Below are 84,807 nucleotides of genomic sequence, written 5' to 3'. Positions count from 1 at the left end.
CCGCACACCGCACACCGCACACCGCACACCGCACACCGCACACCGCACACCGCACACCGCACACGGCACACGGCACACGGCACACGGCACACGGACAGGGTCGCACCCACGCCGTTCGCATGACCACCGAGAACGCCGACATTCTCGCCGTGGACGCGACGGACCCGCCCCTCCTTCAGGAGCCTTACGACTCTGCAAACCTTGGGAACTCGGCCGAGACTGTCCGGCCGGTCGAGCACCGTCCACCAATTATCGGTGGCAACGCATAATCCGGCGGAGATGCCGTCGGCGAAGGCGACATGGTCGAAGCTGAACCTGCGACACCGCCGCACCACCTCGAGCAGATCGGCGCGCAACTCACCCAGCAGCAGCATCCGTTCGCGCCGCCGCGACGGGCTGCCGCGTTCAAACCTCCCCGGTCGCCGCCCGGGCAGCCAACACGCGTTACATCACCACCGCCCAGTTCCCGGACGACCTCGGCTTCACCTGGTGCCAGGTGAATCGCCGAGCGGGTCATTGCCAGCGAAGTTCCGCACGGCTGCCACCCGGATGCGAACGACCTCTTGCGACGGCGGTACCAAATATCTTAACGTTGATAAGTTAGTTGCGGTGGAAACGGCCACCGCTCGATCGAGAGCGTCGCGCTAGGAGTGGTCATGAGTGACAGCGAAGTCCCGAGTCTCACGTCACGAACCACCGCGTTGCTGGCCGAGGCGGCCGATACCCTGGCCGAACGCGTCCGGGCGACGATGACACACAGCCCGCGGCCGGTATTCCTCTACTACATCGCACAGACGTTCGACATCCTGCGCGACAACCTGTCGCCCGGACACGATCCACGTCCGCGCACACCCGCACAGCAGCTGTGCCTGCATCTGATGATCGAGCACGCCGAGCGGGCGGGCGGCTCGCTGGACGCCGACCTGATCCGTGCGCATCGGACGCTACTTCCCGACCGCGACCACGAGCCTCTTCTCGCACTCGGCCGGGCATCCCGCAAGCCCGAGTTGCCCTACGACTTCGTCGCACTGAGCGACGCGCTGACTCCCCACGGCACGAACGAGATCTTCGATCCCTTCGAGCCGGACGACATGGTCGCCTGAGCGTCAGGTGAAATCGGAACCACCGTCGACATTGACGTTCGCGCCCGTCATATACGAGTTCCGGCGCGAGGCCAGAAAGGCCACTACCGGCCCGATCTCCTCGGGCCGGCCCGCCCGGGGCACCTGGGCGGGGTGGCCGAAATGCTCGCCGATCGCGGCCATCAGCTCGTAGGGATCCTCGCCCCGCACACCGGCCGACCGGGCCCACGACACCAGCGACGGAGTCACGAACGTGCCGGGCGAGACGACATTGACCAGGATCTCCTCCGGGGCCAGCAGCAGCGACAGGTTCTTCGACGCACTGGTCATCATCGCCTTCGCGGCGGTGTAGGCGACCAGCGAAATACTCTGGCGCTGTGTGGAATGCGCCGAGAAGTTGACGATGCGCGCCCACTCTGCCGCGCGTAGCAGCGGCAGGGCCGCGCGTACGCACCGCACCATGGACAGCACGCCCTCATCGACGGCCTCGTGCCACTGGTCATCGGTGAGGATGTCGAAGCCACCCTGCACATTCGGGCCGACGGCGTTGATCAGGACGTTGATCTGCCCGTCCCAGCGCTCCCCCAGTTCGGCGAACGCCCCCTCGACCTGCCCGCTGGCGCGGACGTCCGCGACCAGCCCGACGGCGTCCGGACTACCCCGGCGGGCCAGATCCTCGACCGCGCGATCCAGGTCCTCTCGCGACCGTCCGATCACCGCGACCCGAGCCCCGTCGTCAGCCAGGCAGCGAGCGGTGGCCAGACCCATCCCCCGGCTACCGCCCACGACCACCGCGGCCGCATCCCCGAGTCCCAAATCCATTGCACTACCGCCCGTATTGTTACGATTTCGAGGTGCACACGCCCGCCTCGGGGCCGCGGCAACCACCGACAGCCATACTGTAGCCATGTCAGTATAGCCCCGGAAATGCTCACGCCAGGCAATACCGGCAGCCGTAACCACCCGACACTCTCCCGAGGGCCTCGCGGTAGTATTTACGGTTACAGGTACAATCAGTGTTACAGTCCGTTCCGGCCGCAGTGGAATCGACTGCACGGTAACGACGTCACGGAGGTGGTGGCAGGATGGCAGGGCGGGCAACCGCGGAGAAACGGCCGCGGCGCGAGCGTGGTTCGCTCAACCCCACCGATATTCTCGACGCCGCGTTCGAACTCGCGCAGCAGGTGTCGCTGGACAACCTGAGCATGCCCATGCTGGGCAAACATCTCGACGTCGGCGTGACGAGCATCTACTGGTACTTCCGCAAGAAGGACGACCTGCTGGGCGCCATGACCGACCGGGCGCTGAGCCAGTACGCCTCGTTCGTCACCCCTTTCGTCGACCCCGGCGATTGGCGCGAATCGCTGCGCAACCACGCCCGCAACATGCGCAGAACATTCCTGGGCAATCCCATCCTCTGCGACCTGATACTGATCAGATCGGCGCTGAGCCCGCAGGCCGCGCACCTCGGCGCGCGACAGACCGAACAGGTCATCGCCAACCTCGTGCAGGCCGGACTCCCACTGTCCGACGCCATCGACACCTACTCGGCGATCCAGCTCCATGTCCGTGGATGCGTTGTCCTGCAACGCCTTTACGACAAGAACAAGGAATCCGAGTCCGGGGCCACCGCGTACTACGAGAATCTCACGATCTCCTCGGAAACCACTCCGCTGCTCGCGAAGGCGAATTCGATGGGCCTGCACAGCGGAGCGCCCGACGACAGGAACTTCGAGTTCGGCCTCGACTGCATCCTCGAGCACGCCGACCGGATGATCGAATCCGCCGCCGCGACAGCGCCCAAGAAGGCGTCGGCGAAGAGGGCACCCGCGCCCGCGAAGAAGGCGAGCGCGAAGGCCGCTCCGGCGAAGAAGGCTCCAGCCACGAAGGCATCCACGTCGACCACGGGTCGCCGCACCAAGGCCGCCGGTACGAAATAGCCGTCTAGTTGGTCCGCCGCCGAGCATGCTGGGAACCGGCCAGCGCGTTCGGCGGTGACCCGACCGCGCTCACGACACAGGAACACAGCACCGTCTCATCGAGCGTCAGCCGCGCGGTCGATTCGATGACGCGATCACCGACCACCCGTTCGATGTCGAATCGCAGCTCGGTGAGCAACGGCGTCGGCCGCCGATAGGTCAGCTCCAGCGAGCGCGTCTTTCCCGCCAAGCCCACCGCACAACTCTGGTGCTGGACAACGCAATCGAAGAACAGTGCCAGAAAACCCCCGTGTACCAGCCCCGGCGGGCCCTCGTACGACAAGGGAAAATTGATGCGGCCGTCCGCCCGCTCCGCGTCGAGCCGGTCGAATCGGTATTCCGGGACACACGGATTGTACGAACCGATGTCGAAAGCGTGGTCCAGGTAGATCCGCTGAGCATTCGAGACGTCGGCGCCGATCCGCGGTGAACTGTCGGACGGGCCGGCGGCGGTCAGTTCGCGCTCCCATTCGACGAACCGGGCCAGCATGTCGTCCACCGCCGCGTGGGGGTGTTCCAGCGCCAGCAGCAGTCCGGTGAGCCGTCGCATCGCGGCCGCGGCGGCCCTGGTCTGTTCGAGGGGTCGGGCGCCGAATCCGGAATCACCTTCCGGCCCGGCCGGATTCGGAGAGTCGCCTGCCGGACGTCCAGCATCCGGCGCGAGAGGGCTCGGCATGCGTCCTCTTTTCTTCGGCGACAGTTGCCTGCTAATCTTGTTCAGCACACAACGGTATAGCATACCGTATACAAAACAGTAAGCTCACACGGGCGGATAGGGCAGACAGTGAGCCCAGACTCGGAACCCGCCGCCGACGGGTCGGTGGCGGTCCACCGCGAGGGTGCGGTCCTGCACCTGGTCATCGATCGCAAGGCGCGCAGGAATTCACTCAGCGCGCCGATGGTCGAGACACTCGTCGCGGCACTCACGGACGCGTCGACGGACGATTCACTGCGCGCGATCCACCTGTGCGGTGCGGGCGAGCACTTCTGTTCCGGCGTGGACTGGGTGGCGAGCAACGACGCACCCCGCCCACGCACCGGAGATCTGGTCCGCCGCCTCCCGCACACCGCCAACCGCGTGGTGGAACTGCTCTGCGGCATCCATCTCCCGGTGGTGTGCAGCGTGCGCGGCTGGGCGGTGGGAATGGGCTGTAATCTCGCGCTGGCCGCCGACTTCACCGTCGCCGCGGACGACGCGGTCTTCTGGGAGCCGTTCCTGGACCGGGGGTTCACCCCGGACTCCGGCTCGACCTGGTTTCTCCCCAGGCTGATCGGGCTGGCGCGGGCGCGCCGGATGCTGCTGCTCGGCGAGAAGGTGAGCGCGACCCAGGCCGCCGACTGGGGGCTGATCGACCGCTGCGTGCCCGCACCCGACCTGGCCGCCGCTGCCGACGATCTGCTCACCCGCCTGGCCTCCGGGCCGACCGTCGCACTCGGTCTGGCCAAACGGGCACTGTCCTACGGCCAGCACGCCACGCTCGCCCAAGCCCTCGAGCATGAACTCTTCGATGTCGAATTATCGTGCAGAACAAGTGATTTCAAGGAGGGCCTGACCGCATTCCGGGAACGCCGAGCGCCGGATTTCCGCGGTCGCTGACGGCCCGCCCAGCACCCATCGTGTCGCGAGATTCAGGCAGGACCCATTGAGCTACGAGACATTCGCATTCGAGACCATCCTGTTCGAGGTGGACAGCACCGACCACGTGGCCACCATCACGCTGAACCGACCCGAGCGCCTCAATGCCTTCGATCGGACCATGTGCGACGAACTCACCCGGGCGTGGCGCCTGATCAAACTGGACGACTCGGTCAACGCCGTCGTGCTGCGGGCGGCGGGCGAGCGGGCCTTCAGTGCCGGACTCGATATCACGAAGCCCTACGGTCAGCCGGACAGCGTCTGGCACCACGAGGATCCGGGCGAGGCGCTGAGCCCGAAATGGCAGAAGATGTGGAAGCCGGTGGTCTGCGCGGTTCAGGGGATGTGTACCGCGGGCGGGTTCTACTTCGTCAACGAGGCCGATGTGGTGATCTGCTCGTCGGACGCGACATTCTTCGACTCGCACGTGTCCACGGGCCTGGTCTCGGCGCTGGAGCCGATCGGCCTGCGCCGGCGCGTCGGCCTGGGCGAGACGTTGCGAATCGCGTTGATGGGCAACGACGAACGGGTCTGCGCGGAGACCGCGCTGCGCATCGGGCTGGTATCCGAGGTCGTCTCCCCCGGCCTGCTGTGGGCCCGCGCGCACGCCATCGCCGCCACCATCGCCGCCAAACCTCCGAGCGCCACCCAGGGGACCGTGAAGGCGATCTGGGAGTCGCTGGACAAGCCCTACCGGGCGGCGCTGGACCAGGGACTGATCTATACACGGCTCGGAAATTCGCTGGGCAAGGCCGAATTGGCGGCCGCGTCCGGCGATGGCGACCGACATGCCAAGCCCGAACCGAGAATCCGCTGATGACCAACCCCAGCGCTCCGCAACCGACTCGCGAGGTCGAATCCCCGACCGTAGCAATGGTTTTACGCCGCAATGCGCGGACCAGGCCGGACCATCCCCTCCTGATCCGCGATGCCGATCGCCTCGACTACGGCCAGGCCGATCGCCGCTCGGCGGAGCTGGCTCGTGGCCTGATCGCGCTGGGCGCCGGCAAGGGAACCTCGGTGGGCCTGCTCTACCCCAACGGACCGGCCTTCGCCCTCGCCGCGCTCGCCGCGGCCCGCATCGGCGCCGTCGTCGTCCCGTTCTCCACCTTCGCCACCGCGAGTGAGCTTCGAGAGCAGCTGGTACACAGCGATGTTCGTATCCTGCTTGGCACGGCACACTACCGTTCGCACGACTACGCACAACGTCTTACGCAGGTACTCGCCGACGCGCAGATCACCCCGGACGGCAGGCTGTACTGCGCGGCCGTGCCCCAGCTGCGCCACGTCGTGATCGACGAGAACCCCACCCCGGCGCGTCACCTACGCACCCCGGACGCCGTCCGCGAACTCGGCCGTACCGTCGACGAGGCGATGCTCACGGCGCTGGAAAACGACGTCGACGGCTCCGATCCGCTGTCCATCGTGTACACCTCGGGATCGACCGGCGCACCCAAGGGCGCGGTCCACACTCACGCCGCACTACTGAACCATCAGCGCGATCTCAACGAGATCCGCGGCCTGACCGAACACGATGTGCTGTTCTGCAATTCACCGTTCTTCTGGATCGGCGGGTTCGCCTTCGGGCTGCTGGCCACCCTGGTCGCGGGATCGACCCTGCTGTGCTCCGATGCCACCGACGCCGCCGCGACCCTGGACCTGCTGGAGTCCGAAAAGCCGACCATGACAAACGGTTTCGCCGCGAGCATCGCACATCTGGCCGACCATCCCAGTTTCCCGGACCGCGATCTGTCCTCGATGCGACGCGGCAACCTGTATCCCATCATGGCTCCCGACGTGCGGCCACGGGATCCGGAGCTGCGACACGGCATGCTGGGTATGACCGAGGCCGGAAGCGTCGTGCTGATCAGCGCGGACGAATCCGACCAGCCCGAACACCGCCGAGGCTCGTTCGGCAAGCCCGCGCCCGGATTCGAGACCAGGATCATCGATCCCGACACCGGCGAGGTCGTCGGCAACGGCGTGCCCGGCGAATTCTGTTTCCGCGGACCGTATGTCATGCAGGGGTATCACAAGCGCAGCCGGGAGGAGTCCTTCGACGCCGACGGTTGGTTCCATTCCGGCGATATCGTCCGCGGCGACGCGGACGGATACGTGTACTTCCTCGGCCGCGCCACATCGATGATCAAAACGGCCGGGGCCAACGTCTCGCCCGCCGAGGTCGAGAAGGCGATCGCCGAACTCACCGGCGACACCGCGCACGTTTTCGGGCTCCCCCACCCCGACCGGGGGCAGGTAGTCGCCGCGGTGCTCACCGTCACCGATCCCACGGTGTTCGATGAAACCGCGCTGCGAGACACACTGCGAACGGCACTGTCGGCCTACAAGATTCCCACCCGCTGGGCGGGCGTCACACCCGCGGATATCCCGCTGCTGCCCAGCGGCAAAGTGGATCTGCGGCAGCTGCGGAAGGTATTCGAATGAGCGACGAGACCGCGACGATCGACCGGCTGGTACGGGAGAGGGCCACCCGCCACCCGGACGCACCGATGGTGATCGATCCGCACAGCCGCATCACCTACGGCGAACTCGACATCATCACAAGGGATCTGGCCGCCGCCCTGATCGCCGCCGACTGCGGCAAGGGCACCCGGGTGGGCCTGCTCATGCCGAACGGAACCGACTGGGTGCGCATCGCGATCGCGGTGACCCGCATCGGTGCGGTCCTCGTCCCGCTCAGCACCCTGCTGCGGCCGCCCGAGCTGCGCGCCCAATTGCGCGTGGCCTCGGTGCAATTCCTCATCGCGGCCGAGGAGTTTCGCGGACGCCGCCATCTCGACGATCTCGGGCTGACGGATACCGATGCCCTGTTCGACCCCGAACTTCCCGCGCTGCGCCATGTGCGGACCGCCGACAACCTGCTCGCCGCCCACACACCCGCCGAGGCGCCGGTGGACGCGCTGGCCGCGACGGTCACCGCCGCCGATCCGCTCACCGTCATGTTCACCTCCGGAAGTCGCGGCCTGCCCAAGGGCGTTCTGCATTCCCACGGCAACGTCCTGCGTGCGGTCAGATCCGGCCTCACGAGCCGCCGCATCGATGCCGACACCCGTCTCTACCTGCCGATGCCGCTGTTCTGGGTGGGTGGATTCGGCGGCATGCTCTCGGCCATGGTCGCCGGCGGCGCCCTGGTCACCGAGGCCGTGCCCGATCCCGCGACAACGCTGGAACTGCTGCGGCGCGAGCGGGTCACGCTGTTCCGCGGCTGGGCCGATCAAGCCGAATCCCTTGCTCGCCAGGCGAAAACGCTCGGGGTTACCGTCCCGAGCCTGCGACCGGGCAGCCTGGAGGCGATGCTGCCCGAGAGCCTGCGCGCGCAGCCGGGTGCGCGCGCCAACCTGTTCGGTATGACCGAGTCGTTCGGCCCGTACTGCGGCTACCCCGCCGACACGGATATGCCGCGTTCGGCCTGGGGCAGCTGCGGCCGTCCGTTTCCGGGAATGCAGGTCCGCATCGCCGATCCCGAGACCGGGCAACCGGTCCCGCCGGGGACCGTGGGCATCATCCAACTCCGCGGACCACATACGTTGCGGGGCATGTGCCGTCGCGCTCGCGAGGACCTGTTCACCGCCGACGGTTACTACCCCACCGGCGATCTCGCCCATCTCGACGACGACGGATTCCTGTTCTACCACGGCCGGGCCGACGACATGGTCAGGGTGAGCGGCGCCAGCGTCTACCCCGCCGAGGTGGAGCGAGCGCTGCGCGGCCTCGTGGGAGTCGGGACGGCCTTCGTCACCGATGTGCCCGGGCCGCAAGGGAACCGTGTGGCGGCGGCGGTCGTGTGCGATACCACCGCGACAACCGCCGACCGCCTGCGTTCGGCCGCGCGAGAGGTACTCAGCTCGTTCAAGGTACCCACGGTGTGGCTGCTGCTCGATTCCGACGACCGGATCCCCCGTGGATCCACTGGCAAGGTCGACATCTCCGGTCTGCGTGCGTTATTCGCGACCGAGGCGGGCCACGACAGCGTGCAACCACCCGCCGTGATCTCGAAATAGGCCGTTGAAGTGCCAGGATTCGTCGCCTGAGAATTCAGGAAAAACCGGCACAGGCCACGAACACTGATGTACAGTGAGTACCACTGTAGGTCCAATAGTTAGGCATTCGACCCACTCGGCATCGGGCATCGTCCGCAGCAACCGAGCATTCGCTGGAGGATCGATGGAACTGGGGATTCTGAACGCACCCGTCCGAGAGGTCGGCCAATTCTTCGCCATGGTGGCCGATGTCGGCCGCGGCCTGGTGACCGCCCGTTTCCGGTTCACCGAATTCCTCGAGCAGAGCTGGATGCTGGCACGGGTGTCGCTGGTACCGACCGTCCTGGTGGCGGTTCCGTTCACCGTCCTGGTCAGCTTCACCCTCAATATCCTGCTGCGCGAGATCGGCGCGGCCACCATGAGCGGGGCGGGTGCGGCGTTCGGCGCGGTCACCCAGGTCGGCCCGATGGTGACCGTGCTGATCGTGGCGGGCGCGGGAGCCACGGCGATGTGCGCGGATCTGGGGTCGCGGGTCATCCGCGAGGAGATCGCGGCCATGGAGGTGCTGGGCATCGACCCGATCCACCGGCTGGTGATCCCGCGCGTCGTTGCCTCGGCGGTGATCGCGGTCCTGCTCAACGGGCTGGTGTGCGCCATCGGCATCGCCGGCGGATTCGTATTCTCGGTGCTGCTGCAGGGCGTGAATCCGGGCGCCTTCGCGGCCGGGGTCACCCTGCTGACCGGGTCCACCGAACTGGCCATCTCCGCGGTCAAGGCGCTGCTGTTCGGCATGATCGCGGGATTGGTGGCGTGCTATCGCGGACTGTCGGTCTCCGGCGGCCCGAAGAGCGTGGGGCAGGCGGTGAACGAGACCGTCGTCTACGCGTTCATCGCCCTGTTCGTGGTCAACACCGTGGTGACGGCAGCAGGAATCCGACTGTCGGGGAAGTGATTTCGATGTACATCGCGGAAACCGGGAAATTCGTCCGCACCCGCCGCCGGCTGGACCGGTGGAACCGCGCGATCGACGACGTCGGCACCCGAATCATCTTCTACGGCAAGACGATCGTGCAGATTCCCGGCGCGCTGGCCAGACATCCCGGCGAGACCCTGCGTCTGGTGGCCGAAATCAGCATGGGCAGTGGGGCTCTCGCGATGATCGGCGGCACGGCGGCGATCGTCGGATTCATGACGCTGGCCACCGGCAGCACGATCGCCATTCAGGGATACAGTTCGCTGGGCGATATCGGCATCGAGGCGCTGTCGGGCTTCCTGTCCGCGTTCATCAACGTCCGGATCGCGGCGCCGGTCATCGCCGGCATCGGACTGTCGGCGACGCTCGGCGCCGGGTCGACCGCCCAGATCGGGGCCATGCGGATCGCCGAGGAGATCGACGCCCTCGAATCCATGGCCATCCGGCCGATCCCCTATGTGGTGAGCACCCGGGTCGCGGCGGGCATCATCACGATCGTTCCGCTGTATTCGCTGGCGCTGGCGGCCTCGTTCCTGGCCGGCCGGTTCACCACCGTGGAAATCTTCGGCCAGTCGCCCGGGCTGTACGACCACTACTTCTCCACCTTCCTCAATCCCGTCGACGTGGGGTGGTCGTTCGCGCAGGCCATCGCGATCGCGGTGCTGGTCATGCTGATCCACACCCAGTACGGATTCACCGCGTACGGCGGTCCGGCGGGGGTCGGGGCGGCGGTCGGGCGCGCGGTGCGGATGTCGCTGATCATGGTCGTTCTCGTGGTGCTCCTGGTGTCGCTCGCGCTGTACGGCGGCAACGGGAATTTCCACCTTTCGGACTAGGGGGGCAACGGAAATGCGGTATCGGGCGGTTCTGAGATTCATCGCGAAGGCGATGCCGAAACTGGCGGTCCTGGCGCTGATTCCGGTGACGCTCGGTGCCGGATGGCTGGTGCTGGGTAGTTATCGGCAGAGTTTCGACGACTGGGCCCAGGTCACCGTGATCGCCGGTCGCGCCGGGCTGGTCATGGATCGCGGAGCGAAGGTCACGATGACCGGCGTCGAGGTCGGCGAGGTGACCGCGATCGACTACCAACCTGATCGGGCCCGGCTGACCCTGCGGCTGCACCGCTCGGCGCTGGCCTCGATTCCGGCCGACGTCACCGCCCGGATCACCTCCGACACCGTTTTCGGCGCGAAGTTCGTCAGCCTCACCGCGCCCGATTCGCCCGGCGCCCGGCTCGAGCCCGGCGCGGTGCTCGATGCCTCGCACGTCACCGTCGAGATCAATACGGTCTTCGAACAGTTGGTGGGCGTGCTCAGCGTCGTAGATCCGGCGCAACTTCAGGCGACACTCGGCGCGCTGGCCGCCGCGCTACAAGGTCGCGGCGACCGGCTCGGCACAGCGCTCGACCACACCGCAAGCGTTCTGGCGCAACTGAATTCGGCCGATCCCGGAATCTCCGACCTGCTGCGCACCGCTGCTCCGGTCACCGGGCTCTACGCGGACATCACGCCGGATCTGCTGCACACTCTCGATGCCCTGACGACAACGGGTAACACCGTAACCGACAACCAGCAACAGCTGGCGAGCCTGCTTGCCGGCGCGACAACCCTGTCGAACACCGGCTCGAATCTCCTGGACCGCAACGGTTCCGGGATCACCGACGTACTGCGGCTGTGGGCGCCGACGAGCGCGCTGGCGGCACTGTACGCGCCCGACATCCCGTGCGTGTTCGAAGGCATCGCCCAGGGCAATCGCAACAATCCCGCCGCGTACGGCGCCCAGCCCGGCGTGAAGATGTTCGCCGGGTTCGTTCCCGGCGTGACGCCGTATCGCTACCCGCAGGACCTGCCCAAGGTCGATGCGACCGGCGGCCCGCACTGCATGGGCCTGCCCCGCACCGACCCGGTGGTGAACGTGCCGTACATGGTCACCGACATCGGGGTGAATCCGCTGGCGCCCGACCGCCAGGGCGTCGGCTTGCGGCCGCCCAGCGTCATCGACTACCTGTTCGGCCTCGGCGGTGGGCGATGAAGCGATCGCTGGTGCTGAAGCTGAGTGTCTTCGTGTTCGTCATGCTGCTGGTGAACGGCGCGATGATCCTGGTGTTCACCCAGGTCGACGCCGGCGGCTCGCACACGTATCACGCGGTGTTCACCGACGCGTCCGGCATGCGTCCCGGCTCGAAGGTCCGCATCGCGGGCGTACCGGTCGGGCAGGTGCACGCGGTCGGCTACGGCAGCGATCACCTTGCACACGTGGACTTCTCGATCGACACCGGCGATCGGCCGACCACCTCGACCCGGGCGGTGATCCGGTACGAGGACCTCGTCGGCAACCGGTACCTCGAACTGCAGCGCGGCCCGGACAGCACCCCGCTGCCCGCGGGCGGGACCATCGCGCCGCCCGAGACCGCACCCGCGCTCGACCTCGATGCCCTGCTCGGCGGCTTCCATCCGCTGTTGCAGGCGCTGAATCCGGCACAGGTCAACGAGCTGTCGATGGGACTACTGCAGATCTTCCAGGGCCGCGCGGGGACCATCGCCGAGGTGCTGCAACGGGTCGGCGCGGTAACCTCCATGCTGGCCGATCACGATCAGCTGATCGGCCGGGTGATCACCAACCTGAATACGGTGCTCACCGAGATCGCTTCGCGCGGTGACCAATTCAGCAGTACGCTGGATCATCTGCAACAGCTGGTGTCGGGACTGGCGCAGGATCGCGAGGTGATCGGCCAGGCGGTCACCACCCTGGACACCACGGCCGACACCTTCTCCGGCCTGCTCACCGAGGTGCGGCCGGACCTGTCCGCGACGATCGCCGGAATGAATACTGCGCTGACGCCGACGGTGAACCAGATCGGCACGCTGGATTCCACCCTGAACCAACTGCCCGATCAGTACCAGTCGCTGATTCGCACCGGTGCCTACGGGTCCTTCTTCAACTTCTACATGTGCGGCATCTCGCTGAAAATGACCGGTCCGGACGGCAAACCCGTGGTCGCCACGCTGACCGATCAGAAATCCGGAAGGTGCGGCTGGAAGAAATGAAGCGACTCACTCCACACCAGGCATTCCGGACGGGCCTGATCGGCATCGTGATGACCGTCGCGATCTGCCTGATCTCACTGCAGTTCGACAAGATCCCGCTGCTGGCCGCGCCCACCGAACGGTATTCGGCCCTGTTCGACGACGCGAGCGGGCTGCTGGCCGGCGACGATGTCATGGCCGCGGGTGTCAAGGTCGGCACGATCACGGCCATCACCGTGGACGCCGGTCACGCCCGCGTCACCTTCACCGCCGATCCCGATATCGCGCTCGGCGACGCGACCACAGCCGCCATCAAGACCACCTCGCTGCTGGGCAGGCGGTCGGTGCAGATTTCCCCTGCGGGTGCGGGCCGACTGCATCCTCGCGCCACCATCCCGCTCGCGCGCACCCGCTCCGGATACACCCTGCCGACCATCCTCAACGAGGCGACCGACACCCTGCAGGGCATCGACCTCGACCAGTTGACCCGGGCGCTGGACAGCACCTCCGACGTACTCTCGGCGGCCGCGCCCCAGATTCGTCCGGCCCTGGACGGGATGAAACGCCTGTCCGACACGGTCAACCAGCGTGACGCGGCACTGCGAAGCCTGCTCTCCGGGGCCGAACAGGTCACCACGGCACTGGCGAACCGTGCGCCACAGGTGAATACCCTGCTGCTGGACGGCAATTCGCTGCTGGGTGAGCTACAGGCCCGCGGCCGGGCGCTGGGCGGTCTCATCATTGGGATCGACCAGGTGTCACGGCAACTGTCCGGGGTGGTGCACGACAACGACGCCGCGCTGGGTCCGGCGCTGGACAAGCTCGGGCAGGTGCTGGCCGTGGTGATCAAGGATCGCGACAACGTGGGGAAGGCCATTCAGGGCCTGTCGACCTATATCGGCACCCTCGGTGACGCGGTCGCCAGCGGACCGTACTTCTACGCCTATCTGCAAAATCTGGTGCCGGGCAACTACACTCAGCCGCTGCTCAACACGCTGTTCGGGCTTCCGCCGGCGCCGCTGCCGATTCCGAGTGTCAAATGATCGCCCGCGTATTCGCCCAGTCCTCGGCTGTGCTCCGATATGCGCTGTCTCGACGGTTCGCTCAGGCGGGCAGCGGTATACGCCGGTGGCTGGTTCTGCTCACTGCCGCAGTGGTGGTGATCGCCGTGGTCGCCACCGGATACCACATCGTCCAGCAGTCGCGGTATTACACCGTCACAGCGCATTTCACCGCGACCAACGGTCTGTATCAGGGTGACGAGGTCCGTGTGGTCGGGGTGAAGGTGGGGACCGTCGAATCCATTCGCACCGACGGCACCGCGCTCACCGTCCGGATGCGGATACCCCGATCGCTGCGCCTGCCGCTCGGTGTGCAGGCCGTGGTGATGGCGCAGAGCCTGGTCGCCGCCCGGTTCGTCCAGCTGACACCGGCGTGGACCGGCGGCCCCGGCACGGATCACGATATCGACATTCCGATCGATCACACCGCCGTCCCGGTCGAGTGGGATCAGGTCGAGGCGCAGCTGTCCCGGCTCACCGACGCTCTGGCGCCGCGACCGGAGGATCCCACGGGCCCCGGCGCGCGCCTGCTCGGCTCCGCCGCCGCGGCGCTCGACGGCAACGGTGATCTGCTCCGGCAGAGCCTGCACCAGTTGTCGGCCACCATGGCGACGCTGTCGGCGGGCAGCACGGACCTGTTCTCCACCATCCGCAACTTGCAGGCGTTCACCACCGCGCTCGCCGCGAGCCAGCAGCAGATCGTGGTCTTCCAGGGCAGGCTGGCTTCGGTGACGGACGTGCTGGCCGACAGTCACGACGAGTTGGCGACGGCGCTGAGCGACCTGAACACCGCGATCGGCGACGTCCAGCAGTTCGTCACCACGCACCGCGACGAAATCACCACGCAGGTACAGCAATTGGCCGATGCCACCGGAGTGCTCGCCAGCCGGCGTGATGCCCTGGCGACAGTTCTGCACCGCGCGCCGACCGCGCTGTCGAACTACTACAACACCTACAACCCAGGTCAGGGCGCGATCACGGGTGTGCCGGGATTCTCGAACTTCGGCAATCCGATCGACTTCGTCTGCGGCGCCATCGCCGGGCTGTCGAACGCCACTTCCGAGCAAGGAGCCGGACTGTGCCAGCAATACCTCGGACCCCTGCTGAATACGCTGCGGATGAACTACCCGCCGATCACCGTCAACCCGACCATCGGCACCGGCGCGGGGCCCGGTCAGGTCATCTACAGTCCACCGCAGCTCCAGCAACTCCTGCTACCGGGACAACCACGGTGAATGCCGCACGCCGCTATCGCCTTCCGGCCCTGCTGTGTGGAATCATGCTGTGTGCCATGGCATCCGGCTGTCAGTGGAGCGGGTTGAACTCACTGCCGCTGCCCGGGACGAAGGGGCACGGACCCGGCAGTTACCGGGTGATCATCCAGATGCCGGACGCCACCACCATCACACCGAATTCTCCTGTGCTCGTGCACGATGTGGAGGTCGGTTCCATCACGTCGATCACCACCGAGGACTGGCACGCCCGGGTCACCGTGACGCTTGATCGCGGTACTGTCCTGCCCGCCAACGCCACCGCCCAGATCGGGCAGACCAGCCTCCTGGGCGCCACCCACATCGAACTCGACTCACCGCCCGACCCGCAGGGCAGGCTCGGCGACGGCAGTGTCATCCCGTTGCGACGGGCCGGCGACTACCCCACCACCGAGCAGACTCTCGCGGCATTGGCCGTGGTGCTCGACGGTGGCGGACTGGGAAACCTGCAAACCATCATCACCGAGACGGACAAGGCCATCGGCGGACATCAGGGTTCGGTGAACACCGTGATCGACCAGTTGAATACGCTACTGGGCCAACTGGATTCACAGCGGGCAGCCATCACCGCCACGCTGGACAATCTGAACCGCTTCGCCGCGCAGCTTTCCGATCAGAACGGCACTCTGGGTAAGGCCGTCGCCGCCATAGGCCCGGCGCTCGGAGTGCTCGCCCAGCAGCGCCAGGACCTGACCGACGCCTTCGCCGCGCTGACCCGCTTCGGTGACGCCGGGACCACGCTGATCGACCGGACCCAGGGCGATCTGCGCGAGACCCTGGCCGATCTCGTGCCGGTTCTGCGGAAGGTCTCCGAGACCGGTGACGATCTGATCGCCAATCTCAATCAGCTCGCCACCTTTCCCTTCCCGCCGATCCTGGTCTGCAACGGCATTCGCGGCGACTATATGAACCTGTGGGCCGAGGCCGATCTCACCCTGCCGAGCCTGCAGCAGGGCCTGCTGTTCGGTACCCCGTTCGCCGCACCGCCCGCACGCGGAGCCGGCCGATGATCACCTCTCGCCTGGTCCGCATCCAGTTGATCATCTTCGTGATCATCGCGGTCGTGTCCACCGCGTTCACCGGCGTCTACTATCTGCGGATCCCGGCCGCGCTCGGCATCGGCCACTATCGCGTGGTGGTCGACCTGCCCAGGGCCGGCGGCCTATATCACGACGCCAACGTCACCTACGACGGGTACACGATCGGGCGCATCGACTCCGTCGATCTGACGCCGGGCGGGGTCACCGCCACATTGTCGCTGGTCGATTCGGTGCGGGTGCCCGCCGATCTGACGGCCCGGGTGCGCAGCGTGTCGGCCATCGGCGAGCAGTACGTCGATCTGCAACCGAGGGTCGGACATGGGCCGTTCCTGCGCGACGGGTCCACCATCCCGGTCGATCGCGTGCGGGTCGCCGACCAGATCGGTCCCATTCTGGACCAGACCCGCAGGATTCTGGCCTCGCTCCCGCCGGACACCCTGCACACGGTGCTCGATCAGGCATCACGCGGATTAGCCGGCGCCGGAGGGGATCTGGCGACCCTGCTCGACTCCACCACCGCGTTCGTCGATGCGCTGGCAGCCAACGGGGACGCCCTCACCACGCTGGTGCGGCAACTGACCCCGCTGCTGAATACCCAACTGGTCTCGAGCGACGACATCCGTTCCTGGGCAGCGAATATCGCCGACCTCACCGCACAGCTGCACACCGTCGACCCCGCCCTGCGCGGCATCCTGCAACGCGGTCCCGCCGCGGCCGACACCGCCGACCAGCTGTTCCAGCAGCTGTCCCCCACACTGCCGCTGCTGCTGGCGAATCTGACCACCACCGGCCAGGTCGCGCTGACCTACAACCCCGCCATCGAGGAGATCCTCGTGCTGCTGCCGCCGATGATCGCGGCGCAGAACACAACCGGGCTGCGCGGCGCGGCCGACGGCGGCGCCCGGGTCATATTCGCCATGGAGGTCCAGGATCCACCGGCCTGTACCGCCGGATATCTGCCCGCGAGTCAGCGGCGCCCGCCCACCGCCGACGACAGTCCGGACACCCCTTCCAATCTGTATTGCAATGTGCCGCACAACTCTCCGTTCGCCGTGCGCGGCATGCGAAACATCCCGTGTCTCAACAATCCTGGCGTGCGCGCGGCCAGCCCCGATCAGTGCCTCAACGGTGAGCTGCCACCCAGCGGTGACAACGGTCCCGCTGACGTGGGCCCCGCACCGACGGCCGCCGGTCCCCCGCCAGCAGACGGCCCCGCAGCCGCCGGTTCCCCGCCAGCAGACGGCCCCGCAGCCACCGGTAACCCGCCAGTGAACGGCCCCACAGCCACCTATCCCGCGCCGACGAATAGCCCCGCAGCGGCCGATCCCTCACCGGCGAACGGCCACGCAGCCACTGGTCCCTCACCAGCGAACGGTCCCACAGCCGCCGGTCCCGTGCCAGCGAACAGCCCCGCAGCCACCTATCCCCTAGCGAGCGGCCCCACAGCCACCTATCCCGCGCCGGTGAACAGCCCGGCACCCGCTGGGGTCGCCCGCTATCTTCCCGGGAGCAACGTATACCTCGCCCCCGATGCAAACGCATACCGCCACATCGATATTCACCCGTCAGCGAACCAACCAGCCAACCAGGATCCGGCATGGACATCACTGTTGACCGCCCCGCTCCCCTGACGGCCGATCCCCCGGCGGCCATCCCGAGTACACCTTCGTCACTACGAAGGCGCGCTACTCGACCGACCGGGCCACCGGCGGGGTCCACCGATCAGTCGAGCGTCGAAAAGCGCATTCGCACAACGCGATCCGATTCCGCAAAGTCCACCGCTACCGAGGAATCCGCAGAGTCGACTCTCCCGCAGCGTGAGCCGATACACCTGCCGCGACCGAATTTCGCCCGGCTCGGTCTGAGACGCACCATCTTTCGCATCATGGCGGTCGCGATCGCCGTCGTCGCACTGGCCGCCGCCTGCATCGTGGCCGTTCTGGCACAACGCGATCACGGGCGAACCCACTCCGCAGCACAGCATCAGGCCGCCGTCATCGACACGGCCCGGCGCGCGGTCACCGATCTGATCAATATCGACAAACGCACAGCCGCCGCGGACTTCTCCCGCCTCAGCGCCCTCGCGGCACCACCCTTCACGGACGAAATACACAACCAGACCATCGATTTCGTGAAAACCGTGCAGGACTCGGACGTCCTGTCGACCGGCCAAGTCCTCGCCGCCGGCATCGTCACGGACTCTGGCGCCGCGGCGCCGAACGACGGCTCGATCACCGTCATCGTCGCCGCGGACGCGAAGGTGACCAACGCGCAGAACCAGCAGCAGCAACCGCGCGCCTACCGATTCAGCGTGAGAGTAAAAGTAATCGGCGGCGCACTGAAGGTATCCGATGTGGAGTTCGTGCCATGACCGAGCAATCACAGCTTCTTCGCCGTATCCGAAAGATCTTGCGGCTGACCATAATTCCATTGACAACCGCCATCATCGTCGCGGTCACGGTGGTCGCCGTGCTACTCGTGCGGGAGAACCAGCGCGAGTCCGCCGTAGCGGCCGCGCGCCGCGATGCGCCACCGGCGGCCACGGACACCGTCACGGCGATGCTCAGTTACAGCTCCACCACGGTCGACAAGGATCTCGATGCCGTGCGGGGACTCACCGGCTCGTTCCAGGATCAGTACCACGCCTTGGTGGACAAGACGATCGTCCCGGTGGCCAAGGAGAAAGGCGTGAGCACCAGAGCGCGGGTCGTGTCCACCGCGGTCCTGTCGGCCTCGGCCGGCCGCGCGACGCTACTGATGTTCATCGACCAGGTGACCATCAGTACCGCCGTGCCGACACCGACCACGACGTCCAGCCGGGTCACCGTCACCGCCGAACAGGATGACGGGCACTGGCTCATCAGTGATATGACACCATTGTGACGATACGAGAAGCAACACAGCCGCTGAGCGACGCACGCATCGTGGAAATCTCCAGTTTCGTGGCCTCGCCGCTGGCAGGGATGACGTTGGCGCAGCTCGGCGCGGACGTCGTGCGGGTCGATCCGATCGGCGGCGCTGCCGACTGTCATCGCTGGCCGCTGACCGACGAGGGCGAGAGCATCTACTGGACCGGGTTGAACAAGGGTAAGCACTCGGTCACCGCCGACCTGCGCACACCCGCCGGACAGCAGCGCGTCACCGATCTCATCGTCGAGCGCGGCATCCTGCTCACCAATACCGCCGGCCGCGACTGGCTCGACTACGACAGGCTCGCGGCGCGCAGGCCCGACCTGATCCGGCTGGAGATACTCGGGCGCGCGGACGGTTCGGCGGCCGTCGACTACACAGTCAACGCCGCAGCCGGCTTTCCTCTCGTCACCGGCCCCGCCGACCACGACGGCCCGGTCAACCACGTACTGCCCGCATGGGACGTACTCTGCGGCGTCTACGCCGCACTGGCGATCACCGCAGCACTGCGCCACCGCGACGCGACCGGCGAAGGCAGCCGAATCACCCTCCCCCTGGAGGATGTCGCGCTGGCCACAGCCGGCAACCTGGGTTTCCTCACCGAAGCACTGATCTGCGGACGCGAGCGCCCCCGCCTGGGCAACGGCCTCTACGGCCAATACGGCCAGCACTTCACCAGCGCCGACGGCATCGCCTTCATGGTGGTCACCTTGACCCCCAGACACTTCCGCGACCTCACCGAACTAACCGGCCACACCGCGACGATAACCGCCCTGGCCGAAGCCCTGAACGCGGACTTCACAGACGAAGGCACCCGCTACCAGCACCGCGACCTACTGACAGCGCTCTACACCCCCTGGTTCCGCGACCACACGGCCGAACAGATCTCCACCGCCCTGGCCGCCACCTCGGTCCTCTGGGAGCGCTACCGCACCTTCCACGAAGTCGCGACCGACCCCCGCGTCACCGACAACCCCCTATTCACCCCACTGAAGCAACCAGGCATCGGCGAGTACCCGGCCCCCGGCCTACCCATGTCGGTAAACGGTGAACACGTCGCCGCCCGCCCCGCCCCACAACTGGGCGAACACACCAATTCCCTACTGGGAGAACACACCGAGCCGTCCCACGACTCATAGGGCCACGAGGGCTACTCTTCGAACAGGTCGCTGCTCCGAGGGTGCCGCATGCACATCACCGATGAATCATCCGCGGTGAATTCGACCCAAAGTGCCTGGCACAGGTCACTAACCGCCGTAGAGGCGGATGAAGTCCTGGGTCGGATCGACAGCGGGCACCGTGTAGTTCGACGAACTACCGTCCGTGTGGGTTTCCTCGACGTAGTGGTCAGGTTCGGCGGGCAAGCGGCGCCATCGGGCGCGTGGATCATCAACCTGCCCGCGGTGACTGTCCGACGACATGATGTCCCCCTCCAGAATCGTGTCACCACATACTACCCGCAGTTACACACCCGGTAAGGCATCCGTCACGCCACAGACCAAGCCGCGCGCGAGGTTTCAGGGGCGCAAGATCTTTCCGTTCGGCGAGCCCCGAACCCCGCGACGTACACCGCGGCGACGTCACGCACCGGCGTTCCGCCCGCCTCATCGCGCCCCAACGTCTCGACCACCCACCCCGGACTGACAACGTTGAGCTGTGCGCGGGCATCAGCGCATAGCAGTACGGCAGCCATCACACCGGTCGCGACACGGGACACCGCTGTCCGCTAACTGCCAGACTGGAGCAATGTACTATCAGCGCCATATAGCCGATCGTTCACTCCCGCTCCAGGGAGGGACGGTCGGTTCTCTCTTTGCGTGCCTCCTTTATGACGGGCCATAAACAGGGCGAAGTCAGCGATGGTATCGAATCGACAACGCGGAGTGTCGGCGGCCAGATGACCATGGATTGCCCGTCTGGATGACCGCCAGAATACCGTCCAGATGACCACACGAATGTCGCCAGATGACCACCGGCACGGCGTCCAAATGACCACTAATCGGCAGTCTTATGCAAGAATATCCTGGTGAGTGAGTCCGATCTGGTCCCTCGGCGAGCCGAAGAATTGGTGGCCGACGCACTGTCCGACACCCGCGTCGTGCTGGTCAACGGGGCGCGTCAAGCGGGTAAGAGCACCCTTACGCGGCTTGCCGGCGCGCGGCGGCCCGACACGGTACTTCGACTTCTCGACGACCCGGCGACGCTGCAGGCCGCACGGGACGATCCCACGGGTTTCGTCGATCACCCCGGATTGATGATCATCGATGAGATCCAGCTCGCAGCCGAACTGCTGCGCCCCATAAAGATGATCGTCGATCTCGACCCCACTCCAGGCAGGTTCCTTCTTACCGGCTCATCGCGAGTGCTTGCGCTACGCACCTTGCCAGACGCCCTCCCTGGCCGGATGGAAGTCATCGAGCTATGGCCGTTCTCGCAGGGCGAGATTCACGGACAGCCTGATCGATTCATCGACGCCGCATTCCAGCATGGGCCTGATATCAATCATGATTCGACCTGGCGACGTCGGGACTATCTGGAGCGAGCGGTCATCGGCGGATTCCCGGAAGCCGTTCGACGCAATCCTCGTCGTCGCGCGGCGTTCTTCGATTCGTATCTACAGACCCTTGTTGAACGAGATGTGTTGCAACTGGCCAGTATCGAGCGGCATGGCGAGCTGCTGAAGCTGTTGGCCCTGCTGGCCACTCGCCTCAGCGGTCTGCTGGTCGCGGCTACGGTGGCCGGTCAGTCCGGCATCCCACGAACCACGCTCGTTCGATACCTCGAACTGTTGCAGTCGGTGTTCTTGATCAAGACGATCCCGGCATGGTCGCCAGGGCCGACTTTCAGGGCGATCGGCACTCCGAAACTGGCATTCGTCGACACAGGGATCGCCTGCCATCTTCTCGGACAAGACCCCCTGCGGCTCGACGAACCCGGGGGTGCGGCAGGCCCCGTGCTGGAGAATTTCGTCGTGATGGAACTGGCTCGACAACTCACCTGGTCGGAACAACGCGCTCGCCTGTTCCACTACCGAACCAAAGACAAGCTCGAAGTCGACGCGGTCATCGAGACTCCCGATGGTCGCGTCATCGGAGTGGAGGTCAAGGCCGGTGCGACCGTGCGAACCGAGGACCTTGCGGGACTACGCAATCTCGCAGAGCATCTAGGTGACAAGTTCGTGGCCGGTTATGTCCTGTACACCGGTAAGCAGACCTTGCCTTTCGGTCCGAAACTTCGAGCGGTTCCCATCGATGCGCTGTGGCGCCTCGCGCCGTGACGTTCTGTACTCCCGGCGACCGGAACAATGCGGTCCGGGCCGATCATCGCTCACGACACGATCGGCTGCCGATCAATCCCCGGTCCGGTGTGCCACGGAGGCGCCGACAGCAATGACTGGATCGCGGCTAGATTGTGCGCGGGGAGCAGTGCGTCGCAGTAGGGCAGGGCGGCGGCCATCGCCGCGGTGGCGGGGCGGAAGCCGGGTTCCGCGGCGCGCGGGTTGATCCACAGCACCCGCCAGGCGCGGCGGTGGATGCGGGCCATCGCGCGGGACAGGATTTCTGGGGAGTCGCTGTCCCAGCCGTCGGAGGCGATGACGACGATGGCGCCGCGCAGTGCGTTGCCTACCGGATCCGACAGGAGCCGGGCCAGGCTGCGGCCGATGTGGGTGCCGCCGTAGCGGTCGTGGACGCGGACCTCGGCGTGGGCGATGGCGAGTTCGGGTGAGCGGTGGGACAGGACCGCGGTCAGCCTGGTGAGTTCGGTGGAGAAGGCGAATACCTCTGGGCGATAGCGGGTTCGGCGCTGGGCGACCGCGCGCATCAGGTGTAGGTAGATCGTCGAGTACGGTCGCATGGAACGGCTCACGTCGCAGATCAACACCATTCGCCGAGGGTGCCGCCGGGGACGCGAGCGCACCGGTGCCAGCAGCTCGCCGCCGGTCCGGCCGGCGCCACGCATCGTCGCCCGCAGGTCTATGCGGCTCCCGTGCCTATTGTTCTCCCGGCGTCCTGTCGTTCGCCGCGGCCATCGCACGGCCGTCCGTTCGAGCCAGCTCCCCAACGCCCGCAGTTCGTCCGGGTCGAGCCGATCGAAGGGGTCGTTCGACCGTGCCGCCAACCGGCTCGGCAGCACGTCGGGATAGATGCTCCGCAGGTCGGCGGCGTTCTCCTGCGGCACCGGACGCGGTGTCGCCCACGGCAGCTCGCCCGCAGCCGCCGGACCGGACGGCGCGGGCCGCCGCCCGGACGAGTGCGACGCCGGTCGTTGTGGCAGCTGCCCGGAACGACGACCCGCCGGATCCAGGCCGAGCACCGCATCGGTGAAGATCGCGGCGAAGACGGCGTCGAACGCGGCGAGATCCTCCATCCGGTCCACGAGAGTCAGCCGGGCGGCCCAGTAGAGGTCACCGCGAGTAACCGGCGGCATGTGATGCAACGCCTCGACGAACAGCGCCGGCCCGCTGGGCGCCACGGCCACCCCACCCCCACGCAACCGCGCCACCAGTGCGACAGCCACCGCGGCCAGATCCACACCACGCAACAACACGGCCCGGCTCATCGCCGCCCCCACTCGAAAACGGCCCCGAGAACAGGGCCCAGCGCCAGACCCGCCAGACCGACCAGATCCAGCGCCACAGCGTCCCTGCCACCGCGCAACCATGCCAGCAGCGCGACAACCACCGCAGCCGGACCCGTACCGCGAGCCGGCACGACCCGGCTCATCGCCGACGTCGCGCGAGGACGACCATTAACACGACGCCAAGAGCGAGCACCAACCTCCACAGCATCACCCAGCCCGTCAGGCCGACCAGGTGCAGCGCCCCAGCGAGCAGTGCCGTTCTCCACTGGGTGCCACGGCTGTCGCCTCAGCGCGCAGTCGCGCCACCAACACGACAACCACCGCACCAGATTCATCCCGTGCGACAACACGGGCCGACTCATCGCCGACGACGCACGATGACTAGCACCAGCAGCACAACGAGCGCGACGCCGAGGGCTGGAGCCATCTTCCGCAGCACTGCCGGGCCAGCCAAGCCGACCAGATCCAGCGCCTCGGGTTCGGCCGGGGCAATGGATCGAATCGTCGCGCCGGGGTCCGGTCGTGGAGCGACGGTTTCTGTTTGCGGGGCAATGGTTTCCGTCGAATCGGCCGGGCGGTTGTCCGCGGCGAGTTCAGCCTCGAGGGAGGTGACGAACTGCCCGAGGAGTTTCTCCGAGACCTGTTGCAGCATGCCGCTGCCGAACTGGGCTAGCTTGCCGACGATTTTGAGGTCGGTGTCGACTTGTACCCGGGTTTTGTCGCCCTCGGGGTACAGCTGGGTGGTGATGGTCGCGGAGGCGTTTCCGGAACCGCGGGATTCCCGGCCGCGGCCATCGATGACCACACGATGCTGCAATTCGTCGCGGTCGACGAAGTGGGCTTCGCCGTTGAATTCGCTGGTGACCGGCCCGACTTTGACCTTGATCCGGCCGAGGAATCGGTCGCCGTCCCAGCCTGTCATCTGGGCGCCGGGCATCAGTGGGACCACCTGTTCCAGATCAGTGAGCGCCGCCCAGGCGCGGTCGAGCGGTGCGCTCACCGTGAATTCGTTCGCGATCTTCATCGCGGTCTCCTCTCATGCGGTGCCGGTGTCCGGCGTGTACTCGGCGAACGCCGACTGGACCGCGACGCGATCGTCGGGTGTCTTGGCCAGCGCGCTGAGCCCGGCCGCCGCCCGTGGATCGACCAGGGCGGAGACTCCGAGCATGACCAGTGCCGCGATCCAGTCGATGGATTCGGCCACTCCGGGCGGCTTGTCCAGGTCCAGACCCCGGACCCGGCCGACGAATCCGGTGGCATGTTCGATCAAGGCATCACCGGCCCCGGGCACCGTGCGGCGCACTATCGCGGCCGCCCGCACCGGATCGGGGTAGTCGATCCAGTGGTACAGACAGCGCCGGCGCAGCGCATCGTGCAGGTCCCGGCTGCGGTTCGAGGTCAGTACGGTGATCGGCGGGCACGCGGCGGCGAAGGTGCCCAGTTCGGGCACCGTGACCGCTGCCTCCCCGAGAAATTCGAGCAGCAGGGCCTCGAATTCGTCGTCGGCACGGTCGATTTCGTCGATCAGCAGCACCGGCGGCATCGGGCCGGTATGCCGCACGCACCGCAGGATGGGACGTTCCACCAGGTTCTCCACGGTGAACAGGTCCGACTCGGTGAGGGTATCCCCGCGAGCCTCGGCCAGGCGGATGCTCAACAGCTGACGCTGATAGTTCCAGTCGTAGAGCGCCTCGGCTGCTGTCAGTCCCTCGTAGCACTGCAGCCGGACCAACGGGGTATCCAGCACGGCGGCAAGGCTTTTCGCGGCGGTCGTCTTCCCCACCCCGGGCTCGCCCTCCAGTAGTAGCGGACGTCCGAGCGAGGTCGCCAGGAACAACGCCGCCGCGGTACCGGTGTCGAGCAGATAGTTCTCGGCGTCGAAGCGGGCGATCACATCCTCGGCGTGCTGGAACGGCCCCTTCATGCCGACTCCGCTGCCAGCAGGCGCCGGTAGTCTTCCCAGGTGTCGACGTCGAGAGGAACGCGGGCGTCGATTTCGAGCCTGCCCACCTCGACCCGGCCCGATTCGACCAGCTTCCACACCGCCTTGTCGCCGTGCAGCGCCGCCAGATCCGCGAAGACGCTGCGCCTCAGCCAGAATGGATGCCCGTCACCGTCACGGTAGTGGCACACCACGATCGGCGCACGGTCACGCACGTCGAGCAGTGCCCGCACGGTACGAACCGGCAGCTCCGGCTGATCGCCCAGCGCCAGAACAATTCCCGCCGCATCGGGGCGAACCGCCGGCAACGCCGCGCGCAACGACGCCGCGCATCCGGCGCCGAACTCCTCGACCTGCACCACCTCGAACCCGGTAAGATCCACGCTCTCTCGCACCGACCGAGCCGCGCCGCCGAGAGTCACGATGTTCTGCGGCAGTCCGCACCGTCGCACGGCCGCGAGCGTGGCACCCAGCAACGTCGTATTCCTATACGGCAGTAGCTGTTTCGGGCTTCCCAGGCGGCGGGAGGAACCGGCCGCGAGCACGACCGCCGTCACCGCCGTCATGAGTTGGCACTCGCCACAAGGAACGACGTACGACAGCCCGGCCCGCAGAACCAGTGGTCGATACCGTCGACCTCGGCGTGGATGGTCTGCGGCCCGATGACGACAGTCATACCGCAGACCGGATCGACCGCCCCCTCGGGCGCGGGCACCGTAGCCGGAACCGCCCCCTTACGAATGCCGTGCACCAGTTCGGCGGCAATGGACACCGCGATCTCCGCGGAGGTCTTCGCCCCGATCGGCAGCCCGACCGGCGTATGCACCCGGGCGCGCTCGGCATCGCCGAGCGCCAGCTGATCGAGCACCGACGCACCCCGAATCCGGCTGGCCACCAACCCGATATAGCCCACCCCGGCATCGAGCGAGGCCCGAATGATCTCGGCCTCCGGCCCGCCGTGGCTCGCGATCACCACCGCCGTGGGCGGCGAATCCTCCGGCGCCTCATGCGAACCCGACGCCCCAGGGCGGAAAGCGCCGGGATCGGCCCGCCGCACCCCGAAACCCAGGAACTCGCAGAGCTCGGCCAGCGCGCCCGCGATCGGCGCGGCGCCCCAGATATCAATCTGGGGCGCCGGAAGATTCGGTTCCAGGAAGATCTCGAGCGCACCTCCCGACAGGCAGGGATTCACCACCACCGCCGCACCGGGCGCCTCCGGGAAATGCAGATCCCCGTCGGGCAATACGCGCAACAGCACGCTCTCGTTGGACTGCAGCGCGCCCAGCGCCGCCTTGCGCACGGAGGTCTGCGCGCACTGGCCGCCGACGAATCCCTCGATCGTCCCGTCCGCCAGCAGAATCGCCTCGTCGCCAGCGTGTGCGGAGGTCGGCTGCTGGGCGCGCACCACCGTGGCGTGTACGAACGGCGTTCGCGCCCTGACCAATTGCTGTGCGCGCTCACTGACCTTCATCGCTGCCTCTCAGATGGGGGGAGTCGGACGCCCCTGCATCGCCTCCCACACCCGCGACGGCGTCAACGGCATATCGGCGTGCCGAACCCCGAAGGGCGCAAGCGCGTCCACCACCGCGTTGACCACCGCCGCGGGCGATCCGACCGTCGCCGACTCGCCGATTCCCTTGGCCCCGATCGGATGATGCGGTGACGGCGTCACGGTGTATCCGGTCTCGAAGTGCGGCACCTCCAGCGCGGTCGGGATCAGATAGTCCATCAGCGATCCGCCCAGGCAGTTGCCGTCCTCGTCGAAACCGATGAACTCCATCAGCGCCATGCCGATCCCGTCGGTGATGCCGCCGTGCACCTGCCCCTCGATGATCATGGGGTTGATCCGGGTCCCGCAATCGTCGACGGCCAGGAAGCGGCGCACCTTCACCACCGCGGTGCCTGGATCGATGTCCACCACACAGAAGTAGGCGCCGTAGGGATAGGTGAGATTGGTGGGGTTGTAACAGATTTCGGCGTCCAGCCCGCCCTCGATCCCCTCCGGCAGATCACCGGCGCCGTGCGCGCGCATCGCGATGTCCTGGATCGTGACCGCGGCCGACGGGTCGCCCTTGACGTGGAAGGATCCCTTCTCCCACTCCAGATCCGCCACCGAGACCTCGAGCATGCCCGAGGCGATGATGCGGGCCTTGTCCCGCACCTTGCGGGCCACCAGCGCGGCCGCCGCGCCCGATACCGGGGTCGATCGGCTGCCGTAGGTGCCCAGCCCGAACGGCGTCTGATCGGTGTCGCCGTGCACCACATCGATGTCGTCCGGCGGTATGCCGAGTTCCTCCGCGACGATCTGCGCGAAGGTCGTCTCGTGTCCCTGGCCCTGGGTCTGCACGGACAGTCGCACCACGGCCTTGCCGGTCGGATGCACCCGCAGTTCGCACCCGTCGGCCATGCCGAGGCCCAGGATGTCCATATCCTTGCGCGGGCCGGCGCCGACGGCCTCGGTGAAGAACGACATGCCGATGCCCATCAGCTCGCCGCGTTCGCGCTTGTCGCGCTGTTCTTTTCGCAGATCCTCGTAGCCGATCATGTCCATCGCCAAGCGCATGGTGGTGGCGTAGTCGCCGGAGTCGTAGACCCAGCCGGTCTTGCTCTGATATGGAAATTGCTCGGGCCGCAGGAGATTTCGCAATCGCAGGTCGGCCGGGTCCATCGCCAGCTCGTGGGCCAGGCAGTCGACGAGCCGTTCGACGAAGTACACCGCCTCGGTGATCCGGAAGGAACACGCGTAAGCGACGCCACCGGGCGCCTTGTTGGTGTAGACCGCCGTCATCTTGCAGTAGGCCGCCTCGATGTCGTAGCTGCCGGTGAAGACGCCGAAGAATCCGGCGGGGTATTTCACCGGGGCCGCGGTGCCGTTGAACGCGCCGTGATCGGCCAGCACGTTGGTCCGGATGGCCAGGATCCGGCCGTCGGCAGTCGCGGCGATCTCGCCGAGCATGATGTAGTCGCGCGCGAAGCCGGTGCTGGTGAGATTCTCGCTGCGGTCCTCCATCCATTTCACCGGCCTGCCCAGCAGCAGCGAGCCCACGATCGCGCAGACGTAGCCGGGATAGATCGGTACCTTGTTGCCGAATCCGCCGCCGATATCGGGCGAGATGACCCGGATCTTGTGTTCGGGCAGTCCCGCGACCAGCGCGTAGAGCGTGCGATGCGCGTGCGGCGCCTGGCTGGTCGACCACAGCGTCAGCTTGCCGGTGACCGGATCCAGGTCGGCGACCGCGCCGCAGGTCTCCATCGGCGCGGGATGCACTCGGGGATAGACGATTTCCTGCCGGACCACCACGTCGGCGCGGGCGAAGACGGCCTCGGTCGCGGCGGCGTCACCGGTCTCCCAGTCGAAGCAGTGATTGTCGGTCTTGCCCTCGAGGTCGTCGCGGATGAGCGCGGCATCGGGGGCCAGCGCGGTGCGCGCGTCGACCACCGGCGGCAGCGGCTCGTATTCGACGTCGATCAACTCCAGGGCGTCCCGCGCCGAATACCGGTCCTCGGCGACGACGAACGCCACCTCCTGGCCCTGGAAGCGCACCTTGTCGGTAGCCAGCACGGCCTGCACATCGTTGGACAGCGTGGGCATCCAGGCGAGGCCCTTCGCGGCGAGATCGGCACCGGTGACAACCGCCTTCACCTTCGGATGCGCCTGGGCCGCAGTCACATCGACGCTCACGACGCGAGCGTGCGCGAACGGTGAGCGCAGGATCGCCAGGTGCAGCATGCCGGGCAACTGCACGTCGTCGACGTAATTGCCGCGACCGCGGATGAAGCGCGGATCCTCTTTGCGCAACATCCGGCCGTGACCGCACGGCTTGTGGTCGTTGTCGACCACATCCTCCGGACGGGGCGCCACGGCGGTCATGACGCGCTCCCGACCGTTTCGGGGGCCGCCGCGCCGGATTCACCGCGCTCTCTCGCGGCGGCCCACTGGATCGACCGGACGATCGTGGTGTACCCGGTGCACCGGCAGATCTGGCCGGAGATGGCCTCCCGGATGGTCTGCTCATCGGGGTTCGGATCGCGATCCAGCAGCGCCCGCGCGGTGATCATCATGCCGGGGGTGCAGAATCCGCACTGCAGGCCGTGGCACTGCATGAAACCTTCCTGTATCGGATCCAGTTGCCCGTTCGACGCCAGCCCCTCCACCGTGCGCACCTCGTGCCCGGAGGCCATGACGGCCAGTACGGTGCACGATTTCACCGGCTCGCCGTCGAGGCTCACCACACAGGTCCCGCAGTTGCTGGTGTCGCAACCCCAATGAGTTCCTGTGAGCCGCAAGTGGTCTCGCAGAAAGTGCACCAGCAGTATCCGCGGCTCCACGTCCGCCGATACCGGCTCACCGTTGACGGTCATGTTGACCTGCATGATTACTGTCCTTCTCGTTCACCGGCGGCGCGGGCCCGCGCGACGGCGCTGCGGACCGCGCGCATCGTCAGCTCCGTGGCCAGATGCCGCTTGTATTCCGCACTTCCGCGCATATCCGAGACCGGACTGCACGCGGCGCCCGCCCGGCGGCCCACCTCGGCGATCGTGGTCTCGGTCGGTTCCTCGCCAACCAATTCCCGGCTCGCCGCGAGCAACGCCGCGGTGTCCGGATTCGCCGCGGTCAGCCCGATTCCGGCGTCTTCGACGGTTCCGCCGCGAGCGAGTGTCACCCGCGCGCCTGCCGCGACGATCGCCCAATCCCCGACCCGGCGTTCGACTTTCGCGTAGGCACTGGAAGTCCGCGCGCGCCGCGGAATCTCGATCCCGAGCAGCAATTCGTTGTACGCCAGCGCGGTTTCGTAGGGACCCACCAGGAAATCGCGCATCGCGATACGACGGGTACCTTCCGGCCCGCGGATTACACAGGTGGCATCGAGCACCGTGCAGACCGTGGTGAGGTCCTCCGCCGGGTCGGCCTGACACAGCGAGCCACCGACCGTGCCGCGATTGCGCACGACCGGATCGGCGATCACCCGCTCGGCATCCCGAAAGATCGGGCACACCGCGGCGAGTTCCTCCGATTCCAGCGCCTGCCGGTGCCGCACCAGCGCGCCGAGGCGCACCCGGGTCGGTTCGACCTCCAGGTAGCCCAGCTCACCGGCCAGATCGTTGATGTCGACCAGGTATTCCGGGTTGGCCAAGCGCAGCTTCATCATCGGCAGCAGGCTGTGTCCGCCGGCGACGACACGGGCGCCTTCCCCCAGCCGCTCCAGCAGGCCCACAGCGTGTTCCACACCCGTAGCGCGTTCATAGTCGAATGGTCCGGGAACTTGCATGTGACACCTCACAAAACCGACCGGATTTCAGTGTCAGCCTGCTCCTTTAGCTGGTCAAGAAGGGGTTAAGCGTTCACTTAACCGCTCCGCCGCGTGGTGGATCCGGCCACCGGTCTCGGCGAGCGGGCGGCCCGCGCCACCCCAGCGCCGGGCGATGATCTCGGCCGCGATCGATACCGCGGTCTCCTCCGGTGTGCGGCCGCCCAGGTCGAGGCCGATCGGACTCGCCAGCCGGGCCAGCTGGGTCTCGGTCAGACCGGCCGCACGCAGCCTGGCCAGCCTGTCGTCGTGGGTGCGCCGCGACCCCATGGCGCCGACGTAGCCGATCTCGGGCGCGCGCAGCGCGACCTCCAGTACGGGAACATCGAACTTCGGATCGTGGGTCAGCACGCAGACGACTGTCCTGGAATCTATTGCACCGGAGGCGATCTCCTGCGTCAGATACTGATGCGGCCATTGCACGACCACCTCGTCGGCGGTCGGGAACCGGGCGGCGGTGGCGAATACCGGGCGCGCGTCGCACACCGTCACCCGGTAGCCCAGGAACGAGCCCTGCCGCGCGAGTGCCGCGGCGAAGTCGATGGCGCCGAATACCAGGAGACGTGGGCGGGGTGCGTGTCCGGACACGAATACCGTCATTCCCTCACCGCGGCGCTGACCGTCGGGACCGTAGGTCGTCGGCGCGCTGCGTCCGGCGGCCAGCAATCCGCGCGTGTCGTCGGCCACCGCGTCGTCGGCACGCGCGGAGCCGAGCGTTCCCGTGACACGGTCCGGCCGGACTATCAGGCGCCTGCCGACCCATCGGGCGTCCGGATGGGCGACCACCGTCGCGATCGCGACCGGGCGCCCCGCGCCGATATCGTCGGCGATCGCGGCCAGCTCCGGAAAGCCTTGCCGCGAGACCGGCTCTGCGAAAATGTCGATGATGCCCCCGCAGGTGAGACCCACAGCGAACGCGTCGTCATCCGATACGCCGTAGCGCTGCAACGCCGGCCGTCCGGTGCGGGCCGCCTCGCCGGCCAGTTCGTACACCGCGGCCTCGACGCAGCCGCCGGATACCGAACCGCTGACCGTACCGTCGGGAGCCACCACCATCGAGGCTCCGGGCGGGCGCGGCGCCGAGCGGAACGTCCGAACCACCGTCGCCAGACCCGCGGTCTCACCGGCCGACCAGATCCGCATCAGATCGACGAGCGCATCCTCGTGCATTTCGCGCCTCCACACACCGGCACCACCCCGTCGAAATTCAAGTATCACCCCCGCGTTGCCAAAGTAGTCTTCAAAGGTGACTCCCGCTCAGCTCCGGGCCTATTCGGCCGTGGTGCTGCACGGCTCGGTCCACGGCGCCGCACAGCAGCTGGGCATGACCGATGCCGGTGTCTCCACGCATGTCGCCCAGTTGCGTAGGGAGCTCGACGACCAGCTGTTCACCCGCACCGCCTCCGGCCTCGCCTTCACCCCGGGCGGACTGCGCTTGGCCAGCCGCGCGATCGAAATACTCGGATTGCAGCGCCAGACCGCCATCGAGGTCGGCGAGGCATCGCGCGGGCGACGACTGCTGCGCATCGCCGCCTCCGGCACCTTCGCCGAACACGCGGCCCCCGGCCTCATCGACCTGTTCGCCGGCCGTGCCAAGGACCTGTCGGTCGAGCTCAGCGTCCACCCGACCTCGGCCTTCCGCACCCTGATCAAATCCCGCGCGGTCGATATCGCCCTGGGCCCCCGCGGTGACAGCGCCGACCCGGAACTGGCGACCCTGCCCTTCCTGAAATACCAGATCATCGCCGTCACCCGCCCCGACAGCCCTCTGGCAGGCACCGTCCCGACCCCCGCGCAGCTCCGCGATGCCGACTGGATGCTCGGCCCCGCCGCGGGCAGCGCGGACGGCACCATCGCCACCATGCTGCGCACCCTGCACGTCCCCGAATCCCGCCAGCGCATCTTCCAGAGCGACGCCGCCGCACTGGAAGAACTCCGACACCACGGCGGCGTCACCCTGACCATCGGTTTCGCCGTAGCCACCGACCTGGCAACCAAACAGCTCATCCACCTCACCGCCCCCGGCCTGCAATCCGGAAACGAATGGTGCGCACTGACTCTCGCCACCGACCAACGCCCACCAGCCGTCTCCGAACTGCTCCGATTCATCACCACCCCCCGCTGCACCCAAGCCATGATCCGCGGCTCCGGCGTCGGAATAACCCGCTTCCGCCCGAAGATTCACGTCACCCTATGGAGCTGACCAGCGCCGCACCGGCTTCCCGGCACGAATTCCATTGTCCCGCATGCCTGTTCGTGCGTCTCCAGGCCGCCGTGCCGAATCGTCGCCTGCCTGTACTCAGGCTCGTTCGGCAGCGGGCCGGTCGCTCGGGGCCGGGCCGAGGGCGCGGCGGAGGGCGTTCATGCGGTCGGCGGACATTCGGCGGCTGATGGCGGCGTCTCTGACCATTTCCGAGCCGTGGAAGGTGCCTCGGTAGTGGTGGAGTTCGGTGCTTACTCCGGCCGCCAGGAGGCGTTGGGCGTAGGTGAGGCCCTCGTCGCGTAGCGGGTCGAATTCACAGGTCGAGACGAAGGCGGGAGGGAGGCCGGTGAGGTCGTGCGCTCGGGCGGGGGCGGCGTATTGCAGGCCCAGTTCGTCCGGGGTGCCGGAGAGGTAGTATTTCCAACTCCATTCGGCCGCAGGGCGATTCCACAGCGGGGTGTCGACGAAGCGCTGCATCGACGGGGTGTCGAGGCGATCGTCGAGTTCGGGGATCTCGAGCTGCTGGAAACACAGTGCCGGGCCTTGCCGATCTCGGGCGAGAAGTGCGACAGCGGCAGCCAGTCCTCCGCCGGCGCTTTCGCCGCCGACGGCGATCCGCGCTGGGTCGACGCCCAGGTCCTCGGCGTTGGCGGCGAGCCACTTCAGGGTGGCGTAGCAGTCCTCCAGTCCGGCTGGGAACGGATGTTCCGGCGCGAGGCGATAGTCGGGGGCGACGACGATGGTGTCGCAGGCCGCCGCAGTGTCGACCGCCGACTGCTCGAAGGTGTCGAGGTCGCCCAGGACGAATCCGCCGCCGTGGATGTGCACGTATCCGCTGCGAAGTCCGTTGCCCGCCTTTGTCATCGCGTAGACGCGGGCATACACCTCGGTCCCGTCGTGGCCGGGAATGCGTACCTCGCGAATCTCCAGGCCGTCCGGGACCTGCACGGGCGGAAGCACGTTGGACAGCTCGCCGATCCCCGCCCGGACCGCGCTCATATCGGCCAGGTCGATCTTCGGGAGCATCGACAACCAGGGCAACAGCTCCGGGTCGATCGCGTATTCGTTATCGGTCATATCGGCGGCCTCTCCATTCGTGGAACCGTTCCAGCATGCACGAGCGCACCGGCGCCGGGCAGCCGCCGGATGGCGGGGATCCGTGGCGCGAATTCCGCCGCGCGGCGGGAACACACCGGTAGCCTCGATTCATGAAGGGCCTGTTGTTGCGGCTGTCCGGCTTGGACTCGGACGCCGAGAGCGCCGTGCGGGTGATCGGATTCTTCGACGCGCTCATGAGCAGTAAGGCCGACCTGAACGCACTGCTGCGCAATACCGCGGCGCTGGCCGAATGCCCGGTCGGCATCCAGGCGGCCGGGCGTGGGCTGATCCTGCGGGCCGACCCGTCGGGCACGATCGATGTGCACGAGCCGCCGCCCCGCGCGCAGATCCGGGTCTCCGGCGATGCCTCGTTCTGGCTGGCCCGCCCCGCCGGCACGGTGGCCTTCGACGAGATGGTGCTCGAACGGCTGGCGCTGTCCGGCTCGATCCTGCTCGACAGAACCGTGAATACCCTTCCTTCCCTGGGAGATTCGGCCCTCGTCGAGCTGGTCGTCTCCGGCTCGGCCGGTATCGCCGAGCGCTCGCGCGCCCTGCATCTGCTCGGCGTGGGCCCCACCTCTCTACTCCGAGTGGCCGTCTCCACCCGTCCCCTGTCCACCCCCGCTCTCTCGGCCCCGATCGGCGACCACGTGGTGACCCTGCTCCCGGCGGACGCCCCACCGATTCCCCTCGACGGCCAGCGATTCGGCCTCGGCCCCGCCCTCCCGGCCATCCAGGCCACCGACTCCTGGCGAGACGCACGCACCGCCCTGCGCCTGACCACCCCCGAACACCCCCTGGTCCGCGCCGACGACCTGGGCGGCCTCCTGATCCTCGCCGAACGCCTACGCCCCCAGGACATCGCCGGCTCCCCCGACGTCGCGGCCCTGGACCGCATAGCCGCAGAACCCGGCGGCCCGGACCTCCTGACCATCCTGTACGCCGTATGCACCACCGACTCGATCCGCAAGGCCGCCACCCTCGTCCACCGCCACCACAGCACGGTCGCCTACCGCCTGGAACAGGCCGAATCCATCCTGGGCTTCCCCCTGGACACCCCCCACAACCGCTTCCGCCTCCACCTCGCCCTGATCATGCGCATGCTCAGATAACCCGCCGTCCTAATTGCGCCCGCCCGGGCCGTGGTCGGCGTGGCAAATCCACAACACGATCGCGCTCCCCTACGCCGACGAGCAGCAGATGCGCACCCTCCATCCGGCGCAGCCGTGGACGTGTCGGCCGTGTTCACCACACAGGCTGGTCGTCGTGGGTCACGAACGGGAGCGGACCTTCTTCTTCCGCGGTGTGAGACCCAGCCGGGCGAGTGCGAACTTGTCCAGCTGGGTCAGTAATCCGTTGAGCAGCAGGGTCATCACGACCAGTACGATCAGGCCCGCGAACTCGCTCGGCGCGTCCAGTGCCATGGCGGCGTTGAACAGTTCGTGGCCTACGCCCTGGGTGGAGGCGATGAATTCGCCGCCGATGACGCCGAGGATCGCCAGCGGCCCGCCCGCCTTCAGCGCGGCGAAGAACGGTGACACGAGCGTCGGGATGGTCACGTATATCAGCGTGTGGAATCCGCGGCCGCCCATCAGCTCCACGATCTCCACGAGTTGCTGTTCCCGTTGGCGCAGTCCGAGATAGAGGTTGTAGAACACGACGAACGCGACGCCGATCGCGGCGATCGTGATCTTCGACCACACACCGATGCCGAAGAACAACAGGAACAGCGGGGCGAGCGCGATCTTGGGAATGCCGTTGATCGCGGCGATCAACGGTTCCAGAATCCGGCCCGCGACCGGGAATGTGCCGAGCACCAGCCCCAGCACCGTGCCGAGCGCGACGCCGAGGCCGAATCCGACGGCGACCTCGATCGTGGTGGTCCAGATGTCCAGCCACCCCGACGAACTCGCCAGTACCTTCCACAGCGCCACCGCCACCTGGGTCGGTTCGCTGATGGCGTAGGTGGGTATCAGCGTCCCGCTGACCAGTTGCCAGACGGCGAGCGAGACCACGATCACGCCGAGTCGCGCGGCCACGATCCGCCCGTTGCTCCAGCCTTTCCTGATCCGGCGTCGTGGTTCGGCGCCTGCCGCCACGCTGACCGAATTTCCGGTCGCTGTCACCATCACGTTTCTCCTTTGATCCGTAGCGGCGTCACCGCGGCAGGTACTCGTTGGTCCAGTTGCTTCGCGGGATCGCGGCGCTCTTGGGGACGGCGTTCGTCGAATGGATGAACTTCAGGCTGGTGTTCCACCCGTCGGCGCTCATCCCGCCGTCCGCGGGCCAGTCCACCTGCCGCAGGCTCGCCAGCAGGACCGAATCGTCCAGGCCGGAGAACGTCTGCTTCACGATGCCCACCACATCGGCCTCGTGCCCGCGGATGTACGCGGTGCCCTGCTGGACCGCCTGCACGAACCGGCGCACCATCCCGGCGTTCTTGCCGGCGTAGTCCTGCCGCACCGCGACGATCTGGCCGTACCCGGTATTGGCCACCGACCACCCGGGCACCGTGTCCGGCCCGGCCACGACGATCCCGTCACCGTCGGCCTGCACCGCCAGTGGAGTGGGTTCGGAGGTGACGAACCAGTCGATCTGGTTGTTGCTCAGCGCCGCCTTGTCGGCCGCCGGGCTCGGCAGCGACGCGTACCGGATGGTGTTCGGCGAAACGCCATACTCTCGCAGGAAGATTCCCGCCTGCCCCTTCGTGGTGGCCGAACTCGCGCCGCCCACCGATCCGCGCAACGCCTTGGCCACATCCGCGGGCGGGGTGTCTGCGGTGAGGTGGTGCGCCTGTGCGAATTTCGTGCTGACGATCAGGCCCAGCGGTGAGCCGGCGCCGTCCATGTGCACGGCGAGCTGCGGGATTTTCCGGTTGACGGCGTTGATGAACGCCGTCGGACTGGAGTTGAGGAACTGCACGGAGTCCGATTCCAGCGCGGCGGCGCCGAGCGACGAGGGCAGGTCGACGAACTTGACCTTCAATCCCGCCGCGCGGAAGTACCCCTTCGCGTCGGCCACTCGCACCGGCGCGTCGAAGATCGTGTTGGCGACGCCGACGGTCACCGTCGTGAGACCGTCGGCGTCGCCGGAACCGCAGGCCGCGAGCAGACCCGAGCACAGTGCGAGCACCACGGGAAACACGGTGCCCAGGCGGACGATCCTGGATCTCGGACGTCGTCGCCTCGTCATATCGATGATGGCCATGAGGCCGGCCTTTCGTTGTGTTTCAGCCGCCGAGCCGCGACGCCCGAACGCCGAGCGCCCCGCACGTGCGCTCGATCAGTTCGTCGAATTCGATAGGGCGCGAGAGTAGATCGTGCTCATATGCCTGGCGTGCCGCATCCGTCACCGGCCCGCGTAGCGCAGCGAACCCGACCGGGTTCACCTCGACCGGGGCCGGGGCCGGGCCGGTAGCCGCGGCGGCCTCGCTCAGCGCGTCGTAGAGTGCCAGGACCGTCTCCGGATGCTCCGCAGCGGCCGTCACGCGCACGCCGACGACATGGTTTATCGGCCCGAATTCCTCTGCCGCATCCGGTGATTCGGGAATCTCGGCGGCGATCCGGCCGAGCGCCGTGACCGGCAGCAGCGCCACCGGCTCGCCCGCCGCGATCGCCCGCAGCAACGTCACCACGGGAATCTCGCACACATCGATGGGCTCGCCGGCGACGAAGTCGCGGGCGGCCTTGTCCACGGGCGTGATCTCGAGTCGTTCGAACTCCGTGCCCACCCTGATGATCGCGGTCCCCGCCACGGCGGCGAGATCGTCCCGCTTCAGTACGACCCTCATCGTCCGCTCCTCGGTTCACCGTGTCCGTGGTGGTGATGATGGCGCTCGTGGTGCTGGCGCAGCAGATCCGCGCCGTAGTCGTTTCCGTTGGGCGTCCGCACGATCGTGTGGATGTGCCGGCGCGTGGGCACGTCGTTGTCGTACATGACGCCGGCCTGATGCTCGAACTCGATGAGGATCACCGGGCTGTGCACGCGGTAATAGAAAACGCCGTCGGCGTCGCCGACCCACCCGAAGTGGGTCTCGTCGGCGTGCGCGAGCACCTCGTCCCGGCGTACCTTCGCGTGGCCGGGATTGGCGCGGCCCACGTACAGGTCGAGCAGGTCGACCGCCATCGCGTGCTGGTCCTCGGTGAGCTCGCCGAACGGGATGCCCGCGTAGTTCAGCTCGAAGTTGTCCCGGAACGCGCCGACGAACAGGTCCTCCGGCAGCCCCTCGGCGATGGTCGCCTTGCGCTGTCTGGCCGGGTCGAGGCCGGCGAACAGCCGTTGCCCCAACGCTTCCTCGGCACGGAACGCCGTGGTGCCCGCGAATTTCCCACCCTCCGCGACCACCGGCTCGGCACCGAGAAAGCTCGGTGTGAGCACCATCTGGTCGCCGACGAAGACGCAGTTGACGCACACGTGATGCCCGTCGAGCTGCCAGCCCCACGGCCGCCCCTGCCCCGGTTCGCCGTACACGCTGAACCAGTACAGCCATTCGTTGAGCTCGTCGGTCTCGCCGCGCAACTCCCCGATGGTCAGATTGAGCCGCATCAGATCGATCATCTGCTGATATCCGGCGTCACTCAGACTGCGGCGCAGCACATCCAGCGCCAGCTCACGCTGGTGCTCACCGAGGTCCTCCAGGCAGATTCCGTGCCGCAGGAAGTACCGAGCGCCGTTGCCCCAGTGCCGCCACGACACGTCGTGCATCGGAAACCGTGCTTCGGCAAGCTGTTCGGGCTTCAGGGCCGCGAGATAGTCCACCGCGGCGCGACGGATGCCGGTGATGTCGACGCCCGTACTCGTCAGCGGATACAGACCGCGGCGCAGACCGCCCTTGGTGGACAGACCGCGGAACGGGATGGCCGCGCTCTGCACACGCCATTCGATCTTCGCCAGCAGATCCGGAGTCCACAGCGCGGGCCGTCGGGTCGGCGGGCTCCCTCTCTTACGTAGTCCCATGTCAGAGGTCCTGTCCGTGCGCGGTGCGTGCGAGCTCGTCTATCCCGTTGCGCGGCAGTCGATCCAGGCGCGGGAATACCCGCAACGCGTTAGCGCCGTAGATCGCCGAGCGGTCGTGGTCGGAGATCGAGTCGATGGAGTCGAGGATCGCCTTCGCGTCGTCAACCCGGCGGTCCGCGCCCCCGGTGTCGGCCATGTCCGAGACGAGCAGCACATTCTCGGCGGGAACGATGTCGATGAGCAGTTCCATTTCGCGCTTGTCCTGAACGCCGGTTCCGAAGAAGACGTTGCGTGGCAACGCTTCCCCGAGCGGACGGCCCTGAGACGGCATTCCGCCGCCGTGCGGCAGGATCAGCCGCAGCGCCGGGAAATCCGCGAACAGCGTGGACCCGCGCAGCTGCGCCAAAGCCGCTGCGTCATCGCCGAGAACCGTTGCGGGCACGTCGAGTTCGACCATCTTCTCGTAGAGCGGGTAGTAGACCTCGTCGGTCGGCGGCGGCGCCTGCCGAGAGCCGTCCGAAAGATCTGGCTCCAGCAGGCAGCCAACGAATTCCAGCTCCGTCACACACCGCTCCAACTCTTCTGCCGAGCGGCGGATCGATGACTCGAGCGCGTCACCGGATGTCTGCGGAAGTCGGCACACGCCAGCGAACCGGCCCGGAAACAGGCCGCACACACGGGAAATGAGCTCATTGCTCACTTCCGCCCACTGCAGGTTCGTGATCTCGTCACCGCTATGGCCGAACGTATCTGGACCGAGCGACAGCAGCGTCAGATCGATACCGCGCCCGTGTCCGCCCCGCTCGATCGCGGCAACGATCTCCTCGTCGTCGTCCACGATGAACTCATTGGGCAGCACCCGGAACCGGGAGGACTCGAAGGCCCTGATCTGGCGTTCACGCCACTTGCCGAGCGCCCGCGGAGCCGTCGTGAAACGACCGTGAGAGTCGATGATCATGGTCACGCGGCCTCGTTGTGGTCGAGTTCCGCCTTGAACAGACCCCACAACTCGTTGTACAGATCGGCGAATTCCCGCGATTCGACGAGCGAGCCGATATCACGCGGGCGGGAAAAGGGCACCTGCAGGACTTCCCGGACCGTGCCCGGCCCCCGGGACATCACCACGACCTCGTCGGCCAGGTAGATGGCTTCGTTGAGGTCGTGGGTGACGAATATCAGCGTGCCGCGCTGCTCCTGCCACAGATCCAGCAGATCCTGCTGCAGCCGCAGCCGGGTGATCGCGTCCAGCGGGCCGAAGGGCTCGTCCATCAGCACGATCGACGGGTCGTAGATCAGCGCCCGCGCGATGGACGCCCGCTTCTGCATCCCTCCGGAAAGCTCACGCGGATAATGGTTTTCGAAGCCGGTCAGCCCGACCACCTTGATCCAGTGGTTGATCCGGTCGTCGCGCTCGCCCTTGGGCACGTGGCGGAACTTCAGTGCCAGCCCGATATTCGCCCGGACACTGAGCCAGGGCAGCAGGTTCGCCTGCTGCGTGACGTACGCGGCCGCCGGGTTGAGCGCGGTGACCGGTTCGTCGTCGAAGTAGACCGTCCCCTCGGTCGGCGCGAGAAGTCCGGCCGCGAGATTGAGGATCGTGCTCTTCCCGCAGCCGCTCGGGCCGATGATCGCGACGAGCTTTCGTCGCGCGACGCGCAGCGACACATCCCTGATGGCGGGTCGATGACTTCCGGCGAACTCCAGCGTGACGCCGTCCAGCCGGAGCGCGTCGCCCGGTGGCCCGGGCTCCTGTGTGGTCATCCAAGTCTCCTTTGACCTTTCGAGGAGGAAGACAACCAGGCTACCGCCCTAGATTGTCTTACAATCTCAAGGAGAGACGATAGCAGCGCACACGTACCTAGGCAATAAATCCCCTTAGAGGGGCATAAGAAAACTCCTGACTCAAATATCTACGGACTCTTTGTATTACAAAGATCAATCTGTTGACATATCGTGCCTACCGGGCGTCCTCGCCTCCGCGGCGTGCGATGAACTCCGTTATCCACTCCACTGTGGCCTCCACCCCGCCAAAACTGTAGAAGTGGATCCGCACGTCGCCGTGCCGCCGCGGCTCCCACCGCCGAGCCAGATCCCGCAGGAACCGGTCGGGCCCCGCGGCGCCCACGAGGTTGGTGATCGAGAACCCGTACTTGCGCACGATCCCGGCACTCGTGCCCACCCCGAACCGGGTCGCGTACCGCACCAGGCGCCGGATGCCCGCCGGGCCGGGCACGCCCACCCGTACCGGCAGGGCGATCCCGCGCGAGCGGACCTCCTCGATCCAGTCCAGCACCGCGTCCGAGTCGAAACCGAACTGGGTGACCACCGAACCCGCCAGCCCGGTTTCGCTCAGCAGCGCGGCCTTGTCCTCCAGCGCACGCCACAGCACGTCGGTCGCGATATCGGGATGCCCCTCCGGATATCCGGCAATCCCGGCCTCGACCAGCCCGAATCGTCGCGGCATGGCGCTTCTCAGAACCGACAGCGCGTCCGGATACGGCCCGAGCGGGACGGCCGGATCACCACCGACCACGAACAGCCGGGCGGCGGCGGAGATATCGGCGAGGCAGGTCAGGAACTCCTCGAGTTCCCCGGACGACCGCAGCCGCCGCGCCGCCACGTGCGGCACCGGGACCAGCCCCAGGTCGCCGCAGACGCCGGCCGCCTTGACCCGGATCTCCAGATCCTCGCTGTCCAGGTAGGTCAGGTGCACCCGCGTACCCAGCGGGAGGTTCGGCGCGGCCGCGGTCAGCCGGTCGATGTCCTTTCCCGTGATCTCCAGGGAGAAATCCGACAGCAACGACGCCTCGCGCGGGCTCATGACTGCGAGACGCCGCGGTAGCGGGTGCGGGCGAAGCTGTCCAGCGGGGCGGCCTCGACGGTGGCGCGGATCTCGACCTGCTCGTGCGGCTCCACGGACGGCTTGTCCGACACCGGATTCTCGCCCCAGACGACGCGCACCTGCGTGCCCGGCCGCGCGAATTCCTCGTCGAGGACCGCGAGCGACACCACGGCCTGGTCACGCACGACGTACCCGCAGTCCATCGAGATGCCGACCCGCTCGTCGCCGACCAGCACCTCGTCCATCTGGAACTGTCCGTACCGCGCCTTGGGCAGGGAGAAATACTTGTAGGTCGGGCCCGGAGTCCACAGCGAGGAGAACAGGCGCGCGGCATCCTCGGGATGCCACACCAGGGTCACCTTGTGCCGCTGCGGTTCCCGGGCCCGGTCGCGCAGACCGTCCATGCCCACGAACTCGTGGTCGAACTTGACGTGCCGTCCGTAGCCCAGGTCGTAGGGCGTGACGTAGTAGTCGGCCACGTTCCGGGAGAACAGGCTGCCCGCCAGCGACCCGGCGCTGTTCGCGGGGAGCCACTCGCGATAGCCGGCCAGCGACTCGCCGGTATGAATGGCAGGCATGGGACCCGGGATCCAACCCGACTCCAGATTCGCCGTCGAGTAGGCCACCGACCCGACCTGCTTCATCCCGAATTCCGCACCCGCGCGCAGGATCGCCTCACGCACCGCGGGCCCGTCCGCCCACGGACCGAACAATTCGAACCCCACCTGGCCGGCCATGCCGTGGCGGATGGCCCGCACCCGCTTGCCGGCGATGGTGAAGGCGGTCATGCCGAAGAACCTGACCTCGGGCATCGGTTCCCCGGTCAGTTTCTCCACGAGGGCCGCGGTCACAGGCCCTTGGATCTCGTAGCGGTACTGCTTGGGCGGCAGGCCGCCGCGCTCGACGGACTGCGGATCACGCTCGACCGTCACGTCCCAGTCGCCGGTCAGCGCGTTGTACTCGACCCAGTCCAGCGCCGTCCGGCGGCCGACCAGATCGACCGACCGGTCGCCCAGCCCCACCAGAACACAGTCGCCGATGTAGTACCCGTCGTTGTTGACGGCCACGAACTGCTTGGCCTTGTCGTTTCCGAACCCGGTGAAGCTGTTGACGCCCAGGTACTCGAGCAGCCGCACGGTGTCCGGGCCCTGGACGAACAGGTCGACCATGTGATGCGACTGATCCATCAGCGCACACGAGGTGTGCCACGCCAGCGCCTCCTCCCGCCAGTTGGTGAACTCGGCGGGGACGAAGCCGAAACCGTGTGAGAATGCGCGGCGCGCCTGGTCACGCATGAGTTCGACCGGGTTGCCCACCCGATCGATCGCCGCCTGCAGGCTTTCGCTCACGACTCCACCTCGCCGGCGCTCGGCTCCGTCATGCGCGAGGCGCGCTGTGCCTGATGGTTCGCTCCGCTGCGCTCCACTCACTGCCTCACCCACGTTGTTTCCTTCCGTCGACGGACCCGCCGGACGATGTCTGCGGCGCCCGGCTCAGGTTCGCAAAACGCGCGTCCCCGGCGCACGGTCCCAGGGGCCAAGGCGAGCGGCCTGCGGATTGTGCTCGAACACAAAAGGACTGGACAGTGGCCTGCGGCTTCGTTCGGTGGTATCAAAGTCAGGACCAACTCATGTCCAGGAGCGCCGCCCGATGAGCCCAGACAGCACAGTCATGGACCTGCATCAGGTCGTGGCGTTGTGCAGCGAACTGTCCGGTGTCGCGACGGCCGACGGCGATCTGGATCGGATCGTCGCACTGGTCGCCCGTCGTGCCGGGGTGTGGGCCGCGGTGGTGGACGATTCGCTGTCGGTGCTGGCGCTCAGCGATGGCCCTGCCCCCGACCTGCTGGCCAGCGCGTTGGACAGCGACAAGGAAGCGGTCTCGCAGCTGATCTGCGCGGCCGCGCAGATGCGCCGCGCACTGTCCCTCCCGGCGTTCGGCGCCCGGGCCGTCTCACTCGTCGTCGCGCCCATCCTCGTGGGCGACGACGCCGTGGCCTACCTGCTCACCGCCGGTCACGACGCGGACGAGACCGGTGAGGACACCCGCATCCTGGTGACCGAGCACGCGGCCATGGTCAGCGCCGTAATCCTGGGCCGCCGTCGCGTCGTCGCCATCGCGGCGGGGCGTGCACGCCGTGAACTGTTCGACGGGCTGGTCCTCGTCGGAAACCGCACCGCGGCCGATATCGAGGGCTGGGCACGGCATCTCGGCATCGAACCGGGTCACCGACAGCGAGTGCTCCTGACCGCGGTGGACTCCGCGCAGGGCACGCCGGCGCCCGCCGTCACCGATCTCGTCGAGCATTTGATCGCCGCGCGCTGTCCCGACGCGACGGTCGTCAACCGCGGCACCGAGGTCGTCGCGCTGGTGCCGGGCGATGACGACGCGGGCCTGGCACGCAGACTCGGCGGCCTGGCCGAGCTGTGCCGGGAAACGGTCACCGCGCGATTCCCCGGGATCCGGATCGTCGCGGGCCTGAGCGATCCGCACACCGGCGCCGCCCGCATCAGCACCTCCTACGAGGAGGCCAGACGCGCCGTGGACATCGGGCGAACCTTCCCGGGGCTGTCCGGCGTCACCGTATTCGCCGAGCTGGGCGTGCACCGGTTGCTGGCGCAGGTGAGCGACGTCGCGGAACTCGGGCGGTTCACGCGGCACGTGCTGGGCGAACTGCTCGACTACGACCGGGCCAACGGCACCGGCTTCAGCGAGACGCTCGCGGTGTACTTCCGGGAGAACGGAAGTCCGCAACGCGCGGCGGCCCTGCTGCACACCCACCCGAACACGGTCGCCTACCGGCTGCGCCGGGCCGAGGAGATCGCCGGGGTGGACCTGGGTTCGTATACTGACCGCCTAGCGGTGCAGCTGGCTCTCGAGATCCTGAACGGCCTAGGCGGTGACCTGTGCGCGACCTCATCCTGAACGCCCGGGGAGCGCCGGTGCTGGGAGCCTACGTGGTCCCCCGCGAGGGCGACCGGGAACAGGCGGCACGCGCGGCGGCCGCGGTCCGCGACGCCGGGGCCGACCTCGTCGTCACGGCGACGTCCGGGCCCGAACGATCGCGCTATACCAGCACCAACCAGGCGATCGACCTGGCCGCCGCCTGCCGCGGCCGCGCCGGTGTGCCCACCGTCGCCACCGTCACCACCTGGAGCCGCACGGTCATGGCCTTGCAGGCGCACCTGCTGGGCGGCCACGCGCGCGGTGTCACCCGGCTGGTGTGCGGCAACGGCAGCGCGCCCAGCGACGAGGCGTCGTGGGGCGAGGGCCGGTGGGCCGTCGACGTGGTCGAGCTCATCGAACTGCTCGGCAACCTCAACGAGGGCATCGACCGGCACGGCCTGCGCCTGGAAACCCCGACCCACTTCGACATCGGGGTCCGCATCCGCGCGGTCCCCCGGCTCACCGCCGCCGACCGGATCCGCATCCGGCGCAAGATCGACGCCGGCGCGCACTTCATCGTCACCAGCCCGGTCTATCGCCCGGAAGCGCTCGAACCGCTGCTCGACGTCATCAACGGCGACGTCCCCGTGGTCGCGACCCTGCACGCCCTGGGCTCGGCCGCCGAGGCGGACCTGCTACGAGGCGAACTCGCGCCGGACTGCATCCCCGCGACACTCGTCCGGCGCCTGGAACGCGCGGCGGACGGCGCGGCCGAAGAGGGCAGGAATATCGCCGTCGAGGTGGCGGCCGAGATCGCCGCCGCGACCCGAGGCGTCCTGCTGTCCCGATCCGACCAGCCCGACCTGGTGTCCCGCGTCAAGGCCGTACTGCCCCGCCCCGCCCTCGAGTCGCCGTAGCCGATCCACGATCGCGCCGTTTCGATACACCAACCTCGGCTGACCGGTGGCCGCGAGCGGGTCTCGGACCACCGGTGGATCGAATCGCTGATCAGCCACCGACCGTCGGGGTGTTCCTCTGCGGTCACGGCTCGCCGAGGCGACCGAACTGCTCGACGGTGCCGTCGACCGAGCCCTCGCATGTAACGCCGCCCTCGACAACGGCGAGATGGACACGGCGCGGAAAATCGCACAGGGACGTGACGCACTCGCGTCCGCCGCGAAAGACGCTCTCGCGGCGCTGGAACGAATGCTCGATCTCCACGGCACCAAAGGGATGGCCGCCGCGCATCCCGTCCAGCGGTTCTGGCGGGACGCGTCCGTCGGCGCCCGGCACGTACTGCTCAATCGGTTCATGATCGAGGAGGAGTACGGAAAGCTCCTGGTGCGGACCATGTGAGGCGCTGGATTCCGGGCGAAAAACTCGCCGAACAGCGGGAGGACCGTTGCGGTGTCAGGCCGCTCCGGCGATGGAATCCAGGACCGCGTGCGCGACGTTGTCGATGTGCTGTTCGGGCGTGCCGAGCACCAGCGCATCGGTGGTGGCGCGCTTGAAGTACAGCTGCGGCGTTCCCTCCCAGGTGAATCCGAGGCCGCCGTGCATCTGGATGGCGCTGGTGCTGATCCAGGTCGACGATTCCGAGGCGACGCCACGGGCCATGCTCACTGCCAGGCGCGGGTTATCGCTGGCATCCTCGAGTGCCCAGGCGGCGTGGTACGCGGCCGAGCGCGCCTGCTCCAGCGCGACGAGCATGTTCGCGCAGCGATGTTTCACCGCCTGGAACGCGCCGATGGGCTGACCGAACTGGAGACGGCCGCTGACGTGCGCGACCGTCGCGTCCAGCATCTGCCGCGCGACCCCCACCTGCTCGGCGGCCAGCAGTGCGGCGCCGACCAGGGCCGCGCGCTCGATCACCTCGGTGGCTTCGTCCGGTCCGGCGATCTGCCGGGCGGGAGTGTTGCGTAGTGCGAGATCGGCCTGGCGGCGGGTGAGATCCATCGTCGAGAGCGCCGTGCGGGTCAGCCCCGCGGCGTCGGCGTCGACGGCGAACAGCGCCACCTGGTTCGCGACGGTCGCCGCGACCAGGATGAGATCCGCGCTCGCGCCGTCGGGTACGAACGACGCGGTGCCGTCGAGGATCCACTCGTCCCGATCCTGCCGTGCCGCGACGGTGATCCCATCGATGCCGAGGCTGCCGTCCCGGATCGGCGCGGCCAGGGTCGCGATCCGTTCGCCCGCAAGTATTTCCGGCAGATAGCGCGCCTTGACCTCTTTGTCGGACAACGCGGCGAGCGCGGGCACGGCGAGGCACAGGCAGCCGAGCACCGGACCGCAGAGCAGGGATGCGCCCAGTTCCTCCAGCACGATCGCCTGATAGACCAGACCCGCGCCGGCGCCGCCGTACTCCTCCGGCACCGCCAAGCCCAGCACGTCGAGCTCACTGCCCAGCCGGCGCCACAGGGCCGGATCGAAACCGCTGTCGGAGAGCATCGTTTCGCGCACGACCGGCTCGGGCGAGGTGGTGGCGCAGAAATCGCGCATCATCGATCGCAGCTCGAGCAGATCGTCGGTGAATTCGAACTCCTGGGGCATCGCACTTCCTCGAGGTCGGTCGGAATAAGTCATCGGGGCACTTCGCGCCAGGGGATGCGCTTGTCGTTGCGGGTTTCCTGCGGGAGTTTCAGCACCCGCTCGCCCACTACGTTGCGCAGGATCTCGGACGTGCCGCCCTCGATCGTGGTCGCGCGCGAACGCAGATACTTGCGCTGAATGCCGGTGGGACCGCTCTCGTCGTCGAGGGCGTCGGGAGAATACGTGTCGACCAACGTGCCCTCGGGACCGAGCAGTTCGATGCAGAACTCGTAGATGTGCTGTGTCAGTTCCGATCCCACCAGCTTGGTGATGGCGCTCTCCGGGCCCATGACGCCGCGGGTCGCGGCCGACACCCGCGCCCTGTCGGTGGTGAGCCGATGGGTCTCGGCGCGAATCCACAGGCGGGCCAAGCGCTCTCGCAACACCGGCGTGCGCCTGTGGGGGTAGCGCTCCCACAGCTCCAGCGCGTCCGCGATGGCGCCGCTGCCGCGGGCCGGAACCCGGTCGCCCAGCGATGTGCGCTCGTCGCCGAGCGTGCTGTTCGCGACGATCCAGCCCGCGCCGACCTCACCGAAGCGCTGGGTGTCCGGGATGTACGCGCCGTCGAGGAATACCTCGTTGAACTGCGCGCGGCCGGTCAGCTGGCGCAGTGGCCGCACGTCGACACCGGGTGAGTGCATGTCGATGATGAAGTACGTCAGCCCCTTGTGCTTGGGCACGTCGGGATCGGTGCGTGCCAGCAGCACACCCCAGCGAGCGGTGTGAGCGAGGCTGTTCCACACCTTCTGGCCCGTGATCCGCCAGCCGTCCCCGTCGCGGACCGCGCGAGTCGCCAGACCGGCGAGATCGGAACCGGCGCCGGGCTCACTGAAGAGCTGGCACCATTTTTCCTCCCCGGTGGCCAGCGGGCGCAGCAGGGCCGCGGCCTGCTCGGTGGTCGCGTAGCGGCGGATCGTACCGGCGACGATCCCGTATCCGATCGTGTTCACCGTGCGCGGCTCGGGGCCGCCGGCCTCGCGCATGATGCTGTTCGCCAGCGGTTGCAGCGCCCGCGCCGCCTCCAGGCCGCCGAGGCCGACGGGGAAGTGCACCCAGGTCAGCCCGGCGTCGTACCAGGCGCCCATGAGTTCGGTCAGCGGCGTCTCCCGGGGCGGGTGCTCGCTCACCACCTTCCGGGCCAGCGATTCGATCGTCGCGGCGTCGGGAACGGTCGACGGGGCTGTCATACGCGCCCTTCCTGGGGAGTCGATGGGCGGACTACGGGAGTGCCCGCCACGAAGTACATATCATGTTCTAACATAACTAAAGCAGTGCGCCAACCTGCGTTATTGTTGACATACACAACAGTAGCATTTAATACTGCAAGGGAGGCGCGCAACGGTGCCCGCCTCTCTCCATGGTTTGCCGCATCCCCGAGGAGCTCCCCATCAGTGAAGCCAAGAAGCCGAGCGCGACGCGGCCGGTGATCTCCGCTCGCCGGTCCTACAGCGAGGCCGACGTGCGTGAGATGGCCTCGCGCTATCGCACCTGGGGCCGATGGGGAGACGACGACGGGCGCGGCAGCACCAACTACGTCACGGCGGAGACGGTACGGGCCGCGGCCGCTCTGGTACGGACCGGAGAGGTCTTCTCGCTGAGCATCCCGCTCGACCGGACGGGGCCCAATCGCGGCCGGCCCGGCAGTGCGCGGGTCAATCCGCAACATGTGATGTACAAGCACGGCGGGGACCTGCTCGCGGACTGGGACAACGCCGGCCACGGCATGCAGTCCACCGATGACGGCATCTACATGCCGTTGCAGGCGGGCACCCAGTGGGACGCCTTCTGCCACGTCTTCTTCGACGGCCAGACCTATAACGGTCAGGGGCCGCAGACCGTCACCGGCCAGGGCGCGAGCCGCAACGCGATCACCGAGGTGGTCGAAACCACAACCGGCCGTGGCGTTCTGCTCGATGTCGCGCGGTACTTCGAGGTGCCGTGGCTGGAGCCGGAGCAGGCGATCCAGGATGTCGACCTGGCCGCGTGCGCGCAGGCGCAGGGCGTGGAGATCGGCGAGGGCGATTTCGTGCTCGTGCGGACCGGTCATATGGCTCGCCGCAGGCAGGAGGAGTTCTGGGGTGACTACGCGGCCGGTCCGGCGCCGGGCCTGGGCCTGAGCGCGTGCGATTACCTGCTGCCGCGCAAGGTCGCCGGAATCGCTTCGGACACATGGGGTCTGGAGGTCGTCCCGTGTGAATCGCTGCCCGAGGTCAAGTTCGGCATGCACGTCGTGCTGCTGGTCAACGCCGGCGTGCTGATCGGCGAGATCTGGGATCTGGACGCGCTCGCCGCCGCGTGCGCGTCGGACGGCCGTTACGACTTCATGCTCTGCGCCCCGCCCCTGTCCGTCACCGGCGCCGTGGGTGCGCCCTTGAATCCGATCGCTATCAGGTGAGGTTGCCGATGTCCGAATATCGTTTTATCCGTTACGAATCCCTGGACGAGGGGAAAATCGCCAGGATCACGCTCGACCGGGCGCGGTATCGAAATGCGCAGAATCGCACCCTGCTCGTGGAACTCGACGACGCGATGCTGCGCGCCGAAGCCGACGACGACGTGCGAGTGGTGATCATGGCCGGCGAGGGACAGTCGTTCTCGTCGGGGCACGACATGGGGACGGCGGATCGTGAGAAAGAACGCGCCCCGGGACCGGATCAGCATCCGACGTTCGCGTTGAACGGCGCCACCCGCAAGGGTGCGGAGAAACGCATGATCCAGGAATGGCATTACTACTACCAGAACTCGGTGCGGTGGCGGAATCTGCGCAAGATCACGATCGCCCAGGTTCAGGGCGACGTCTTGGCCGCGGGTTTGACGCTGGCCTGGTCCTGCGACCTCATCGTCGGCGCCGAGGGCACGACCTTCGCCGATCCCGTCGGCGTGCGGCTGGGCATGTGCGGTATGGAATATTTCGCGCACCCGTGGGAATTCGGAATCCGGCGGGCCAAGGAACTGCTGCTCACCGGTGACTCGATCGGCATCGACGAGGCGCACCGCATCGGAATGGTGAGCCGGATATTCCCTGCCGATGAATTGGCCGAACGCACACTCGATTTCGCCCGGACGGTCGCCGCGCGGCCCACGGTGGCTGCATTGCTGATCAAAGAGGCAGTCAACCAAACCCAGGACATTCAGGGTTTCACCAACGCGATGCAGGCGGCCTTCAGCATTCACCAGATCAACCACGCCCATTGGGCGGAGATTCACGACGACAAGGTCGCGCACGCGCATGTCGAGGATGGCGCCGTCGACTGGCGCAACCGATAAGCGTCCGCCGATCGAGACGACCCCGCCCGCCCACTGACACAACAGGAGAGATCTACCGATGCCGATCGAGCCGGACGCCAATGTCGTCCCTGATTACGCCTCATTCATGCGCCTGGACGGCCAGGTCCATGTCGTTCTCGGCGCCGGACAGGGGATCGGTTATCAGAGCGCGCACGCCCTGGCTGCCTACGGGGCGACCGTCGTGTGCGTCGACCGCGAGGACGAGCGTGCCAAGGCCGTGGCCGCCGAGGTCGGCGGGGTTCCCTATGTCGGGGAGCTGACCTCGCGGGAGTCGGTCGCCGCGATCTTCGATTTCGTGGAAAAGGAATTGGGCCGCCTGGACGGTGTGGTCGACATCGTCGGCCTCGCCCGCTACAAGGCGCTGGTCGACCTGACCGACGACGACTGGCAGTGGCATCTGGACATCGTGCTGAAGCATGCCTATCTGGCGATCGAGTACGCCGCACGATTCTGGCAGCGGACCGGTACCAGCGGCGCGATCGCGGTGGTGGCATCCGTTGCGGGCCTGCAGAGTTCGCCCAAGCTCGCGGCCTACGGGGCGATGAAGGCCGCGCTGATGTCGTTGGTGCGCACCTCGGCGGTCGAGCTGGGCCCCGCGGGCATCCGGGTCAATGCCGTTGCGCCCGGGACGGTTCGGACGCCGCGTGCGCAGGCCAATCCGAAGTGGACCCAGGAACTGCTGGACTCGAACGTCGCCAAGACGCCGACCGGGAGGCTCTCCTACCCGGCGGATATCGCCACGGCGCTGCTGTTCCTGGTCTCGCCGCTGTCCCGGCAGATCACCGGCGAGACGCTCGTCGTCGACGGCGGCAACATGATTCTGTTCAACGTCGATTCGCCCACTCCCTGAGATCCCGCAGTACGGACGCATCGTGTGCCGAGCCGCAACCGCGGCTCGGCACACGTGTATTCGAGGCAACGGTTCGTCCGGCCCGGTCTACTCCGGCCAGTCCGTCTACTCCGGCAGGATCCGAGTCGACCTGAAAAAGCCGGCGGCACGGGCGAGTTCGGATCCTGTTCGCGCCCGTGCCGCCGCTGCGTCATGATCAGTCGATCCGAATGGCCCCCATCGGGCACAGGGCCGCGGCGGTCTGCGCCGAATCGGCAGCGTCATCGGCCAATTCGGGCGAGACGTACTCGTCGGAGGCCTCGTTACGGAACGACAGCTTCCCGTCGTCGTCGAGCGCGAACACCTCCGGTGCGCTGAAGCTGCACTGGCCCATGTTCTGGCAGACGTGGAGGTCGACGGCGAATTTCATACTTGTCCTTTCGAATTCGCGGCTCAGCCGAAGATCGGCGCGACCGCGTTGTCGACGACCTTCGATCCGGGGGTGAACCGCACCGGGATACCGGCAGGTCCCCCGACCATCGGAGCCTCGCCGAGTTCGGGCCAGTCGACCGGACCGGCCAGCTCCATATCGGGCATCCGGCGGATCATCGCGCCGAACATCGTGGTCAGCTCCAAGCGCGCGAGGTGGGCGCCGAGACAGTGATGGCGTCCACCACCGAATGTCAGGTGCGGGTTGAGCTTTCGGGTGATATCGAAGGTGTCCGGGTTCTCGAAGACCGCGGGGTCGCGGTTCGCGGCGCCGTAGTACATGACGACCTTTTGCCCCGCGCGAATCTGCGTGCCGCCCAGTTCGGTATCGCGAGTGGCCGTGCGGCGCATGGCCATGATCGGCGGAGTGAAGCGCAGGATCTCCTCGAGCGCCTTGGGCAGCAGCCGCGGATCATCGACCAGGGCCTGCCGGGCCTCCGGATGTTCGAACAGGGTCAGCATGCCGGTCGAGAGCACGTTGCGCGAGGTATCGCTGCCCGCGCTGACCAGGAGCTGGAAATCGACCTGGAATTGGAACTCGTCGACCGGAATGCCCATGATCTCGCCGTGCGCGATCCGGCTGAGGGTGTCCTCGCGCGGGACGTCCTTGCGCTCCTGATACGCGGTGGTCGCGTGCTGGAACAGGGTCATCATGGCCTCCAGGCCGATGCCCTCGGAGGTGCTGATGGACCGGGTCAGGACCTCGGCGGCGTGGAACATCGCCAGTGAGTGGTCACGATCGAGCCCCATCAGGTCGGCGATGGCGAAACTGGCCATCTTGCCGGACAGATCCTCGACCAGGTCGGCCTCGCCCTTCTCGATCACCAGGTCGATGATCGAGTCGACAAGCGTCTCCATACCCTCGCGGGCCGGCCGGACACGGGTCAGACCGATTTCCGGCGCGAGCATCTCGCGGTGCGCGGTGTGGTGCGGCGCGTCGGAGAAGATCAGGTGCTTGTGCGTCTCGTCGCCGATCTGGTTCTTGTCCGAGATCGTCACCGTCGGCTCGTTGGAGAAGGTCTCGCTGTCGAGTTCGACCTGCTTGATGTCCTCGTGCCGCGTGAGCGCCCAATATCCCGGGCCGTCCGGCTCCTCCTGCCAGTGGACCGGGTCGTTCTCGCGCAGATACTTGTAGATCTCGTAGGGGGCACCGGTGCGGAAGTTTTCCGGGTTCTGCAGGTCAGTGTTCATCGGTGTTCTTTCGTCGTCGGATCGGCGAGCCCTAGGGACGCTTCATGAGTGGGCTGTATCACTGTCGTGATGTAAGCATTGTGCAATTATGTTGTGATGGAGTCAACAACACAGTAAATTGCTACTTGTGCGAGTTTGTGCCTGCGGTTCAGGTTGAGCCGTGCCTCGACGGCGACATCGTTAACAAGATTGCGAGGGTCGGACGACCTGCTCGCGTACTTCGCCTGCCGGCGGTCCGACGGTCCAGCGACCCGACGACCCAGCGGTCCAGCGACCCAGCGACCCAACGAACCGGCGGTCCAGCGCTCCAGCGACCCAGCCGCCCAGCGAAGCGGCGCTCCAGCAGTCCAGCGCTCCAGCGACCCGGCGGTACAGGTGACCCGGCGACCCAGCCGCCCAACGAACCGGCGGTCCAGCGATTCGGCCGCAAGGCCGCAAGGCCGCAAGGCCGCAAGGCCGCAAGGCCGCAAGGCCGCAAGGCCGCAAGGCCGCAAGGCCGCAAGGCCGCAAGGCCGCAAGGCCGCAAGGCCGCAAGGAGATTGTGCGGGACTACCGCACGACAGCCTGTGTCCGGGGCCAGGCTGCGGGCTGCGGGCTGCGGGCTGCGGGCTGCGGGCTGCGGGCTGCGGGCTGCGGAGAGATTGTGCGGGACTTACTGCACGATCACGCTCAGTCGGTGCGCTGCCGCAGCAGATTGGTGCGGTAGGTGTACTGGTCGGGTAGGAAGTAGCCCACCGACAGTTCGACCGGTTCGGCCCGGGAGCTCACGAACAGCCGGTCGATACGCAAGATCGGCGAGCCGGGAGCGCAGCCGAGGAATCCGGCGACCACGTCGTCGGCCGCCACCGCGGCGATCGACTGCTGAGCCTGATCGATCGGATCGGGCAGCCGCCCCTCCAGCAGGCCGATCACCGTGGCGGCGGACGTTGTGCCGAGCGTTGTAAATTCTGTTGTGTCACTGACGATCTCCGCCACCCTGGGGGGCATGGATACCGTCGTCCAGCCGAACGCGATGTCGTGGTGGGACCGGACGTAGCCCAGCGAATAGACGATATCGTCGTCCAGCCCGAGCCGTGCCGCCGCCGCGATGTCCACCTGGCGGCCGAGCGGCCGCACCAGCTCGATACTGGTGTCCTCCGCGAGCCCGAGCAGGTCCTCGAACGAACCGAACTGGCGGGCGTATTTGGCCTGGTGGTCGGCGACGAAGGTGCCGCGCCCGGGAATCCGGTCCACCAGTCCCGCGCCCACCAGCTCCAGATACGCGCGACGTATCGTCTGACGACTGAGCTGATACCGATTCGCCAGCTCGGATTCGGTCGGCAGACGACGCTGCGCCGAGTATTCGTCACGTTCGATGGCAGCCCGCAGGTCGTCGGCGACCACCAGGTACGCCGGTCGCTGCTCGCCGCGCTCTGTCATCGCGTTCCCTGGCTCCTGTTCGGTCGGACCACGACACCATAAGCGACCAGGCGCGGTGTCAGAACGTCAGACCACCCCGCGCGACCAGCTGGCCGGCGATGACGTTGCGCTGGATCTCGTTGGTCCCCTCCCCGACGATCATCAGCGGGGCGTCGCGGAAGTAGCGTTCGACGTCGTATTCGGTCGAGTAGCCGTACCCGCCGTGAATCCGAATGGCGTCCAGGGTGATCTCCGCGGCCACCTCGGACGCGTAGAGCTTGGCCATCCCCGCCTCCATATCGACGCGGGCGCCGGCGTCGAAACGTTCGGCCGCGTGCAGGGTCAGCTGCCGTGCCGCGGACAGTTTGGTGGCCATATTCGCCAGGTAGTGACCGATCGCCTGATGCTTCCAGATCGGCTTGCCGAAGCTCTCCCGCTGCTGGGCGTATGCCAGGGCATCGTCGAAGGCGGCCTGCGCGACCCCGAGCGCGCGCGAGGCGACCTGGATACGACCGGTCTCCAGCCCCTTCATCATCTGGGCGAAACCGTGTCCCTCGACGCCGCCGAGCACCGAGGACACCGGCGTGCGGTATCCGTCGAAGGACAGCTCGCAGGATTCGACGCCCTTGTATCCGAGCTTGGGCAGATCCCGGGAGACCGTCAGGCCCGGCCCGTGCTCGACGAGCAGGATCGAGATGCCGCGATGCCGGGGCGTGGCCGCCGGATCGGTCTTGCACAGCAGGGCGATCAGGCCCGAGCGACGGGCATTCGAAATCCAGGTCTTCGCGCCGCTGACGACGAACTCGTCCCCGTCCCGCCGCGCCGTGGTGGTCAGGGCTTGCAGGTCCGAGCCGCCGCCCGGCTCGGTGAGGGCCATGGTGGCCCGCAACTCGCCGGTCGCCATGCGGGGCAGATAGTGATCCTTCTGCTCCTGGGTTCCGAACTCGGAGAGCAGTTTGGCCACGACGGTATGCCCGCCCATCGCGCCGGCCAGGCTCATCCAGCCGCGGGCGAGTTCGGTGGTCACCGCCACGTAGCACGGCATCGACACCTTGACCTCGCCCCACGGCTCGGGCACGGCCAGGCCGTAGATCCCCAGCTGCTTCATCTGCTCGATCAAGGCTTCGGGGTAGGTGTTGGAATGCTCCAATTCCCTTACCACGGGCCGTACTTCGCGGTCGACCCACTCGGCCACGGTCGCGACGATCGCGCGCTCTTCCTGGTTCAGTTCACTCATGCTTGTGCCTTCTTCGGGGAGGTCAGAGGGTCCCTTGGGACCGCAGTCGGTCGATGTCGGCGGCGCTGCGCCCCAGCTCGGTCAGTATCGCGTCGGTGTGCTCGCCGATCGCGGGCACGGCGGCCATGCGCGGTTCGCCGCCGCTGAAGACCGCTGGCGGTTTGAGCGCCTTGATCGCTCCACCGGGGGTGTCGACCTCGACCCAGCGGTCACGCGACACCAGAGCCGGATGATCGGCGAACTGCGTCATCGTATTGACGCGGGCATTGGCGATCGCCGCGGCGTCGAGCCTGCCGATCGCGTCGTCGGTGCTCAGCCGCGCGAATCGTGCCGTGATGATCGCGTTGAGTTCCGTGCGGTGCGCGCAGCGGGCCGGATTGGTGACGAAGCGGGGATCGTCGGCAAGTTCCGGCTGCTCGATCACGTTGGTGCAGAAGGCAAGCCATTCTCGCTGATTCTGGATCGCGAGCATGACGATGTCGCCGGTGGCGCAGGCGTAGGGGCCGTAGGGCGCGATCGTCGCGTGTTCGGCACCGGCGCGCGGCGGTGGGGTTCCGCCGTACATCGTGTAATACGCGGGGTTGCCCATCCACTCGGCCAGCGCGTCGAACAGGGAGACCTCCAGCGTGGAGCCCTTCCCGGTGGTGGCCCGTTGCAGCAGCGCGGTGAGGATTCCCGAGTACGCGTACATGCCTGCGGCGATATCGGCGACCGAGATCCCCGCGCGGGCGCCGGCCTCCGGGGTTCCGGTGACCGACACCAGGCCCGTCTCGGCCTGGACCAGCAGGTCGTAGGCCTTGCGATGAGACCAGGCGCCCGTGGTGCCGTAGCCGGAAACGGTGCAGTGCACCAGCCGTGGGTGCACGGCGGTCAGCGTCGGCGCGTCGAGTCCGAGCCGGTCGATCGCCCCCGGGCCGAGGTTGTTCACGAAGACATCGGCCGTGTCGATCAACTCGCGCAGGATCTGCCCGCCCTCGGGGCTCTTGAGGTCGAGGGTCAGCGATTCCTTGGAACGGTTGAGCCACACGAAGTAGCTCGACTGGCCGTACACGGTTTCGTCGTATCGCCGTGCGAAGTCGCCCGCGCCCGGGCGCTCGACCTTGATCACCCGTGCGCCGAGATCCGCGAGCTGGCGGGTGGCGAACGGCGCCGCGACGGCCTGTTCCAGGCTGATCACCGTCATACCGTCGAGTGGCTGCATACGGGCCCTCCTCTCTTCGATAGGAAATGTACGGCCATTTCTACCCCGAGGCAAGCCGCCTCCGGGTCGCCGCTGTGGATTATGGCGTTTTCGTGGCCTATCTCCCATTGACGTACGGCCCGCGCGGGCGGCATATTGGCCGTACAAATAGACTTGCGGCAGGAGGACCATGGATACGACGGCCGGCTCGCCAGCGGATACCGTGCAGGTTCGCGGCGTCTACTTCGATGAACTCGAGGTCGGCGCGACATTCGACGCCCCGTCGGTGACCCTCACCGACGGGATGCAGGCCACGCACGGCGCGATCGTCGGCAACCGGCTGCGAATCTCGCGCGACGCCGTGCTGTCCGAGGCCGTGACAGGCGCTCGGTCTCCGATCGCCTCGCCCGCGCTGGTGTGGGATACCGCGATCGGGCAGTCGACCGTTGTCACCCAACGCGTTCGGGCCAATCTGTTCTATCGGGGCCTGCGCTTCCATCGGCTCCCAGCGATCGGCGACACCCTCTCGACGATGACCCGAGTCGAGGGCCTCAAGCAGAACTCGGCCAAACCCGGCCGCGCGCTCACCGGCCTGGCCGCCCTGCACATCACCACCACCGACCAGCACGATCGCATCGTGCTGGACTTCTGGCGGTGCGCGATGCTGCCGCTGTCCCCCGGCAGCGAGCCCACCGGCCATGCCGACGATCTGTCGGCGCTGGGCAGCGCGATCGCCGACGGCGAGCTGACCGAGGCCGTACAGGGCTGGGATCTGACGGCCTTCCGCGACCGGGTGCCCGGACCGCACTTCGGGCAGTTGGACCGCGCCTGGCGGATCGAGGGTGCCGACGTTGTCACGTCGGCCCCCGAACTGGCCCGGCTCACGGGCAATCTCGCGACCGTCCATCATGATGCGGTCGCCGCGGGCGGGGATCGGCTCGTCTACGGCGGGCACACCATCGGCCTCGCCTTCCATCAGGTGTGCCGGGCGATTCCAGCGCTGGTCACAGTCCTCGCCTGGGACGGTTGCGATCACGTGGGCCCGGTTCACGAGGGCGACACCCTGCGTTCGACGATCACCGTGCAGCGGGGCTGGGAACTGCCCGAGGGAGGCGGCATCGCGCAGCTGCGCGTGCTCGTCGATGCCACGCGAGGCGATGGTTCGGTCGCGCCGGTTCTCGACTGGTCCCTGTACGCCCTGCTCGCATGAGTGTCGCCGTACTCGTTGTGCGCCAACGTGACACGTAACGCCCGTGCTTCCCTTGCGGAGGTGCGGGCCGATCGTGCCGTTGATCCCTACGTGGTTACACCGAGCCGTACAGCGAACTGTCCGTTGCCGATGAGATCGAGCTGACCCGGCTGACACGATCAGCGTGGCTCAGTTTCGGCAGTCGAAGGGGTGGCGGTTTGCCATCGAAGCTGAGCCGTCAGTCGCCGGAATATTCGTCGAGTGGGGCGTGGTCGAGCTGCCCGTAGCGTTGCCTGTTGCGGCAGAGCCGGATTGGTATTGCGATGAGGTCATTCCCCGGGTGATCGAGATCGACGTTGTGGCCGAGACGGAGCGTGTGCTTGCTTTCCGACCGCCGATTCCCGGCTTCGGAACCGATCATGTGATCGTTGTCCCCAAGCGTCATGTCCGGTCGCTGCTCGAGCTGGACTCGAAGCTCGGGACGCATCTCCTCGCGGTTGTGCAGGACGTGGCGCAGCGTGTTGAGCATGGGGGCTGTCAGGTTCTGACCACGCTCGGCGACGAACAGCACAATCGGCATCTTTCACCTTCATATCGCTGCCGGTGACGGTGTCGCGCGGTTCGTCTCCCGCGTGTAGTCCGGCAACGGTCAGACGGATAGGCCTGCGGCGGTGGCGATTTGGGCCGCGACTTCCTGTGGTTGCAGCCCGGTGGTGTCGATGACGTGGGCTTCCTGCCTGTGCCAGGAGCGGGCGGCGTCGTAGTCGTCGAGGTGTTCCAGGCGCCATGTCGAGTTCGGCATCGTGGGGTCGGTTTCTATGCGGCGAAGCAGTTCGTCACGTTCGGCGTGGAGAACGAAGTGATGCAGTGGGACGTTCGCGATTCCGAGTCCGGAGCGGATCTCCCGCCAGTATTGGTGAACGAGGACGGACTGGGGAACGACCAAGATGCCGCCCACGTGGTCGAGGATTTGTGTCGCGCCGGCCACGACCAGCCCGCGCCACGGCTGCCAGTCCTGGAAGTCCCGGACGGGTTCGGAGGCCAGGACGTGGCGGAGCATGACCCGACTTCCTCGGTGTCGACGACCCGCGCCCCGGGCAGAAGTGCGACCAATTCTGCTGCGGTGGTGGTCTTCCCGGCGCCGAAGGTTCCGTTCAACCAGACGATCATAGGATCGAGGGTATCGGGGTTCGGGCAGGCGGCTTGGTCCGCGGCGATCAGCGACGTAGCTGCGGACGGATTCGTAGGCGACAGCGGCCCAGCAGTGGTCGAGGTCACCGAGACTGGGCTGCCCGCGGTCGGGATAATTCCTGCGGGCCGATCGTTCACGAATCCTGGTGGCGTGGCACCGCCTGCACCCTCCGCAGATGTTCACGAATGCCGACGGCAGTGGCCTAACCCCGCCGCATCCATCACCAGCCCGGAACGCCCGGTAGTAGCCGATGAGCGATGGTTCAGACGAGTGCACGGAAGTACAGAATTCGCCACGGCGATTGTTAATTGCCCGGATGGGTGAGTTCCGTAACGACCGTCGTCCAGAGAGTGCCAGCGTCATCCGCGCGGACTTGACCGTCGATACGTTCGATGTGCTCGAGGATGATCCGCTCGCAGTCCTGCAGGCGGCTCAGCCATACCTCATACTCCCTCCATGGCCTGTCGTGCCCGGGCTCGTCCTGCCACAGTTCGCAGGCGATCCGTCGCGCCAAGTGACAGCGCCAAGACGTCTCGACGAACTGGGCCACGGACGAGCTGAAAAACTCGACGGATGCGTGATAGAGGTCCGCGTAAGTCTCCCGCAGCACTGGCGGAAGGTCGCCAGCTGTGGTCGGCTTCGGCTGGATCTTCAGCACGCGGCCCGTGCCCGCGACAGCACCGATCCGCAACTGGAGATCCTCCCGGCCCCAGTGGACCAGCGTGTAGAGGCTTTCGCCGGGCGATGCCGCCGACAGTTCCTGTCCCCCAGCCAAGTTGGCCACCAGCTCCGGATCGGCCCCTGTCTGAAAAAACGGCCGCATCTGCTTGTCGTATGGCAGTCCCCACCGCAGCAGTGCTTGCCTATCGGATTCGGGAAGGTTCCACCGCTCGATCAAACCCTCCCGCGGCCTCACCGGCTGCTCCGCAATGCGGACTTCCCTCAACGGAGCAGTCATCACAGCGCGCACACGATCCTCAACCGATGACACCGAGTGAAGGTACCAGGCACGAAAGCAAGCTTCGCTGCGATGGCGACACCCGAGCACCCTGATCCGGCTCGCGGCGACCACCACGCGCACAGCGCCGACGCCGAGCCAAACAGCCCAGTTCAAGCCGCGACGACAACACACGGCCGCACGGCACAACACATGGTAATGCCGCTTCTCGCGCTGACCGACCACCAGCGGACCTTCGGAAGATCAACGGGCAGAGCGTCGTACAGCAGTAGGCAACTGCTCGCACATGCCGAATTGAGGGCGTACGGATGGGCCTATCGCACAAGGCATCCGTACGCCGCCGCCATTGCCGCCAGTAGGTCGTGCGATGAGCGGCGCTTGCCCCGTTGTCGTCATACTCGGCGCGGGTGATCCGGCTGTTTTCGAACTCCGGCACACCCGCGACGATGGAGCCTCCGATCCAGGCCGACCATCTCTGCTCGCTCGGCGCGAGAACTGGAACCAAAATAAGCGCGGGCGGGGCGTGACGGGCGGCATGCCAGGCTCTTGTCGGGCCGCATGGGTAACGGTGCGAGGTAGCCGACACAGGTGCTGCACACGGACCATGGATTGTTGGCCTACTGAGTGGCACCGGTTCCGAGCGCGAGCACCTGACTGAAGGCGGCCCGGGTCTCGTCTACCAGGGTGTGCGGGTTGTTGGCGAGGTGCTTGGCGACCTGGCAGCAGGCGATGGCTACTTGTGCGGCCAGGACGGCGGTGGTCTCGTCGGATCCGCGATGCACGAGGACGTCGCTCAGGTTGCCGGCGAGCTGCTGCATCTTGATGGCGTCGCGGGCGCGTAGTTCCGGGTGCTGCTCGATGAGCTGGAAGTGGTCGATGTAGGCCTGCGGGTCGGCGGCTGCCTGGGCGCAGAAGTCCAGGACGATCGGGCGGAGTTGTTCGATGGCCTCGGCCGCGGTTCGCGGGGCGGGAGAGGGGTGTGCCTGCCCGGCGGCGGCGATCGTATCGAGCAGGTCTTGTTCCCTGGCGAAGACGACTTCTTGTTTGTCGCCGAAATGGCGGAAGAACGTGGTGCGGCCGACTTCGGCGCGTTCGGCGATGTCCCCGACCGAGACGTGGTCGAATCCGCGCTCGAGAAACAGTTCCCGCGCGGCCTGGATGATGCGTTGGCGCGCTTGGCGCCGTTTGCGTTCCACCAGGGGCAGGGGCTGGGTCATGACGGCGAGCATACCGTTGCCCGATTGCGGTCCCTGAAGGTATCTAGTATCGTCTGGTACGCAGTACCAAAGCGAATGGAGAACCAAATGACGTACAAGCTGGACGACACGGACCGCTGGGCGATCGCCGAGACTCTGTCCCTGCACGGGCACATAGTCGACGGAGGCCACCTGGATCGGCTCGAGGAGATCTTCACTCCCGAGGTCGTCTACGACCTCAGCGCCGTGGGGGTGGGAACGTTCGAAGGGATCGAGGCGGCCAGGAAGGGCGCACTGCAGCTCGGCGCGGGCGGCCCGATCGCTCATCACGTCACGAACGTCGTGATCACCGGCGCGGCCGACGACGTGGTCACCGTGCAGTCCAAGGGCTTGATGATCATGGCGGACGGGACGATGGGAAGCGTCACGCACCTGGACACCCTGCGTCGCCACGAGGACGGCTGGCGCATCAGCCACCGGGTCATCCGACCGCAGCGCACCCCGATGAACGGTGCCCACCTCGCCGACGAGGCAGGCACCGCTCATGAGTGAATCTCTCATCATCACCCGGATCACCCATAGCTGCCACCTGATCCAGATCGGCGGCCTGACCGTGCTGACCGACCCCTGGTTCAGCCAGCGCACCTTCTACCACCCGGGCGAGCCGATCGCCCTGCAGCCCGAAGCGCTGCCGCATCTCGACGCGGTCGTGATCAGCCATGAGCACTACGACCACTGCGACCTGGACGCCTTCCGACGCTACCCCCGCAAGGACGTGCCCCTGCTGGTCGCCGGGCCGGTCGTCGAGAAGGCCCGCAAGGCCGGATTCAGCGACGTCCGCGCGCTCGAGCCGTGGCAGTCCGCACGGGTCGGTGACCTGACCATCTCCGCCGCCCCCGGCAAACACGGCGTGTACGAGGTCACGTACGTGATCAGCGGCGGCGGACGCAGCGTCTACTTCGCCGGCGACACGCTGCTCATCCCGGAACTGCACACCCTGACCGACCGCTACGGCCCGCTGGATGTGGCATTGCTTCCCGTCAACGGCTTGCACATCCGGATGGCGCGAAACAAGCAGGTCGTCATGAACGCCGAAGAGGCCGCCGAGCTCACCGCCACCCTGCGCCCGAAGCTCGCGATCCCACAGCACTACGCCTTCACCGGCGGCACGGTGGGCGACATGCTCTTCCTCAAAAGCGACAAGAACCCCGGCCTGTTCGTCGAGGCCGTCAACCGCCTCGTCCCCGACGTCCCGGTCAAGGTCATCAGCCCGGGAGAACCGCTGACCGTCACCCCTTGACCTCCGGTCGGCCCACAAGGCGCGATCCGCATGCTTTGCGGCCGACCCCGGCATCCGAGCGGAGTTCTGATCGCTGAACCGGTACGTCGCCCACAGGCGGTCCAGTTCACCTCTGCGCAAGCAAGAGGCGAGGCGGTCAAACCGTACGCGAACTCGAGGGCGCGTCGCGATCTCCTTCGTGCGATGCTCCTCCGATTTCCGAGCACATACTGTGGAAATCGAAGGAGATGTTTGGGGGCTGGACGCCCTACAGGCCACTGCTGCGTGGCAAACTGTCAATGCTGGCACCAACTGCCCGATACATAATTGCCTGGGTAACGAACACTCCCCCATTGAAACATCCGCTCTTGCCGCGTTCCGGGCATCGATCGAGCGTCCAGATCGATTGGCTGACAAATGTTTTCCAACGTCCGGCATTGCCGAATACCAGAGGTTCAGCGATAAACGGCGCTAGCCCCCAGCCGTCCGGCCGATGATTTTCCGAGCCGCAGACCGTCCTTACAGAGATAGTGACTTCTCCAGGAGGTTTGCCATGCCCATCCGTACACCCGCCGTGCGCTTCGACGACCGGTTCAGCGAGCCTGGAGCGACCCCGCCGAAATGGTCGGTCGTCGAGCACGCACTGGAGGCGGCTGAAATGTTCTGGCTATCGAGCCTGCGCGGAGACGGACGGCCGCATGTCACTCCACTCCCCGCGATCTGGGACGCCGGTATGCTGCACGTCTGTACCGGCGACCGGGAACAGAAGGCGCACAACCTGATCGGCGATCCCCGCTGTGTGCTGACGACAGGATGCAACACGCTGCGCACCGGCCTGGACGTGGTGGTGGAGGGCACAGCCATTCGAGTCACCGACACCGAACGGTTGGACCAGCTTGCGCGCCTGTGGAAGTCGAAGCTTGACTGGGACTTCACCGTCGGCGACGGCACGTTCCACGACCTGGCGAATCGCACCGGCTTGGTCTTCGGGATCGCACCGATGAAGATCCTCGCCTTTGGGAAGGACCCGTATACGCAGACGCGGTTCACCTTCCCGCAGTGACGGCGGCACCCGTTGGTCGACAGTCAATCCGACTCTGCGCCCTCCCGAGCCTGACCGCGATCCTCGCCGTGGGTTGCCTGTTCGGCGTTGCGGTCTACAGGGCGGTGAACGGCACGTTTCCCTGGTACACACCAACCTGTACGCCGACAAGACTGGCGAATTCGTGCGACCTGATCGTGCCGTCGCTACTGCGCGGCACGACATCACCGGGCTAGACCTTCTCCGTGCACTCGACAACCTCGGGATGAACGTCCGCTCATACCGCAGGCCCATGGTCCGGAAGTCGATCCGGGTCTCCTGGAATCGGCTGGCCACCAGCATAATTCCGCGCTCGGGCAATGAGCCCACGGTCGATGTTTACGGTAGATACCTTCCCCCGATACCCGGGTTCGGCAGGAAGGAACGCCGCGTGCGAGGTGCCGGCCGCAGCGGCGACCCCACGCCGGTCCGCGTCCGTCGCCGCCGGGTCGTCGTCGGTGACGGCCGTGGGGCTGCCGCCCCGGCCGTCGCGCCGCACGCACGCATCAACCACCGTGACCTTTGGCCAGGACATCGGCCCACCTTCGACTCTCAACGAACCGGCAACCGCGAACGGCGTCCCGCCGATAGCCGGACCTGGCTGCAACGGCCGAACGCGTCCCCGAGCGTGCCATCCTGCCTCAGCCGATGCCGTCCTGCACCGAATAGTGGATGACGACCACACCGCCGGTGGCGTAGTTGACGACATCAGCGGCCGCCCGCTGGCCGTACGGCGACGCCTGCGACGCGGCCATGGCGGCGGCGTCGGCGAAGTCGGCTTCGAAGACCGCGAAATACGGCGTTTCTCCCCTGGTCGCCGCCACGTCGAAGCTGTAGCGCCACGCAAGCAGGCCGGGCCAATTCCTGACCAGCGGAAGGTGTTTGGTCACGTAGTAGTCGCGGAAGTGGTCAGGATCGGCGGGCTTGGGATATAGGACCACCAACTTATGCATGACGACCTCCATCCAGATCAGGGTCGGCGGTGTGTGTGAGTGCGATGTCCGGTACCGCGGTTGGTTGAATCGTCATATGCGCAGGTTAGGGCTTGATGTGTGGTCGAGGGAAAGACCGGTACGGGATAGACTCAGAACGGATCGTTATCAATCGACAGGGAGGGCATGTGGCGCCGGATACGGTGAGCCTGCGGTACTTCCTGGTGCTGGCGCAGGAGTTGAACTTCACTCGCGCGGCCGCACGGATCGGTATCGCGCAGCCCGCACTCAGTGCCCGGATGCGCCGATTGGAGGCGGAACTCGGTACGGCTCTGCTGGTCCGTAACACGCGTAGCGTCGTATTGACCACGGCCGGTGCGGCTTTGGCGGAGTCCGCGCCGCCCGCGCTGGCGGCGCTGGACCGGGCATGGGACACCGCCCGGAGCGCGGGGGCCGGTGAACTGGGCACGCTGCGCATCGGATACAGCCTCAGCACGGGGGCCGAGACGGCACCGGCCCTGGTGGACAGGCTCATTCGCAGCAGCCCGGGACTCGAGGTCGGCGCGGTCCCGATGGCGACACCGGAGATCTCCCCCGCGGTCGCCGACGGCCGCATCGATGCCGGGATCACCCGCGGTGAACAGCCGGGCCGTGGCGTGCACCGGTTCCTGCTGCGGCGCGAGCGCATCGGAGTCCAGCTGGCACAACACCATCCACTGGCCGAACACCCGGAGATCGAGATCGCCGACGCAGCCGCGTATCCGCTGCGACTCCCGGACCGTGCGGCCAACCCAGTGGTCCACGATCAGCTGTCCGCACTGTTCCGAGACATCCGGCCACACCCCCGATTCCACACGCCCGCAGTCTCTTTCGACATGTCTCAGCGCGACCTACGCGACGGGGTCACCCTCGCCCCGGCCGGAGAAGCCGCGGTCACGACAACACCGGCCGGTCTCACCTGGCGGCCGCTGCGAGGCACGCCCCGCCTGACGATCCACCTGGTCCTCCCACGCGAGCAGTCACCGCTACACCGCCGCATCCGTGCCGTCGCCAAAACCCTGGCGCACGAGCAGCACTGGCTGCCGGACTGACGCGCAAGAGGCCGAGGCCCCCTTGCAGGTTTCCGCCGTACCTTGGCTGCACCCCTGGGGGTACCAGCCACGGGTAGTCCCCATAAAGCACTCGATACTGCCGCGTTCCGGGCGTCGACCGCACGCACTCGATGGCCGCTTCTCGCGCTGACCGACCACCAGCGGACCTTCGGAAGATCAACGGGCAGAGCGTCGTACAGCAGTAGACAACGCTCGCACATGCCGATTTCAGGGTCTTGATCAGCGCGCTATGTCCTGGCCCTTGGCGGTCAGCAACTCCGGCTTGGTTGGCATACCCATCACAACTGCCACGCCCTGCGGAGGGCACCGCCAAAAATAGCGACTTACAGCTGCGGTCCATGTGCAGCCTGTGCAGCTGCGCGTGCACATCCAGGTGCCGTGAGCCGACCATGGCTGTGAACGAACCCGGCTTGGCTCATCTGCCGATCACGAGATCGAGGACGGTATTGACCGCGGTTTCGAACGGACGGATGTCCCGTTGTACCTGGGCGAGTAGAAGCCCTCCTTGGAGCGTCGCGAGCAGCGTAGTGGCGAGGTCGTCCGGGTCGATGTCGGGCGGGAGTTTCCCGTCGGCATGAAGGGTTCCGAGTCCATCGCTGATAGCGGCTGCCCACCGATCGAACCCTGCCGCGATTAGTGCTCGGGCCTCGGGGTCGCTCTCGGCGAGTTGACCACCAAGCGAACCAAGTTGGCAGCCGCCTATTGCTTGGGTGCGCCTCGCCGCAGCAATCACCATGTTCCGCCAGGCTTCGACGCCGTTCGCGCTGCCGAGCACGTGCGTGTTGCGTTCGACGATGGTGTCGGCTTGGTAGTCGATCACCGCCTGAACAAGCGCGTTCTTGTCGGGGAAGTAGTGGTACAGCTGCGAGCCGCTGACGTCTGCTGCCACCTTGACGTCTTCCAAGGTGGTGCCCGCCACTCCGCGCTCATGGATCAGAGCGGCGGCGGCCTCGACTATTCGCGCCCGGGTACGCGCGCCCTTGGGTGTGAGCCTCGGCCGGTCTGTCGTCTCGTCGAGCATGAGCCCAGATTAGCAGATTTTGGGTTTGACAACCCAGTCTGCTGTCGTCATAGTGAGTTGTGTAACCCATTTTTAGAAGGGACGCGCACGAATGACTGATCTGAAAAGCAAGACCGGTCTGGTTACGGGCGCCAATGCCGGGATCGGCAAGGACGTGGCCCGGCAACTGGCATTACGTCCCGAGATGGCGCGCATCTACCTGGCCTGCCGGAACGAAGATCGGGCGACAACGGCAAAGGCCGAACTCGAAGCCGCTACCGGCCGACGCATCTTTGACATCGTTGTCGTGGATGTCGCCGATCTGGGTTCGGTCCGAGCCGGCCTGGCGGCCATCGACGGATCCGTCGACGCATTGGTCATGAACGCTGGTGTCATTGGCCCGCGGGCGATGGGATTGACCGCTGACGGGGTCACCACCGGGTTCGCGACGAACGTCCTCGGCCACGCAGTCCTCCTCGAAGGGCTCCTGGCGCAGGGGCGGCTCGGCGAAGTTGCGGTCCTCGCCGGAAGCGAAGCAGTCCGCGGAGTTCCGAAGTTGCGGATGAAAGGGCCATCCTTCGTCTCAACCTCGGCCGATGAACTCGCCGCCGTCATCGACGGCAGCTACTTCGCCGACAGAAAAGCTGACTTCAACCTCGCGTTCGGCCAGGCCAAGTACATCGGGGCCCTCTGGATGGCCTACCTGGGCCGCCAACACCCCGACCGCCGATTCATCACCATGAGCCCCGGGAACACCACCGGCACACAAGCCGCCAGCGACCTTCCCCTACCGATGCGGCTAGCAGCCAAATACGTCATGCCCGCCCTAGGTCTCGCCCACAAACTCGACGTGGGAGCGAAGCGGCTCGTCGACGGCGTCACCGACCCGACCCTGTCCAGCGGCGTGTTCTACGCCAGCGCGGCCAACACGCTTACGGGTCCGTTGTTCAACCAAGCGGACTTCTTGCCCGATTTGGCCAACCCCACGTTTCAGGACCACGCCAACGAGGCCATCCATCGGTTCATTTCATGACGACCCCTCGGCCGGGTGACGAGTTCTCCATCGACCTCGGCGGAACTGTGATGGCCGGCCGCTGCACCCTCATCTGACGCCCTGGTCGAAGAGGCCAAACGTCGCCGACTACTCACTCACCGTGCCACGCCCGGCACCGAGATCGGAAGGAGAGGTACAGACGAGGTAGGACAAATTCACCTCAGTCCGGTCCGCCTCGCGGCCGGATCGGTGTCGGCCTGGAAGTGCAGCAGCCCTTCGTCGGACACCGGCGCGTACTTCGCCAGGCTGCGCACCCACGTATGTCCGGGCAGCTTCATCAGCACCGGCGTGGACGCGCCTTTCTCGGCCGCGTGGGTCAACCGGGAGTGCCACAATTGATGCAGGGTGTAGGGACCGTCGTCGTAGTGGGCGGTGTGGGCCTCGAACGGCCCGACCGCCCGCCGAATCGCAGATAAAGAGTCTACTTTCGTCGTCGATGTTCCTGCACGGCCGGGAAGGCCACGCACGATGTCGGTGACTGCTCGCAGAAGGTATTGGGAGGCGACTGCTGTTGCCTCGATGTTCTCGTCGGACACGCGAACATTCGCCCAATCTTCCAGCTGCCAGTGGATGGACATGCTCATCGTCGGTGCCTCCTAGCTTGAAGATCGGAGACACGCTCCACGAACGCACGATAATGCCGCGTTCCGGGCATCGACCGCACGCACTCGATTGCCGCCTCTAGCGCTGACCGACCACCAGCGGACCTTCGCAAGATCAACGGGCAGAGCGTCGTACAGCCGTAGGCAACGCTCGCACATGCCGAGAGTCGGGCGGTTCAATGCGGCGAGTAGGCGGGCTGAAGATCGACGAGCCGAGATCGTTTCGGTCGGTCGAACGCGCTGATCAGCAGGCGGGTTGTCACGTAGATTCGGATCGTGGCGGCCTACTTCGACTTCCCGGCGAGTCTGTCGACCGAGCGACTCCGGATGCGGCGATGGCGACCTTCGGATGCGGAGGCGCATCGGTCGTTATGGGCCGAGCGCGACGTGCGGGCCCTGCGGAGGATCGGTGCGAACGGGCGGCCGACTGTCGAGGAAATGCGTGAGAGGTTGGTGGCCAACCCGCTTGGGGCCGAGCCCGGGCTCGGGTTGCTTCCCATCGAGCTTCGAGATATCGGCGAGTTCATCGGTTACTGCGGGCTGGTCGTCGGCCAGGCATCGTATGACGAACCAGAGATCGCATTCGAGCTTGCTCAGCGAGCCCACGGACGCGGGTATGCAACCGAGGCAGGCCGCGCCGTTGTCGAGGCCGCGGCAAGTACGGGACGGCGACGGTTGTGGGCGACGGTACGGGAATGGAACACCGCTTCGTTCCGGGTGCTGGAGAAACTCGGCTTCGACCGCAGCGGGCGAGTGGACCTGGATCCCGAACGCGGCGATTCGATTTGGATGACACGCGAACTCGATCCACCAACGGTGTAGAAGCCCGCGTGGCAGTACGTCCCCAGTCCGACAGGCCGATTGACAACGCACCATAATTCCGCGATCAGAGTGGTGAATAGCATTCCTCCTGGCCGGTCCAGTCGCCGCGGTCACCACCGGAAGGGGCTACCCGGTCGTGATCACTCGAAATGCCGCCCAACAGAACAAGGTCGCCGAGTCGGATCCCTGATAGCTGGGCGGAGTCGTCAGTAGAGTGGTGCGACCAGGAGCGGGATATGCCGCAGGCCCCTCATAGTGGATGGCAGCCCTGCCAGAATGCAGGCCGCACGCATGTTGATGTAATCGTCGAGCTCGATATCATAAGCCCCTGCTGTCTCGAAGGCGCCTCGCACTTCCGCCGGTGTGTCGTCGGCGAGTTCTTCCAAGGCAGACAATTCCTGACTGGTCAGCAGGTCCCCGTCGACCGCGTAGATGAAACCCGCCGGCCCATCCATGGTGACAAAGCCCGTTGCCGCTACCTTGCCTTTGTCCGATAGCAGCTGCGCAGCTTCCAGAGATTGTCCTTCGGGCTGCGGCAGGCCAAGAGTCAAGCCGAGATCGTCGTAGACGAAGGTCCACTCACCGATCCGCCCGGCCAACAGCACGGCAGTCGGGTTCAGTGGTGCGATGGCGGCTCTGGGCAGCGATGTCCACCTGTCGGGTCGCTCCGCGGGCAGTTCACACGAGGTGATCGACCGCCGCTCGGCCCCCAACAGTTCCAGTGCGTCCGCCGGTCCGAGGTCGCGGACCACATGAAGAAGATGGTTCGGATCGTCGATGGCGAGTTCGCTGATCCATGTAGGGCATCCGAACTCATCAAGAGCGTCCGGTGCGAAGCCAGGCGCAGACACGGGGTCTCCTGTTCCTCAGTGGATCGCCAATTGCTCACTGTCCGTTGTCGCCTCAGCCGCAAGGACGCCATCACGTTCGCGGAACATGTTACCCGGGGCAACGATTCGGACGCGGTCGGCCTCCTCGCCGGCCCGGGGAGAATCTGGTGTCGTACAAGGCAGTTCAGCGTCAACTCCGCATCAGCCTCGGCGCGCTGGTCCTGGAACTCCTTCACCCAGTTCCGGATCGTCTGACCCGTCCCCAACAACCAACACCGAACCGCCATCGCAGGGCCGATCGCCCGAAAATCGAATCCAACATCACCCAGACGAGACCATGATGTCCGTCGCGCACCAGGTCGAGAAAAGCCACACCGGCCGTCACATCGGTCGCGAAGGTTACCGACGACCAACGGCTACGAGAATTGCCACACGAACCCGACCGCACACAGCCTCTGCGGACACAAAGGCATACGTTCGTGACCACCATGCTCGATGCCGGAGTCAGGCTGCGGGACATGCAGATCGCGGCCCACCATGCCGACCCGCACACCACCACGCGCTACGACCGAGCCCGCACGAACCTCGACCGGCACCCGGACTACATCCTCGCCGCCTATATGGCCTCGGGCACATGGCACCTCAACCGTGCCACTTTGCCGATGCGCGGCAGGCGAACCGGCTTCGTCCAGCCGCGAACGGCACGGTCATTTCGCTTCGAGACCGCTCGGTACGGGTTTACGCTGGCAAATAGACAGTAACCAGAATCTAGCGGCCTCGGACGGAGTGCCATGGGATACCGACGGGGGTTAGGGGTAGTTGTCGCAACCATGGGGTTGATGGTTGTGGTGGGGTGCGGATCGTCGCCTGATGCCGGTGGGGCGAAAGAACCTGCGTATGCCGCGACATTGCGGCCCATCATCGAAAAACTTATGAAAGACAACGTCATTCCTGGCGCGGTGGTGGAGGTCAGATCACCCAAGGAGGGGAATTGGACCGCCACGTTCGGGACCGCGACCCTCGGCCAGGACGTTCCCATGACCGTGAACGACCACTTCCGGATCGGCAGCAACACCAAGACCATGACCGTCACGGTGCTCATGCAGCTGGCGCAGGAAGGCAAACTCGCCCTCGACGATCCGATCGCCAGATATTGGCCGGGTGTGCCCAATGGGGACCGGATCACCCTGGCCCAGCTCGCCGAAATGCGCAGCGGCCTCTACAGCTATTCGAACGACGAACAGTTCAGCGCCGAGGTCGACCGGGACCCGCAGCGTGTGTGGACTCCGCGGCAGCTGCTCGATATCGCCTTCGCGCATCCGGTCGATTTCGCGCCGGGGGCGAAGTTCGAATACTCGAACACCAACACGATTCTGCTCGGGAACGTCATCGAGCACGTCACCAACCGGCCGGTGGCCGACCTCTTCCGGCAGCGCATCTTCGAACCGCTCGGATTGCGCCACACCTCGTTCCCGGCGGCCTCGGATTCCTCGATCCCCGATCCGCACCCGCAGGGCTACGCCTTCGGCACCATGGTCTCCACCATCCAGACCTTCGCCCTACCCCCGGACCAGCAGTCCGCCGCCCTCGCCGGCACCCTGAAGCCGACCGATCAAACCGCGGCCAGCCCATCCTGGACCTGGACCGCCGGCGCGGCGATCTCCACGGTGGACGACATGGCCACCTACGCGAAAGCCCTGGCCGACGGCGGCCTGCTCGACCACCGGATGCAGCAAACCCGTATCGACAGCATCCAGCCGGTCGACCCCGCCACCCCCGCGACCGCGGGCTACGGCCTCGGCATCGTCCGCTTCGGCAGCCACCTACTCGGCCACGACGGCCAAATCCCCGGCTACATGACCTTCATGGCCTCCGATCCCGACTCCGGCCTCACTATCGTGGTAGCCACCAACCTGGCCACCGTCCCCTCCGGCGAAGGCTCCGCCCTCGTCCTGGTCAAGGGCATGCTCCCCACCTTCTACGGCCCTACCGCCCTACCTGGCGACGACCCAGCACAACCCACACCGACGACCGGCGAACCCACACCGACGCCGACGGGCTAACCCCGCCGCGGAACAACCGAGCCCCGCCCGAGGTGCCGGGTGCGCTCGATCGGTTGAGCTGAAAAGCTTTGTGTTGAAACGGAATTCGACCCACTCGCGTCCCATCGCTGCACGCCGCACACTGCTCGGGACTCGGCTCACATTCCGAAGCCGAATAATCTCTGCACGCAACCCGCCGATCGGACCGATGCCGCCACCGACCCGAGACCACCGCGTAGGGCGTCCAGGACTGCAGGGTGATCGAGCGGCGAAATACGCGCTGTTTCAAGAGGATTGACCGCGTCCCACTATGCGGCTTGGATTGCCTGGCTGCGGGAGGCGCGAGATGCGGTCGCCGCACGGACCAGTCGGATCGAGCCACTGCACGTCGACCTGCCCCAGCCACGACGAGCATCCGACCCTGCACCTGGCCGCCCGCACCGTGATCCTCGCCCGTCCGGGAGGGGAACCTTGTGGGAATCAGAGTCTCAGGGTTCCCCTCACGACCTGTCAGACCCGGCCGCGGACGAGGTCGATCAACCGCCCGAGCACGTGATCGCCCGACGCGCGCAGGCCGTTGTGCTCGTACTCGTTGGTGATCCACGGCCGCAACGTCGGGATCAACCGCGCGGTCTCCTCGGAAAACGTCCGCTCGACGTACATGTCGTTGGCGTAGATCGCGGCCGCCGCCGGGACCGCGCACTCACGCAGCACGTCGGCGTCATACAGCCGCGGCCACTCGTGTGCGGCGAGCAGCTCGGCGGTCTGCTTCATCGGCCGCAGACCGTGGAAGTCGTCGAAGAGCCAGGGGAACACGTGCTCTCCGGTGAACAGCGTCCGGTCGGTGCGGAACTCGTCCGGCAGCACGCGCTCGGCCGACCAGCGGGTGGCGAATCCGTCGGAGTAGGACGACTCGTGGATCACCGAGTACAGCGGATTGCGCGCGGTGAACGGCAGCGAGCCGGCGACGTCGTGCGCGAAGGCGGGCGATTTCGGGTCGCGTTCGAGCAGGTAGTGCAGCGTCTCCTCGCCGCCGCCGGCACCGAGGACGTTTCCGAGCTGCTGGAACAGCCGCGCGGTGAGCGTACTGCCGTCGGGCAGGACGACGGCCCCGTCGTCGAGCATCGGCAGCAGCGCCTCGACCCGGCCGCGATCACCCGGATAGCGCAGGTAGTACTGGCGGTTGCGCTCGATCAGGTTGGCGAACGTGGCGGTGTAGACCTCGTCGGGATGCCGCGCGATCGGCGGCAGCCCGCCGGTGAAGAAGGCCTCGGCCAAGCCTTCGGGAGCGTGGGAAAGGTACGCCAGCGTGCAAAACCCGCCGAACGACTGCCCGAGCACGCTCCACTTCTCGACGCCCAGCTGCCGCCGCACGAACTCCGCGTCGCGGACGATCGCGTCGGCGCGGAAGTGGGTGAGGTATTCGGCCTGCTCGGCCGGAGTGCCGGACAACGTGCCGACCGGCGTGGAACGTCCGGTGCCGCGCTGGTCGAGCATCAGCACCCGGTACTCCTGCAACGCCCGCGGCAGCCAACTCGGCGCCCCGCGCGACGGCCGCGGCGCCTCCTGCCCGGGCCCGCCTTGGAGGTAGACGAGAAACGGGCGGTCGAGCCCGTCCGGATCGGCGATCTCCCGAGCGAAGACGGTGATCTTCGGGCCGTCAAGGCGGGAATGATCGAGGGGGACGGAGAACTCGTGCTCGGTGAGCACCAGGCCGGGGATGCACACGCTGGTTGCCATACGGGCGATTCAACCAGAACGGGCGCGCCGTGTTCAGGTCGCGAGGGCAGTACAACGGCCGTGAACCGGGCATCGGTGTTCCGGCTGCGTTGAATTCTTCGTTCAGATATCCCGCGCCCAGCCCGAGTTCCATTCTGCCGCAGCTGAACTGGTCCAGTGCGACGCCTCGGGCCAGTAGCGTCGGTTTGTAGAATGGCGTATTCAATACTCACACTGACTGGGGGCAACAGGGAACTCGAGCAATTGCGAGCGGAGCTAGGCGACGGCTACATCGTGGGCATCACCGGCTGACACCTCGACATGCCCGCCCGCGGCTGATCGGCCGAGCCCGCCGGAGATTCACAGTCCACCCGGCGGGGAGGATGCAAGACCCTCTCGGCATCAAGGTATTTCGCGGGCGGCCGACTCGACACGCGCGCGCCCGGTACGGTATCACTGGTTCTGTGACCGACAGCCCCCCGCTACACCTGCGGACGGATCTTCCGCACAGCGCGCGCATGTACGACTACTTCCTCGGCGGGAAAGACAACTACGAGGCCGACAGGGAAGCTGCCGAGTCGGTCAAACAGAAGTGGCCTACCGTGGTGGTCGCCACGCGGGTCAACCGCGAGTTCATGCATCGCGTGACGCGGTTCCTCGCACAGCGGGGGGTCCGGCAGTTTCTGGATATCGGGACCGGTATCCCGACGCAGCCGAATCTGCACGAGATCGCGCAGCAGGTCGACCCCACCGCCCGGGTGGTCTACGTCGACAACGACCCGATCGTGCTGACCCACGCCAGAGCGCTGCTGGTCAGCACGCCACAGGGACGCACCGACTACATCCAGGCCGACGCCAGGTCGCCACAGTCGATCCTCGACTCCCCCCGGCTGGCGCAAATCCTCGATCTGTCCCAGCCCGTCGCATTGAGCCTGATCGCGTTGCTGCACTTCATCACCGATGACCAAGACCCGCACCAGATCATCGCCACCCTGCTCGACGCGTTGGCGCCAGGGTCCTACCTGGTGCTCTCGCATGTGAGCAGCGATTTCGACCCACCCGCGATCCGCGAACTCACGCGCATCTACAACGAACAGGGCGTGCCGCTACAGGCCCGCAGCCGCGAAGAGTTCCATCAATTGTTCCAGGGCCGCGAACTGCTCGACCCCGGTATCGTGCCGGCCCACCGCTGGAAGCCCGACGGCGTCGAACTGCCCGCGAGCGTGGACGCCCAGGCGTCGTTGTACGCGGCGGTCGCCCGCGTATAAGTGTGATGTCCGCAGCGCCGCGGTGACGTCCGGCGCCTGATCGAGTGGGCGAGTAGGACACTCGGGGCTTCCAGGACGGCGTGCATATGACCGACAGGATCCTGATCACCGGCGCTTCGTCGGGCTCGGTCTGCTCATCGCACGTGAATTGGCCCACCAGGGCCGCGATCTGGTGCTGGGCTCAGCACAGGATATAGCCGACACCGCGGGCCGTGTGAATCAGCGGCGAGCCCTGGGCGTCGATCTTCTGACGCAGCCGGCTGATGAACATCTCCACGACCCGGCTGCGGCGGTATTCACCGAGTCCCCACACAGTTTCCATGATCTGGTTCCGGCCCAGATGTGCTCGGTGCTGTGAGCGGTGGTGAGGTCGAGCGCGACGAGCAGGTGGCGGATCTTGGTGATGTCAGGGCGATCGTGTCTGCGCGCGGATCGTCGATATCGGCTGAGCCGTCACCCGTCCGTGCCCGCCGCACCCCTGCGCAGATCCAGCGCCAACTGGAAATCGAGCCGATCCCGCCACTGGGACAGATCACGTCCGGTGAGTTCCTCGACTCGGCGGATCCGGTAACGCAGGGTGTTGACGTGCACGTGCCGCTCGGCGGCCACCGTCTGCCACGACCCCGAAGCCGCCAGATACGCTGCGAGCGTGTCGAGAAGATCTGTGCGGCAACGGGTGTCGTAATCCACGAGCGGACCCAGCACCCGATGGCAGTAGGAGCGGCGCAGACTGTCCGGAGTACCGGCCAGCAGCATGCCGAACGTGTCCACCTCCTCGATCCCGACCAGCGCCGGCCCGGCAGCCGGCCGCCCCCGCGCGACCAGCAGCGCCTGCGCGGCCTGATCCCAGGACCGGCGCAGCCCCCGCGGACCTGCCGCCGCCACCCCGGCCCCGACCCGAATATCGCTGTCGCACACCATCGATCCGAACGAGTCCAGCATCCGGCGCAGATCGTCCGGGGTCGGTGCGCCGTGGTCGGGCACCGACAGCACCGCCACCGCCCCGATGTCCAGTGCGGCGGTGATGCCGTCGAGCTCCAGATGCGCCCCCATCTCCTCGAGAATCTGCCGCGCCAGCTCACCGGGCGCCGCCGCCCGCAACACCAGATACGGACGATCCAGATCCAGGCCCGCACCGGGCGCGGCGGCGGCCACCTGCGCCGGGTCAGTGTCGTCGCGATCCAGCAGCGCGGCCAGCCGGGCGAGCTGATCCCGGCGCTGCCGCGCGCCCTCGTCGCGCCGGGCGAGCCCGGCGGCGAGGAATTCCGCTGCCTCCTCGACGGTTTCGCGTTCGGCAGCGGACCAGTCGCGCAGATCGGCCGCGCAGGCCAGCAATCGGCCCGCGGCCTGCGGGCCGTCGCCGGTTGCCAAGGCCAGCAACGTGATCGGGCCCTCCGCGGTATCCCGGCAGATGGGCAGCCGGGTCGCGGCCGCCACGTGCCGAGCCGCCGCCAGCCGCACCTCGGTGGAACACGGGCAGTCCCCGGAGAGCACGCGCCCGGTCAGCGACATGGTCCAGCTCGCCACGCCCAGCTCGGTCCGCAGCAGTTCGGTGCCCGCGCTGAGTCCGTCACCGCGGGTGAAACCGTGCAGCAGCCGCCGATGCCGGCCCACCATCCGCTCCAGCTCACCCGCGCGCTCCTCGTGCAGCCGCTCGATCACCGTCTCGGCGATCGCACCGAAGGACAGCTCGTCCGGCACCTGGAACAGCGGTATCTCGTACTGCGCGCACGCCCGGACCAGGTCGTGCGGCATCGCGCCCAGCATCGCGGTACCGGCCATCAGCGCGACCGCGCCGCCGTCGGCCAGCATCCGGACGAAGTAATCCGAATCCTCCGGTCGGCGCCGCCACGTGGTGCTGGTCAACACGACCTCACCCCCGGACAGATACCGTCGCGGCGCGAGCAGATCGGTGGTGTACACCCAGCGGATATGCCGGTCCAGATGGCGCGTTCCGGTGAGCAAGCGGAGCTCCGTCAACCCCGGCGCCGTCGACACGTCCGAGAGCCGCATGGACCCATCATGCGATGCGTCCGGCAGCCGCAGTTGTCGCCGCCGTTACGATCGTGTTTCGACCGGCGAGATCACTGTTCGGTCCAGAACCCGGCGTGTGGCCCGGCGGCCTCCTCCGCGAGCAGCGGCCCGACCACCTCGACCGGCCGCTGCCCGCGCGCGAACACCTCCCGGCACGGCAACGCCATCGTGGGATTATCGGGATGAGATCCGGTGAGCCGCAACAGATCCGCCTCCGGCAGACCGAACACGACCCGGCCGATCCCACTCCAGTAGATCGCCCCGGCGCACATCGCGCACGGTTCGGCGCTGGTGTACAGGGTTGTGCCGCGCAGGAATTCCGGTGTGTGCGCCCGGCAGGCCAGCCGCACCAGATTCGTCTCGGCGTGACCGGTGCAGTCGCGATCGGTCACCACGGTGTTCTCCGCGGCCAGCAGCAGTGTGCCGTCGGGCCCGGCGAGCACCGCGCCGAAGGGATGGTCACCGCGGGCGACCGCCCGGCCGGACAGGTCGATCGCGTGACGCAGATGCTCCAGATCACGGGCGGTGGACGGCGAGGATCCGGCGAGCGCGGGCACGGAGGCTCCTTTCGGCAGTGGCTGACGAGCACGGTGGAAGACGGGCAGGACACCGACGGTAACAACCCGGCGCACCCCCGCGCGAGGACAGCGGCTCCAAAGCCGCGCGCCCGTCGCCGTCGGCGATTGTAGCGGCCGACAAAACTACCGGGACGCAGGTGGGAACGGGTGCGAAGGCATTGACGCGGATTTCCGGCGTCGCCTAGTTTCGCTTGTCACACGGCGCCTCTCGCGTCCGTCACGTTCTTTTTCCCGGCCCGGGCCGGCGGTCGCCGCTGCCACGCCCGCCCGCGGCCAAGCTCGTAGGAGAAGCCTTGTCCGGTACCTCACCCGCCCTGTCGGTGCTGACGCGTTTCGTGCCACGCGACCTGTTCGTCGTCGAGCGCACGGGCGTCGAGCCCGTCGCCGACACTGACCGGCACGGCCGCGCCCGGTCCCTGTTCACCCTGTGGTTCAGCTCGAACGTCCAGTTCGCGACCCTCACCAGCGGCATCCTCGGCACCGCGGTATTCGGCCTCGGCTTCGGACAGGCGATCCTCGCCGTCGCGCTGGGCAGCCTGATCGGCTCGGCCGCCATCGGGGTGCTGTCCGGGTACGGCCCGCGGTTCGGGGTCGCGCAGCTGGTCCAGTCCCGCGGCCCGTTCGGCTACTACGGGAACGTGCTGCCCGCGTTCCTCGTGTTCTTCAAGGCGTGCGCCTGGTTCTCGGTGGAATCGGTCCTGGGCGCGTTCACCGTCCAGACCCTCGCCGGCATCGGTTTCGCCCCGGCCTTCGCGATCACCGTGATCGCGCAGATCCTCTTGGCGCTCATCGGATATCAGCTGATTCACCGCTTCCAGCGGGCGATGGCGGTGCTCCTGACCGTCGTCTTCCTGGCCGTCTCCTGGTATGCCCTCACCGACGGACACCTCACCGCCGGTTTCGACGCCCACAAAGCCGGCGCACTGGGTACCTCCGGCGCGTTCATCGTCACCACCGCCGTGCAGGCCGCCCGCACCATCAGCTTCTCCTCGTACGCCTCCGACTACAGCCGCTACCTCCCGCGGCACACCTCCCGCCGGGCGATCGGCGTGGCCGCCGGCGGCGGAGCCCTGCTGGCCTCCCTGTGGATCGGCGGCCTGGGCGCGGCGATCGGCACCCAGACCATGGTGGGCACCCCCGCCGACCTGGTCGACAAGGTGCTGCCCGGCGGTCTCGGCACCGTCGCGCTGATCGCGCTGTGGCTGTCCAACACGGCCACGGCCTGCATCGACTGCTACTCCGGCGCGATGGCCGCACTGCTGCTGGACATTCCGATGCGGCGCTGGCAGTCGGTCCTGATGGTCGGCGCGATCGGCACGGTGGCCGGCTGGATCGCCGGACGCGGTGACTACTACGACAACTTCGAATCCTTCCTGTTCCTGCTCGGCTACTGGGTCGGCCCGTGGCTCGGCGTGATGGTCGTCTACCTGGCGGTGATCGCGCGCGACCGCACCACACCGGAGTCGTTCTACGACAAGGACCGTCGCCTCCGGCCCGGCCTGATCGCGTGGATCGCCGGTGTCGCGGTGTCGATCCCGTTCATGAGTCAGAGCATGTTCACCGGACCGGTCGCCCACGCACTGCCCGGACTCGGCGACATCACCGCGGCCGTCGGATTTCTCGGAAGTGCGCTGGCGTGCTGGGCACTGTTCCGCTGGTCGCCGGAACGCACCGTCCGCCCGGCAACCACGACCGCCGCCCCGGCACAGGGCTGAGACCCGTGACCTTCCTCGCTCCCCGATCCCTCTCCGAGGCACTGGAACTGCGCGCGGCACATCCGGCCGCGGTACCGCTGGCGGGCGGCACCGACGTGATGGTCGGGGTCAACGCCGGCACCCGGCGACCCGCCCTGCTGGACCTCACCCGGGTCCCGGAGCTGCGCGAGTGGACGGTTCGCGACGGCATCGTGCGACTGGGCGCCGGAGTCACGTATTCCCGTGTCGTGCGGGAACTCTCGCGACTCCTACCGGGCCTGTCGGCAGCCGGGGCGACTGTCGGCTCCGCGCAGATCCGCAACCGCGCCACCGTCGGCGGCAACGTGGCGACCGCGTCCCCGGCCGGCGACGGCGTGCCACCGCTGATCGCGGCCGGCGCCGAGGTCGAACTGTCCTCGGTCCGCGAGGTCCGCCGAATACCGTTGGCGCGGTTCGCGACCGGCCCCAAACGTACCGTCCTGGCCGCCGACGAACTCGTCACCGCGGTGCTGGTACCGGTGCGCACCGGCCCACAGGCGTTCGCGAAGATCGGCGGCCGCAACGCGATGGTGATCGCGGTCGCCAACGTCGCCGTCGACCTCCGGCCCGATCGCCGCGAGGTCGGCGCCGCGATCGGCGCTGCCGCCGCCACCGTCCGCCACGCGCCGGCCGCGGCCCATCTGGCCGCCACCGAATTGAACTGGGCCGCACGCCACCCCGCCGACACCGCCCTGCTGCGCGAATTCGGCGCCCTGATCGCCGCTGCGGCCGCACCCATCGACGACGTGCGCGGCACCGCCGCCTACCGCCGCCACGCCCTCGCCGTGATCGCCGCCCGCGCGCTCGGCTGGGCCTGGGACGAGTACCGCGCGACCACCCGAAACGAGGAACCGTTTTGCACATCACCGTGACGATCGACGACACCGAACACACCGTGGCCGACATACCCGGCGACGAATCGCTGCTGCACCTGCTCCGCGACCGGGTCGGCCACACCGCCACCAAGAATGCCTGCGAACAAGGCGAATGCGGTTCCTGCACAGTCTATCTGGATGAGGACACGGTCTGCTCCTGCCTGGTGGCCGCGGGCCAGGCCGACGGCCGCCGGATCCGCACGGCCGCGGGCCTCGCCACGCCCGCCCTGGATCCGGTCCAGCAGGCATTCCTGACCGCCGGCGCGGTCCAGTGCGGCTTCTGCACCCCCGGCCTGATCGTGCAGACCCATGCTCTGCTCGCGGCAACCCCGCAACCCACCGACGCGGAAATTCGCATCGGCCTGGCCGGAAACCTGTGCCGCTGCACCGGTTACGAGAAGATCCTCGACGCCGTCCGGCTCGCGCCCCGCGAATCGACGGCACTGTGACCAGATCTTCCGAGATCGGTGGCGGCCGTCGGCATCCGAGTCCCAGCGGCCCGCGAATCGGCGGCCCGGCGACCACCTCCCCGGACGCCCGCACCAGCACGGTCACCGGCCGCATCGGCGACAGCCCCCAACGACCGGACGGGACGGCGAAGGTCACCGGCGCCTTCGCCTACGCCTCGGACCTGCGGGCCGACGGCATGGTGTGGGGAGCGACGCTGCGCAGCCCGCATCCGCACGCCCGGATCACTCACCTGGACACCACGGCGGCCCGCGCACTCCCCGGCGTGCTGGCCGTCCTCATCCACACCGACGTGCCCGGCCGGAACCGGCACGGTTTGGAACATCCGGATCAACCCGTGCTCGCCGAGGACATCGTCCGCTGCGAGGGCGAACCGATCGCCTTCGTGGCCGCCACCGATCCCGGCCTCGCGCGCCGCGCCCTCGCCGCGATCGAGATCGCCTATCTCCCACTGGAACCCTTGCTCGATCCCTGGCGAGCCGCCTTCGACCCGGCGGCTCCACAGGTGTGGCCCACCGGAAACATCGTGCGCCACGTGCCCATTCGGCGCGGCGACGTGACCGCTGCCCGCGCCCGCGCCGAGGTCGTCGTGCACGGCGACTACGAAGTAGGCATGCAGGACCAGGCGTTCCTGGGCCCCGAGGCCGGCCTCGCGGTCCCCGACGGAACGGGTGGCGTGACCCTGCATGTCGCCAGCCAGTGGATCCACCTGGACCGCAAGCAATTATGCCGAATCCTGGCCCTACCCGAGGACCGGGTCCGGGTGGCCCTGGCCGGCGTGGGCGGCGCGTTCGGCGGCCGCGAGGACCTGTCCGTCCACGCCCCCGCCTGCCTGCTGGCCCTGCGTACCGGCCGCCCCGTGAAGATGGTCTACGACCGCTACGAGTCGTTCCGTGCCCACGTACACCGCCACCCCGCGCGCCTACGCTACGAACACGGCGCACTACGCGACGGAACATTGCTGTACGTCCACGCACAGGTCGTACTCGACGGCGGCGCATACACCTCCTGCTCCCCGGAAGTCGCGTTCAACGCGGCGGTCTTCGGCGTCGGCCCCTACGACGTGCCCGCGATCCACCTGGATTCCCGTGCCGTGTACACCCACAACCCGGTCTGCGGCGCGATGCGCGGCTTCGGAGCGGTCCAAGTTGCGGTCGCCTACGAAGCCCAAATGGACCGCCTCGCAGCACGACTGCGCCTGGACCCGGTGACGCTACGGCAACGCAACGCCTTACGACGCGGATCTCACAGCGCCACCGGCCAACTCATCGACTCGCCGACCCCGGTCGCCGAACTGCTCCAACGAGTCCGCGACCTGCCGTTGCCCCCGGAGCCCAGCGGAGACCCGGGCGAACTCCCCGGCGGTGCGCTCGGCAGCACCCGCGGCGAAGGCGTACGCCGAGGCATCGGCTACGCCGTCGGCTTCAAGAACGTGGCCTTCGGAGAGGGCGCCGACGACTACTCGACAGCACGAATCACAGTGCACCACAGCAATCCCCGAACCGAACCGATGGCAACCGTGCACACCGCGGCCGCCGAGGTAGGCCAGGGCCTGGTAACCGTCCTCGCCCAGATCGTCCGCGAGGAACTGGGCGTCGGCCGAGTCCGACTGGCCCCCGCGGACACCGATCTCGGCGAGCCCGGCTCCACCTCCGCCTCCCGCCAGACCTACATGACCGGCGGCGCGGTCCGAGCCGCCTGCATCACGCTGCGCGAGCGCCTGTTCGACGCGGCCCGCCGCACATCCCCCACGGCTCGAGGTAACGTACGGCTCCACGAGGGCAAGGTCGTGGACGACACCGGACAGGTGCTCGCAGCGCTCGCGGATCTGGTGCCCCGCAACGGAATCGAAGCCGAAGCGGAATACCACCACCGCCGCACCGGACCACTCGACCCAGCCACCGGACAAGGCGACGTCACCGTGCAATTCGCGTTCTGCGCACACCGCGCCGTCGTGGACGTCGACACCGAACTGGGCCTGGTGAAGGTGGTGGCCCTGGACGCCGCCCAGGACGTCGGCCGCGCGATCAACCCGGACGCGGTGGTAGGCCAGATCCAGGGCGGCGCGCTACAGGGCATGGGCCTCGCGGTGATGGAGGAACTGATCGTCGAAGACGGCAAACTCCGCAACCCCTCCTTCACCGACTACCTGATCCCCACGATGCTCGACGCCCCCACGATGCGAGTAGAGGTCCTCGAACTGGCAGACCCACACGCCCCCTACGGATTACGCGGCGTCGGCGAACCCCCCACCGTCTCGGCGACCCCCGCCGTAGCCGCCGCCGTCCGCGCCGCCACCGGCCGCCCCGTCACCCGGGTACCGATCCGCCCGGACGACCTGATCCGACCGCTGGACCCCGACAACGGTGACACCGACTCGCCCACACAGCGCCACGAGCAATTCCGCGAGTTCAGCTGACGGCCTGCCACACGACGCTACGATCACCAGCACATCCTGTGATCGACGGCCGCACGATCGCCGAGGTCGCGCGGGAACTGGGAATCGACGCCGGCATGCTGAGCAATTGTGTGAAAGACGAACGCCGCCGTGCCGGACATCCTCGGTTACTGCATCATCTGGATGTGCGGGTGTTCATGTGATGTCGGGCAGACTCGGATGATCTGGTCGTTGACATCGGAAACACATATCCGGGTCGGCCCGCTCGGGCCGCCTTGGATATCACCCCACGCGATGTTGGCGGCCTGGTCCTCGAACGGAACCCAGTAGTCCTTGTCGAAAGAATCCCACTCCTCGCTGGCGATCGTCAGCAGCGGCTCGGTCGGAGTTCCGCAGGTAGGGCACGGGTTCGGATAGGGATCCTGCATGCCCCATCGGACAAAACCGCCGATCTTCCAGCCGGGCGCGGTACACAAGAAGTCGTACGGCACATCGACCTCTTCGACATCGAACTCGACACCCGGGATCTGGGGCATGGTCCACTGGGCCACTCGGGACCCTAGCTCCCGCTCGAGCTCCGCCGATCTCGGGTATTCGATCACCTGTTCCGGATTGATCAGGCACGGTTCGGGCGCCAGGTCCGGCGCGAAGTCCGCCGGTTGCGGCGGTTCGACGAGCACGTCGGTGACCGTCGCCGCGGATCGCCAGAACAGCACGGTCTTGGGCAGACCATCGTTGTCGTGCTCGAAGGGGCACCACAACACTTGCAGCAGGTCCGACCCCTCGGGCAGAGGCAAACCGGGCACGTCACGGACGTACAACTGCGCGACCGGCACCATCGCAATCGGACCGTCGGATTCCGGGCTCATTGCCACGTGGTGATCGTCGGTGTGGCAGTACGGCCATGGTTCGGTCGCCGGCCACAACAGGGGCCCACCGACCGAACTGTCGTGCATCGAGGGTCTTCCCGGACGTGGATGCAGGCGAATCGCGGTGCGCGCCAGCGGCGCCAACTCGGGAAAGACGGTCACGAAATCGACCGGACGGGGCGGTGTAGTACGTGTCATACAAGAACCTCTGGAAGGAAACGCGGAGAATTCGATGCCGGATGGGGCCGGCCTCGCCCCGAGGCTAGCCGCCCGAGCCCAACCCGCTTCCCGCCACTGATAATTTCTCCGAATGCACGGCCTCGAGACCCTGAAATCTCAACGTGCACTCACATGTCGCTGCGCGGGCGTTGGTCGATCGTTCGGATCAGTTGGCTGTCAAAGCCTTTCAACGCCGATCGGGCCGGTGTCACTGTAGCGGTGGGGATCGGCGGGCGAGCTGGTCGAGCCAGTCGCGTAGGAGCGTGGTTTCGGACGGGCGGAGGGGGAGGGTGTCTTCTGCTGTGGCGGTGAGGGCGGCGTCGAGTGCCAGGGCGCGCGCGGCGAGGCTGCCGTCTGTGG

General features: G+C 67.2%; 82 protein-coding genes and 2 pseudogenes. 41 read left to right on the top strand and 43 right to left on the bottom strand.

Going from position 1 to position 84,807, the window contains the following annotated elements; all coding sequences use genetic code 11:
- Positions 1-374, bottom strand: a pseudogene (locus JZ791_RS11655) (hypothetical protein); the annotation flags it as partial.
- A gap of 282 nt (positions 375-656) precedes the next feature.
- Here JZ791_RS11655 and JZ791_RS11650 point away from each other — a divergent pair.
- On the top strand, positions 657-1,103 hold the full coding sequence (locus JZ791_RS11650) for a hypothetical protein (protein WP_216894254.1): 447 nt from the start codon (positions 657-659) through the stop codon (positions 1,101-1,103).
- A gap of 3 nt (positions 1,104-1,106) precedes the next feature.
- Here the strand turns inward: JZ791_RS11650 and JZ791_RS11645 are convergent, their stop codons facing one another.
- Entirely contained in the window at positions 1,107-1,904 is a 798-nt protein-coding gene (locus tag JZ791_RS11645; protein WP_216894253.1) for an SDR family NAD(P)-dependent oxidoreductase, read from the bottom strand.
- A gap of 263 nt (positions 1,905-2,167) precedes the next feature.
- Here JZ791_RS11645 and JZ791_RS11640 point away from each other — a divergent pair, with 263 nt between their 5' ends.
- A complete protein-coding gene (locus tag JZ791_RS11640) occupies positions 2,168-3,022 on the top strand; it encodes a TetR/AcrR family transcriptional regulator (protein WP_216894252.1) in 855 nt (284 codons plus the stop codon).
- Positions 3,023-3,026: 4 nt separating this feature from the next.
- Here the strand turns inward: JZ791_RS11640 and JZ791_RS11635 are convergent, their stop codons facing one another.
- The gene (locus JZ791_RS11635; RefSeq protein WP_216894251.1) at positions 3,027-3,737 is read right to left on the bottom strand and encodes a hotdog family protein; all 711 of its coding nucleotides are present in this window, start codon (positions 3,735-3,737) and stop codon (positions 3,027-3,029) included.
- Positions 3,738-3,845: 108 nt separating this feature from the next.
- Between JZ791_RS11635 and JZ791_RS11630 the strand changes: the two genes are divergently transcribed.
- The 15 genes from JZ791_RS11630 (at position 3,846) to JZ791_RS11560 (ending at position 20,118) form a co-directional block, all read left to right on the top strand.
- On the top strand, positions 3,846-4,658 hold the full coding sequence (locus JZ791_RS11630; protein WP_216894250.1) for an enoyl-CoA hydratase-related protein: 813 nt from the start codon (positions 3,846-3,848) through the stop codon (positions 4,656-4,658).
- A 46-nt stretch (positions 4,659-4,704) separates the two neighbouring features.
- Positions 4,705-5,514, top strand: a complete 810-nt coding sequence (locus JZ791_RS11625; RefSeq protein ID WP_216894249.1) for an enoyl-CoA hydratase/isomerase family protein — start codon at positions 4,705-4,707, stop codon at positions 5,512-5,514.
- Positions 5,514-7,142, top strand: a complete 1,629-nt coding sequence (locus JZ791_RS11620) for a class I adenylate-forming enzyme family protein (protein WP_216894248.1) — start codon at positions 5,514-5,516, stop codon at positions 7,140-7,142. Before JZ791_RS11625 ends, JZ791_RS11620 begins: the two co-directional genes overlap by 1 nt.
- Entirely contained in the window at positions 7,139-8,719 is a 1,581-nt protein-coding gene (locus JZ791_RS11615; RefSeq protein ID WP_216894247.1) for a class I adenylate-forming enzyme family protein, read from the top strand. The genes JZ791_RS11620 and JZ791_RS11615 overlap by 4 nt, the downstream gene beginning before the upstream one ends.
- Before the next feature lie 163 nt (positions 8,720-8,882).
- Positions 8,883-9,650, top strand: coding sequence for an MlaE family ABC transporter permease (locus JZ791_RS11610; protein ID WP_216894246.1), 768 nt, complete (start codon positions 8,883-8,885; stop codon positions 9,648-9,650).
- A 5-nt stretch (positions 9,651-9,655) separates the two neighbouring features.
- Entirely contained in the window at positions 9,656-10,507 is an 852-nt protein-coding gene (locus JZ791_RS11605; protein WP_216894245.1) for an ABC transporter permease, read from the top strand.
- 52 nt (positions 10,508-10,559) lie between these two features.
- Complete coding sequence (locus JZ791_RS11600) at positions 10,560-11,702, top strand: MCE family protein (protein ID WP_216894244.1); 1,143 nt, start codon at positions 10,560-10,562, stop codon at positions 11,700-11,702.
- Positions 11,699-12,718 (top strand): MCE family protein, encoded by a 1,020-nt coding sequence (locus JZ791_RS11595; RefSeq protein ID WP_216894243.1) that lies wholly within the window; start codon positions 11,699-11,701, stop codon positions 12,716-12,718. The genes JZ791_RS11600 and JZ791_RS11595 overlap by 4 nt, the downstream gene beginning before the upstream one ends.
- Positions 12,715-13,740 carry an MCE family protein gene (locus JZ791_RS11590; protein WP_216894242.1) on the top strand — a complete coding sequence of 342 codons (1,026 nt, stop codon included), beginning with the start codon at positions 12,715-12,717 and terminating at the stop codon, positions 13,738-13,740. Before JZ791_RS11595 ends, JZ791_RS11590 begins: the two co-directional genes overlap by 4 nt.
- Positions 13,737-14,993, top strand: coding sequence for an MCE family protein (locus JZ791_RS11585; protein ID WP_216894241.1), 1,257 nt, complete (start codon positions 13,737-13,739; stop codon positions 14,991-14,993). The genes JZ791_RS11590 and JZ791_RS11585 overlap by 4 nt, the downstream gene beginning before the upstream one ends.
- 44 nt (positions 14,994-15,037) lie before the next feature.
- On the top strand, positions 15,038-16,039 hold the full coding sequence (locus tag JZ791_RS11580) for an MCE family protein (protein WP_256461865.1): 1,002 nt from the start codon (positions 15,038-15,040) through the stop codon (positions 16,037-16,039).
- Complete coding sequence (locus tag JZ791_RS11575) at positions 16,036-17,700, top strand: MlaD family protein (RefSeq protein WP_216894239.1); 1,665 nt, start codon at positions 16,036-16,038, stop codon at positions 17,698-17,700. Before JZ791_RS11580 ends, JZ791_RS11575 begins: the two co-directional genes overlap by 4 nt.
- A gap of 254 nt (positions 17,701-17,954) precedes the next feature.
- Entirely contained in the window at positions 17,955-18,440 is a 486-nt protein-coding gene (locus JZ791_RS11570; protein ID WP_216894238.1) for an Rv1363c family protein, read from the top strand.
- A 59-nt stretch (positions 18,441-18,499) separates the two neighbouring features.
- On the top strand, positions 18,500-18,952 hold the full coding sequence (locus tag JZ791_RS11565) for a hypothetical protein (protein WP_216894237.1): 453 nt from the start codon (positions 18,500-18,502) through the stop codon (positions 18,950-18,952).
- Positions 18,949-20,118 carry a CoA transferase gene (locus JZ791_RS11560; protein ID WP_438804506.1) on the top strand — a complete coding sequence of 390 codons (1,170 nt, stop codon included), beginning with the start codon at positions 18,949-18,951 and terminating at the stop codon, positions 20,116-20,118. The genes JZ791_RS11565 and JZ791_RS11560 overlap by 4 nt, the downstream gene beginning before the upstream one ends.
- Before the next feature lie 108 nt (positions 20,119-20,226).
- Here the strand turns inward: JZ791_RS11560 and JZ791_RS11555 are convergent, their stop codons facing one another.
- Entirely contained in the window at positions 20,227-20,400 is a 174-nt protein-coding gene (locus tag JZ791_RS11555; protein ID WP_216894236.1) for a hypothetical protein, read from the bottom strand.
- A gap of 647 nt (positions 20,401-21,047) precedes the next feature.
- On the opposite strand from JZ791_RS11555, the gene JZ791_RS11550 reads away from it, so the two are divergent.
- Positions 21,048-22,256, top strand: a complete 1,209-nt coding sequence (locus JZ791_RS11550) for an ATP-binding protein (RefSeq protein WP_216894235.1) — start codon at positions 21,048-21,050, stop codon at positions 22,254-22,256.
- A 50-nt stretch (positions 22,257-22,306) separates the two neighbouring features.
- Here JZ791_RS11550 and JZ791_RS11545 read toward each other — a convergent pair whose 3' ends face one another.
- The 10 genes from JZ791_RS11545 to JZ791_RS11500 all read right to left on the bottom strand — a co-directional run bounded on the left by JZ791_RS11545 (position 22,307) and on the right by JZ791_RS11500 (position 31,981).
- Positions 22,307-23,539 carry a vWA domain-containing protein gene (locus JZ791_RS11545; RefSeq protein ID WP_216894234.1) on the bottom strand — a complete coding sequence of 411 codons (1,233 nt, stop codon included), beginning with the start codon at positions 23,537-23,539 and terminating at the stop codon, positions 22,307-22,309.
- Positions 23,536-23,691, bottom strand: a complete 156-nt coding sequence (locus JZ791_RS11540; protein WP_216894233.1) for a hypothetical protein — start codon at positions 23,689-23,691, stop codon at positions 23,536-23,538. Before JZ791_RS11540 ends, JZ791_RS11545 begins: the two co-directional genes overlap by 4 nt.
- Before the next feature lie 227 nt (positions 23,692-23,918).
- On the bottom strand, positions 23,919-24,584 hold the full coding sequence (locus JZ791_RS11535; protein ID WP_216894232.1) for an SRPBCC family protein: 666 nt from the start codon (positions 24,582-24,584) through the stop codon (positions 23,919-23,921).
- 12 nt (positions 24,585-24,596) lie between these two features.
- On the bottom strand, positions 24,597-25,484 hold the full coding sequence (locus tag JZ791_RS11530) for an AAA family ATPase (protein WP_216894231.1): 888 nt from the start codon (positions 25,482-25,484) through the stop codon (positions 24,597-24,599).
- Complete coding sequence (locus JZ791_RS11525; RefSeq protein ID WP_216894230.1) at positions 25,481-26,068, bottom strand: nucleotidyltransferase family protein; 588 nt, start codon at positions 26,066-26,068, stop codon at positions 25,481-25,483. Before JZ791_RS11525 ends, JZ791_RS11530 begins: the two co-directional genes overlap by 4 nt.
- Positions 26,065-26,973: an XdhC family protein gene (locus tag JZ791_RS11520; protein WP_216894229.1), complete on the bottom strand. Its 909-nt coding sequence runs from the start codon at positions 26,971-26,973 to the stop codon at positions 26,065-26,067. The genes JZ791_RS11525 and JZ791_RS11520 overlap by 4 nt, the downstream gene beginning before the upstream one ends.
- A 9-nt stretch (positions 26,974-26,982) precedes the next feature.
- Entirely contained in the window at positions 26,983-29,373 is a 2,391-nt protein-coding gene (locus tag JZ791_RS11515) for an aerobic carbon-monoxide dehydrogenase large subunit (RefSeq protein WP_216894228.1), read from the bottom strand.
- On the bottom strand, positions 29,370-29,876 hold the full coding sequence (locus JZ791_RS11510; RefSeq protein ID WP_216894227.1) for a (2Fe-2S)-binding protein: 507 nt from the start codon (positions 29,874-29,876) through the stop codon (positions 29,370-29,372). The genes JZ791_RS11515 and JZ791_RS11510 overlap by 4 nt, the downstream gene beginning before the upstream one ends.
- A 2-nt stretch (positions 29,877-29,878) precedes the next feature.
- The gene (locus JZ791_RS11505; protein WP_216894226.1) at positions 29,879-30,772 is read right to left on the bottom strand and encodes an FAD binding domain-containing protein; all 894 of its coding nucleotides are present in this window, start codon (positions 30,770-30,772) and stop codon (positions 29,879-29,881) included.
- 54 nt (positions 30,773-30,826) lie between these two features.
- Positions 30,827-31,981 (bottom strand): XdhC family protein, encoded by a 1,155-nt coding sequence (locus JZ791_RS11500; protein WP_216894225.1) that lies wholly within the window; start codon positions 31,979-31,981, stop codon positions 30,827-30,829.
- Between the two features lie 76 nt (positions 31,982-32,057).
- On the opposite strand from JZ791_RS11500, the gene JZ791_RS11495 reads away from it, so the two are divergent.
- Positions 32,058-33,014, top strand: coding sequence for a LysR family transcriptional regulator (locus JZ791_RS11495; protein WP_216894224.1), 957 nt, complete (start codon positions 32,058-32,060; stop codon positions 33,012-33,014).
- Positions 33,015-33,110: 96 nt separating this feature from the next.
- On the opposite strand, the gene JZ791_RS11490 is transcribed toward JZ791_RS11495, so the two are convergent.
- Positions 33,111-34,091 carry an alpha/beta hydrolase gene (locus JZ791_RS11490; protein ID WP_216894223.1) on the bottom strand — a complete coding sequence of 327 codons (981 nt, stop codon included), beginning with the start codon at positions 34,089-34,091 and terminating at the stop codon, positions 33,111-33,113.
- A 131-nt stretch (positions 34,092-34,222) separates the two neighbouring features.
- On the opposite strand from JZ791_RS11490, the gene JZ791_RS11485 reads away from it, so the two are divergent.
- Positions 34,223-35,224, top strand: coding sequence for a helix-turn-helix domain-containing protein (locus tag JZ791_RS11485; RefSeq protein WP_216894222.1), 1,002 nt, complete (start codon positions 34,223-34,225; stop codon positions 35,222-35,224).
- Positions 35,225-35,383: 159 nt separating this feature from the next.
- On the opposite strand, the gene JZ791_RS11480 is transcribed toward JZ791_RS11485, so the two are convergent.
- The 8 genes from JZ791_RS11480 to JZ791_RS11445 all read right to left on the bottom strand — a co-directional run bounded on the left by JZ791_RS11480 (position 35,384) and on the right by JZ791_RS11445 (position 43,259).
- Entirely contained in the window at positions 35,384-36,241 is an 858-nt protein-coding gene (locus JZ791_RS11480; RefSeq protein WP_216894221.1) for an ABC transporter permease, read from the bottom strand.
- A gap of 28 nt (positions 36,242-36,269) precedes the next feature.
- Complete coding sequence (locus tag JZ791_RS11475) at positions 36,270-37,319, bottom strand: ABC transporter substrate-binding protein (protein WP_216894220.1); 1,050 nt, start codon at positions 37,317-37,319, stop codon at positions 36,270-36,272.
- 22 nt (positions 37,320-37,341) lie between these two features.
- Positions 37,342-37,902, bottom strand: a complete 561-nt coding sequence (locus JZ791_RS11470) for a hypothetical protein (RefSeq protein ID WP_216894219.1) — start codon at positions 37,900-37,902, stop codon at positions 37,342-37,344.
- Positions 37,899-39,068, bottom strand: coding sequence for a DUF3500 domain-containing protein (locus JZ791_RS11465; RefSeq protein ID WP_216894218.1), 1,170 nt, complete (start codon positions 39,066-39,068; stop codon positions 37,899-37,901). The genes JZ791_RS11470 and JZ791_RS11465 overlap by 4 nt, the downstream gene beginning before the upstream one ends.
- A 1-nt stretch (position 39,069) precedes the next feature.
- Positions 39,070-40,026: an amidohydrolase family protein gene (locus JZ791_RS11460; RefSeq protein WP_216894259.1), complete on the bottom strand. Its 957-nt coding sequence runs from the start codon at positions 40,024-40,026 to the stop codon at positions 39,070-39,072.
- 2 nt (positions 40,027-40,028) lie between these two features.
- Positions 40,029-40,829 (bottom strand): ABC transporter ATP-binding protein, encoded by an 801-nt coding sequence (locus JZ791_RS11455; protein WP_216894217.1) that lies wholly within the window; start codon positions 40,827-40,829, stop codon positions 40,029-40,031.
- A 196-nt stretch (positions 40,830-41,025) separates the two neighbouring features.
- A complete protein-coding gene (locus JZ791_RS11450) occupies positions 41,026-41,889 on the bottom strand; it encodes a methylenetetrahydrofolate reductase (protein WP_216894216.1) in 864 nt (287 codons plus the stop codon).
- Positions 41,886-43,259, bottom strand: a complete 1,374-nt coding sequence (locus tag JZ791_RS11445) for a hypothetical protein (RefSeq protein ID WP_216894215.1) — start codon at positions 43,257-43,259, stop codon at positions 41,886-41,888. The genes JZ791_RS11450 and JZ791_RS11445 overlap by 4 nt, the downstream gene beginning before the upstream one ends.
- Before the next feature lie 301 nt (positions 43,260-43,560).
- Here JZ791_RS11445 and JZ791_RS11440 point away from each other — a divergent pair, with 301 nt between their 5' ends.
- The 3 genes from JZ791_RS11440 (at position 43,561) to JZ791_RS11430 (ending at position 46,152) form a co-directional block, all read left to right on the top strand.
- Positions 43,561-44,835: a PucR family transcriptional regulator gene (locus JZ791_RS11440; RefSeq protein WP_216894214.1), complete on the top strand. Its 1,275-nt coding sequence runs from the start codon at positions 43,561-43,563 to the stop codon at positions 44,833-44,835.
- The gene (locus JZ791_RS11435) at positions 44,817-45,713 is read left to right on the top strand and encodes a methylenetetrahydrofolate reductase (protein WP_216894213.1); all 897 of its coding nucleotides are present in this window, start codon (positions 44,817-44,819) and stop codon (positions 45,711-45,713) included. The genes JZ791_RS11440 and JZ791_RS11435 overlap by 19 nt, the downstream gene beginning before the upstream one ends.
- A 118-nt stretch (positions 45,714-45,831) precedes the next feature.
- On the top strand, positions 45,832-46,152 hold the full coding sequence (locus JZ791_RS11430) for an acyl-CoA dehydrogenase family protein (protein WP_216894258.1): 321 nt from the start codon (positions 45,832-45,834) through the stop codon (positions 46,150-46,152).
- Between the two features lie 54 nt (positions 46,153-46,206).
- On the opposite strand, the gene JZ791_RS11425 is transcribed toward JZ791_RS11430, so the two are convergent.
- Both JZ791_RS11425 and JZ791_RS11420 read right to left on the bottom strand, forming a co-directional pair.
- The gene (locus tag JZ791_RS11425; RefSeq protein ID WP_216894212.1) at positions 46,207-47,346 is read right to left on the bottom strand and encodes an acyl-CoA dehydrogenase family protein; all 1,140 of its coding nucleotides are present in this window, start codon (positions 47,344-47,346) and stop codon (positions 46,207-46,209) included.
- Between the two features lie 29 nt (positions 47,347-47,375).
- A complete protein-coding gene (locus JZ791_RS11420) occupies positions 47,376-48,572 on the bottom strand; it encodes an acyl-CoA dehydrogenase family protein (protein ID WP_216894211.1) in 1,197 nt (398 codons plus the stop codon).
- A gap of 170 nt (positions 48,573-48,742) precedes the next feature.
- Here JZ791_RS11420 and JZ791_RS11415 point away from each other — a divergent pair, with 170 nt between their 5' ends.
- Genes JZ791_RS11415 through JZ791_RS11405 form a run of 3 tightly spaced genes read left to right on the top strand, consistent with a single transcriptional unit; the run spans position 48,743 to position 51,523 of the window.
- The gene (locus JZ791_RS11415; protein ID WP_254205564.1) at positions 48,743-49,780 is read left to right on the top strand and encodes a cyclase family protein; all 1,038 of its coding nucleotides are present in this window, start codon (positions 48,743-48,745) and stop codon (positions 49,778-49,780) included.
- A gap of 8 nt (positions 49,781-49,788) precedes the next feature.
- Positions 49,789-50,652, top strand: coding sequence for an enoyl-CoA hydratase (locus JZ791_RS11410; RefSeq protein WP_216894210.1), 864 nt, complete (start codon positions 49,789-49,791; stop codon positions 50,650-50,652).
- A gap of 58 nt (positions 50,653-50,710) precedes the next feature.
- A complete protein-coding gene (locus tag JZ791_RS11405; RefSeq protein ID WP_216894209.1) occupies positions 50,711-51,523 on the top strand; it encodes an SDR family NAD(P)-dependent oxidoreductase in 813 nt (270 codons plus the stop codon).
- A gap of 196 nt (positions 51,524-51,719) precedes the next feature.
- Here the strand turns inward: JZ791_RS11405 and JZ791_RS11400 are convergent, their stop codons facing one another.
- The 5 genes from JZ791_RS11400 to JZ791_RS11380 form a co-directional block, all read right to left on the bottom strand.
- Positions 51,720-51,932, bottom strand: coding sequence for a ferredoxin (locus JZ791_RS11400; protein WP_216894208.1), 213 nt, complete (start codon positions 51,930-51,932; stop codon positions 51,720-51,722).
- 23 nt (positions 51,933-51,955) lie between these two features.
- Positions 51,956-53,182: a cytochrome P450 gene (locus JZ791_RS11395; RefSeq protein ID WP_216894207.1), complete on the bottom strand. Its 1,227-nt coding sequence runs from the start codon at positions 53,180-53,182 to the stop codon at positions 51,956-51,958.
- 669 nt (positions 53,183-53,851) lie between these two features.
- Positions 53,852-54,601, bottom strand: a complete 750-nt coding sequence (locus tag JZ791_RS11390) for a GntR family transcriptional regulator (protein WP_216894206.1) — start codon at positions 54,599-54,601, stop codon at positions 53,852-53,854.
- A gap of 58 nt (positions 54,602-54,659) precedes the next feature.
- Positions 54,660-55,817 (bottom strand): acyl-CoA dehydrogenase family protein, encoded by a 1,158-nt coding sequence (locus tag JZ791_RS11385; RefSeq protein WP_216894205.1) that lies wholly within the window; start codon positions 55,815-55,817, stop codon positions 54,660-54,662.
- A gap of 22 nt (positions 55,818-55,839) precedes the next feature.
- The gene (locus tag JZ791_RS11380; protein ID WP_216894204.1) at positions 55,840-57,018 is read right to left on the bottom strand and encodes a CaiB/BaiF CoA transferase family protein; all 1,179 of its coding nucleotides are present in this window, start codon (positions 57,016-57,018) and stop codon (positions 55,840-55,842) included.
- 169 nt (positions 57,019-57,187) lie between these two features.
- On the opposite strand from JZ791_RS11380, the gene JZ791_RS11375 reads away from it, so the two are divergent.
- A complete protein-coding gene (locus JZ791_RS11375; protein WP_216894203.1) occupies positions 57,188-58,207 on the top strand; it encodes a hotdog family protein in 1,020 nt (339 codons plus the stop codon).
- A 163-nt stretch (positions 58,208-58,370) separates the two neighbouring features.
- Positions 58,371-58,793, top strand: a complete 423-nt coding sequence (locus JZ791_RS46800; RefSeq protein ID WP_216894202.1) for an HIT family protein — start codon at positions 58,371-58,373, stop codon at positions 58,791-58,793.
- Between the two features lie 42 nt (positions 58,794-58,835).
- On the opposite strand, the gene JZ791_RS11365 is transcribed toward JZ791_RS46800, so the two are convergent.
- The 4 genes and pseudogenes from JZ791_RS11365 to JZ791_RS11350 all read right to left on the bottom strand — a co-directional run bounded on the left by JZ791_RS11365 (position 58,836) and on the right by JZ791_RS11350 (position 61,553).
- Positions 58,836-59,246, bottom strand: a complete 411-nt coding sequence (locus JZ791_RS11365; RefSeq protein WP_216894201.1) for a nucleoside/nucleotide kinase family protein — start codon at positions 59,244-59,246, stop codon at positions 58,836-58,838.
- Between the two features lie 436 nt (positions 59,247-59,682).
- A complete protein-coding gene (locus JZ791_RS11360; RefSeq protein ID WP_308162887.1) occupies positions 59,683-60,561 on the bottom strand; it encodes an SUKH-4 family immunity protein in 879 nt (292 codons plus the stop codon).
- A gap of 148 nt (positions 60,562-60,709) precedes the next feature.
- Positions 60,710-60,922, bottom strand: a pseudogene (locus JZ791_RS46795) (hypothetical protein); the annotation flags it as partial.
- A 31-nt stretch (positions 60,923-60,953) separates the two neighbouring features.
- Complete coding sequence (locus JZ791_RS11350) at positions 60,954-61,553, bottom strand: TetR/AcrR family transcriptional regulator (RefSeq protein ID WP_216894198.1); 600 nt, start codon at positions 61,551-61,553, stop codon at positions 60,954-60,956.
- Between the two features lie 87 nt (positions 61,554-61,640).
- Between JZ791_RS11350 and JZ791_RS11345 the strand changes: the two genes are divergently transcribed.
- From JZ791_RS11345 to JZ791_RS11335, 3 genes are all read left to right on the top strand, one after another.
- Complete coding sequence (locus tag JZ791_RS11345) at positions 61,641-62,084, top strand: nuclear transport factor 2 family protein (RefSeq protein ID WP_216894197.1); 444 nt, start codon at positions 61,641-61,643, stop codon at positions 62,082-62,084.
- The gene (locus JZ791_RS11340) at positions 62,077-62,832 is read left to right on the top strand and encodes an MBL fold metallo-hydrolase (RefSeq protein ID WP_216894196.1); all 756 of its coding nucleotides are present in this window, start codon (positions 62,077-62,079) and stop codon (positions 62,830-62,832) included. Before JZ791_RS11345 ends, JZ791_RS11340 begins: the two co-directional genes overlap by 8 nt.
- 532 nt (positions 62,833-63,364) lie before the next feature.
- A complete protein-coding gene (locus tag JZ791_RS11335) occupies positions 63,365-63,874 on the top strand; it encodes a pyridoxamine 5'-phosphate oxidase family protein (RefSeq protein ID WP_216894195.1) in 510 nt (169 codons plus the stop codon).
- Between the two features lie 659 nt (positions 63,875-64,533).
- Here the strand turns inward: JZ791_RS11335 and JZ791_RS11330 are convergent.
- Positions 64,534-64,845, bottom strand: coding sequence for an EthD family reductase (locus JZ791_RS11330; RefSeq protein WP_216894194.1), 312 nt, complete (start codon positions 64,843-64,845; stop codon positions 64,534-64,536).
- A gap of 167 nt (positions 64,846-65,012) precedes the next feature.
- Here JZ791_RS11330 and JZ791_RS11325 point away from each other — a divergent pair, with 167 nt between their 5' ends.
- Entirely contained in the window at positions 65,013-65,915 is a 903-nt protein-coding gene (locus tag JZ791_RS11325; protein WP_216894193.1) for a LysR family transcriptional regulator, read from the top strand.
- A gap of 436 nt (positions 65,916-66,351) precedes the next feature.
- Here the strand turns inward: JZ791_RS11325 and JZ791_RS11320 are convergent, their stop codons facing one another.
- Complete coding sequence (locus JZ791_RS11320) at positions 66,352-66,957, bottom strand: TetR/AcrR family transcriptional regulator (protein ID WP_216894192.1); 606 nt, start codon at positions 66,955-66,957, stop codon at positions 66,352-66,354.
- Positions 66,958-67,048: 91 nt separating this feature from the next.
- Between JZ791_RS11320 and JZ791_RS11315 the strand changes: the two genes are divergently transcribed.
- A complete protein-coding gene (locus JZ791_RS11315; protein ID WP_216894191.1) occupies positions 67,049-67,969 on the top strand; it encodes an SDR family NAD(P)-dependent oxidoreductase in 921 nt (306 codons plus the stop codon).
- Positions 67,970-68,145: 176 nt separating this feature from the next.
- Here JZ791_RS11315 and JZ791_RS44940 read toward each other — a convergent pair whose 3' ends face one another.
- Entirely contained in the window at positions 68,146-68,574 is a 429-nt protein-coding gene (locus JZ791_RS44940; RefSeq protein WP_254205562.1) for a hypothetical protein, read from the bottom strand.
- Between the two features lie 345 nt (positions 68,575-68,919).
- Between JZ791_RS44940 and JZ791_RS11305 the strand changes: the two genes are divergently transcribed.
- The gene (locus JZ791_RS11305) at positions 68,920-69,414 is read left to right on the top strand and encodes a GNAT family N-acetyltransferase (protein ID WP_254205569.1); all 495 of its coding nucleotides are present in this window, start codon (positions 68,920-68,922) and stop codon (positions 69,412-69,414) included.
- Positions 69,415-69,620: 206 nt separating this feature from the next.
- On the opposite strand, the gene JZ791_RS11300 is transcribed toward JZ791_RS11305, so the two are convergent.
- A complete protein-coding gene (locus tag JZ791_RS11300; protein WP_216894189.1) occupies positions 69,621-70,265 on the bottom strand; it encodes a hypothetical protein in 645 nt (214 codons plus the stop codon).
- A gap of 458 nt (positions 70,266-70,723) precedes the next feature.
- Between JZ791_RS11300 and JZ791_RS11295 the strand changes: the two genes are divergently transcribed.
- A complete protein-coding gene (locus tag JZ791_RS11295; RefSeq protein ID WP_216894188.1) occupies positions 70,724-71,005 on the top strand; it encodes a hypothetical protein in 282 nt (93 codons plus the stop codon).
- A gap of 30 nt (positions 71,006-71,035) precedes the next feature.
- Positions 71,036-72,307 carry a serine hydrolase domain-containing protein gene (locus JZ791_RS11290; RefSeq protein ID WP_216894187.1) on the top strand — a complete coding sequence of 424 codons (1,272 nt, stop codon included), beginning with the start codon at positions 71,036-71,038 and terminating at the stop codon, positions 72,305-72,307.
- A gap of 489 nt (positions 72,308-72,796) precedes the next feature.
- Here the strand turns inward: JZ791_RS11290 and JZ791_RS11285 are convergent, their stop codons facing one another.
- The gene (locus tag JZ791_RS11285) at positions 72,797-74,026 is read right to left on the bottom strand and encodes an alpha/beta fold hydrolase (protein WP_254205559.1); all 1,230 of its coding nucleotides are present in this window, start codon (positions 74,024-74,026) and stop codon (positions 72,797-72,799) included.
- Between the two features lie 443 nt (positions 74,027-74,469).
- Here JZ791_RS11285 and JZ791_RS11280 point away from each other — a divergent pair, with 443 nt between their 5' ends.
- Positions 74,470-75,273 carry an SAM-dependent methyltransferase gene (locus tag JZ791_RS11280; protein ID WP_308162886.1) on the top strand — a complete coding sequence of 268 codons (804 nt, stop codon included), beginning with the start codon at positions 74,470-74,472 and terminating at the stop codon, positions 75,271-75,273.
- A gap of 181 nt (positions 75,274-75,454) precedes the next feature.
- On the opposite strand, the gene JZ791_RS11275 is transcribed toward JZ791_RS11280, so the two are convergent.
- The 3 genes from JZ791_RS11275 to JZ791_RS11265 form a co-directional block, all read right to left on the bottom strand.
- A complete protein-coding gene (locus JZ791_RS11275; protein WP_256461862.1) occupies positions 75,455-75,613 on the bottom strand; it encodes a winged helix-turn-helix domain-containing protein in 159 nt (52 codons plus the stop codon).
- A 113-nt stretch (positions 75,614-75,726) separates the two neighbouring features.
- The gene (locus JZ791_RS11270; protein WP_256461859.1) at positions 75,727-77,286 is read right to left on the bottom strand and encodes a PucR family transcriptional regulator; all 1,560 of its coding nucleotides are present in this window, start codon (positions 77,284-77,286) and stop codon (positions 75,727-75,729) included.
- A gap of 71 nt (positions 77,287-77,357) precedes the next feature.
- On the bottom strand, positions 77,358-77,864 hold the full coding sequence (locus tag JZ791_RS11265; RefSeq protein ID WP_216894183.1) for a nucleoside deaminase: 507 nt from the start codon (positions 77,862-77,864) through the stop codon (positions 77,358-77,360).
- 314 nt (positions 77,865-78,178) lie between these two features.
- Here JZ791_RS11265 and JZ791_RS11260 point away from each other — a divergent pair, with 314 nt between their 5' ends.
- The 4 genes from JZ791_RS11260 to pucD are packed head-to-tail and all read left to right on the top strand — an operon-like array spanning position 78,179 to position 83,380.
- The gene (locus JZ791_RS11260) at positions 78,179-79,600 is read left to right on the top strand and encodes a purine-cytosine permease family protein (protein ID WP_216894182.1); all 1,422 of its coding nucleotides are present in this window, start codon (positions 78,179-78,181) and stop codon (positions 79,598-79,600) included.
- A gap of 5 nt (positions 79,601-79,605) precedes the next feature.
- Positions 79,606-80,490, top strand: coding sequence for an FAD binding domain-containing protein (locus tag JZ791_RS11255; RefSeq protein WP_216894181.1), 885 nt, complete (start codon positions 79,606-79,608; stop codon positions 80,488-80,490).
- The gene (locus tag JZ791_RS11250) at positions 80,475-80,942 is read left to right on the top strand and encodes a (2Fe-2S)-binding protein (RefSeq protein ID WP_216894180.1); all 468 of its coding nucleotides are present in this window, start codon (positions 80,475-80,477) and stop codon (positions 80,940-80,942) included. Before JZ791_RS11255 ends, JZ791_RS11250 begins: the two co-directional genes overlap by 16 nt.
- Positions 80,939-83,380, top strand: a complete 2,442-nt coding sequence (gene pucD, locus JZ791_RS11245) for a xanthine dehydrogenase subunit D (protein WP_308162885.1) — start codon at positions 80,939-80,941, stop codon at positions 83,378-83,380. Before JZ791_RS11250 ends, pucD begins: the two co-directional genes overlap by 4 nt.
- Before the next feature lie 146 nt (positions 83,381-83,526).
- On the opposite strand, the gene JZ791_RS11240 is transcribed toward pucD, so the two are convergent.
- Positions 83,527-84,426 carry a YwqG family protein gene (locus JZ791_RS11240; RefSeq protein WP_216894179.1) on the bottom strand — a complete coding sequence of 300 codons (900 nt, stop codon included), beginning with the start codon at positions 84,424-84,426 and terminating at the stop codon, positions 83,527-83,529.
- Between the last annotated feature and the right edge of the window lie 381 nt (positions 84,427-84,807).

Origin of the sequence: Nocardia alni (genome assembly GCF_019038435.1) — a bacterium.
GTDB classification, from domain to species: domain Bacteria; phylum Actinomycetota; class Actinomycetes; order Mycobacteriales; family Mycobacteriaceae; genus Nocardia; species Nocardia alni.
Note: the sequence above shows the minus strand (reverse complement) of the source record. Positions and strands in the feature narration are given on the sequence as shown.

Bases quoted from the DNA above. Each gene is read 5' to 3' on its own strand.
- JZ791_RS11570 (WP_216894238.1), top strand. From the start codon at position 17,955: ATGGCGGTCGCGATCGCCGTCGTCGCACTGGCCGCCGCCTGCATCGTG.
- JZ791_RS11525 (WP_216894230.1), bottom strand. From the start codon at position 26,068: ATGACGGCGGTGACGGCGGTCGTGCTCGCGGCCGGTTCCTCCCGCCGC.
- JZ791_RS11635 (WP_216894251.1), bottom strand. From the start codon at position 3,737: ATGCCGAGCCCTCTCGCGCCGGATGCTGGACGTCCGGCAGGCGACTCT.
- JZ791_RS11555 (WP_216894236.1), bottom strand. From the start codon at position 20,400: ATGTCGTCGGACAGTCACCGCGGGCAGGTTGATGATCCACGCGCCCGA.
- JZ791_RS11345 (WP_216894197.1), top strand. From the start codon at position 61,641: ATGACGTACAAGCTGGACGACACGGACCGCTGGGCGATCGCCGAGACT.
- JZ791_RS11480 (WP_216894221.1), bottom strand. From the start codon at position 36,241: ATGGTGACAGCGACCGGAAATTCGGTCAGCGTGGCGGCAGGCGCCGAA.
- JZ791_RS11270 (WP_256461859.1), bottom strand. From the start codon at position 77,286: ATGCGGCTCTCGGACGTGTCGACGGCGCCGGGGTTGACGGAGCTCCGC.
- JZ791_RS11620 (WP_216894248.1), top strand. From the start codon at position 5,514: ATGACCAACCCCAGCGCTCCGCAACCGACTCGCGAGGTCGAATCCCCG.
- JZ791_RS11290 (WP_216894187.1), top strand. From the start codon at position 71,036: ATGGGATACCGACGGGGGTTAGGGGTAGTTGTCGCAACCATGGGGTTG.
- JZ791_RS11285 (WP_254205559.1), bottom strand. From the start codon at position 74,026: ATGGCAACCAGCGTGTGCATCCCCGGCCTGGTGCTCACCGAGCACGAG.
- JZ791_RS11470 (WP_216894219.1), bottom strand. From the start codon at position 37,902: ATGAGGGTCGTACTGAAGCGGGACGATCTCGCCGCCGTGGCGGGGACC.
- JZ791_RS11610 (WP_216894246.1), top strand. From the start codon at position 8,883: ATGGAACTGGGGATTCTGAACGCACCCGTCCGAGAGGTCGGCCAATTC.
- JZ791_RS11385 (WP_216894205.1), bottom strand. From the start codon at position 55,817: ATGAGTGAACTGAACCAGGAAGAGCGCGCGATCGTCGCGACCGTGGCC.
- JZ791_RS11455 (WP_216894217.1), bottom strand. From the start codon at position 40,829: ATGACCACACAGGAGCCCGGGCCACCGGGCGACGCGCTCCGGCTGGAC.
- JZ791_RS11240 (WP_216894179.1), bottom strand. From the start codon at position 84,426: ATGACACGTACTACACCGCCCCGTCCGGTCGATTTCGTGACCGTCTTT.
- JZ791_RS11500 (WP_216894225.1), bottom strand. From the start codon at position 31,981: ATGCACGAGGATGCGCTCGTCGATCTGATGCGGATCTGGTCGGCCGGT.
- JZ791_RS11340 (WP_216894196.1), top strand. From the start codon at position 62,077: ATGAGTGAATCTCTCATCATCACCCGGATCACCCATAGCTGCCACCTG.
- JZ791_RS11400 (WP_216894208.1), bottom strand. From the start codon at position 51,932: ATGAAATTCGCCGTCGACCTCCACGTCTGCCAGAACATGGGCCAGTGC.
- JZ791_RS11485 (WP_216894222.1), top strand. From the start codon at position 34,223: ATGAAGGGCCTGTTGTTGCGGCTGTCCGGCTTGGACTCGGACGCCGAG.
- JZ791_RS11375 (WP_216894203.1), top strand. From the start codon at position 57,188: ATGGATACGACGGCCGGCTCGCCAGCGGATACCGTGCAGGTTCGCGGC.
- JZ791_RS11640 (WP_216894252.1), top strand. From the start codon at position 2,168: ATGGCAGGGCGGGCAACCGCGGAGAAACGGCCGCGGCGCGAGCGTGGT.
- JZ791_RS11585 (WP_216894241.1), top strand. From the start codon at position 13,737: ATGATCGCCCGCGTATTCGCCCAGTCCTCGGCTGTGCTCCGATATGCG.
- JZ791_RS11460 (WP_216894259.1), bottom strand. From the start codon at position 40,026: ATGATCATCGACTCTCACGGTCGTTTCACGACGGCTCCGCGGGCGCTC.
- JZ791_RS11440 (WP_216894214.1), top strand. From the start codon at position 43,561: ATGAGCCCAGACAGCACAGTCATGGACCTGCATCAGGTCGTGGCGTTG.
- JZ791_RS11330 (WP_216894194.1), bottom strand. From the start codon at position 64,845: ATGCATAAGTTGGTGGTCCTATATCCCAAGCCCGCCGATCCTGACCAC.
- JZ791_RS11350 (WP_216894198.1), bottom strand. From the start codon at position 61,553: ATGACCCAGCCCCTGCCCCTGGTGGAACGCAAACGGCGCCAAGCGCGC.
- JZ791_RS11515 (WP_216894228.1), bottom strand. From the start codon at position 29,373: ATGACCGCCGTGGCGCCCCGTCCGGAGGATGTGGTCGACAACGACCAC.
- JZ791_RS11575 (WP_216894239.1), top strand. From the start codon at position 16,036: ATGATCACCTCTCGCCTGGTCCGCATCCAGTTGATCATCTTCGTGATC.
- JZ791_RS11365 (WP_216894201.1), bottom strand. From the start codon at position 59,246: ATGCTCCGCCACGTCCTGGCCTCCGAACCCGTCCGGGACTTCCAGGAC.
- JZ791_RS11590 (WP_216894242.1), top strand. From the start codon at position 12,715: ATGAAGCGACTCACTCCACACCAGGCATTCCGGACGGGCCTGATCGGC.
- JZ791_RS11650 (WP_216894254.1), top strand. From the start codon at position 657: ATGAGTGACAGCGAAGTCCCGAGTCTCACGTCACGAACCACCGCGTTG.
- JZ791_RS44940 (WP_254205562.1), bottom strand. From the start codon at position 68,574: ATGAGCATGTCCATCCACTGGCAGCTGGAAGATTGGGCGAATGTTCGC.
- JZ791_RS11315 (WP_216894191.1), top strand. From the start codon at position 67,049: ATGACTGATCTGAAAAGCAAGACCGGTCTGGTTACGGGCGCCAATGCC.
- JZ791_RS11545 (WP_216894234.1), bottom strand. From the start codon at position 23,539: ATGAGCCGGGCCGTGTTGTTGCGTGGTGTGGATCTGGCCGCGGTGGCT.
- JZ791_RS11390 (WP_216894206.1), bottom strand. From the start codon at position 54,601: ATGACAGAGCGCGGCGAGCAGCGACCGGCGTACCTGGTGGTCGCCGAC.
- JZ791_RS11395 (WP_216894207.1), bottom strand. From the start codon at position 53,182: ATGAACACTGACCTGCAGAACCCGGAAAACTTCCGCACCGGTGCCCCC.
- JZ791_RS11510 (WP_216894227.1), bottom strand. From the start codon at position 29,876: ATGCAGGTCAACATGACCGTCAACGGTGAGCCGGTATCGGCGGACGTG.
- JZ791_RS11335 (WP_216894195.1), top strand. From the start codon at position 63,365: ATGCCCATCCGTACACCCGCCGTGCGCTTCGACGACCGGTTCAGCGAG.
- JZ791_RS11600 (WP_216894244.1), top strand. From the start codon at position 10,560: ATGCCGAAACTGGCGGTCCTGGCGCTGATTCCGGTGACGCTCGGTGCC.
- JZ791_RS11425 (WP_216894212.1), bottom strand. From the start codon at position 47,346: ATGCCCCAGGAGTTCGAATTCACCGACGATCTGCTCGAGCTGCGATCG.
- JZ791_RS11415 (WP_254205564.1), top strand. From the start codon at position 48,743: ATGGTTTGCCGCATCCCCGAGGAGCTCCCCATCAGTGAAGCCAAGAAG.
- JZ791_RS11615 (WP_216894247.1), top strand. From the start codon at position 7,139: ATGAGCGACGAGACCGCGACGATCGACCGGCTGGTACGGGAGAGGGCC.
- JZ791_RS11420 (WP_216894211.1), bottom strand. From the start codon at position 48,572: ATGACAGCCCCGTCGACCGTTCCCGACGCCGCGACGATCGAATCGCTG.
- JZ791_RS11410 (WP_216894210.1), top strand. From the start codon at position 49,789: ATGTCCGAATATCGTTTTATCCGTTACGAATCCCTGGACGAGGGGAAA.
- JZ791_RS11520 (WP_216894229.1), bottom strand. From the start codon at position 26,973: ATGAAGGTCAGTGAGCGCGCACAGCAATTGGTCAGGGCGCGAACGCCG.
- JZ791_RS11320 (WP_216894192.1), bottom strand. From the start codon at position 66,957: ATGCTCGACGAGACGACAGACCGGCCGAGGCTCACACCCAAGGGCGCG.
- JZ791_RS11595 (WP_216894243.1), top strand. From the start codon at position 11,699: ATGAAGCGATCGCTGGTGCTGAAGCTGAGTGTCTTCGTGTTCGTCATG.
- JZ791_RS11465 (WP_216894218.1), bottom strand. From the start codon at position 39,068: ATGGGACTACGTAAGAGAGGGAGCCCGCCGACCCGACGGCCCGCGCTG.
- JZ791_RS11580 (WP_256461865.1), top strand. From the start codon at position 15,038: ATGCTGTGTGCCATGGCATCCGGCTGTCAGTGGAGCGGGTTGAACTCA.
- JZ791_RS11490 (WP_216894223.1), bottom strand. From the start codon at position 34,091: ATGACCGATAACGAATACGCGATCGACCCGGAGCTGTTGCCCTGGTTG.
- JZ791_RS11475 (WP_216894220.1), bottom strand. From the start codon at position 37,319: ATGGCCATCATCGATATGACGAGGCGACGACGTCCGAGATCCAGGATC.
- JZ791_RS11450 (WP_216894216.1), bottom strand. From the start codon at position 41,889: ATGAGCCCGCGCGAGGCGTCGTTGCTGTCGGATTTCTCCCTGGAGATC.
- JZ791_RS11535 (WP_216894232.1), bottom strand. From the start codon at position 24,584: ATGAAGATCGCGAACGAATTCACGGTGAGCGCACCGCTCGACCGCGCC.
- JZ791_RS11305 (WP_254205569.1), top strand. From the start codon at position 68,920: ATGCGGCGATGGCGACCTTCGGATGCGGAGGCGCATCGGTCGTTATGG.
- JZ791_RS11405 (WP_216894209.1), top strand. From the start codon at position 50,711: ATGCCGATCGAGCCGGACGCCAATGTCGTCCCTGATTACGCCTCATTC.
- JZ791_RS11645 (WP_216894253.1), bottom strand. From the start codon at position 1,904: ATGGATTTGGGACTCGGGGATGCGGCCGCGGTGGTCGTGGGCGGTAGC.
- JZ791_RS11505 (WP_216894226.1), bottom strand. From the start codon at position 30,772: ATGCAAGTTCCCGGACCATTCGACTATGAACGCGCTACGGGTGTGGAA.
- JZ791_RS11530 (WP_216894231.1), bottom strand. From the start codon at position 25,484: ATGAAGGGGCCGTTCCAGCACGCCGAGGATGTGATCGCCCGCTTCGAC.
- JZ791_RS11380 (WP_216894204.1), bottom strand. From the start codon at position 57,018: ATGCAGCCACTCGACGGTATGACGGTGATCAGCCTGGAACAGGCCGTC.
- JZ791_RS11605 (WP_216894245.1), top strand. From the start codon at position 9,656: ATGTACATCGCGGAAACCGGGAAATTCGTCCGCACCCGCCGCCGGCTG.